The sequence below is a fragment of the Pseudomonas sp. GW821-FHT02A08 genome, assembly GCF_059422045.1.
In genome coordinates, this window is record NZ_JBWKWD010000025.1 from 1 (window position 1) to 95,595 (window position 95,595).

At 61.6% G+C, this 95,595-nt stretch carries 69 protein-coding genes and 3 pseudogenes; 45 read left to right on the top strand and 27 right to left on the bottom strand.

The features are described from left to right. Positions 1-664 precede the first annotated feature (664 nt). From glgA to AC07W4_RS18005, 8 genes are all read left to right on the top strand, one after another. A complete protein-coding gene (gene glgA, locus AC07W4_RS17970; protein WP_495033368.1) occupies positions 665-2,248 on the top strand; it encodes a glycogen synthase GlgA in 1,584 nt (527 codons plus the stop codon). Between the two features lie 12 nt (positions 2,249-2,260). Further along, entirely contained in the window at positions 2,261-4,057 is a 1,797-nt protein-coding gene (gene treZ, locus AC07W4_RS17975; protein ID WP_495033369.1) for a malto-oligosyltrehalose trehalohydrolase, read from the top strand. Next, on the top strand, positions 4,054-6,132 hold the full coding sequence (gene malQ / locus AC07W4_RS17980; protein WP_495033370.1) for a 4-alpha-glucanotransferase: 2,079 nt from the start codon (positions 4,054-4,056) through the stop codon (positions 6,130-6,132). Before treZ ends, malQ begins: the two co-directional genes overlap by 4 nt. Next, positions 6,129-8,924 carry a malto-oligosyltrehalose synthase gene (locus AC07W4_RS17985; RefSeq protein ID WP_495033371.1) on the top strand — a complete coding sequence of 932 codons (2,796 nt, stop codon included), beginning with the start codon at positions 6,129-6,131 and terminating at the stop codon, positions 8,922-8,924. The genes malQ and AC07W4_RS17985 overlap by 4 nt, the downstream gene beginning before the upstream one ends. 21 nt (positions 8,925-8,945) lie before the next feature. Next, positions 8,946-9,266 (top strand): DUF2934 domain-containing protein, encoded by a 321-nt coding sequence (locus AC07W4_RS17990; RefSeq protein WP_495033372.1) that lies wholly within the window; start codon positions 8,946-8,948, stop codon positions 9,264-9,266. Between the two features lie 215 nt (positions 9,267-9,481). After that, entirely contained in the window at positions 9,482-11,644 is a 2,163-nt protein-coding gene (glgX, locus tag AC07W4_RS17995) for a glycogen debranching protein GlgX (protein WP_495033373.1), read from the top strand. Between the two features lie 213 nt (positions 11,645-11,857). Then, positions 11,858-12,616, top strand: a complete 759-nt coding sequence (locus tag AC07W4_RS18000) for a PIG-L deacetylase family protein (protein ID WP_495033374.1) — start codon at positions 11,858-11,860, stop codon at positions 12,614-12,616. Positions 12,617-12,711: 95 nt separating this feature from the next. Then, positions 12,712-13,512: an endonuclease/exonuclease/phosphatase family protein gene (locus AC07W4_RS18005; RefSeq protein WP_495033375.1), complete on the top strand. Its 801-nt coding sequence runs from the start codon at positions 12,712-12,714 to the stop codon at positions 13,510-13,512. Positions 13,513-13,656: 144 nt separating this feature from the next. Here AC07W4_RS18005 and glgB read toward each other — a convergent pair whose 3' ends face one another. From glgB to AC07W4_RS18020, 3 genes are all read right to left on the bottom strand, one after another. After that, positions 13,657-15,888, bottom strand: a complete 2,232-nt coding sequence (gene glgB / locus AC07W4_RS18010; RefSeq protein WP_495033376.1) for a 1,4-alpha-glucan branching protein GlgB — start codon at positions 15,886-15,888, stop codon at positions 13,657-13,659. A 2-nt stretch (positions 15,889-15,890) separates the two neighbouring features. Continuing rightward, positions 15,891-19,232 (bottom strand): maltose alpha-D-glucosyltransferase, encoded by a 3,342-nt coding sequence (gene treS / locus AC07W4_RS18015; protein WP_495033377.1) that lies wholly within the window; start codon positions 19,230-19,232, stop codon positions 15,891-15,893. A 92-nt stretch (positions 19,233-19,324) separates the two neighbouring features. Further along, complete coding sequence (locus AC07W4_RS18020) at positions 19,325-21,322, bottom strand: alpha-1,4-glucan--maltose-1-phosphate maltosyltransferase (RefSeq protein ID WP_495033378.1); 1,998 nt, start codon at positions 21,320-21,322, stop codon at positions 19,325-19,327. Positions 21,323-21,536: 214 nt separating this feature from the next. Between AC07W4_RS18020 and AC07W4_RS18025 the strand changes: the two genes are divergently transcribed. The 4 genes from AC07W4_RS18025 (at position 21,537) to mapR (ending at position 25,050) form a co-directional block, all read left to right on the top strand. Next, entirely contained in the window at positions 21,537-21,704 is a 168-nt protein-coding gene (locus AC07W4_RS18025) for a hypothetical protein (RefSeq protein WP_495033379.1), read from the top strand. Between the two features lie 54 nt (positions 21,705-21,758). Continuing rightward, complete coding sequence (locus tag AC07W4_RS18030) at positions 21,759-21,902, top strand: hypothetical protein (RefSeq protein ID WP_495033380.1); 144 nt, start codon at positions 21,759-21,761, stop codon at positions 21,900-21,902. 195 nt (positions 21,903-22,097) lie between these two features. Further along, positions 22,098-23,510: a cytochrome c oxidase accessory protein CcoG gene (gene ccoG / locus AC07W4_RS18035; RefSeq protein WP_495033381.1), complete on the top strand. Its 1,413-nt coding sequence runs from the start codon at positions 22,098-22,100 to the stop codon at positions 23,508-23,510. Positions 23,511-23,640: 130 nt separating this feature from the next. Then, entirely contained in the window at positions 23,641-25,050 is a 1,410-nt protein-coding gene (gene mapR, locus AC07W4_RS18040) for a GntR family transcriptional regulator MpaR (RefSeq protein ID WP_495033382.1), read from the top strand. A 149-nt stretch (positions 25,051-25,199) separates the two neighbouring features. On the opposite strand, the gene AC07W4_RS18045 is transcribed toward mapR, so the two are convergent. The 8 genes from AC07W4_RS18045 to AC07W4_RS18080 form a co-directional block, all read right to left on the bottom strand. Next, positions 25,200-25,946 (bottom strand): SDR family oxidoreductase, encoded by a 747-nt coding sequence (locus AC07W4_RS18045; protein ID WP_008049447.1) that lies wholly within the window; start codon positions 25,944-25,946, stop codon positions 25,200-25,202. Positions 25,947-26,032: 86 nt separating this feature from the next. Next, positions 26,033-28,150, bottom strand: a complete 2,118-nt coding sequence (locus AC07W4_RS18050; RefSeq protein ID WP_495033383.1) for a putative bifunctional diguanylate cyclase/phosphodiesterase — start codon at positions 28,148-28,150, stop codon at positions 26,033-26,035. 321 nt (positions 28,151-28,471) lie between these two features. Then, entirely contained in the window at positions 28,472-29,953 is a 1,482-nt protein-coding gene (locus AC07W4_RS18055) for an efflux transporter outer membrane subunit (RefSeq protein WP_495033384.1), read from the bottom strand. Then, positions 29,950-33,057, bottom strand: a complete 3,108-nt coding sequence (locus tag AC07W4_RS18060) for an efflux RND transporter permease subunit (RefSeq protein WP_495033385.1) — start codon at positions 33,055-33,057, stop codon at positions 29,950-29,952. The genes AC07W4_RS18055 and AC07W4_RS18060 overlap by 4 nt, the downstream gene beginning before the upstream one ends. Positions 33,058-33,205: 148 nt before the next feature. Continuing rightward, positions 33,206-36,301 carry an MdtB/MuxB family multidrug efflux RND transporter permease subunit gene (locus tag AC07W4_RS18065; RefSeq protein WP_495033386.1) on the bottom strand — a complete coding sequence of 1,032 codons (3,096 nt, stop codon included), beginning with the start codon at positions 36,299-36,301 and terminating at the stop codon, positions 33,206-33,208. Then, positions 36,298-37,614, bottom strand: coding sequence for an MdtA/MuxA family multidrug efflux RND transporter periplasmic adaptor subunit (locus AC07W4_RS18070; RefSeq protein WP_495033387.1), 1,317 nt, complete (start codon positions 37,612-37,614; stop codon positions 36,298-36,300). The genes AC07W4_RS18065 and AC07W4_RS18070 overlap by 4 nt, the downstream gene beginning before the upstream one ends. Before the next feature lie 178 nt (positions 37,615-37,792). Beyond that, a complete protein-coding gene (tpx, locus tag AC07W4_RS18075; RefSeq protein WP_007996495.1) occupies positions 37,793-38,293 on the bottom strand; it encodes a thiol peroxidase in 501 nt (166 codons plus the stop codon). Positions 38,294-38,557: 264 nt separating this feature from the next. After that, positions 38,558-39,001 carry an SRPBCC family protein gene (locus tag AC07W4_RS18080; protein WP_495033388.1) on the bottom strand — a complete coding sequence of 148 codons (444 nt, stop codon included), beginning with the start codon at positions 38,999-39,001 and terminating at the stop codon, positions 38,558-38,560. A 179-nt stretch (positions 39,002-39,180) separates the two neighbouring features. On the opposite strand from AC07W4_RS18080, the gene AC07W4_RS18085 reads away from it, so the two are divergent. From AC07W4_RS18085 to AC07W4_RS18155, 15 genes and pseudogenes are all read left to right on the top strand, one after another. Beyond that, positions 39,181-39,606: a YciI family protein gene (locus AC07W4_RS18085; protein WP_495033389.1), complete on the top strand. Its 426-nt coding sequence runs from the start codon at positions 39,181-39,183 to the stop codon at positions 39,604-39,606. 358 nt (positions 39,607-39,964) lie between these two features. Continuing rightward, positions 39,965-40,273 (top strand): annotated as a pseudogene (locus AC07W4_RS18090) (DUF1214 domain-containing protein); the annotation flags it as partial. 6 nt (positions 40,274-40,279) lie between these two features. Further along, positions 40,280-40,498 (top strand): annotated as a pseudogene (locus AC07W4_RS18095) (DUF1214 domain-containing protein); the annotation flags it as partial. A gap of 12 nt (positions 40,499-40,510) precedes the next feature. Further along, the gene (locus tag AC07W4_RS18100) at positions 40,511-41,458 is read left to right on the top strand and encodes a SphA family protein (protein WP_495033390.1); all 948 of its coding nucleotides are present in this window, start codon (positions 40,511-40,513) and stop codon (positions 41,456-41,458) included. A gap of 8 nt (positions 41,459-41,466) precedes the next feature. Next, positions 41,467-42,447 (top strand): AAA family ATPase, encoded by a 981-nt coding sequence (locus tag AC07W4_RS18105; protein ID WP_495033391.1) that lies wholly within the window; start codon positions 41,467-41,469, stop codon positions 42,445-42,447. Next, a complete protein-coding gene (locus tag AC07W4_RS18110; protein WP_495033392.1) occupies positions 42,444-43,379 on the top strand; it encodes a DUF58 domain-containing protein in 936 nt (311 codons plus the stop codon). Before AC07W4_RS18105 ends, AC07W4_RS18110 begins: the two co-directional genes overlap by 4 nt. Next, on the top strand, positions 43,376-43,984 hold the full coding sequence (locus tag AC07W4_RS18115) for a DUF4381 domain-containing protein (protein WP_495033393.1): 609 nt from the start codon (positions 43,376-43,378) through the stop codon (positions 43,982-43,984). Before AC07W4_RS18110 ends, AC07W4_RS18115 begins: the two co-directional genes overlap by 4 nt. Next, positions 43,971-44,963 carry a vWA domain-containing protein gene (locus tag AC07W4_RS18120; protein ID WP_495033394.1) on the top strand — a complete coding sequence of 331 codons (993 nt, stop codon included), beginning with the start codon at positions 43,971-43,973 and terminating at the stop codon, positions 44,961-44,963. The genes AC07W4_RS18115 and AC07W4_RS18120 overlap by 14 nt, the downstream gene beginning before the upstream one ends. A 1-nt stretch (position 44,964) precedes the next feature. Beyond that, on the top strand, positions 44,965-46,545 hold the full coding sequence (locus tag AC07W4_RS18125; protein WP_495033395.1) for a VWA domain-containing protein: 1,581 nt from the start codon (positions 44,965-44,967) through the stop codon (positions 46,543-46,545). Beyond that, on the top strand, positions 46,542-47,987 hold the full coding sequence (locus AC07W4_RS18130) for a BatD family protein (protein ID WP_495033396.1): 1,446 nt from the start codon (positions 46,542-46,544) through the stop codon (positions 47,985-47,987). Before AC07W4_RS18125 ends, AC07W4_RS18130 begins: the two co-directional genes overlap by 4 nt. Further along, on the top strand, positions 47,984-49,012 hold the full coding sequence (locus AC07W4_RS18135; RefSeq protein WP_495033397.1) for an HAD family hydrolase: 1,029 nt from the start codon (positions 47,984-47,986) through the stop codon (positions 49,010-49,012). Before AC07W4_RS18130 ends, AC07W4_RS18135 begins: the two co-directional genes overlap by 4 nt. A gap of 72 nt (positions 49,013-49,084) precedes the next feature. Further along, positions 49,085-50,665, top strand: coding sequence for an arylsulfatase (locus AC07W4_RS18140; RefSeq protein ID WP_008049479.1), 1,581 nt, complete (start codon positions 49,085-49,087; stop codon positions 50,663-50,665). A 190-nt stretch (positions 50,666-50,855) separates the two neighbouring features. Continuing rightward, entirely contained in the window at positions 50,856-53,369 is a 2,514-nt protein-coding gene (locus AC07W4_RS18145; protein ID WP_495033398.1) for a spermidine synthase, read from the top strand. Between the two features lie 223 nt (positions 53,370-53,592). Further along, positions 53,593-55,947 carry a tetratricopeptide repeat protein gene (locus AC07W4_RS18150; protein ID WP_495033399.1) on the top strand — a complete coding sequence of 785 codons (2,355 nt, stop codon included), beginning with the start codon at positions 53,593-53,595 and terminating at the stop codon, positions 55,945-55,947. A 349-nt stretch (positions 55,948-56,296) separates the two neighbouring features. Beyond that, complete coding sequence (locus AC07W4_RS18155; RefSeq protein ID WP_495033400.1) at positions 56,297-56,797, top strand: peptidase associated/transthyretin-like domain-containing protein; 501 nt, start codon at positions 56,297-56,299, stop codon at positions 56,795-56,797. A gap of 106 nt (positions 56,798-56,903) precedes the next feature. Here AC07W4_RS18155 and AC07W4_RS18160 read toward each other — a convergent pair whose 3' ends face one another. Next, a complete protein-coding gene (locus AC07W4_RS18160; protein WP_495033401.1) occupies positions 56,904-57,383 on the bottom strand; it encodes a DUF934 domain-containing protein in 480 nt (159 codons plus the stop codon). Beyond that, on the bottom strand, positions 57,380-59,053 hold the full coding sequence (locus AC07W4_RS18165) for a nitrite/sulfite reductase (protein ID WP_495033402.1): 1,674 nt from the start codon (positions 59,051-59,053) through the stop codon (positions 57,380-57,382). The genes AC07W4_RS18160 and AC07W4_RS18165 overlap by 4 nt, the downstream gene beginning before the upstream one ends. Positions 59,054-59,469: 416 nt before the next feature. On the opposite strand from AC07W4_RS18165, the gene ccoN reads away from it, so the two are divergent. Both ccoN and AC07W4_RS18175 read left to right on the top strand, forming a co-directional pair. Next, positions 59,470-60,897 carry a cytochrome-c oxidase, cbb3-type subunit I gene (gene ccoN / locus AC07W4_RS18170; protein ID WP_495033403.1) on the top strand — a complete coding sequence of 476 codons (1,428 nt, stop codon included), beginning with the start codon at positions 59,470-59,472 and terminating at the stop codon, positions 60,895-60,897. Next, entirely contained in the window at positions 60,897-61,118 is a 222-nt protein-coding gene (locus tag AC07W4_RS18175) for a cbb3-type cytochrome c oxidase subunit 3 (protein WP_495033404.1), read from the top strand. Before ccoN ends, AC07W4_RS18175 begins: the two co-directional genes overlap by 1 nt. A gap of 161 nt (positions 61,119-61,279) precedes the next feature. Here the strand turns inward: AC07W4_RS18175 and AC07W4_RS18180 are convergent, their stop codons facing one another. Then, a complete protein-coding gene (locus AC07W4_RS18180; RefSeq protein WP_495033405.1) occupies positions 61,280-61,774 on the bottom strand; it encodes a hypothetical protein in 495 nt (164 codons plus the stop codon). 151 nt (positions 61,775-61,925) lie between these two features. On the opposite strand from AC07W4_RS18180, the pseudogene AC07W4_RS18185 reads away from it, so the two are divergent. Beyond that, positions 61,926-62,045 (top strand): annotated as a pseudogene (locus AC07W4_RS18185) (aspartate/glutamate racemase); the annotation flags it as partial. On the opposite strand, the gene AC07W4_RS18190 reads toward AC07W4_RS18185, so the two are convergent. The 3 genes from AC07W4_RS18190 to AC07W4_RS18200 all read right to left on the bottom strand — a co-directional run bounded on the left by AC07W4_RS18190 (position 62,027) and on the right by AC07W4_RS18200 (position 64,216). Then, the gene (locus tag AC07W4_RS18190) at positions 62,027-62,548 is read right to left on the bottom strand and encodes a GNAT family N-acetyltransferase (RefSeq protein WP_495033406.1); all 522 of its coding nucleotides are present in this window, start codon (positions 62,546-62,548) and stop codon (positions 62,027-62,029) included. The pseudogene AC07W4_RS18185 and the gene AC07W4_RS18190 overlap by 19 nt on opposite strands. Before the next feature lie 173 nt (positions 62,549-62,721). Then, positions 62,722-63,702, bottom strand: a complete 981-nt coding sequence (locus AC07W4_RS18195) for a LysR substrate-binding domain-containing protein (RefSeq protein WP_495033407.1) — start codon at positions 63,700-63,702, stop codon at positions 62,722-62,724. 73 nt (positions 63,703-63,775) lie between these two features. Beyond that, positions 63,776-64,216 carry a carboxymuconolactone decarboxylase family protein gene (locus AC07W4_RS18200; protein ID WP_495033426.1) on the bottom strand — a complete coding sequence of 147 codons (441 nt, stop codon included), beginning with the start codon at positions 64,214-64,216 and terminating at the stop codon, positions 63,776-63,778. 205 nt (positions 64,217-64,421) lie between these two features. Between AC07W4_RS18200 and pdxR the strand changes: the two genes are divergently transcribed. The 4 genes from pdxR to AC07W4_RS18220 all read left to right on the top strand — a co-directional run bounded on the left by pdxR (position 64,422) and on the right by AC07W4_RS18220 (position 67,760). After that, positions 64,422-65,855 (top strand): MocR-like pyridoxine biosynthesis transcription factor PdxR, encoded by a 1,434-nt coding sequence (pdxR, locus tag AC07W4_RS18205; protein ID WP_495033408.1) that lies wholly within the window; start codon positions 64,422-64,424, stop codon positions 65,853-65,855. Between the two features lie 123 nt (positions 65,856-65,978). Next, positions 65,979-66,272, top strand: coding sequence for an antibiotic biosynthesis monooxygenase family protein (locus tag AC07W4_RS18210; RefSeq protein ID WP_495033409.1), 294 nt, complete (start codon positions 65,979-65,981; stop codon positions 66,270-66,272). Between the two features lie 141 nt (positions 66,273-66,413). Beyond that, positions 66,414-66,824 carry a cupin domain-containing protein gene (locus AC07W4_RS18215; protein ID WP_495033410.1) on the top strand — a complete coding sequence of 137 codons (411 nt, stop codon included), beginning with the start codon at positions 66,414-66,416 and terminating at the stop codon, positions 66,822-66,824. A gap of 228 nt (positions 66,825-67,052) precedes the next feature. Continuing rightward, positions 67,053-67,760 (top strand): ATPase, encoded by a 708-nt coding sequence (locus tag AC07W4_RS18220; protein WP_495033411.1) that lies wholly within the window; start codon positions 67,053-67,055, stop codon positions 67,758-67,760. Positions 67,761-67,967: 207 nt separating this feature from the next. Here the strand turns inward: AC07W4_RS18220 and AC07W4_RS18225 are convergent, their stop codons facing one another. Next, the gene (locus AC07W4_RS18225; protein WP_495033412.1) at positions 67,968-72,863 is read right to left on the bottom strand and encodes an NAD-glutamate dehydrogenase; all 4,896 of its coding nucleotides are present in this window, start codon (positions 72,861-72,863) and stop codon (positions 67,968-67,970) included. Between the two features lie 514 nt (positions 72,864-73,377). Between AC07W4_RS18225 and AC07W4_RS18230 the strand changes: the two genes are divergently transcribed. From AC07W4_RS18230 to AC07W4_RS18275, 10 genes are all read left to right on the top strand, one after another. Then, positions 73,378-73,731, top strand: coding sequence for a hypothetical protein (locus AC07W4_RS18230; RefSeq protein ID WP_495033413.1), 354 nt, complete (start codon positions 73,378-73,380; stop codon positions 73,729-73,731). 285 nt (positions 73,732-74,016) lie between these two features. After that, a complete protein-coding gene (locus AC07W4_RS18235) occupies positions 74,017-74,976 on the top strand; it encodes an AAA family ATPase (protein ID WP_008049510.1) in 960 nt (319 codons plus the stop codon). A gap of 5 nt (positions 74,977-74,981) precedes the next feature. Beyond that, complete coding sequence (locus AC07W4_RS18240; protein ID WP_008049511.1) at positions 74,982-75,926, top strand: DUF58 domain-containing protein; 945 nt, start codon at positions 74,982-74,984, stop codon at positions 75,924-75,926. Beyond that, complete coding sequence (locus AC07W4_RS18245; protein WP_008049512.1) at positions 75,923-76,417, top strand: DUF4381 domain-containing protein; 495 nt, start codon at positions 75,923-75,925, stop codon at positions 76,415-76,417. Before AC07W4_RS18240 ends, AC07W4_RS18245 begins: the two co-directional genes overlap by 4 nt. After that, positions 76,410-77,492 carry a vWA domain-containing protein gene (locus AC07W4_RS18250; RefSeq protein ID WP_008049513.1) on the top strand — a complete coding sequence of 361 codons (1,083 nt, stop codon included), beginning with the start codon at positions 76,410-76,412 and terminating at the stop codon, positions 77,490-77,492. Before AC07W4_RS18245 ends, AC07W4_RS18250 begins: the two co-directional genes overlap by 8 nt. After that, positions 77,489-79,228, top strand: coding sequence for a vWA domain-containing protein (locus AC07W4_RS18255; RefSeq protein ID WP_495033414.1), 1,740 nt, complete (start codon positions 77,489-77,491; stop codon positions 79,226-79,228). The genes AC07W4_RS18250 and AC07W4_RS18255 overlap by 4 nt, the downstream gene beginning before the upstream one ends. Next, complete coding sequence (locus AC07W4_RS18260) at positions 79,225-80,874, top strand: BatD family protein (RefSeq protein ID WP_495033415.1); 1,650 nt, start codon at positions 79,225-79,227, stop codon at positions 80,872-80,874. The genes AC07W4_RS18255 and AC07W4_RS18260 overlap by 4 nt, the downstream gene beginning before the upstream one ends. 259 nt (positions 80,875-81,133) lie before the next feature. Then, a complete protein-coding gene (locus tag AC07W4_RS18265) occupies positions 81,134-82,378 on the top strand; it encodes an exonuclease SbcCD subunit D C-terminal domain-containing protein (protein WP_495033416.1) in 1,245 nt (414 codons plus the stop codon). Then, positions 82,375-86,016: an AAA family ATPase gene (locus AC07W4_RS18270; RefSeq protein ID WP_495033417.1), complete on the top strand. Its 3,642-nt coding sequence runs from the start codon at positions 82,375-82,377 to the stop codon at positions 86,014-86,016. Before AC07W4_RS18265 ends, AC07W4_RS18270 begins: the two co-directional genes overlap by 4 nt. Next, positions 86,013-86,609 (top strand): glutathione S-transferase, encoded by a 597-nt coding sequence (locus tag AC07W4_RS18275; RefSeq protein ID WP_495033418.1) that lies wholly within the window; start codon positions 86,013-86,015, stop codon positions 86,607-86,609. The genes AC07W4_RS18270 and AC07W4_RS18275 overlap by 4 nt, the downstream gene beginning before the upstream one ends. 9 nt (positions 86,610-86,618) lie before the next feature. Here AC07W4_RS18275 and AC07W4_RS18280 read toward each other — a convergent pair whose 3' ends face one another. The 9 genes from AC07W4_RS18280 to AC07W4_RS18320 form a co-directional block, all read right to left on the bottom strand. Next, complete coding sequence (locus AC07W4_RS18280; protein WP_495033419.1) at positions 86,619-86,876, bottom strand: hypothetical protein; 258 nt, start codon at positions 86,874-86,876, stop codon at positions 86,619-86,621. Then, entirely contained in the window at positions 86,873-87,085 is a 213-nt protein-coding gene (locus AC07W4_RS18285; RefSeq protein ID WP_008049523.1) for a hypothetical protein, read from the bottom strand. The genes AC07W4_RS18280 and AC07W4_RS18285 overlap by 4 nt, the downstream gene beginning before the upstream one ends. Before the next feature lie 115 nt (positions 87,086-87,200). Next, a complete protein-coding gene (locus AC07W4_RS18290; RefSeq protein ID WP_495033420.1) occupies positions 87,201-87,326 on the bottom strand; it encodes a hypothetical protein in 126 nt (41 codons plus the stop codon). 216 nt (positions 87,327-87,542) lie between these two features. Continuing rightward, positions 87,543-87,722, bottom strand: coding sequence for a hypothetical protein (locus AC07W4_RS18295; protein WP_007979950.1), 180 nt, complete (start codon positions 87,720-87,722; stop codon positions 87,543-87,545). 156 nt (positions 87,723-87,878) lie between these two features. Continuing rightward, positions 87,879-89,048 (bottom strand): lactonase family protein, encoded by a 1,170-nt coding sequence (locus tag AC07W4_RS18300; RefSeq protein WP_495033421.1) that lies wholly within the window; start codon positions 89,046-89,048, stop codon positions 87,879-87,881. Further along, positions 89,041-89,379, bottom strand: a complete 339-nt coding sequence (locus AC07W4_RS18305) for a DUF5629 family protein (RefSeq protein ID WP_495033422.1) — start codon at positions 89,377-89,379, stop codon at positions 89,041-89,043. The genes AC07W4_RS18300 and AC07W4_RS18305 overlap by 8 nt, the downstream gene beginning before the upstream one ends. A 140-nt stretch (positions 89,380-89,519) precedes the next feature. Further along, positions 89,520-91,100, bottom strand: a complete 1,581-nt coding sequence (locus AC07W4_RS18310; RefSeq protein ID WP_495033423.1) for an aldehyde dehydrogenase (NADP(+)) — start codon at positions 91,098-91,100, stop codon at positions 89,520-89,522. Positions 91,101-91,110: 10 nt separating this feature from the next. Further along, complete coding sequence (gene araD1 / locus AC07W4_RS18315) at positions 91,111-92,103, bottom strand: AraD1 family protein (RefSeq protein WP_495033424.1); 993 nt, start codon at positions 92,101-92,103, stop codon at positions 91,111-91,113. Positions 92,104-92,262: 159 nt separating this feature from the next. After that, positions 92,263-93,585 carry an MFS transporter gene (locus AC07W4_RS18320; RefSeq protein WP_495033425.1) on the bottom strand — a complete coding sequence of 441 codons (1,323 nt, stop codon included), beginning with the start codon at positions 93,583-93,585 and terminating at the stop codon, positions 92,263-92,265. Positions 93,586-93,779: 194 nt separating this feature from the next. On the opposite strand from AC07W4_RS18320, the gene AC07W4_RS18325 reads away from it, so the two are divergent. After that, the gene (locus AC07W4_RS18325; protein WP_008049533.1) at positions 93,780-95,516 is read left to right on the top strand and encodes an IlvD/Edd family dehydratase; all 1,737 of its coding nucleotides are present in this window, start codon (positions 93,780-93,782) and stop codon (positions 95,514-95,516) included. Positions 95,517-95,595: the final 79 nt, after the last annotated feature.

The window sequence follows — 95,595 nt, forward strand, 5'->3', positions numbered from 1 at the left end:
CGAAGGCTGCGTCCGACTGCGCAGCAGTCGTAAATCCGGCTTGCACGAACTCCCTGACGTACCGCGAACTCTGATTTTACGACTGCTACGCAGCCGGACGCAGCCTTCGGCAGCTGCTACAAGGTCCGGGTTCGCCTGACTGATCGGAATTAGGCACCAAGGTGGGCTGTAAGGCAGTGGTTCGGCCAAATGCCGGACTTGCCAGAACGCACCATAACAGTGCAAAGCCCTCAAGGCGCGTCGCACATTTATGTGACTGCCCAGTGACTTTTTGAGGCAAAAACGCAAAAAAACCTGCACTTCGTCGGGACGTTTGCACTGCGATCAGGCACGTCCGTACCGCTACAAACCGATTGTCGAACAATTTTGCCATCTGCCCTTTACCGCTCTAAGTTCTGGCCTAGACTCATTTTCTCAAAGCGAAACCGGTCGGTCACAAAGTGGAAAAATAGTCGAAACTTTTTCCAATCCCGATCGGTCCTCTGACAAGAAGGTGCGTTGCGACTGGTGCAATCTTTGCAACGGCTGATTCAACCCTTTTGCTTCGACGCATTGGGCAGCGCTTGCTCACTGATGCGCAGCGCGTTTGCGCCGGCCACGGGAATTGGCCATGGAACACCGTTTGCCAGACCTGAGAATTAGATCAACAACACGGGAGATTCATATGATCAGTACGGCTTTGGAAATACAGGGAGAGCGTGCTCATCAGGTCGGCGAATCGAGCGCCGTTACTGCCGCAAGCACCCAACCCGTCAGCGTTCCAGGCACCAGGCCCCTGACTCCGGCAGCCAAGCACAATCCAAACCGTAAAAAAGTCCTGTTCGTCACCTCGGAAATTGCCGACCTGGTGAAAACCGGTGGCCTGGGCGACGTCTCCGCGGCGCTGCCACGGGCCATGGCCCATCTGCACGATGTACGGGTGTTGATCCCCGGTTACCCGCAAGTGCTGCATAGCGAGAACCCCATTCATATCATCGGTGAGCTTGGCGGTCATGCCGCGCTGCCACCGTGCAAGATCGGGCGCATGGACATGCCTGATGGTCTGGTCATTTACGTACTGATCTGCCCCGAACTCTACGAGCGCGAAGGTTCGCCCTACGGCGCCAACAACGGCCGCGACTGGCCGGACAACCATATCCGCTTCGCCCGCCTGGGCCTGGCGGCGGCCGATATTGCCGCCAACCTCGCGCAGATCCATTGGTGCCCGGACCTGGTGCACGCCCACGACTGGCCCGCCGGCCTGGCACCGGCCTACATGCACTGGCGTGGGCAGCGCACGCCGACGCTGTTCACCATCCACAACCTGGCGTACCAGGGCGTGACCAGCCTGGGTTCGTGCCCCGAATTGGGCATCCCCCATCACGCGCTGCAGCAGGAAGGCATGGAGTTCTACGGCAAGATGTCGTTCCTCAAGGCCGGCATGGCCTATTCGAGCCACATCACCACGGTCAGCGCGACCTACGCCCAGGAAATCACCACCCCGGATTTCGGCTGTGGTCTGGACGGGTTCCTCGCCGCCAAGACCCAGCAAGGACTGCTCAGCGGCATTCCCAACGGCATCGATGAAAGCTGGGATGCGGCGACCGATCCGCACCTGTTCTGCCCGTTCAGCATCGGCGACTGGGAAGGCAAGGCCGTGAACGCCGCCCATGTCCGCGAGCTGTTTGGCCTGGAAGACTCCGAAGGGCCGCTGTTTGCCGTGGTTTCGCGCCTGGTCTACCAGAAAGGCCTGGACCTGACCGAAGCGGTGTCCGAATACATCGTCAAAAACGGCGGCCAGATCGCGATCATCGGTCGCGGCGAACCGGAAGAAGAACAATCGATGCGCGAACTCGCCCTGCGTTTCCCCGGGCAGATCGGCGTGCGCATCGGCTTCAACGAAACCGACGCCCGGCGCATGTTCGCCGGCAGCGACTTCCTGCTGATGCCTTCGCGTTACGAACCCTGCGGCCTGAGCCAGATGTACGCCCAGCGCTTCGGCTCGTTGCCGGTGGCACGCAATACCGGTGGCCTGGCCGACACCATCGAAAACGGCGTGACCGGTTTCCTGTTCGATGAATCCACGGTGCAGAGTTACCAGGAGGCCCTGAGCCGCGCGTTCAAGGTGTTCGCCTTTCCCGACCTGCTGCACGCCATGCGCTGCCGGGCCATGGCGGCACCGTTCAACTGGTGCAAGGCGGTCGAACCCTACGCCGAGCTCTACGAACAGCTTGTGGCCAAGGCATTGGGGAAATCGAACAAACAGTAAGAGGCTTTCAAGATGCCGTTACGGACCCTTGAGACCTGGCCCCACGGCGCAATCATGCTGGACGCGGAACACACGCGATTCGCGTTGTGGGCGCCAGATGCGTTCTACGTCAGTGTCGAACTGGAAAATGGACAGTCCTTGCCGTTATTGCCCCAGGCCGACGGCTGGTTCGTGAGCAACATCCGGTGCGCGGCGGGCACGCGTTACCGCTACAGCATCGACGGCGAACTGGAAGTGCCCGACCCGGCCTCCCGCGCTCAAGCCGGCGATATCGACCGGCACAGCGTGGTAGTCGATCCGTTGGCCTATGCCTGGCAACACAGCGCCTGGCCGGGACGGCCGTGGAACGAAGCGGTGATCTACGAACTGCATGTCGGTGCACTCGGCGGCTTCAGCGCCGTCGAGCAGCATCTGGCGCGGCTGGTCGAACTGGGTGTGACCGCGATCGAACTGATGCCCATCGCACAGTTTCCCGGCGAACGCAATTGGGGTTATGACGGCGTCCTGCCCTACGCGCCCCAGGCGTCATACGGCTCCCCCGAGCAGCTCAAGCACTTGATCGACACTGCCCATGGCCACGGCCTGGCGGTGATTCTCGACGTGGTCTACAACCACTTCGGCCCGGACGGCAATTACCTGCATCGTTATGCCAAGGGCTTTTTTCGCGAAGACAAGCACACGCCGTGGGGAGCCGCCATCGACTTCCGTTGTCGCGAAGTCCGGGACTTCTTCATCGAAAACGCCTTGATGTGGCTGCTCGAATACCGTTTCGACGGTTTGCGCCTGGACGCGGTGCACGCCATCGAAGACCCCGATTTCCTCCAGGAACTGGCGCGACGGGTACGCCAGCAGACGGGGCCGGCGCGGCATGTGTGGCTGATGGTGGAGAACGAACACAACCAGGCCAGCCTGCTCGAACAGGGTTACGACGCGCAGTGGAACGATGACGGACACAACGCCCTGCATGTGTTGCTGACCGGCGAAACCGAGGCCTATTACGCCGACTACGCGCACAACCCCACCGAACAACTGGCGCGCTGCCTGAGCCAGGGTTTCGTGTTCCAGGGTCATCTCAACCGCCATGGTGTGGCGCGGGGCGAACCCAGCGGGCAGCTGCCGCCCAGTGCATTCATCCTGTTTTTGCAGAACCATGACCAGATCGGCAACCGGGCCTTCGGCGAGCGCCTGCATCAACTCACCCCCCCGCAAGCACTGCAGGCCGCCACCGTATTGCTGCTGTTGTCGCCGATGATTCCGCTGCTGTTCATGGGCGACGAGTTTGCCGTCGAACAACCCTTCCTGTTTTTCACCAGCCACCACGGTGAATTGGCCAAACAGGTTCGCGACGGTCGGCGCAACGAATTTGCGGCGTTCAGCACCTATGCCGACCCAAACCTGCGCGAACACATTCCGGACCCGAATGATCCGCAGACGTTTGCCGCGTCGCGCCCGGTCCTGCCATCGACCGGCCATCACCAGATGCACGACCTGTATCGCCGACTGTTGCAGCTCCGTCACCGGCACATCATCCCGCGCCTGCCGGGCGCCCAGGCTCTGGGCAGCGACGTGCTGGGCGAAGGCGCGATCAGTGCCTCCTGGCGCCTGGGCGATGGCAGCCAGCTGCGCATTGACCTGAACCTCAGTGCCAGGCCCGTAGCCCACACCTCACAGACCGGTGCCACGCGCTTGTTCGAATACCCGCCACAGAACCCCGACCTGCCGGCCCCAAACACCCTTGCCCCGTATTGCGCGCTCGTCACCCTCGCCGCCGCAGTGCCCTTTGCTACCTCGTTTGGAGAGCGTCCATGAGTGATGCGCAACTGGAAATCCTGGCCAGCCGTGCCGGCCTCGCCGTCGACTGGATCGACGCCAACGGCCGTCCGCAAAAAGTCGCACCTTCCGTGTTGCGCAACGTGCTGACCGGCCTTGGCCACCCGGCCGGCAGTGCCCAGGAAATCGACGCCAGCCTGCTGGAGCTGCAAGAGGCGCAACAAACCCATCACTTGCCACCATTGATCACCGCCGATGTCGGGGCGGGCCTGGACCTGGCGCGTTTTTTCGAACCTGGAACCCCTTGCGAAATCCACCTGGAGGACGGTTCGCGCCTCAACCTGAAACTGGACGCCAACGCGGTGCTGCCGGGGCTGGTGCCGGTCGGCTATCAACAGGTCAGCATCGACGGACAAAGCTTCACCCTGGCCGTGGCCCCGACCCGTTGCTATAGCGTGGCCGATGCCGTGGACAACCCGATCCCCCGTGCCTGGGGCCTGAGCGTGCAGCTGTATGGATTGCGCCGCCCCGGCGATGGCGGATTTGGTGACACCCAGGCGCTGGAAGACCTCGCCCGGGTGGCCGGCGAGCGTGGCGCCGAGGCGCTGGCGATCAGCCCGCTGCATGCGATGTTTTCCAGTGACACCCAACGCTACAGCCCCTATTCGCCGTCCAGCCGCCTGTTTCTCAACAGCCTTTACTGCGCCCCCGGCACCATTCTCGGCGAACGCGCGCTGCGCACCGCCATTGATGCAACCGGGCTGGCCGTTGAACTCAAGGCGCTGGAGGAGCGTCCGCTGATTGACTGGCCGGCCGCCGCCGAAGCCAAGCATCGGTTGCTGCAGTCGCTGTACGAAGGTTTCGTCCAGGGCGAACACCCCTTGCACGAAGACTTCAGCAGTTTTCGTCACGCCGCCGGCGAAGCGCTGGAAAACCACTGCCGCTTCGAAGCCATCCAGGAGGCGCGCGCCGCCCGGGGTGAACACCTCGACTGGCGGCAGTGGCCCGAACCCTGGCGCAACCCGCGCAGCGCCGAACTGGCGGCATTCGCCGAAGAGAATGCCGGGCGCATCGGCTTCTTCGCTTTCTGCCAGTGGCTGATCACGCGCTGCCTGGAGCGCGCGCAAACCGCCGCCCGCGCCAGCGGCATGAGTATCGGCCTGATCGCCGACCTGGCCGTCGGTGCCGATGGCGGCGGCAGCCAGGCCTGGAGCCGTCAGGACGAACTGCTTGCCTCCCTCACCGTCGGAGCACCACCGGACATTCTCAACCGCACGGGCCAGGGTTGGGGGATTTCCGCGTTCTCCCCTGAAGGCTTGGTGCGCAATGGTTTCCGGGCCTTCATCGAAATGCTGCGGGCCAACTTCGCCCACTGCGGTGGCTTGCGCATCGATCACGTCATGGGCTTGCAGCGTTTGTGGGTAATCCCCAATGGCTCGCCGCCAGCGGACGGCGCCTATCTGTATTACCCGGTGGACGATCTGCTGCGCCTGCTGACCCTGGAATCCCATCGTCACCAGGCCATCGTCCTGGGCGAAGACCTCGGCACCGTGCCGGACGGCCTGCGGGAAAAACTCATCGACCGCTCGATGCTGGGCATGCGGGTATTGCTGTTCGAACAGGACAACACCCACTTCAAGCCGATCCTCGACTGGCCGGACAACGCCCTGGCGACCACCAGCACCCATGACCTGCCCACCCTCAACGGCTGGTGGCATGGCCGCGATATCGACTGGAACGCCCGGCTCGGCATGGTCGATGCCAGTGGCGAAATCGAATGGCGTCAGCACCGCGAACGCGAGCGCGAAGGCCTGCGTCGGGCGTTGAGCCAGGACCCGCAGAACTTCCGCGAAGAGTCCCACGAAACCGATCAGGTGCTCGATGCCAGCGTGCGCTTCCTCGGTCATACCCGGGCACCCCTGGTGCTGCTGCCCCTGGAAGATGCCCTGGGTGTCGAACAGCAAGCCAATCTGCCCGGCACCACCGACACCCACCCCAACTGGTCGCGGCGCTTGCCCGGTTACAGCGAAGCCCTGCTCGATGGGGCGGATGCCGCGCGACGCCTGGAGTTGCTCGCCTGTGCGCGACTCCAGGCGGCCGAGCGTGATCGATGACTCAAGTGCCGACCCGTCCACTGCGCGCCACCTTGCGCCTGCAATTTCACAAAGGCTTCACGCTCGAAGATGCGGTGCCACTGGTGCCGTATTTCGCCCGCCTCGGCATCAGCCATGTCTATGCTTCCCCGCTATTGCGCGCCCGTGCCGGATCGATGCATGGCTACGACGTGGTGGACCCGACCCGGGTCAACCCGCAGCTGGGCGGCGAGGCGGCGCTACGCAGCCTGGTCGGCGCCCTGCACGGGCACAACATGGGATTGATCCTCGACGTCGTCTCCAACCACATGGCGGTCGGCGGCAGTGATAATCCCTGGTGGCTGGATTTGTTGGAGTGGGGGCGCCTGAGCCCCTATGGCGAGTTTTTCGATATCCAGTGGCACTCCCCCGATCCGTTGATGGAAGGCCAGTTGCTCCTGCCGTTTCTGGGCAGCGACTACGGCGTCGCATTGCAGGACGGTACCCTGCCCTTGCGATTCGATGCCTGGCACGGCACGTTCCATGTCGAGCACTACGAACACCGCTTTCCCATTTGTCCAGGCGATTACGGCGAATTGCTCAGGGTCGATGCACCGCTTGATGCGCAACAGGCCGAACAACTGAAAAACCTGGCCGATCGTTTCAGCACCCTGAGCTACCAGACCGACGCCCACAGCCTGGCCCTGCCGCTGAAAGCGGAACTTCGCGATCTGGTCAGCGATCCGGCCCTTGCCCAGGCCATCGAGCAGCACCTGAACAACTACGACTCATTGACCAGCGAAGGCTTCCAGCGCCTGCACAACCTGCTGGAACGCCAGAGCTATCGCCTCGCCAGTTGGCGCACCGCCGCCGATGACATCAACTGGCGGCGCTTCTTCGATATCAATGAACTCGGCGGGCTGCGCGTCGAGCGTCCCGCCGTGTTCGAAGCCACCCACGCGAAGATCTTCCAACTGGTGGCTGAAGGGCTGATCGACGGGCTGCGCATCGACCACATCGACGGCCTCGCCGACCCACGAGGTTACTGCCGCAAGCTGCGCCGTCGGGTCGACAGCCTGTCAGGAGGCCGCCACCTGCCCATCTACGTCGAAAAGATCCTCGGCGAAGGCGAAACCCTGCATCGCGACTGGTCGGTGGACGGCACCACCGGCTACGAGTTCATGAACCAGTTGTCACTGCTGCAACAGGATCCACGGGGCGCGCAGACACTGGCCCAACTCTGGCACCGTCACAGCGGGCGGCCTGACGACTTCTGCCAGGAAGCACAACTGGCGCGCCAGCAAATCCTCGGCGGCTCCCTGGCCGGAGATTTCGAAAGCGTTGCCCAGGCCCTGCTGCAAGTGGCCCGGGACAACCTCATGACCCGCGACCTGACTCTCGGCGCCATTCGCCGGGCCTTGCAGGCGTTGATCGTGCACTTCCCGGTGTACCGCACCTACATCGGCCCCCTTGGCCGCTCGGACCAGGACGAGGCGTTTTTCCGCCGGGCCATGGCCGGTGCCCGCCAAACCCTGGGCGAAGCGGACTGGCCGGTGCTCGACTGCCTGGCCGGCTGGCTCGGCGGTGAACCCTGGCGGCAGCGCCCTGCCGGTCGCGGGCGCAAACGCCTCAAGCACGCCTGCGTACGTTTCCAGCAACTGACCTCGCCGACGGCAGCCAAAGCGGTTGAAGACACCGCGCTCTATCGCTCGGCCGTCCTGCTCTCGCGCAATGACGTTGGCTTCAACACCGAACAGTTCAGCGCACCGCTCGCCGACTTTCATCAGGCCTGCATCGAGCGCCTCGATACCTTCCCGGACAATCTGCTGGCCAGCGCCACCCACGACCACAAGCGCGGGGAAGATTCACGGGCGCGGCTGGCGGTACTGAGCGAGCGCAGCGGCTGGTACGCCGACCAGATCGGCCTGTGGCGCGCCCTCGCCCGGCCCTTGCGCAACGACGATCAAATGCCGTCGCCGGGGGATGAATTGATTCTGTACCAGGCGATCCTCGGCAGCTGGCCGCTGGCGTTGGGTATCGATCATCCGCCCGCCCTCGAGGACTACGCAAAACGCCTGTGGCAGTGGCAACGCAAGGCCCTGCGCGAAGCCAAACTGCAAAGCGGCTGGAGCGCACCCAATGACCCTTACGAGCAAGCGAGCGAGGACTTCATCCAGCATCTGTTGCTCAGCCCCGAAGGCGAACTGTTGCGCACCGCCCTGGCCAAGGCTGCCCGTTCGATTGCCGCCCCCGGAGCCCTTAACGGTTTGGCGCAAACCTTGCTGCGCATGACCGTGCCCGGCGTGCCGGATCTGTATCAGGGCAACGATTTCTGGGACTTCAGCCTGGTCGACCCGGACAACCGTCGCCCGGTGGATTACGCCGGCCGCCAGCAGGCGTTGCGGCAAACGGTGGACCTGTCGGACCTGTTGCAGAACTGGCGTGACGGGCGCATCAAGCAAGCTTTGATTGCGCGCACCCTGAGCCTGCGCGCCGAGCATGCCGAGCTGTTTCGGCGTGGCTCCTACCAGGCTTTGGAAGTGGTGGGCACAGAGGCCCATCGAGTGCTGGGATTTGTCCGTGAACGGGAGGGCAAACGCGCCATTGTGATTGTGCCGGTACGTTGTGCCGATCTGCTGGAAAACAGTGCTGAACCACAGGTCCACGCGCCGCTGTGGGGCGATACCCGGGTCAAATTGCCGTTCACCGTCCCTGACGAACATCTGGAGGGACTTTTTTCCGGCATCACAGTCACAAAACACAGGGAGCTGCCGATCAGCGCCGCGCTGGGAGATTTCCCGGTCAATCTCATTATTCAAACTACCCACACTTGAGTTCAGTTCAGGAGCATTGCGATGAGTACCGACGATAAACGAATCCGCGAATTCGCCTATCAGATCTGGGAATCCGAAGGAAAGCCCGAAGGCCAGGAAGCCCGTCACTGGGAGATGGCGTGCAAACTGGCGGAAGCCGAAGCCCTGGCTCCGAAAAAACCAGCTAAAACAGCGGCGAGCAAAACCCCGGTCAGCAAAACGGCCAATGGCAAGGCTGGCGAAAGCAAAGTCGCTGTGCCCAAAACCAAAGCCAAGCCTGCAGCGGCCTCGAAAGTGATTCCGCCGGGGGAAAAGGCCGTCGAGAAAAAAACTCGAGCGCCGCGAAAACCGCCGGCGGTTTGAATATGTATTGAGGCCCCTTCGCGGGCAAGCCCGCTCCCACAGGGACCTGTGCGTTGCCACAGATTGCAGCCACACCATCAAACACTGTGGGAGCGGGCTTGCCCGCGAAGAGGTCATCACTTCCAGCATTGATGTTGCCTGACACACCGTTTTCGTCGGAACGCCGCCCGGAGCAAGCTTGTTCCTACAGGTAGCCCCCGTTTACAGGAGTACCTATGACCAGTCCGAAGAAAGCCGCCGCGCCAGCCCCTCGTGCCGAAGCCACACGAATCCGCGAAGGCCTGCCCTTTCCGCTGGGCGCCACCTGGGATGGCCTGGGCGTCAACTTCGCCCTGTTTTCCGCCCACGCCACCAAGGTTGAACTGTGCCTGTTCGACGACGCCGGCGAGGTGGAACTCGAACGCATCGAACTGCCCGAATACACTGACGAGATCTACCACGGTTACCTGCCCGACGCCCATCCGGGGTTGATCTATGGCTATCGCGTCTACGGCCCCTACGACCCGGCCAACGGCCATCGCTTCAACCCCAACAAACTGCTGATCGACCCCTACGCCAAACAACTGGTCGGCAAGCTGAAATGGTCCGAAGCGCTGTTCGGCTACACCATCGGCCACCCCGACGCCGATCTCAGCTTCGATGAACGGGACAGCGCGCCCTTCGTGCCCAAATGCAAGGTCATCGACCCGGCGCACACCTGGGGCCACGATCATCGCGTCAGCGTACCGTGGGACAAGACGATCATTTATGAAACCCACGTGCGCGGCTTCAGCATGCGTCACCCTGCCGTCCCCGAAAACCTGCGCGGCACCTTTGCCGGGTTGATGGTCGATGACGTGGTGGAACATATCCGCAAGCTCGGCGTGTCGACGGTGGAGCTGCTGCCGATCCACGCCTTCGTCAACGACCAGCATTTGTTGCACAAGGGCATGACCAATTACTGGGGCTATAACAGCATTGCATTCTTCGCCCCCGACCCGCGCTACCTGGCCAGTGGCAAGATCGCCGAATTCAAGGAAATGGTCGCGCACCTGCACGAAGCCAATCTGGAAGTGATCCTCGACGTGGTCTACAACCACACCGCCGAGGGCAACGAACAAGGCCCGACCCTGTCCATGCGCGGCATCGACAATGCGTCCTACTACCGCCTCAAGCCCGATGACAAGCGCTTCTATATCAACGATTCCGGCACCGGCAACACCCTGGACCTGAGCCACCCGTGCGTGCTGCAAATGGTCACCGACTCCCTGCGCTACTGGGCCTCGGAAATGCACGTGGACGGCTTCCGCTTCGACCTGGCGACCATTCTGGGGCGTTACCACGACGGTTTCGACGAGCGCCACAGCTTCCTTGTAGCCTGCCGCCAGGACCCGGTGCTGCGCCAGGTCAAACTGATCGCCGAACCCTGGGACTGCGGCCCCGGCGGTTATCAGGTCGGCAACTTTCCACCGGGCTGGGTCGAGTGGAACGACAAATTCCGCGACACCGTGCGCGCCTTCTGGAAAGGCGACGACGGCCAACTGGCGGACTTTGCCAGCCGCCTGACCGCTTCGGGCGAGATGTTCAATCAACGTGGCCGCCGTCCCTATTCATCGGTGAACTTCGTCACCGCCCACGACGGTTTCACCCTCAACGACCTGGTGTCGTTCAACGACAAGCACAACGAAGCCAACGACGAAAACAATCAGGACGGCAGCAACAACAATCTGTCCTGGAACCACGGCGTCGAAGGCCCCACCGACGATCCCGAGATCAACGCGCTGCGCCATCGACAGATGCGCAATTTCTTCGCCACCCTGCTGCTGGCCCAGGGCACGCCGATGCTGGTGGCCGGCGACGAGTTCGCCCGTACCCAGGACGGCAACAACAATGCGTACTGCCAGGACAGCGAAATCGGCTGGGTCAACTGGGACCTCAGCGAAGACGGCAAGGCCCTGCTCAAATTCGTCAAACGCCTGATCAAGTTGCGCCTGACCTACCCGGTCCTGCGGCGCGGGCGTTTCCTGGTGGGTAATTACAACGAGGATATCGGCGTCAAGGACGTGACCTGGCTGGCGCCGGACGGCACGCAAATGACCACCGAGCATTGGCACGATGCGCACAATCGATGCCTGGGCATGCTGCTCGATGGCCGCGCCCAGGAAACCGGCATTCGTCGCAAAGGCGTCGACGCGACGTTGATGCTGGTGGTCAACGCCCATCACGACATCGTCAATTTCCGTCTGCCGGAAGTGCCTGACGGCGGTTTCTGGACGTGCATGATCGACACCAACCAACCGGCGATCCGCGGCCAGGAGCGCTTCGGGTTTGGCCACGAGTACTCGGTCACCGGCCGCTCGTTGCTGCTGTTCGAGTTGCAACACGAGGAACAAGAGTAAAAAAGCCTACAGGCATTCATGGCCGCAACACCGCAGAGCGGAAAAATCATTCAGGACAGGTTCGCGACGCGACGAACAGCGTTACATGAGCAATACTCGATTCGCGGCAATCCAGGGTTTGGCTTGTCGCACTGCTATCAACGAGCCCTCACGGGTCTGCCGGGCGTGTCCCGTGCACGACTGAAGGCGACGCAGAACAAGGACGTATCCACCATGAAACCCGTTTCCCTGAGCGAAGCCAGCCTGCCATCACAGATCTGGAACAGCGCCCCGCAACCGGACAGCATTCCGGTCATCAGTCCCCAATCGCTGGTGCCCACCGGCGCACGCGCAGTGCTCATTGCCCCGCACCCCGGCGATGAAGTCGTGACCTGCGGCGGCCTCCTGCAATTGCTCAGCAACCTGGGCCACCCACTGCAATTGCTCTCGATCACTGACGGCAGCGCCAGCCATCCGGGTTCTCGGCAGTGGTCGGAAAAACGCCTCAGCGTATTTCGTCCCCAGGAAAGCGTCGAAGCCATCCGCCGGCTCGGGTTGCCGATGCACAGCCTGAAGTGGATCCGTGGCGGGTTTACCGACAACGCGCTGGCGGAATACGAAGAACAGATTACCCGATTCATCACACGCTACCTGCGCCCCGGCGATGTGGTGTTCAGCACCTGGCGCGAGGACGGCAACGTCGACCACGACACCGTTGGTCGCGCCAGCGCCAGGGCGGCGGCCGATATCGGGGCCACTTATATCGATGTACCGTTCTGGGCCTGGCACTGGCCGGCACGGGACCGGGAGCTGATTCCCTGGCACCGTGCCCGCAAGGTGCGCCTCGATACCTGGACTGTCGCCCGCAAGAGCCACGCCACCCATGCCTACGCCAGCCAACTGGACGGCGAACCGGCCATTGGCCTCGCGCCGTCGCTGCCCCGGCCGCTGCTGGAGCGTATCCGTTTGCCTTATGAAATCGTGTTGGTATGAACTCATCGATTATCGTTCGGCTCAGCCCATCGGACTGAACTGACTGCCGTCGCATCAGTCGCATACATAAGCAGCCCTGAGTCAGAGGAGTGCAAGTGGCCAGTCATTCAAAACGCCAGGCAGCCGAATCGACACCCTTGAACACGCCCCCGGCGATTCATCGGCTTCGGGTGCTGACGGTCAACACCCATAAGGGGTTTACCGCACTCAACAGGCGTTTCGTCCTCCCCGAGTTGCGTGAAGCCGTGCGCAGTACGTCGGCAGACCTGGTGTTTCTGCAAGAAGTCGTCGGCGAACACGAGCGCCACTCCTCCCGCTACAACGATTGGCCACAAACCTCGCAATATGAATTCCTTGCCGACAGCATGTGGAGCGACTTCGCCTATGGGCGCAATGCCGTTTATCCCGACGGTCACCATGGCAATGCCCTGCTGTCGAAATACCCGATCCGCGAGTATCGAAACCTGGATGTTTCCATTACCGGCCCGGAACGCCGTGGCTTGCTGCACTGCGTGCTGGACGTGCCGGGGCATCGCGAAGTGCATGCCATCTGCGTTCACCTCAGCCTGCTGGAAAGCCATCGTCAACTACAGTTGCAATTGCTCTGTCAGCTCCTGGAGTCCTTGCCGGATGATGCGCCGGTGATCATTGCCGGCGACTTCAACGACTGGCAGATGCAGGGTAATGCCGCCCTTGCCCGCCGCAACTACTTGCACGAAGCCTTCGAACGCCACCTTGGTCGTCCGGCCAAAACCTACCCCGCGCGGTTTCCCTTGCTGCGCCTGGACCGCGTCTACCTGCGCAACGCCAGCAGCCATGAACCGAAAATACTGGGGCACAAGCCGTGGACGCATCTGTCCGACCATCTGCCGCTGGCGGTGGAAGTGCATCTGTGAACCACGGCCATTCATTGCCAGGCGTCGGCGTCGATAGCACCGGCCCCTTCGCGAGCAAGCCCGCTCCCACACGGGATTTGAGTACGACATCAATCCAGTGTGGGAGCGGGCTTGCTCGCGAATAGCAGCACCGCCGACTTCAGATCAGCCCTGCGGCCGCAACATCAACACTGCCAACGGCGGCAAATTCAGCACCAGCGACAACGCCTGGCCATGGCTCGGCACTTCTTCGGCCAACGCCCCGCCACTGTTGCCGTAGTTGGAACCGGCATAGATGGACGAATCGCTGTTGAGCACCTCGTTCCACTGCCCGGCAAACGGCACCCCGATGCGATAAGCCTCACGCGGCACCGGCGTAAAGTTGGCCACCACCAGCACCGGTTCGCCGTCCTTGCTCCAGCGCAACCACGCATAAACGCTGTTGATCGCGTCATCGCCGATCAGCCATTGGAAACCCTGGGGCACATCGTCCTGCTCATGCAGCGCCGGCTCTTCGCGGTACAAGCGGTTGAGGTCGGCCACCAGTTTCTGCACGCCCTTGTGTTCGGGGTATTGCAGCAGGTACCAGTCCAGTTGCTGGTCATGGTTCCACTCGCGCCACTGGCCGAATTCGCAGCCCATGAACAACAGCTTCTTGCCCGGATGGGCCCACATGAAACTCAGGTAGGCCCGCAGGTTGGCGAATTTCTGCCAGCGGTCGCCGGGCATCTTGTCGATCAGCGAATGTTTGCCGTGCACCACTTCATCGTGGGAGATCGGCAGGATGAAGCGCTCGGACCACGCGTACACCAGGCCGAAACTCAGCTCGTTGTGGTGATGGGCGCGGTACACCGGATCCTGCTGGATGTAATGCAGCGAATCGTGCATCCAGCCCATGTTCCATTTGTAGGCAAAGCCCAGGCCACCCTGTTGCGTACCCTGGCTGACACCCGGCCATGCGGTGGATTCCTCGGCGATCACCAGCGCCCCGGGCGCTTCGAGGGCCACCACGTCATTGAGGTGGCGCAGGAAGTCGATGGCTTCCAGGTTCTCCCGCCCGCCATGGCGGTTAGGCACCCACTCGCCGGCCTTGCGCGAGTAGTCGCGGTACAGCATCGAGGCCACGGCATCGACCCGCAGGCCGTCGACATGGAAATGCTTGAGCCAGTGCAGCGCCGAGGCCAGCATGTAGCCGTGCACTTCGGTGCGGCCCAGGTTGTAGATCAACGTGTCCCAGTCCTGGTGGAACCCTTCCTGGGGGTTGCCGTACTCGTACAGCGCCGTGCCGTCGAATTGGGCCAGGCCGTGGGTATCGGTGGGGAAATGCGCCGGCACCCAATCGAGAATCACCCCGAGATCGGCCTGATGGCAGGCATTGATGAACGCAGCGAACTCGTCGGGCGTGCCATAGCGCGCACTCGGCGCGAATTGCGACAGCAACTGATAGCCCCACGAACCGCCGAACGGATGCTCCATGATCGGCATCAGTTCGATATGGGTGAAGCCCAGGTCTTTGACATAGGGAATCAGCCGCTCGGTCAGTTCGGGCCAGGTGTACTGGCGGGCCACTTCGCCCAGGTCGTCCAGTTCGCATTGCCACGAACCGGCGTGCAATTCGTAGATCGACAACGGCGCCGTCACCCGCTGGCGGTCACCCCGGGCCAACATCCAGTCCTGGTCCTGCCAGTCGATGTTCAAGGGCGAGGCGACTTTCGAGGCGGTGTCCGGTGGCAGGCTGGTGGCCAGCGCCACGGGATCGGCCTTCAACGGCAGGATCCCGTGGGCGCCGAGAATCTCGTATTTGTAGGTATCCCCGGCTTGCAGGCGCGGGATGAACAGTTCCCAGACTCCAGTGGGATGGCGCAGGCGCATCGGGTGCCGGCGACCGTCCCAGACGTTGAAATCACCAACCACCGATACCCGCCGGGCATTCGGTGCCCACACGGCGAAACGCACGCCGTCGACGCCGTCCACGGTTTTCAGTTGTGCGCCCAGGCACCCGCTGAGGTCGCGGTGATTGCCTTCGGCAAACAGGTACAAATCCATTTCGCCCAACAACGGGCCGAAGCTGTAAGGGTCTTCGGCAGTCTGTTCGCCGCCGGCCCAACGGGTACGCAGCAGATACGCCTGCGCACGGTCGAAATGACCGACGAACAGCCCCGGTGTCTCTGTGGCTTCAAGTTGGCCCAGCTCTTGCCCGGAGTCCCTGGCCAGCACCTGCACACTCAGGGCGCCCGGCAGATACGCGCGAATGAATTGCCCGCCGGCGCCATCGGCGTGGGGGCCAAGAATGGCGAAAGGATCGATATGCTCGGCACGCACCAACGCATCGATATCCCGCGCCCTGGGCAGCAGCGCTTCTTTGTGATGACCCTGTTCCTTGTTCGAGACACTCATGACTACTCTCCACCAAGATCGGAAAAGGGTTCAAGCCCACTCAATAATCCATATAAACCGTGCAACGGCACGGGCAACCAGGTGGGGCGATTTTCCGCCTCATAGGCCACTTCATACGCCGCCTTCTCCAGACCGAACAACGCCAACGCGGCATCCTCGCCTTCGGGATCTTGCCATGCATGGGCAAGACTAGCTGCCGCCAGCCGATAAGCGTCGACAAATGCCTGCCGCGCCTCGCCCAAGTAGCGCTCGGTGACCCGCAAGCGCGCGGCATCGGCCGCCGCGGTGTTATCGACGCTCTGCACATTGATCGCCATCGCCGCCGCGTAGTCGAAAGAGCGCAGCACGCCGCTGACATCCTTGTACGGGCTGTGTTTGCCCCGTCGTTCATGCAATGGCCGGGCCGGTTCGCCTTCGAAGTCGATCAGGTAGGCATCGCCCTTGATCACCAGCACCTGCCCCAGATGCAGGTCGCCGTGCACACGAATGCGCAAGCCGCCCGCGGTCTTTTTGCCCAACGCCTGTACATGGCCGAGGATGGCTTTCCTGTTGTCCAGTAAACGGCCGACCAGGGTCTGGTCCGCCGGGTTCAGTTGATGTTTATGCTGCTTGAGCAAGTTCAGCGCGTGCTCGACTTGCGCCGCGACATCCTTGGCCGAGGCCAGCGCCTCCTTCTGCGTGGTGACCTGGGGCAAGAAGTCCGGATTGGCACTCGGCGCCGCCAGCACCTGGTGCATTTCCCCCAGGCGCTGACCGAGCATAGCGGCGAAATCTTTCAGTTCGCCGAGCGCGTTGTAATGTTGTTCCTGTTCGGACACGGCGTCGGCCAGCTCATCGCGCAGCGCCCGTTCGAGGTTGTTCCGGGTCCACTCCCAGGCGTCGCCCTGATTGCTCAAGTAGCCTTGGGCGATCATCAGCAAATTGTCTTCGCCCGCCCCGTCCCGGCGCACCACGGCCCCCAGCAATGGCGAAATATTGCTGAATCCGGCTTGCGTCAGATACGCACTCATTTCCAGCTCAGGGTGCACACCGCTGGCGACCTTGCGGATCAGTTTCAACACCAGGCTGTTGCCGATCACCACCGAGCTGTTGGACTGTTCGGCGGACAGGTAACGTACCGACGACTCGGCATTGAGGCCGAGTTTTTCAAGCTCGGCGGTGGACTCGAAGCGAATGTCGCCATCGCTGGAGGCCAACACGGTACCGCTCTGAATGCCCTGCAATACGGCATGCACAAAGGTGTCCAGGCTGAAGGCATCGGTGATCAGGCCAACCTGGCGTCCGCGCCGTACCCGCGACAATGCCAATTGCTGCGGCAACGGCGTACCAACCTGATCTTCCGAGATAAAGCCGAACGGCAACTGGTAGCGGCTGCCCTGGCCAGCGCTGGTGACATTGATCTCGCCGAACAGCACCGGATGCTGCGGATCGCCGAACCGCACGCCATAGGCCAGGTCGACCTGCTCAATGGCGGCGTCCTTGCCCGCGAACCAGCGGCGGTTCTGCAACCAGCTGGGCAGGATGCTTTGCTCCAGCGTGGTGCGTGACGGCGCTTCGAGCAGTTCCTCCATGCGCTTTTTCAGCACCAGCGTGGTGAAGTCCGGCAGGCTCTGTGCGGGCTCCACATGCCAGCTCGGCATCTGGTTTTCCGCGGCGAGGCCGAACCAGTAGAAGCCGTAAGGCGCCAGCGTCAGGAGGAAATTCAGCTGGCCGATGGGCGGGAACGCGTTACCCCCGAGCATTTCCACCGGCACCATGCCGACGTAGGCCGACAGATCCAGCTCGGCGGCCTGGGCGCTGCGCGACACGTTGGCCACGCACAGAATGACTTCGTGCTTGCCGTCCACCCCGGTGTATTCACGGGTGTAGGCCAGAATCCGCCGGTTGCTCGGCGACAGCATCTTCAACGTACCGCGCCCGAAAGCCTTGGATTGCTTGCGCACGGCGAGCATGCGCCGGGTCCAGTTCAACAGCGAATGCGGGTCGCCGGCCTGGGTTTCGACGTTGACCGACAGGTAACCGTATTGCGGGTCCATGATCGGTGGCAACACCAGGCTGGCCGGGTCGGCGCGGGAGAAACCGCCGTTGCGGTCGATGGACCATTGCATCGGCGTGCGCACGCCATCGCGGTCGCCGAGGTAGATATTGTCACCCATGCCGATCTCGTCGCCGTAATACAGGGTCGGCGTGCCGGGCATCGACAGCAGCAGGCTGTTGAGCAGTTCGACCCGGCGTCGGTCACGCTCCACCAGCGGCGCCAGGCGCCGGCGAATCCCAAGATTGATCCGCGCGCGACGGTCGGCGGCGTAGTAATTCCACAGGTAGTCGCGTTCCTTGTCGGTGACCATCTCCAGGGTCAGTTCATCATGGTTGCGCAGGAAGATCGCCCATTGGCAGTTGGCGGGAATATCCGGGGTCTGGCGCAGAATATCGGTGATCGGGAAGCGATCTTCCTGGGCCAGCGCCATGTACATGCGCGGCATCAGCGGGAAGTGAAAGGCCATGTGGCATTCGTCGCCGTTCAGGCCTTTCTTGTCGGTGTCGCCGAAGTACAGCTGGGTGTCCTCCGGCCACTGATTGGCCTCCGCCAGCAGCATGCGGTCGGGGTAATTGGCGTCGATTTCGGCGCGGATCTGTTTCAGGACATCGTGGGTTTCCGGCAGGTTTTCGTTGTTGGTGCCGTCACGCTCGATCAGGTAGGGAATCGCATCCAGGCGCAAGCCGTCGATGCCCATGTCGAGCCAGTAACGCATCACCGACAGCACCGCTTTCATGACTTGCGGGTTATCGAAATTCAGGTCCGGCTGGTGGGAGTAGAAACGGTGCCAGAAGTATTGGCCGGCGACCGGGTCCCAGGTCCAGTTGGACTTCTCTGTATCAAGAAAGATGATGCGGGTGCCGTCGTATTTCTGATCGTCGTCGGACCACACGTAGAAGTCCCGCGCCGCCGATCCGGGTTTGGCCTTGCGTGCGCGCTGGAACCAAGGGTGCTGGTCGGAGGTGTGGTTGATGACCAGTTCGGTGATCACCCGCAGGCCGCGTTTGTGAGCCTCGGCAATGAAACGCCTGGCATCGGCCATGGTCCCGTAGTCACTGTGCACGCCGCGATACTCGGCGATGTCATAACCGTCGTCGCGCCGTGGCGAGGGATAGAACGGCAACAGCCAGATGGTGTTGACGCCCAGGTCGGCGATGTAGTCGAGCTTGGCGATGAGGCCGGGAAAGTCGCCAATGCCGTCGTTGTTGGAGTCGAAATACGATTTGACGTGTACCTGATAGATCACCGCATCCTTGTACCAGAGCGGGTCCTTGATGAACGTGGCTGCCTTGGGTTTCTTCGCCATGTGAAACTCCTGGTGAATTCATAAAGGCCGCTCTCAGACGCCCCCTGCAGGAGCTGCCGAAGGCTGCTCCTGCAGGGGGGGGGGCGGCGCATTCAAGAGGCGGTGATGCGCCAGATCCCGAACGGCTGATACGCCGGGTCGATCCGCATGAATTGCTGCTTGCCATGCCAGGTCCAGCGATGGCCATTCATCAGGTCTTCGCCCTGGGTGCTGGCGTAGTCCGGCAAGCCCATTTCCCACAACGGCAACTCGAAATTCGCCTCCTGCACGTTGTGCGGATCGAGGCTGACCGCAACCAGGATGAAATTGCCTCCATCGGCGCTGCGTTTGCCGAAGTACAGGATGTTGTCGTTCCAGGCGTTGTAGACCTTCAGGCCCAGATGCGTGTGCAACGCCGGGTTCTGCCGGCGGATGCGGTTGAGCTGGGCGATCTCGGCAATGATGTTGCCCGGCGCGTTGAAGTCCCGCGGGCGGATCTCATACTTCTCGGAGTCGAGGTACTCCTCTTTGCCCGGCACCGGCGCCGACTCGCACAACTCGAAACCCGAGTACATGCCCCACAGGCCCGAGCCCATGGTCGCCAGCACGGCGCGGATGAGAAACCCGGGGCGTCCGGATTCATGGAGGAACGCCGGGTTGATGTCCGGCGTATTGACGAAAAAATTCGGCCGGTAGCATTCGCGCCAAGGCGATTCGTTGAGTTCAGTGAAGTAGGTCGCCAGTTCGGCCTTGGTGTTGCGCCAGGTGAAATAGGTGTAGCTCTGGGAGTATCCGACTTTGCCCAGGCGCGCCATCATGGCCGGGGTGGTAAAGGCTTCGGCGAGGAAAATCACCTCGGGGTACAGCGCCCGTACATCGGCGATCAGCCACTGCCAGAACGGTAACGGCTTGGTGTGCGGGTTATCGACGCGGAAGATCTTCACGCCCTCCTCGACCCAACCGGTCACGATGTCGCGCAGCTCCACCCAAAGGCTCGGAATCGCCTCGGGGGCATAGAAGTCGACGTTGACGATGTCCTGGTATTTCTTCGGCGGGTTCTCCGCGTATTTGATCGTGCCGTCCGGCCGCCAGTTGAACCAGCCGGGGTGCTGCTTGAGCCACGGATGGTCCTGAGAGCACTGGATGGCAAAATCCAGGGCGATTTCCAGGCCATGGGCCGAGGCGGCCGCCACCAGTCGGCGGAAGTCTTCACGGGTGCCCAACTGCGAGTGAATCGCCTCGTGTCCGCCCTCCTCGCTGCCAATCGCATAGGGGCTGCCCGGATCATCGGGGCCGGCGGTGAGGGAGTTGTTCGGGCCCTTGCGGTAGCTGCGTCCGATCGGGTGGATCGGCGGGAAATACAGCACGTCGAAACCCATGTCCTGGATCATCGCCAGCCGCGAATGCACGTCATTGAAAGTGCCATGGCGGGTCGCACTGTCGGTGATCGAACGCGGGAACAATTCATACCAACTGGCGAACTGCGCCAGTTCGCGCTCCACATCCACCGGGCATTCCGGGCTCAGGCTCAGGTAGGCGCGGTGATCGACACGGGCCATGAGGTCGGTGCTACGCGGGTGCAAAAACAGTGCAATCTGCTCGGTTTCAAGCAGCCCTGACAGCTCATGGTGCAAGGCCGCCAGTTGCTCGCTGAGTTGCCCTTCGCTGCGTTCGGCTGCTTGTTGCACATGAATCCGCCCTTCCTGTAATTCCAGGCTGACTGGAACGGCAGCCGCATGCTTCTTTTCCAGCTCATGGCAAAAGCTGGCGAACTGATCGATCCAGGCTTCGATACAGAACAGATAACGGCCCTGGCTGGCGACCCGGAACTGCCCTTGCCAACCGTTGTTGCCCAGGTCGTTCATGGCCGCGCTTTGCCAGACGTCCTCGTCTTCGGCCCGCCAGCGCACGCGAACCGCCAGCTTGTCATGCCCGTCGGCGAAAACCTTGGCCGTCACCACCACGTCCTGCCCCACCACGGCCTTGACCGCGAACTGCCCGCCTTCAAGGGTCGGCATGATGTTTTCAATGACGATGCGCGGCAGCAACAACGCCTGCGACAGCGGCATGTGCGGGTTGTAGCTCAACTCAGTCGGTTTTTCAGCCGTCATCGAGCCTCTCTCCTTACGCCCCATGGACGCGCTTGTGTCTGGTCGCCACCCCGCCGGGCAATCCGCCCCGGGATGCACTCACTTAGGTTCCGAACGACAGCCGCCGGGAAAGTTTCATCGACAATTTCCGGAATCAAGTCCATCGCGCCGTGGTCAACCAAGTAGTCCACCTACTTAAGCACGACTCACGCCATGTGCCACCGCAGGCTAAACAATGAACAATCCATTCCCGGCTGAAACCCCCGACCCAAACATCGATAACCCGGTGATACCGCCCAGCGAACCGCAACCGGTGCCCGAACAGGATCCACCCGACAAGGACCCGCCGCCAAGGGAAGAACCGCCAACGACGATGCCGCCGGTGATTGTGAACCCTCAATGACGACAGTTGATCGCTTCCCCATGCTGGCCGGAGAACGATCTCAAGGATCCCGCCATGACCGTGCGCATCGAGAACCAGACCGGTTTTTTCACCACTGAAAATGGCGAAACAGAAGCCGGGGCCGACGCCTTGACAGTCGCGGGCGCGGTGGATGGGCGCAGGCACTTGAAAACCACCGACAGTGGTTCGGTAATTTGACCGGGATTGATCCGCACCTGCCGCCGCTGTTTTGCAAAGGCCCCTGGGCCCGGCAGCGACGGCTGCTTCAAGTTGTCGCAGGCGCTGCGAACACGACCATCTGATCCGCTTTTTAATGCAATACCTGAGTCTGTTATGGAAACAGATCGCCGCTCATAGTGCTCATGCCTGATGGAGGCTGATGAGCGAAAGACCATGAGCGAGAGAATCCCCGTCCGAACCGTAGAAACATTCGAGCCTTCGCGTCCCAGGATGAAGGCCAAATCCAGCGACAACCTGATCCATACCCGCAGCTTCACCGGGCTGTTCCGCAACCTGCGCATCAGCGGCGCCGGTTTTCTGTTTTTGCTGTTTTTCGGCACTGTGTGGCTGAACTGGGGCGGCCGCCAGGCGGTGCTCTGGGACCTTTCCGAAAGCAAGTTCCATATCTTCGGCGCCACTTTCTGGCCGCAGGATTTCATCCTGCTCTCTGCGTTGTTGATCATCGCCGCGTTCGGCCTGTTTGCGATCACCGTGTTCGCGGGCCGGGTCTGGTGCGGCTACACCTGCCCGCAAAGTTCGTGGACCTGGATCTTCATGTGGTGCGAGAAGATCACCGAAGGCGAACGCAACCAGCGGATCAAGTTGCAGGCCGCGCCGTGGGGCCTGAACAAGCTGATGCGTCGCTCGGCCAAGCACACCTTGTGGCTGGCCATCAGCCTGCTGACCGGCCTGACGTTCGTCGGCTATTTCACGCCGATCCGGCCACTGGCCGAAGAGCTGCTGACCTTCCAGATGAGCGGCGTCAGCCTGTTCTGGGTGCTGTTTTTTACTGGCGCCACCTACATCAATGCCGGTTGGCTGCGTGAAGCGGTGTGCATGCACATGTGCCCCTACGCGCGGTTCCAGAGCGTGATGTTCGACAAGGACACCCTGACCATTTCCTACGACGTGGCCCGAGGCGAAAACCGTGGCCCGCGCAAACGCGAGGTCAAACCCGCCGAAGTCGGTTTGGGCGATTGCATCGATTGCCAGCTGTGCGTACAGGTCTGCCCGACCGGCATCGACATTCGCGACGGCTTGCAGATGGAATGCATCGGTTGCGCCGCATGCATCGACGCCTGCGACTCGATCATGGACAAAATGGGTTACGCCCCGGGATTGATCAGCTACACGTCCGAGCATCAGTTGCAGGGTGGCAAGACACACCTGCTGCGTCCGCGCCTGATCGGCTACTGCGCCGTGCTGCTGGTGATGATCGCCGCCCTGGTGGTGGCGCTGGTGGAACGGCCGATGGTGTCACTCGACGTCAGCAAGGACCGGGGCCTGTTCCGCGAGAACAGCCAGGGGCAGATCGAAAACATCTACAGTCTGAAGGTGATCAACAAGACTCAGCAGCGTCAGGACTATCAATTGAGCCTGGTCGATGCCGATGACTTCGCGTTGCAGGGCAAGACCGTGTTGAGCCTGGCACCGGGCGAGATCGTCGATGTGCCGGTATCGGTGGTGATGCACACGGAGCGTCCGGCCAGCAGTTCGCAGAGCATCAGCTTCAAGGTGGTCGACAGCGATGAGCCCGGCGTCTCTAGCATCGCGAAGAGCCGGTTTGTTGCGCCGATGAATCGCTGATCCCTTAGACTGCTGTGCTTCCATCGCGGGCAAGCCCGCTCCCACAGGTATTGCATCGTCCATGTGGGAGCGGGCTTGCCCGCGATGAAGTCACCTCGATTTTCTTGAATGACAACCTTCCGGACACTCGATGAAACGCTACGAAAAATTCGCCGACGACATCGCAGAACTGATCCGCTCCGGCGTCCTGGGTCCCGGCCAGCGCGTGCCGTCGGTGCGATACGCCAGCCAGACCTACGGGGTCAGCCCTTCCACGGTGTTCCAGGCCTACTACCTGCTGGAACGTCGCGGCCTTATCCGCGCCCGCCCGCGTTCCGGCTACTTCGTCAACGCCCATGCGCCCCGGCCGTTTTCCGAGCCAGTGATCAGCAATGAGGTCAACGAGTCCACGGAAGTCGACGTCAGCGAACTGGTATTTTCGGTGCTCGATTCGATCAAGGACCCGAACACCGTGGCCTTCGGCTCGGCGTTCCCCAGCCCGACGCTGTTCCCCCTGCAACGCTTGTCCCGCTCCCTGGCCAGCGCCAGCCGCGAGATGGACCCGCGCATGGTGGTCACCGACATGTCGCCCGGCAACCCGCAACTGCGCCGGCAAATCGCTCTGCGCTACATGGTCGGTGGACTGATGCTGCCCATGGAAGAACTGCTGATCACCAATGGCGCCCTGGAAGCCCTCAACCTGTGCCTGCAAGCGGTGACGCAACCTGGCGACCTGGTGGCCATCGAAGCCCCGGCGTTCTACGCCTGCCTGCAAGTGCTCGAACGCCTGAAACTCAAAGCCGTGGAAATCCCCGTGCACCCGCGCGACGGCATCGACCTCGGCGTGCTCGAACAAACGCTTGAACGCCATCCGATCAAGGCCTGCTGGTGCATGACCAGCTTCCAGAACCCCATGGGCGCGACCGTGCCCGAGGCCAAGAAACAGCAGCTAGTGGAACTGCTGCGTCGCCACCAGGTGCCGCTGATCGAAGACGACGTCTACGCCGAACTCTATTACGGCCAGCAGGCGCCGAAACCGGCCAAAGCTTTTGACACTGAAGGGCTGGTGATGCATTGCGGTTCATTTGCCAAGAGCCTGGCCCCCGGATACCGCATCGGCTGGGTCGCCGCCGGGCGTTTTGCGCAGAAGATCGAACGCCTGAAACTCATGACCTCGCTGTGCGCCTCGATGCCGGCCCAGGCCGCCATCGCCGATTACCTGCAACATGGCGGCTACGACCGGCACCTGCGCAAGTTGCGCCACGCCCTGGAAGACCAGCAAAGCGCCATGCTCGCCGCCATCGCCCGGTATTTTCCCGCGCAGACACGGGTGAGCCAACCGGCCGGCGGGTACTTTCTGTGGCTGGAATTGCCGGAGCAGATGGATTCGTTGAAGTTGTTCCAGATGGCATTGGCCCAAGGCATCAGCATTGCACCGGGGCCGATCTTTTCACCGACCCAGCGCTTCAGGAACTGTATTCGGTTGAATTACGGCAGCCCGTGGACCGAGGAATCGGAGAAGGCGATGGAGACGTTGGGGCGGATTGTGCGGTCGTTCTGATAAACAGGCGTCGCCCGGTCAAATGCCTTCGCGGGCAAGCCCGCTCCCACAGGGTTACCTGGTGTACGCAAAGTCTGTGAACACCCGAGATTCCTTGTGGGAGCGGGCTTGCCCGCGAAGAGGCCGGCACTGACAACGCAAACCTCAGATCAACGCCCACCACCAAGATCAACAAAAGTCCCGGTCGCATAGGAAGCCTTGTCCGACAACAACCAGACAATCGCTTCCGCCACTTCATCCGGGCGCCCGCCCCGGGCCATGGGAATCGCCGACTCGAGTTTGCTGACCCGATCCGGATCGCCGCTCAAGGCATGAAAATCGGTGTAGATGTAGCCCGGACGCACAGCGTTGACGCGAATCCCCTCGCCCGCCACTTCCTTGGACAGGCCTATGGTGAAGGTGTCCAGCGCGCCTTTGGACGCCGCGTAATCCACGTACTCGTTGGGAGCCCCCAAGCGCGAGGCGACCGACGATACGTTGACGATGCTGCCGCCCTGCCCGCCGTGCCTGGGCGACATGCGCAGGATCGCGTGCTTGGCACAGAGAATCGGCGCCAGGACGTTGGTTTTCATGATTTTGAGAATGCGGAACTCGGACATCTCGTCGACCCGGGACTTCTGCCCGACGGTGCCGGCGTTGTTCACCAGCGCGGTGACCCGCCCCAGTTCACTGTCCACCCGATGGAACAGCGCGATGACTTCGTCTTCGATGCTGACGTCGGCCCGTACCGCAATGGCTTGCGCACCGAGGGCGCGGACTTGCTCCAGCACGCCGAGTGCGGCCTGTTCGTCCGCCTGATAGTTGATGCAGATCCGATAGCCCTGCGCGGCGGCCAACAGAGCGGTGGCCGCACCAATGCCGCGGCTGCCGCCGGTGATGACGATGACTTTGTCCATGCGAGCTTTTCCCCCAATCAAAGCTTAAGCGGTCGGGGGCAAGAATAACCGCCATTGGCGGTTTTTGCATGGCTACACGTCAGCTGTCATGTCATCGACATTTCACGCTCGGCACTGGCTTTAAGCTGTTCGACCAATTGCTCGCCGCGATGGATTTCCATCATGAAACCTGCGGCCGGCAGCGGATGCCCCAGCAGGTAGCCCTGCAACGAATCACAACCGAGTTGCGTCAGGAAGTCCTGCTGCACACCGGTTTCCACGCCTTCGGCGACGATGCGCAACCCCAGCGCCTGGCCGAGGGCGACGATGGCCGACACGATGGCGGCGTCGTCGCTGTCGCGCTCCAGGTCCCGCACAAACCCCCGGTCGATCTTCAGCTCGTTGGCCGGAAGGCGCTTGAGGTACATCAAGCTCGAATAGCCAGTGCCAAAATCGTCGATGGACAGGTCGACGCCCATTTCCGACAGTTCCTGCAGCACCGTCATGCTCGCGTCGGCATCGCTCATGGCGGTGGTTTCAGTGATTTCCAGGGTCAGGCTGTTAGCCGGCAGATGGTGAGCCGCCAGGGCCTTGGCGACACTCTGGACCAGCCCGGAATGACAGAACTGGATGGCCGAAAGGTTCACCGCGATGCGCCAATCGGTGTAGCCCAGCACGTACCACTCGCGCATCTGACGGCAGGCTTCGTTGAGCACCCACTCGCCGATTGGAATGATCAGCCCGGTTTTTTCCGCCATTTCGATGAATTTGTCCGGCAACAGCATGCCTTGCGTCGGGTGCTCCCAGCGCAACAAGGCCTCGGCGCCCACCGGACGGCCATTGGCGGCGTCGAACTTGGGCTGGTAATGCAGGCTGAATTGCTGCTGTTCCACGGCATTGCGCAAGTCTTGCAGCAATTGCAGCTGTTTGCGGGCGTTGCTGTTCATCGAAGCGTCGAAAAAGCTGTAGCCGTTTTTACCCGCGCCCTTGGCGTGATACATCGCCGCGTCGGCATTCATCAGCAATTCATGGGCGGACTGGCCGTTACCCGGGTAGAGCGCGATGCCGACACTCGCGGAAATGTGCAAATCATGTTCGGCAACCCGGAACGCGCGCGCGATCATCCCGACCTGACGGGCCGCCAGGTTCAAGGCGTCGTTCTGTTCGCTCAATCGCACCAGCAACACGAACTCGTCGCCGCCGATGCGCGCCAGAGTGTCCTGGCTGCGCAAGTCTTCGCGCAGGCGCACGGCTACTTCACGCAACAGCAGATCACCCATGTGGTGGCCGAAGGCATCGTTGACCGGTTTGAAGCCGTCCAGGTCGATGAACATCAGGGCAAAGCACCCCCCCTGTTCCCGGACCCGCGACATGGCCTGATCGATTCGATCGGCGAGCAACGTCCGGTTCGGCAACCCGGTGAGAGTGTCATGCAAGGCCAGTTGGGTCAGTTCACGGTTGGCCTCGGTCAGAGACCGGGCCAGGCTCGCGGTGCGAGCCTCCAGGCGTGCATCGAGGATCGAGGTCAGCAAGGCAATGCTCAGCACCGCCAACGTGGTGATCAGCACCAGGTTGTCCAGGCCATTGCCGCTCAATCCATTGACCGCTGCGCCGCAAAAACTGCCGTCGGCAAAGCGTGCGGCGGCCATCCCGGTGTAGTGCATGCCAACGATGGCGATACCCATGATCACGGCGGCACCGCCACGGATCAGACGGACATAAGGTGTGTGCTGGCGCAGACGGAAAGCGATCCACAATGCCGCGCCCGAAGCACCGACCGCGATCAGCAGCGAGGCGCCGAACAGAGTCGGGTCGTAGTCGATGCCCGGTTGCATGCGCATGGCGGCCATGCCGGTGTAGTGCATCGCGCTGATGCCGGCGCCCATGACCAACGCGCCAAAGGCCAGTTGCCAGGCCGGCAATTGCGGCTGGCTGACCAGCCACAGCGCAAAACCGCTGGAAAGCACGCCGATCAGCAGCGACAACAGGGTGATGGTGCCGTCGTACCCAAGATCGATCGGCAGCTTGAACGCGAGCATGCCGATAAAATGCATCGACCAGATGCCGATGCCCATGGCAACGGCTCCGCCCGCGGTCCACAAATGCACGGCGCGGCCTTTGGCGGTGGCAATGCGTCCGGTCAGGTCGAGTGCGGTGTATGAGGCGAGAATCGCTACGCAGAGCGAAATGATGACCAGGGTGGGGGAATAGCTGCCGATGAGCATGGAGACTTCTCGCGAACGCCCCCCTTGTTAGTGGCTTTCATTCTCGGGTGGGGGCAAATGCGGCGATTGTACTGATTCCAAATGAGAACGCACCCACAAAATGAGCAAAGGGCCATCAGTCCGATGAAACGCTTGTTTTAAGGTTTTACATTAACTCGCGTCAAGCTGCTGGCGCCTGCCACAAGGAAGGAGTCGAGAGCACAAAACCTGTGGGAGCGAGCTTGCTCCGGGCGGCGTTCCGACGATAGCGGTGGGTCAGGCAACATCCATTCTGAATGTGACGCAGCCATCGCGAGCAAGCTCGCTCCCACAGGGATTGCGCTAACGGTTTTCGCTCACCTCAAGCTGCCCGTCCCAGCCACCTCCCAACGCGGCAATCAACTGCACGCTGGCGATCAGGCGGCTTTGCAACAGGTCGAGGTTGCTGCGCTCATTGCTCAGCGCCGCGGCCTGGGTCACCACCACATCGATATACGCGATCAAACCGGCCTTGTACTGGTTCTGGGTCAGGCGCAACGATTCCCGGGCAGCATCCAGTGCCTGTTGGCGCACGACGGCTTCGTCCTCGAGCACCTTGAGTTGCACCAGGAAGTTTTCCACCTCGCGGAACCCGTCCAGCACGGTCTGTCGGTATTTGGCCACCGTTTCGTCATAGGCCGCTTCACTGCGGTCGACTTCCGCCGAGCGCTGGCCGCCGTCGAACAGGGTCATGGCCAATTGCGGTCCGACCGACCAGAAGCGGTTCGGCAGGCTGATCCAGTTGGCATAGGTGCTACTGCTGTAACCGCCGTTCATGTTCAGGGTCAGGTCGGGGTAATAGGCGGCCTTGGCCACGCCGATATTGGCGTTGGCGGCCATCACCGAGCGCTCGGCCGACGCGATGTCCGGGCGACGCTCCAGCAACTGCGAAGGCAATGCCGGCGGCACTTGCGGCAACTGCGGGATGTCCTGGCTTTCCGCCAGGCTGAACTGCGCCGGCGGCAGGCCGATCAGCACGGCGATGGCGTTCTCGAACTGGGCGCGTTGCCAGATCAGGTCGACCATATCGGCTTCGGTGCCTTTGAGTTGCGTCTGGGCCTGGGCCACCGCGTCCTTGCCCGATACGCCTGCGCGGTACTGGTTCTCGGTCATTTTCAGCGAACGCCGATAAGCCTCGACCGTGTCCTGGAGCAAGCGCTTCTGGCCATCGATCACCCGCAGTTGCAGGTAATTCTGCACCAGCTCCGACTGTTGGCTCAGGCGCATGGCCGCCAGGTCGGCAAAGCTTGCCTGGGCATTGGCGGTGTCGGCTTCCAGGCCCCGGCGCAGCTTGCCCCATACGTCCGCTTCCCAACTGACGCCCGCCTGGGCCGAGTACGTATCGCGAATGCCGCTGGACGAACTGCTCAGGCTGGAGTTGCTGCTACCGGTACCCTGGCTTGAACGGTTCTTGCTGACGTTCAGGTCCACCGTCGGGAAAAACGCACCCCGTGCGCTGCGCACCAAGGCCTGGGCCTGGCGGTACTGCGCTTCGGACTGGGCGACAGTCTGGTTGGCGCTGTTGAGTTTTTCGATCAGGTCGTTGAGCTGCCGGTCGCCATACAACTCCCACCACGCGCCACGCGCCAGGGCATCGCTGGGGTTGGCCTGACGCCAGCCCTCTGCCGCCTTGTATTGCGCAGGTTCGGCGGTTTGCGGGCGCTGGTAATCCGGGCCGATGGCGCAGGCACTGAGCATCGCCACGCACAGTGACAGGCTCAACAGGCGCGAGCCTCGGGCCGTGATCAGCGGTGCAGCCAGGTTGAAAAGCGAACGGTCAGTCATAGCGGAGTTTCCAGGGCAGCATCGGTACGCACCCCACGCCATTTATTGAAGCGATGGCGCAGTTTGTCGAGATAGAGGTAAACCACCGGGGTGGTGTAAAGCGTCAGCACCTGGCTGAAGATCAGCCCGCCGATGATGGTCAGGCCCAGCGGCTGGCGCATTTCCGCCCCTTCGGCGCGGCTGAGCAGCAACGGCAAGGCACCGAGGATCGCCGCCAGAGTGGTCATCAGGATAGGTCGCAGGCGTTGCAGGCAGGCGCTGCGGATCGACTCCAGCGGGGCCATGCCCTGGCTTCGTTCCAGCTGTAACGCCAGGTCGATCATCAGGATCGCGTTTTTCTTCACCACGCCGATCAGCAGAAACAGCCCCAGCAACGAAATCAGGCTGAACTCGCCGCCCAGCGCGTAGATCGACAGCAATGCGCCGACCCCGGCCGACGGCAGGGTCGAGAGAATCGTCAGCGGGTGTATGTAGCTTTCGTACAGCACCCCCAAGACCAGATACACCGCCACCAGCGCCCCCAGAATCATCCATGGCTGACTTTTTTGAGTCGCCGCGAAAGCGTCGGCCGTGCCGGCCATTTTCGCGATCACGTCCTCTGGCAGGCCGACCTTGGCAATCGCCCGCTCGATGGCCGCACCGCCCTGCTCCACGGTCACGCCTTCGGCCATGTCGAAGGCAATGCTTTCCGAAGCAAACTGGCCTTCGTGGCTGACCCGGTCGTTTTCCAGGCTGTTTTCGTAATGGGCGATGGTCGACAGCGGGATCCGCGCGCCGTCAGCGGTGATCACCTGGACCTGCTTGAGGGTGATCGGGTCCTGGGCGTATTTCGGATTGACCTCCATCACCACCTGGTACTGGTTGAGGCTGTCGTAGATGGTCGAAATCTGCCGCTGGCTGTAGGCGTTGTTCAGCACCGCCGTGACCATGTCCATGTCGACACCCAGGCGCTTGGCCTGGTCACGGTCGACGATCAGGGTCACTTGCCGGGCGCCCCGGCCTTCCCGCGCATCGATCGCCGTCAGCTCCGGCAAGGCCTTGAGCGCGGTGACGACTTTCGGGTACCACTCGCGCAATGCCCCCAGATCCCCGCTCTGCAGGATGTACGAGTACTGCGAGGTGGTCTGCTCGCGACCGCCACCGAATTGCAGGTCCTGGTCCGCCATGAGCATCAGTTGTGCCCCGGGAACCTTGGGCATTTCCTTGCGCAGGCGTTCGATGACTTTCTGTGCGGAAATGCTGCGCTCCTTGATCGGCTTCAGGCGCACCAGCATGAAGGCGTTGTTGGTGCCGTTGTTGCCGCCAATAAACCCGGCGACGCTTTCTACCGCCTCGTCCTTCAACACCGCCCGGCGGAAAATCTCCATCTTCGGCTGCATCACGCTGAACGACAGGCCGTCGTCGCCGCGCACGAAACCGATCAGCTGGCCGGTATCCTGCTGCGGTAAAAATGTTTTAGGAACAACAATATACAGCGCAATATTCACACCAATTGTCACGAACAGACTGAACAAGGTCAGGCGCTTGTGGCGCAACACCCAGTCGAGGCTGGTGGCGTACTTGCCGACCATCCAGTCATTGGTCCGTCGGCTCCAGCGTTGCAGGCGGTTCTCCTGCCCCGGCGTGTGCGGCTTCAGCCAGCGGGCGCAGAGCATCGGCGTCAGGGTCAACGACACCACCAGCGAAACCACGATGGCCGCCGCCAGGGTGATGGAGAATTCGCGGAACAGGCTTTCAATGATCCCGCCCATGAACAGGATCGACAGGAACACCGCCACCAGCGACACGTTCATCGACAACAAGGTAAAGCCGACTTCCTGGGCACCGAGGTAGGCGGCCCGCATCGGCCGCACGCCTTCATCGATGTGCCGGGAAATGTTCTCCAGCACCACGATGGCATCGTCCACCACCAGTCCGGTGGCCAGGATCAGCGCCATCAGCGACAGGTTGTTCAGCGAAAAACCGTAGAGGTACATCACGGCAAAGGTGCCGACCAGCGACACCGGCACCGCCAGGGTCGGGATCAGCGAGGCGCGGAAGTTACCGAGGAACAGGAACACCACCAGGATCACCAGCGCCACGGCGATCAGCAGGGTCATTTCCGCTTCGTGCAGCGTGGCCTTGATCACCGGAGAACGGTCCATGGCCAGGTTCAGCTTGACGCTGGCCGGCAGCACCGCCTGCAACGCCGGCAATTGCGCCTTGATCTCGTTGACCGTCTCGATGATGTTGGCGCCGGCCTGCCGGTTGATCACCAGCAGTACCGCCGCGTCATCGTTGAAGAAACCGCTGTTGTAGCGGTCCTCGACGCCATCGCTGACCTTGGCCACATCCTTCAGGCGCAGGGCCGCGCCACCGTTGTAGTGGATGATCAGCGATTCGTAGTCCCGGGCTTTTTCCAACTGGTCGTTGGCCTGGACCTGCCACAGCCGCTGAGCGTCTTCCACCGAGCCCTTGGGCCGGCGCACGTTGGCATTGGCGATGGTGTTGCGCACATCGTCCAGGGCCACGCCGTATTGGTTCAGCGACTGCGGTTCGAGCTCGATACGTACCGCCGGCAACGAACTGCCACCGATCTGCACTTCACCGACACCCTGCACCTGGGACAGGCTCTGGGACAGAATCGTCGAGGCCAGGTCATAGAGCTGGCCTTTTTCCAGCACATCCGACGTCAGCGACAGCACCATGATCGGCGCCTGGGACGGGTTGACCTTCTTGTAGGTCGGCATGCTGCGCATCCCGCTCGGCAGCAGGGTGCGCGAAGCATTGATGGCCGCCTGCACTTCCCGCGCCGCGCCGTTGATGTCGCGGTCCAGGTCGAATTGCAGGATCACCCGGGTCGAACCCTGGCTGGAGCGGCTGCTCATGGTGTTGACCCCGGCAATGCTACCGAAGGAGCGCTCCAGCGGCGTGGCCACGGTCGACGCCATCACCTCGGGGCTGGCCCCGGGCAGGCTGGCCTGGACCACGATCACCGGAAAGTCCATTTGCGGCAGTGGAGACACGGGCAGCAAGCCGAAGCTCACGCCGCCCAACAGCATGATCGCCAGTGAAAGCAGCATGGTTGCCACGGGGCGTTTGATGAAAGGTCCCGAGAGATTCATCGATGACTGCTCCCGGCACCAACCCGCAAGCCCTGCTGCCCCCCTGTGGGAGCGGGCTTGCTCGCGAAGAGGACCTTGCATTCAACAGCCCTGTCGACTGACCGGACGCCTTCGCGAGCAAGCCCGCTCCCACAGGTTATGCAGGCCGTCATACCGCCGTCTCCTGAGCACCGGTCTTGCCAAAGCGCCGACCGAGACGATCGAAATACAGGTAGATCACCGGCGTAGTGAACAGGGTCAAAACCTGGCTCAGCAACAGGCCGCCGACCATCACCAGACCCAGCGGCTGGCGCAGTTCCGCGCCGGAACCGGTGGCCAGCATCAACGGCACGGCACCGAACAGCGCGGCCAAAGTGGTCATCAGGATCGGCCGAAAACGCAGCAAGGCCGCCTGATAGATCGCCGTTTGCGGGTCCATGCCCTGGTTGCGCTCGGCGTCGAGGGCGAAGTCGATCATCATGATCGCGTTCTTCTTCACGATGCCGATCAGCAGGATGATGCCGATGATCGCGATCATGCCCAGGTCGTTGCCGCTCAGGATCAACGCCAGCAAGGCGCCCACCGCCGCCGACGGCAGGGTCGAGAGAATGGTGATCGGGTGGATGTAGCTCTCGTAGAGCACGCCCAGCACGATGTACATGGTCACCACCGCCGCCAGAATCAGCAGCAAGGTGCTCGACAGCGAGGCCTGGAACGCCTGCGCCGCACCCTGGAACTGGGTCTGCACGCCAATCGGCATGCCGATGTCCTTCTGCACCTGCTCGATGATCTCGACCGCATGCCCCAGCGCCACGCCGGGCGCCAGGTTGAAGGACATCATTACCGCCGGGAACTGGCCGATGTGGGTGATCGCCAGTTGCGCCTGACGCTCTTCGATGTGCGCCAGGCTGGACAGGCGCACCTGCCCGCCATCGGTGGTCTTGACGTGAATCTGGTTCAGCGCATCCGGGCCGATCTTCTCGCCGGACTGCGATTGCAGCACCACGCGGTACTGGCTCGCCTGGGTGTAGATCGTGGAAATCTGCCGCTGACCGAAGGCGTCGTACAACGCATCGGTGATGTTCGACACCGACACACCGACCCGGGACGCCGCATCGCGATCGATCACCAGATAAACCTGCAAGCCCTTGTCCTGCAGATCGCTGGCAACGTCGGTCAGTTCCGGCCGTTCGACCAAGGCTTCGACCAGGCGTTTGCTCCACAGGCTCAGCAACTCCGAGTCCGGCGACGACATGCTGAACTGGTACTGCGTGCGGCTGACCCGGTCTTCGATGGTCAGGTCCTGCACCGGCTGCATGAACAGGCGGATGCCGACCAGTTTGTCCAGTTCCGGTTGCAGGCGGGCAATCACTTGCGTGGCGCTCAGGTCACGGTCGTGGTGCGACTTGAGGTTGATCAGCAAGCGACCGCTGTTGAGGGTCGAGTTGTCGCCATCCACGCCAATGTAGGAAGACAGGCTCTCCACCGCCGGGTCGGCAAGGATCACCTTGGCCAGTTCCTGCTGGCGCTCGCTCATGGCGGCGAAGGAAATCGATTGCGGCGCTTCGGAAATGCCCTGGATGACGCCGGTGTCCTGCACCGGGAAGAAGCCCTTGGGCACCACCATGTACAGCAATACCGTCAGCGCCAGAGTGCCAATGGCCACCATCAAGGTCAGCGGCTGGTGCTTGAGTACCCACTGCAATTTGCGTCCGTAGGCGGCGATCATCCAGTCGATGAACGCACCGCTGGCACGGTAGAAGCGGCCCTGCTCTGATTCCTTGGGTTCACGCTTGAGCAACCGCGCGCACATCATCGGCGTCAGGGTCAGGGAAACCACCAGGGAAATCAGGATCGCCACCGCCAGGGTGATGGCGAACTCGCGGAACAAGCGCCCGACCACGTCCGCCATGAACAGCAGCGGGATCAGCACGGCGATCAGCGACAAGGTCAGGGATATCAAGGTGAATCCGATCTGCTTCGCGCCCTTGAGCGCCGCGTTCAGCGGGCTGTCGCCTTCCTCGATGAATCGGGAAATGTTCTCCAGCATGACGATCGCATCGTCCACCACAAAACCGGTGGCGATGGTCAGGGCCATCAGGGTCAGGTTGTTGACCGAAAACCCTGCCAGGTACATCACGCCGAACGTACCGATCAGCGACAGGGGCACGGCCACCGACGGAATGATCGTGGCGCTGGCGCGACGCAGGAACAGGAAGGTGACCATGACCACCAGGGCGATGGCGATCAGCAATTCGTGCTGCACGTCCTTGACCGAGGCGCGGATGGTCTGGGTGCGGTCGGTCAGCACCACCACGTCGAGGCCGGCCGGCAGGTTGTCGGTGATGCTCGGCAGCAGGGCCTTGATCCGGTCCACCACCTCGATCACGTTGGCGCCGGGCTGACGCTGGATGTTGAGCAGCACGGCCTGGTTCTCGTTGGCCCACGCGGCCAGACGCTCGTTCTCGGCACCGTCGACGATTTCCGCCACGTCCTTGAGGCGCAACGGCGCGCCATTGGCGTAGGCCAGGATCAGGTTGGCGTAGTCCTCGGGCGACGTCAGTTGATCGTTTGCATCGAGCATCGAGACCCGGGTCGGGCCGTCGAAGTTGCCCTTGGGCTGGTTGACGTTGGACGCGCCGATCAGGGTGCGCACGTCCGACAGGTTCAGGCCATTGGCCGCCAGGGCCTCGGGGTTGACCTTGATGCGCACAGCCTGACGTTGACCGCCGGCAATGCTGACCATGCCGACGCCGCTGATCTGGGCGATTTTCTGCGCCATGCGCGTATCGACCAGGTCGTTGAGTTTGGGCAGCAACATGGTCTTGGAGGTGATGGCCAGGGTCAGCACCGGCGTGTCGGCCGGGTTGACCTTGTTGTACACCGGCGGTGCCGGCAGGTCCTTGGGCAACAAATTGGTCGCGGCATTGATCGCCGCCTGCACTTGTTGCTCGGCCACGTCCATGTTGATGTCGAGACTGAAACGCAGGGTCAGCACCGACGCCCCGCCGGAACTGGTGGAGGCCATTTGCGTCAGGCCAGGCATCTGCCCGAACTGGCGCTCAAGCGGCGCGGTCACCGCACTGGTCATGACATCCGGGCTGGCGCCGGGGTACAGGGTCATGACGCGAATGGTCGGGTAATCGACCTGGGGCAGCGCCGACACCGGCAGCAGCCGATAGGCGATGACGCCGGCCAGGATAATGGCCAGCATGCTCAGGGTGGTGGCTACCGGGCGAAGGATGAACAGCCGCGAGAGATTCATGCGCCGCCCTTTTTCGCCTTGTCGGTGGTCGCAGGCTCAGCCGCGTTGACCGCCGACTTGCCTTGCAGGTGTTCGGTCGGCGTGGTCGGCACGTCCTGGCTGTCGTTGACCACCTCCACGTCGCTGCCGTCCTTCAGGCGGTCGGTGCCTTCCAATACGACCCGGTCGCCCGCCGACAGGCCTTCGGTGATCACGGTGTTCACGCCGTCACTGGCGCCGACTTTCAACTGACGTATCTTGACCTTCTTGTCACCGTCCAGGGCGTAGGCGAACGTGCCGTTCGTGCCGAACTGGATCGCGGCTGAAGGCGCCAGCACTACGTCTTTGAGGGTGTCGGCCAACAGGCGCACGTTGACGAACTGGTTGGGGAACAGCGACTGATCGCGGTTCTCGTAACGGGCCTTGAATTTCAGGGTGCCGGTGGTGACGTCGATCTGGTTGTCCAGGCTCTGCAGCACGCCGGTGGCCTGGAGTTTGGTATCGCCGCGATCCCAGGCTTCAGCCGGCAATTTGGCACCGCTGCGATAACGGGCAAGCACGGTGTCGAGGCTGTTTTCCGGGAGGGTGAAGGCCACGCTGATCGGCTGGGTCTGGGTGATGATCGCCAGTGCTGTGGTGTCGTTGGCCGCGACCAGGTTGCCGACGTCCAGTTGACGCAGGCCGACGCGACCGGTGATCGGTGCGCGGATCCTGGTGAATTCGAGGTTGAGTTTGGCGTCGTTCACCGCTGCCTGATTGGTCTTGACCGTGCCCTGGAACTGACCGACCAGCGCTTCGGCGGTGTCCAGGGTCTGTTTGGCAATACTGTCTTCCTTGTAGAGGCCGCGATAACGCTCGACATCGACCTGAGCATTCTTCAACTGCGCCTGATTCTGCAGCAAGGTGCCTTCGGCCTGGAGCAAGGCGTTCTGGTAAGGGCGCGGGTCGATTTCGGCCAGCAGGTCACCGGCCTTGACCATCTGCCCTTCTTCGAAATAGATCTTGACCAGCTCACCGCCGACGCGGCTGCGCACGTTGATGGTGTTCAGCGCCGTGACCGTGCCCAGCGCCTTGAAATACAGCGGGAAGTCACCCTTGACTGCAGGAGCCACTCGCACCGGTACCGGCCCGGACGCGCCACCGAACCCTGGGCGCATGCCGCCCGACCTGCCGGTATGCCCGGCGACGGCTTTCTGCCCCGCAGCCTCTTTGGGCGCAGCGCTGCCGGGCCAGAATTTCCAGCACAGGCCAGCGATGACCAACAGGACAAGCAGGCCGAACAGCCAACGACGAGGACTACGGGAAGCGGAGGATTGCATTGAGTGATCAACCATTGGGCGCGTGGGCTTTTTTTACATGAGGCTGAACGATAAGCACTGGCGGGTTTTAAGCAAAGCGCCTTTACCGGCAATTTACCTTTGGCTTACGTAACAGGAGTTTTGTGTAAGACACTGAAGCACAAATGAAAACGGCCTGGACAGGGCCAGGCCGTTAAACATTGTAAAGCTACGCTTATTTCAGAACAGCAAGTGCCGCTTCATAGTTCGGCTCGTCAGCGATTTCGCCAACCAGTTCGCTGTGCAGCACGTTGTCGTTCTCGTCCAGAACCACCACGGCACGGGCGGTCAGGCCCTTGAGCGGGCCGTCGGCGATGGCAACGCCATAGTTCTGGATGAACTCGGCACCGCGCAGGGTCGACAGGTTCTGTACGTTTTCCAGGCCTTCGGCGCCGCAGAAACGGGCCTGGGCGAATGGCAGGTCAGCGGAGATGCACAGCACGACAGTGTTGTCGACGCTGCCGGCCTTGGCGTTGAACTGGCGCACCGAGGTGGCGCAGGTCGGGGTGTCGATACTTGGGAAGATGTTCAGTACTTTGCGCTTGCCGGCAAAGTCTTTCAGGGTCACGTCGGACAGATTGCCGGCAACCAGGGAAAAGGCTGGCGCCTTGGAACCGGCTTGTGGCAGTTGGCCGTTGACTTGAACCGGGTTGCCTTTGAGAGTGACTTGAGCCATGAACGGAGTCCTTCTGACGTTGGTTTGGATAATTTTGACCAGGCCGAAGTTAACCACGAAATTGTCCGACGACCTATGGCCAATCATAAATTGTCATGTATCAGCGCACAAAACTGGATACAAACGCTTTCTCACTCACTGCAAGACCCTGTGGGAGCGGGCTTGCCCGCGAATACGGCAGCACATTCAGCATCGCAGTGACTGACAGATCGCTTTCGTCGGAGCGCCGCCCGGAGCAACCCCGCTCCCACAGGGACAGCGGTGTTATTTGAGTAACTCCAGCATATTGCGATGTCGCGCCTCGAAAATCCGCCGCATGTAGCCATTGACCAGCAACCACTCCAGGGGAGCACCCCCAAACGCCGAGTAGGTGACCCGGTCGGTATATAGCGTACCGCCCTCGCCTGCTGCTACCCGATGTTCGTGACGAAAGGCACGCATCGGCCCCTTGAGCATTTCGTCGATGAAATGCGTTTCGCCGACTTCACGGATCAGCACCGTCCAGTTCATTGGAATCACATTGAACATCCAGTGGCGAAAGCGAAATTGCCGCCCGGCTTCAATCCGCAAAAGACTCAGGTCGACATGACCCAGTGGGGTGATGCGCTCAGGGAAAATCTTCGGGAAATTGATGCCCTCCAGGCAAAATTCGAGGACGTCTTCGGGTAGGCGACCGGGAATGAGCGTAGTGATCTGCAAGGTTGGCATAGGGGACACATTCCTTTGGTCAGTAAACGGATAGGCCAGAAATACCGTGTAGTGAAATGGAAGTCGAAAATAAATCTGCCATGTTGTCACCTACGACAATTTTGTTCAGCGTGCTGTCGATTTGCGCCGCAGCCATTCGACCATTAAGCGAATCATTCAATTACAACGGAGACATCACCATGCGATTCATGATCATCATCAAAGCCAGCCAGGAATCCGAAGCCGGCGTCATGCCCAGCCAAGAGCTGCTGACGGCCATGGGCAACTACAACGAAGAACTGGTCAAGGCCGGCATCATGCTCGCGGGCGAAGGCCTGCACCCGAGCAGCAAAGGCGCTCGTGTAAGGTTTTCAGGAGACAAACGCTCGGTGATCGACGGTCCCTTCATCGAAACCAAGGAACTGATTGCCGGTTTCTGGTTATGGAAAGTGAAGTCCAGGGAAGAAGCCATCGAATGGGTCAAGCGCTGCCCCAACCCGATGCCGGGCACCGAGGCCGAGATCGAGATTCGCCAGGTGTTTGAGGCTGAAGACTTTGGAGCCGAGTTCACGCCGGAACTGCGCGAGCAGGAACAGCGGGTTTGGGAGCAAGCGAAGAAAAACTGACTGACTCAACCCTTTCCTCAGTTTCCTGTGGGAGCGGGCTTGCTCGCGAAGTGGCCATCTGATCCAGCAACGATGTCGACCGGTACTCCGCTTTCGCGAGCAAGCCCGCTCCCACATTGACTGGACAGCCACTCAACTTGACCGGGCAAGCCCTTGATCTGCATTAACTTTTTAGCAAACGAAAATAACCGGAACCTGCACAAAAAACCAAAGAGTTAATCCGTTCTACTGGATAACCCGTGGTTAGCTGCTAACGTCATCTGACGAGTCCTACAGGCTTGATCTGAAAGGGATTACGCGGTTACGGCCAAACATAACGGCCGTATGCCCAATCAGCCACCAGGGATCCGGGGGAATGATGTCTAAGAAATTGGGGAAGCACGCCTTTGTCTGGGCGACTTCGCTTGCGCCTGTTTTTTGTGCTCACGCGGATAACGCCGAGACGGCCAACAAAAGTAACAACCCGCTGAACCTGGCGTCTGGCGTCAACTTTCAGGATTACTACACACCCAAGCTGTTCGATTCCAACGTTCGCACCAACGATGCCTTGTTGCGTGGTGCGCTGCCGATGGCTCCGAATGACTTTATCGGCGTCCCGCAACTACTGCGCGCCACCCTCCCCGTCATCAGCACCCGTCCTGATCCGCATAACGGCTACAGCACCGGCACCTCGATCAATTCGCGGATGTTGCCCGACCTCAAGCTCGATGCCGATGGCGGCTTGACCCTTTACGTGCAGCACAGGGCACCGGCCAAAGAGTTGCAAAGCAACTGGCTGCCGGCACCGAATGGTCCGTTTTACGGCGTTCTGCGCCTGTATCTGCCAAGACCGGAAGTCACCAGCGGCCAGTGGAAACTGCCGCTGCTGACTCCGGCGACCTCACAACAATAAGCGGAGTCATTCATGATCAGGCCTTTCGTAGTGCGCCCCTTGTTGGCGCTGTGCATGGTCAGCAGCAGTCCATTGGTACTGGCGGCCGAGGGTGGCGTCGGCCGCCCCATCACCGGGCAACAAGTGTTTTCCAACGCCGGGATCGTGCCCCCGGGGCCGGGTTGGGTCATGTCCCTGACCAGCATCTGGTACGACGGTGACCTCAAGGGCAACGCCCAGGTGCCGATCGTGGGTGCCCTGAGTACCGGGCTGGACATGAAAGTGTCCTATACCATGGCCAACTTCACCCATGTCTGGGACACCGGCAAGGGTCGCTGGAATTACGCCTCGGCCATCGGTGTGCCGGTGCAGTACACCGACATCACTGCGAACATCACCGGCCCTCGTGGCAGAACCCTGGGCACCTCGGACAGCGGCACCCAGTTTGCCGACATGCTGGTGACACCGATTGCCGCCGGCTACCACTTCGACGAATTCAACCACATCTCGTTCTCGCTGCCGATCTACGTGCCGACCGGTGCCTACAACGACGATCGCCTGGCCAACCCCGGACAGAACAATTACACCTTCATGCCCACCGTCGCGTTCACCCATCTGGACGGCAAGGGCGGTGAATTCACGCTGTCGAGTGGCCTGGAGTTCTACACCGAGAACGACTCCACCGACTATCGCAACGGCAACATCTACACCCTCGATGCACTGTGGACCCACGGCTTTGGCAACGGATGGAACGCCGGTATCGCAGCCGGTTACATCCAGCAAATCACCGATGACTCGGGGTCCGGCGCCGACAGCGGCTTCCGCGGTCGCTCCGTGGGTGCCGGCCCGACAGTGGGCTGGACCGGCAAGTTCGCCGACGCCCAAGCCAACTTCAATGCGCGCTGGGTGCCGGAGTTCGACACCAAGAACCGGCCTGAGGGCAATGGTTTGAGCGTCAACCTGACCCTGGCGTTTTTCTAGGAGATCGCATGAGCACACTCAACGACCTCAACGCCCTGCAAGCCAGCATCGCCGAAGCCGTGCTCGGCCAGGATCAGGTGATCCGGCAAGTGCTGGTCGGTTTGCTAGCCAACGGGCATCTGCTGCTCGAAAGCTTGCCCGGCCTGGCCAAGACCCGCACGGTGAAAGCATTGGCCAAACACCTGGATGCGAAAATGAGCCGCATCCAGTTCACCCCGGACTTGCTGCCGTCGGACATTACCGGGGCCGAGGTGCTGCATCAGGTCGAGGGTAAGCACGAGATCCGCTTTCAGCCGGGGCCGTTGTTCGGCAACCTGATCCTGGCCGACGAAATCAACCGTGCCCCGGCCAAGGTCCAGGCCGCGCTGCTCGAAGCCATGGAAGAACGCCAGATCACCGTGGCCGGCAACAGCCATGCCCTGCCGGAACTGTTCATCGTGGTGGCGACCCAGAATCCGATCGAACAGGAAGGCACGTATCCGCTGCCGGAAGCGCAGATGGACCGTTTCCTGATGAAGGTGCTACTCGATTACCCGAGCACGGAAAACGAAAGCCGGGTACTACGGCTGTTGCGTGAGGAAGAACAGGCACTCGGCGCCAAAACAGCCGCCGTACAGGGTTTTGCTCTCGCACAGGAGGTGATTTTCGCGGCGCGCCGGGAAGTCAGTGCCGTGCATGTGTCCCCGGCCATCGACCGTTACCTCATCGACCTGATCAACGCCACGCGCCATCCGGCCGACTACGACGCCGACCTTGGACGCTGGATCAGCATCGGCACCAGCCCCCGCGGTGGTATCGGCCTGGACCGCTGTGCCCGGGCCGACGCGTGGTTGCAGGGCCAGGATTTCGTTTCGCCGGACAACGTGCGCGCCATGGCGCACCCGGTGCTGCGCCATCGCCTGCAACTGAGTTACGACGCGGTGGCTGACGGCGTGACTGCCGATCAGGTACTCGACCGTTTACTCGATAAAGTGGCGATTCCCGCGTGAACATCGACGGTCTGGTTTATGTCTCTCTGGCGCAATTGATGGCCCTGGAGTTCAAGGCCCGCGACCTGAGTTTTCTGGCGCGCCAGCCCCAGGGCAGCATCCTGGCTGGCAATCACGCTTCACGCTTGCGTGGCCGCGGCTTGAACTTCGATGAATTGCGCCGCTATCAGCCGGGGGACGATCTGCGCCAACTCGATTGGCGGGCATCACTGCGCACCGGCAAACCGGTGGTGCGCACCTTCACCGAAGAGCGTGACCGTCCGGCGCTGATCCTGGTGGACCAGCGCATGTCGATGTTCTTCGGTTCGCAACGCAGCTTCAAATCCACCGTCGCAGCCGAACTCGGTGCCCTGGTGGCGTGGATGGTGTTCAACGCCGGCGACCGCGTCGGCGGGCTGGTGTTCAACGACCGGCGCATCGACAGCATCGCCCCGCTGCGCAGTCGCAAACGGATCGAAGCGCTGTGCAGCCGCATCGCCCAACAGAACCAGGCACTCAATGCCGCCAACCCGGACGCCGAAGGCGAAGACCAGCTCGACAAGGTCTTGCAGCATTGCCTGGCCGTGGCCGGTCACGATCACCTGATCTGTATCATCAGCGACTTCGCCGGGGCCGGCGAACGCACCTTGCAACTGATGCGGCAACTGACGGCACATAACGATGTGATTGCCATGCAGGTCTATGACCCATTGGCGCTGAACCTGCCGAAAAACGGTCGCTTGCTGATCACCCAAGGACAGTTGCAGGTGGAACTGGCGGTGGAACGACATCAGGTGCATCAGCCACTTGGGGATTTCCTCAGCGGCCGGCTCAAGGACGTCGCTACATTGCTGCGCCGCAGCCGGGTGCCGTTGATGATCTTCAGCACCGCCACAGAGGCCCGGGAACAACTGCGCGCCGAACTGGGCAAGCTCGCCGGGGGGCGCCGATGAACCCCACTGTCCCGAGCATCGACCAACTCAGGGAAATGGCACTGCCGGTGCCGGTCAGTTTTGCGCCGCAGACGTGGGGTTGGTGGGCGCTGCTGGCGCTGCTGATCGTCGCGCTGCTGGTGACAGGCGTGCGGCGATACTGGCAATGGCTGCGTGATCGCTATCGGCGCGAGGCGCTGGCACGACTGGCGGAATTGCAGCAGCGCAGTAATGACCTGAATGCATTGCGCGAGCTTCCGGAGCTGCTGAAACGCGTGGCCCTTTCAATGCCCTCCCGACAAAACACAAAACCTGTGGGAGCGGGCTTGCTCGCGAAGAGGGTCTCCAATTCGACATCCATGTCGACTGACCGGACGCCTTCGCGAGCAAGTCGAATCGTCGCACCGCCGCTCCCACAGGGAACCCCTGCGGCGTTGGGGAAAGAGGACTGGCAGGCGTTTTTGCAGCGGCACTGTATACAGCCGTTGCCCACCGACTTCAGCCAACAACTGGCGCTGCTGGCCTACGCGCCTGACGCCGTATTGCGGGCCATGCCCAATGAACAGCGCCAGCATCTATTCAGCACCTGCAAAACCTGGGTGGAGCGTCATCATGTGGCAGCTTGATTACCCTTGGCTGCTGATCCTGTTGCCGTTGCCGTGGTTCGGTTATCGCTACCTGCCCGACTACCGCGAAGCGCGCAGTGCAGTGCGCGTGCCGTTTTTCGGTGCCATGAGCCGCGCCGTCGGCCAGGCCCCGAGCCGGGCCGGCACCCGCAGCAACCGCTGGCAATTGCTCCTGAACCTGCTGGTCTGGACGCTGTTGCTGGTGGCGGCGAGTCGGCCGGTGCTCGTGGAAAAACCCATCGAACGCCAGCAGCCGGTGCGTGACCTGATGCTGGCCATCGACATTTCCCAGTCGATGGAAACCACCGACTTCACCGACACCAACGGCCAAAACATCAATCGCCTGGCAGCGGTCAAGGAAGTGGTGCACGGGTTCATCGACAAACGTAAAGACGATCGAATCGGACTGATCGTATTCGGCACTGGTGCTTATCCGCAGGCGCCGTTGACCCTGGATCACGCCAGCCTGTCACTGCTGCTGGACGACATAGGCGTCGGCATGGCCGGCCCCAACACAGCCATCGGCGATGCCATCGGGCTGAGCCTGAAACTGCTGGATCAGGCCCACGAGCGGGAAAAGGTGCTGATTCTGCTCACTGACGGCAACGACACCAGCAGCGCCATCACCCCGGACCACGCAGCATCCATGGCCGCCGCCAAAGGCGTGGTGATTCATACCATCGGCATTGGCGATCCGAATGCCGAAGGCGAAGCCAAGGTCAACCTGCAAGGCTTGCAAGACATTGCCGAAGTCACTGGCGGACACTTCTTCCGCGCCGAAGACCGCAATGCCCTCGATCAGGTCTACAGCACCCTCGACAAACTCACCCCGCATCAAGTGAAAACCCTCAGCCATCAGCCCAAACGCGATCTGTTCTGGTGGCCGCTGGGCGCTGCCATTGCCCTGCTCGCGACTTATCACTTGGGCGCCCTGCTGCTTCCCCGCCTGATGCTCGCGCGTCAGCGGCAGGAGGCCTGAGATGGACATCAACCTCAGCGACTTCCATTTCCTGCGCCCCCTGTGGCTGTTGCTCGCGATCTTCGGTGGGCTACTGCCGTTGCTGTGGCGGCGCAACCGGGATCTGCAACGGCGCTGGCGCAGCAACATCGCCGCGCACCTGCTGCCGCATCTGCTGATCACCCCGCAAGACCGGCAACGCCTGCGTCCGGTGCACCTGGTGTGTGCGCTGCTGGTACTCGGCGCCATTGCCGCCGCCGGCCCGACCTGGGAGCGGGATCGGCCAGATTTTCTGGAGAACCGTGCGCCACTGATCATCGCCGTCGACCTGTCGCCGTCCATGGACGCCAGCGATGTTCCTCCGAGTCGCCTGGAAGCGACCAAGCACAAGCTCCACGACTTGATCCAGCGCCGCGCCGGGTCGCGCAGCGCCTTGATTGCCTACGCCGGCAGCGCGCATCTGGTATTGCCCGCCACCGACGATGCGGCGCTGCTCGATACGTTCATTCAGGCCCTGAGCACCGACCTGATCAACAAACCAGGGAAAAATGTCGGCGCGGTCATCGATCAGGCCAAGCGCCTGCTCGCCGCCGAGAAAACCCCCGGCACCCTGCTGCTGATCACCGATGGCGCCGACACATCGGCACTGGCCGGGCTGGATAAACAGCTGACTGGCAGTGCGCTGCAAGTGCTGATTCTGGCGGCTGGCAGCACCGACGGCGGGATCATTCGCGATACCGCTGGCCGGCCGCGCACCGACAGCAACGGTCGCCCGCAACTCGGCAGTTTCGATCAGGACGCCCTCAAGCAGCTTGCAGCAACGATGGATGCCCCGCTGGGCAGCCTGACCCTCAACGATGACGACCTGGACTGGGTCGAACTGCACGCCCGGCAGCACTTCCAGTCTGCCAGTGACGAACAGCGTGAATTGCACTGGAAAGACGCAGGTTACTGGCTGTGCTGGCCGCTGCTGTTGATCGCCTTTTTCAGCGTACGCAACGGCTGGAGCTTGAACTGGATGGCCGGGTTGTTGCTGGCGGCAGGCTTGGGCTTGCAACCGGTGCCGGCGCAGGCCAATGCGCTGACGGATGCCTTTTTCACCCGCGACCAGCAAGGTCGCTGGGCCTTCGAACATCAGCACTTCCCTCAGGCAGCGGCCTTGTTTGTCGATCCGTACTGGAAAGGCGTTGCCGCCTACCACGCGGCGGATTTCGACCTGGCACTGGCCAGTTTCGCGCGCCTCGACACACCGCAGGCCTATTTCTATCTGGGCAACATCTACGTGCGGCGCTTCAAGTTCGATCAGGCCATCGCGGCCTATAACCAGGCGCTGAAGTTGCAACCGCAGTTTCCGCAAGCCACGGCCAACCTGGCGCTGGCCATTGCCTTGCAGAAGGACACCGAAAGCGCCGGGAAAAACACGCCAGAGGTCAAACCCGACGAGATCAAGATGGACAAGGCGCCGGGTAAAGGCCAAAGCAAAAAGGTAGAGACCCAGCAAGCGGCCTCGGATGAGCAATGGTTGCAGAACCTCACCACATCGCCGGCGAAATTCCTCAAGCAGAAATTCAGCTTGCAGGATCAGGCGGGGGCCAAGCCATGACCTATCTTCAAGACCGAGTCGCCGCCATCGCGGGCAAGCCCGCTCCCACAGGGACTATGTGTCGTACACAAATTGTGGGTATCACTTCAATCAACTGTGGGAGCGGGCTTGCCCGCGAAGGCGTCCGATCAATCACCGCAACAATTGGCACCTTGCTTCTATGCCTGATCAGCCTCGGAGCCTGGGGCAATGAACCCGAACTGCGGGTCAGCGTCACCCTGCAACCCGCCAACCCCGTCATGGTCGGCAGCCTGGTCGAGCTGCAACTCGATGTCTTCACCGACACCTGGTTCACCAGCGCCCCCACCCTGCCCGACCTGAAACTGCCCGGCGCATTGGTGATGCCACCGGACGGCCATGCCCAGCACATCAACCAGACCTTCGACGGCCAATCCTTCAGCGGCATGCGCTACAGCTACCTGATCACCCCAAACCTGGCCCAGGGCTTCGACATTCCGGCACTGACGGTACAAGCCACACCGGGTCAGGCCAGCCACGAACTCAGCGCCCAAAGCCAGCCTTTGCATTTCAACGCCGCGCAACCACCGGGGTTCCAGCTCGGTGAGCCAGTGCTGGTGGCTCAAGGACTGCGGTTTACCCAGAAGACCATCAATTCCGTCACACCGCTGAAGGTCGGCGACAGCATTACCCGAGAGCTGACCCTGCAGGCCGACGGTGCCCTGGCCATGTCACTGCCGACACCGACGCTGGACGACATCAAGGGTCTGAGCCTCTACCCGAAAGCGCCGCAAATCCGCAACCTGGATGACGGTCGCGGCAACTTCAATGGCGGTCAGCGCATCGACACCGTGACCTATCGAATCGACACCGAAGGCCACTACAGCCTGCCATCCGTCGAACTGAAATGGTGGGATGCCAGCAGCCAGAAAACCCGCACGGCCACGGTACCTGCCGTGACCTTCGACGCTGCCACCAACAGCGCCTACAAGCCGGTGTTTTCAATCACCGAAGACCTGAAAAAACTCGGCCAGCAGAATCGTCTGCACCTTTCCGGGCACTGGTTCGGACTATTGGCACTGGTGTTGGCGGTGGTGGCACTCGGCTGGTTCAGTCGCCCGCTCGTATATCGCGCGTACCTGGCCTGGCAAGCCCGACGCCGCACCCGACTTGCCGCCTGGCTGGAGTCGGCCGACTACGCCTGGCGGCAGATCCCGGCTCAACTCAAAGGGCAACCGGCGCAATTGAGCGCCCTGTACCTGTGGACCCGGCGCAGCCGCCACGGCCTGAAACTGACCAGCCTCGGCCCGCGTCTGCAAACGTTACTGCGCGCCTGTTATGGCCGTGAACCGGCCAAAGACCAGGCGCTGCGCCAAATCAGGGAATCCTTGTCTACGCTGCATAGTCAGGCCGATCTCAACAGGGAATCTGTCGCATCTGCACTGCATCCACTCAACCCCGTTCACGAGAAGGATTTCCCATGACAAACCCGATGTCGTTGCGCCATCACCACGGGTTTAGATTTTTACTGACCCTGGTCTTGAGTCTGCCGCTGCTGGTTCAGGCGGCCGAGCCACTACCATCGTGGAATGACGGCCCGTCAAAAAAGAACATCATCGAGTTCGTCCAGGCCGTGACCGATCAAGGCAGCAAGGACTTCGTAAAACCCGAGGACCGCATTGCCGTGTTCGACAACGACGGCACCTTGTGGAGCGAGCAGCCGATGTACTTCGAGCTGCTGTTCGCCCTCGACGAAGTCAAACGCACCGCGCCGCAGCACCCGGAGTGGAAAACCACTCAACCGTTCCAGGCGGTACTGGAAAACGATCACAAGGCCCTGGCCGCCGCTGGCATGGACGGCATCCTGAAGATTTTTGCCGCCACCCATACCGGTATGACCACCGCAGCCTTCGACGACTACGCCAAGACCTGGCTGAGCCAGGCCCGGCATCCGAAAACCGGCAAGCCGTACACCGAGATGATCTTCCAGCCCATGCTGGAAGTGCTCGACTACCTGCGCAGCCAGGACTTCAAGACCTACATTGTTTCCGGCGGCGATACCGGGTTCATGCGCGCCTTCGCCGAAAAGGTCTACGGCATTCCACCAGAACAGGTCATCGGCACCACCTTCGTCACGGCCTTTCAGTACAAGGATGGCGAGGCGTCGATCCTGCGCACACCGAAACTGGCGCACAACGACGACGGCCCGGGCAAACCGGAAAGCATTGACGCGGTAATCGGGCGCCGGCCGATCCTCGCGTTCGGCAACTCCGATGGCGACCTGCAGATGCTCCAGTGGACCGCCGCCGGTCCCGGTAAACGTTTCATGGGGTTGGTGCATCACACCGACGCCAAACGTGAATGGGCCTACGATCGGCAGTCGCAGATCGGCCGTCTGGACAAGGCCCTGGACGAAGCAAACTCCCGTGGCTGGACCGTCGTTGACATGGCGTCCGAATGGCGTCGGATCTATCCATTCGATGCCGCCACACCTGAGCAAGTGCAATAAAAAGACGTAATGCAGGACCGCAAAAACGTTTGTCGCAGCACGCGACACCAGTGAGCATAAGGAGCCAGTCAGATGACTCGCATACGTAAGTGGATACCGAAACTCGCCTTTGTGGCAGCGTCGGTCATGGCGATCTCGGCAACTGCCGGGGCCGCTGAAAAGCCCAACATTCTCGTGATCTTCGGCGACGATATCGGCCAGACCAACATCAGCGCCTACTCCATGGGCGTGGTCGGCTACAAGACTCCGAACATCGACCGCATCGCCAAGGAAGGCATGATGTTCACCGACTACTACGCGGAGAACAGCTGCACTGCAGGACGGTCGTCCTTCATCACTGGGCAGACACCACTGCGTACAGGTTTGTCGAAAGTCGGCATCCCCGGCGCGCCGGTGGGCCTGCAAAAACGTGATATCACCATCGCCCAGGCCCTCAAGTCCCAGGGTTACGCCACCGGCCAATTCGGCAAAAACCACTTGGGTGACAAGGATGAATACCTGCCGACCAATCACGGTTTCGACGAGTTTTTCGGCAACCTGTATCACCTCAACGCCGAAGAAGAGCCTGAGCGCCCTTACTGGCCGAAAGACGATGCCGCATTCGTCAAAGCCAACACCCCGCGCGGTGTGATCCACAGTTTCGCTGACGGCAAGATCGAAGACACTGGTGCCCTGACCGCCAAGCGCATGGAAACCATCGACGACGAGACCACCGCCGCAGCGCAAGCGTTCATCGAGAAACAGGCCAAGGCGGACAAACCGTTCTTCGTCTGGATGAATACCACGCGCATGCACTTGTTCACTCACGTACGCGATTCGATGAAGGGCCAGAGCGGCATGCCCGGCAACGACTACGCGGACGGCATGCTCGAGCATGACGGCGACGTCGGCAAACTGCTGAAAACCCTCGACGACCTGAAAATCACCGACAACACCATCGTCGTCTACACCACCGACAACGGCCCGAACCAGTTCTCCTGGCCGGATGCAGCGACTACGCCTTTCCGTAACGAGAAGAACTCCAACTGGGAAGGTGCCTACCGGGTTCCGGCGATGATCCGCTGGCCAGGCAAGATCAAGCCGGGTGAAGTGTCCAACGAGATGTTCTCGGGCATGGACTGGTTCCCGACCCTGCTCGCGGCGGCGGGTGATGCCGAGGTGAAAAGCAAGCTGCTCAAAGGCTGGGCACCGACCTCTGGCGGGACGAACTTCAAGGTGCACCTGGATGGCTACAACCAATTGCCTTACCTGACCGGCCAACAACCCAAGAGTGAACGCAAGGAGTTCTACTACTTCAACGACGACGGCGTGCTGGTATCGATGCGCTTCGATAACTGGAAAGCCGTGTTCTGCGAGCAACGCGCACCCGGTGGTTTCAAGGTCTGGAGCGAACCATTCGTATGCTTGCGCGTACCGAAAATCTTCAACCTGCGAATGGACCCGTATGAACGTGCCGACGTGGTTTCCGATCAGTACTACGATTGGGCCACCAAGAACGTTTACCTGGCGGCTGTAGCCGTTGGCAAGTCGGCGGCGTTCCTTGAAACCTTCATCGAATATCCACCAAGCCAGAAACCGGCCAGCTTCAGCATCGACCAGATCCGTGCTGCGGTAGACGCCAAAATCGCTGAAAAAATGAAAGCTGCACAGTAAGACCGTCAGACCGCCGCTCGCCTTCATTGGCGAGCGGACTTATTTTCGACTTGGGACCGTGTCGGCCCCAATCGCGGGCAAGCCCGCTCCCACAGGGATTTTGTCGTACCGAAGATCCAGTGTGAGGCCGTATTGCCCGCGATGAGGCCCGCACAGTCGCAGTTTTCTTGAATTGGAAAGGCAATCCGCAATGACCTCACGTGTCGCCAGCAAGTCGTCGGCCATACCTGCGCCCCATGTCACTGCCCCGGCGGTGTTGATTCCCGCCCTGCTGCTGTTTGTCTCCGGCGCCGCGGCGCTGGTGTATCAGGTGCTGTGGATCAAGCAGCTGTCGTTGGTGGTAGGCGTCGAGGTCTATGCCATCACCACCGGAATCAGCGCGTTCTTTGCCGGATTGGCCTTGGGCGGCTTGCTGTTCGGCCGCTGGGCGGACCGGATGCAGCAACCGGTTGTGCTGTACGCCGGGCTGGAAGTGCTGGTGGCGGTGCTGGGTGTTGGCGCGACATTCGCCATGAGCCTGGCGGCCAGCCCGTTTGCATGGCTGGAAGAACACATCGGCCTGCTGGCCTGGGTGTTGCCGTTTGCACTGGTGGGCATTCCCGCGCTGTTGATGGGCGGCACCCTGCCGGTGCTGGTTCGCTCCCTGGCCTCTGACCCGCAACACCTGGGCAAGGCCGGCGGGCAGCTTTATGCGGCGAACACCGCCGGGGCCATCGCCGGCACCCTGCTCGCTGCGTTCGTGCTGATTGCCACCCTCGGCGTGCGCGGCAGCGCGCTGGCCGCCGCGATGTTGAACCTGCTGGCCGCCGCGGGGGCCTTGTGGTTCCAGCGTCAGCGCTTGGCGCCAGGCCTTGCCCCGGTAAAACATCACACCGACAAAAAAACCGATCGCCTGGCCTTGTGGCTGTACGCCATTGCCGGTGGCGTGGCTCTGGGCTACGAGGTCGTGTGGTCGCAATCGATCGTGCAATTCATGAGCACCCGTACCTACGCCTTTGCCGTGGTGCTGGCGACTTACCTCACCGGGCTGTTTCTGGGCAGCATGCTGCTGGCCCGTCGGGTCGATCGCCTGCGCGATCCCTGGGGTGTGTTCGGCTTGTTGATCGCCGGGGCCGGGCTGGTCGCCTTGCTGGACATCGCCTTGCTGGGGCGCTGGCTGGTGTTCGCCCAGACTCTGGCCGAATCCTGGGTATTGTCATTGGGCGGCAGTGAACTGGCGGGCATGAGCACACGGTTTGCGGTGGCCGCCCTGAGCATCGTGTTTGTGCCGACCCTGCTGCTGGGCGCGGCTTTTCCGTTGGCCCTGCGCTTGAGCGTCGGCGGTGAACGGGTAGGACGCCATGTCGGTGAAGTCGTCGCGTTCAATACCCTTGGCGGGATTATCGGCGTGATGCTCTGCGGCTTTGCCCTGATCCCGATGCTGGGACTGGTGCGGACCCTGGGTCTGTTGGCGATTATCGCCGCCGGTATCGCCTGCTTCGCTGTGCGCAAGGGCCATGGGGTCAAGAAAGGCCGACGTCAGGCGGTCGTTGCCATCGGCCTGGTGTCGCTGGCGCTCGCGGTGTTTACGCCGGTCAACAAACTCGCCAGCCTGCTGCCGGGTGCGCGCAATGGCACCTTGACGTTCTATGAAGAAGGCCGTGGCGGGACCGTCGCCGTGGTTTCCCAAGGCAGGGGCGAAAGAGCGTTCCAGCGTTTGTACATTCAGGGCGTGTCCAACACCGGCGACGCAATGCCATCCCTGCGTTACATGCGGATTCAGGCGTTGCTGCCCTTGCTGATCCACAACGGTGAGCCGCGTTCGGCGCTGGTGATCGGATTCGGCACCGGCATTACCGCCGGCGCCCTGACCCGCTTCCCCGGCCTGGAACATCGCGTGGTCGCCGAACTGCTGCCCTCGGTGGTCAGGGCGGCGCCGTTGTTCAAGGGCAATTTCAATGCAGCGGCCAATCCGGGGGTCGATGTCCGTCTGCGCGATGGGCGCCAGGAACTGTTGCGCAACCCGCAGCGCTACGACCTGATCACCCTCGAACCGCCACCGCCCTCCGCTGCCGGCGTGGTCAATCTGTATTCCCGGGACTTCTATCAACTGGCCGCCAGCCGTTTGCACAAACAAGGCCTGGTCGCCCAATGGCTGCCGCTGCCGACGCAGAACATCGATGACTCGCGCTCACTGGTGCGCAGCTTCCTCGACGTGTTCCCTTACGCGACCCTGTGGACCAGCGAGTTCCACGAGATGCTGCTGGTAGGCTCGATGGAGCCGATTGAACTGGATGCGGCGAAGATCAATGCGCGCTTCCAGCAGGACAGCGTTCGCAGCACCTTGCAGGATGTCGGCATCGGTTCGGCCGCGGCGTTGCTCGCCACCTGGGTGACTGACCGCGCTGGGCTTGAACGCTTCGCTGGCGATGCGCAACCGGTGACTGACGATCAGCCGAAGATCGAATACGCACCGTGGGTACGCTCCGGGGAAATCAGTCGCGTGTTGCCTGCCCTGCTCGACTTGCACCAGCCGCCAGCACTGCTGAACGCCGACGCCGGGTTCATCGAGCGCATGAATCCTCAACAGCAACGCCTCATGCAGTTCTATCGGGCGAGCCTGCATGCGTACGACGGTGACCGTGAGGCCTGGGTCAGGGATATTCGCGAGGTAATGCGCGGGGATGCGGGGAATCCGTATTACCGGTGGTTTGTCGGGGAGTGATTTGGCGCCTTGGCGGCCTCTTCGCGAGCAAGCCCGCTCCCACAGGGAGTTGTGTCGTACTCAAATGTTGTGAACAACACCAAACCCTGTGGGAGCGGGCTTGCCCGCGAAGGGGCCATCAGCCTCAATACAATATCTTTGACACTCGCCGACCATCCGGCAAAGCTGCATCAAGCTTCAACGCGCGCCGCAAGGCAAACGCACCTGGACCATGGAAGTCGTGATGCCAAAACATAAAAATAAAGCTGCAGCCCCAAACCCTGATTCGCCAACGACCCTGATCAAGCGTTATCTGTTCCCTGTCACCATCGGCATCCTGCTCCTGGCCGTGGCGGGCATCGGCTGGTTTTTGCAGAGCAGCACCCCGGCGCCACTCAAGCCTGCTCCCGTCAACACACCCGCCGTGCAACCGGCCAAAACGCAACCGGTCGCTATCGCGCCGGCGAAAATGGTCGATGAACAACAATGCCGGGGCTGCCACGGCGAGCAGGTCAAGGACTGGCAAGGCTCCCATCACCAATTGGCGATGCAGGAGGCCAACGCCGACACCCTGCTCGGCGACTTCAATAACGTCACCTTCAAGGCCGAAAAGGAGGCCACGGTGTTCTCGCGCAAAGGCGACGAATTCTGGGTCAATACGCCGGGTATCGATGGCAAGAATGCCGATTTCAAGGTCGCTTACACCTTTGGCATTGCCCCGTTGCAGCAATACTTGATCGAGGTCGGCGATGGTCGGCTACAGGCCCTCGGCGTGGCCTGGGATACCGAGAAGCAGCGCTGGTTTCACCTTTATCCGGGCCAGGGCGTGACCTTCAAGAACCCACTGCACTGGAGCAAACCCAGCCAAAACGCCAACTTCATGTGCGTCGAATGCCATACCACCGGGTACAAGCGCAATTTCGATGCGGCAAAAAACACCTTCGACAGCCACTGGAACAGCCTCGGTGTCGGCTGTCAGGCCTGCCATGGCCCGGCGTCCAGTCACCTGGAATGGACCGCGAAGAAGACCGACCTGATCCATGCCGGATTTGCCGTCGACCTCAAGGACAAAAACGCCACCGTGGAAATTGAAACCTGCGCCCGCTGCCACTCGCGCCGCGCACCGCTGGGCGACGGTAACACGGTTGGCAAGCGACTGATGGATGACTATCTACCGAGTGTCCTGACCCGCGAACTGTATGCGCTGGACGGCAAGATCAAGGACGAAGTGTTCGAACACGGCTCCTTTGCCCAGAGCAAAATGTTCGACAAGGGCGTGCGTTGCAGCAACTGCCACAACCCTCACAGCACCCAGCTAAGGGCGCCGGGCAACGGTCTGTGCCTGCAATGCCACAACACCGCCGGCAAAACCACCGTGGAAGGCGTCGACGGCAAAGGCCTGCAAGCGAAAAACTACGACTCCATCGAACACACCCGCCACACCATGGGCCAACCGGGTTCGCAGTGCGTGGATTGCCACATGCCCGGCAGGTTCTACATGGGCAACGACTTGCGGCATGACCACAGCTTCAGCATTCCCAATCCCGAGCGAGCGAAAAAACTCGGCACGCCGGACGCTTGCCTGACCTGCCACCTGGGCAAGGACGGCGACAAAATCACCGGACAATTCAAGTTGTGGAATACCGCCAGTAGCCCGCAAGCCCCGCGCTACGACGAAAACCTGTGGCTGATTCGCAACGGCCAGCCCGGTGCGGCGCAAGCCTTGTACGAGCAGTTGCAACGCAGCAATCTGCCAGCGATTCAACGGGCGACCCTGCTGACCGAATTGCCGATGTACCCCAGCGAACAGGCGTTGAAACTGGCGACCAAGGATCTGGGCAATCCGGCCCCGCAAGTACGTGAAAGCGCCATCCGGGCGATCAGTGCTTTCCTGCCGCCAGCAGAGCGTGCACAGCTATTGACGCCGTTGCTGAGTGACCCGGTGAAAGCCGTGCGCATTGCCGCAGCCCGGGACTTGCTCAGCGTGGCGCACAACGGTCTGGGCGGCGCCCAGGACAGCTGGAATGCCGCCATTGCCGAGTACGAAACGGTGCAGAAAAGCCTGGCCGAACGCGGCGAAGCCAATCTCAATCTGGCGATGCTGTATCAGGCCAGTGGTCGTGGTGGTGATGTCGAAGGCCTGCTGCGAATTGCGCTCCAACGCGATCCGGACTTCTACCCGGCACTGGTAACGCTGGTGCAATGGCTGGAAGCCAACGGCCGCACTCAGGAAGCCCAGGCGCTAATGGTGCAAAGTCTCAAGGAACACCCGGACGCCGCCCTGCTGCAACATACTCAAGGCCTGTCGCTGGTACGCGCGGGCAAAGCCGACCAGGCCATGCCGTTCCTGCGCAAAGCCGCGCAACTGGAGCCGCAGAGCCCGCAGTACGGCTACGTGCTGGCAGTGGCCCTGCATGACAGTGGCAAAGTGGATGCCGCGTGCGAGGAGCTGGAAAGGTTGTTGAAAGTTCAGCCGGCCAACCGCAATGCGCGGCTGTCGTTGATTCAGTACTACCTCGACAACGGACAGGAACCGAAGGCCCAGGTGCTGCTGCAAGGCTGGAAGAAAATCAACATGGGGGATCCAGCATTGAAGTAGAACCTCTTGTAGCAGCTGCCGAGCAGCGCGAGGCTGCGTTCGGCGCGGGCCGCGTTCGGACGAAGCCGTCGTAAACCCTGCGAACGCGATATTCAAGAGATACCGCGTCGCCTGATCTCACAAAGGCCTCGGCAGCTCCATGGGTCCCCATGGAGCTGCCGAAAGCGGAGATCGTTCCCCAGGCGTTTTTTCAGCCAACGCTTATAAAAATCCAATTAATTCTGCGTGATATCACAACGCCATCAGTGATAGCATCCGCGGCGCGTCAAACACCCCCGACTTTTACTTCGAGGCCTGCACGAAACACGCCTCGGCCAATGACGGCAATGTCCAGTCTCAAGGATCAACCATGCAAACCTTGCGCAAGCTGTTCACCCTGACTGCCCTGACCACCACCCTCCTGACTTCAGGCTGTGCAAGCATTGTCGGTGACAGCAAGTACCCGGTGAACGTATCGAGTTCACCTAGCGGCGCCAACTTCACGATCACCAACAAGGCCGGTGTCGTCGTGCATAACGGCTCAACCCCCAACACCGTGACACTGCCTTCCGGTCGCGGCTACTTCAAGGGTGAGGCCTACACCATCACCTTCAAGAAGGAGGGTTATGCCGATACCAGCACCACGCTGGACACCAGCATGAGCGGCTGGTATTGGGGCAACCTTCTGATTGGTGGCCTGATTGGAATGCTGGTGGTCGATCCTATGACCGGCGCCATGTACAAACTTCCCGAAAACGCCGCCGGCAACCTCGGTAGTCCGCTGGCCGGCGAAGCCCCGAAAAACCTGACATTGCTGGAAATCGATCAGCTATCGCCAAGCGACCGCGCGGCGTTGGTTCGCATCAACTGATCCCATTCGGCACCTTCATCGTCGGCATTCTTACGGGTGATCCGGCGTTGAGATGATCAGGAGCCGATCCGATGGCCCCATCGGATCGGCCAATGAAAGACTTCGGTCAACGACGTCTGAACAACGGCCGCGGCTCGATCACCGAACGCCCGTACAGCACACTCATCCCCGCCAGCCCTTTCAACGCATCCTTGGCGGATTTGTCTTCGCGCACGGCGAAGCTGTCGAAACCACATTGGCGCATGTGGCTCAATTGATCGCGCAGAACGTCGCCGATGGCGCGCAACTCGCCGGCCCAACCCAATCGGGTGCGCAGCAGATACGCCTGGCTGTAGCCGCGACCATCACGAAAGCTCGGGAAGTCCAGGGCAATCAGCGGCAGTTGGGCAAACCATGGCTTGAGACTTTCCACTTCATCGTCCGGCCCCAGCCACACACCCTGTTGCCGAGGGTTTTCCAGCCATCGGGCGAGCGGCAGGATCACGGCACCGTCTGGCACTGGTTGCTCCGGGTCGCGCACCAGTGTCCACGGATCATCCGCCACAATTCGCGCCACGCCCTCCTCCAGCCGCAACAGATTGTTCATGCCGACACCTCCAGCACTTTCGGATAGACCGCTTCCTTGAACGGCTCCAGACCGATGCGCTGCACGGTGTCGACAAACAGCTCCTCACTCTCGCGATAACGTACGAAAGTCTCGATGATCTGCTCGATCACCTGCGGCACTTCGACTGCGCTGAACGACGGTCCGATGACCTTGCCCAGCGCGCTGTTCTTGCCTTGGGCACCGCCGAGGGTGATCTGGTACCACTCGCTACCGTTCTTATCGACGCCGAGGATGCCGATGTTGCCGATATGGTGGTGACCGCAGGCGTTCATGCAGCCGGAGATATTGAGGCTGATGTCGCCCAGGTCGTGCAGGTAGTCGAGGTCGTCGAAACGCGCCTGAATGCCCTGGGCGATGGGGATCGACTTGGCATTGGCCAGTGCGCAGAAATCACCGCCGGGGCAAGCGATGATGTCGGTGAGCAAACCGGCGTTGGCGCTGCCCAGATTGTGTTCGCACGCCAGGCACCACAGTGCGAACAGCTCGGCTTTTGGCACGTCCGGCAGGACGATGTTCTGTTCATGGGCAATGCGGATCTCGCCGAAACCGAAGCGCTCGGCCCAGTCGGCCACCGCTTCCATTTGTTTGTCCGTGACGTCGCCCGGTGGCGAAGCGCTGCCCGGTTTGGTCGACAACACCACGCTGGCGTAGCCCGGCACTTTATGCGGCTGAACATTGCGCAGCACCCAGCGCGCGAACGCCGGGTTGTCGGCCAGGTGTGTGCCGTAATCGAGGCTGGTGTCCACCAGCTCGCGATAAGGCGGCGCGACGAAGGCGCCGGCCACGCGGTCGAACTCATCAAAGGTCAGTTGCGCCGGGCCGTCCTTGAGGTGCTGCCACTCCTCCTCCACTTCCCGGGCGAAGGCTTCGATGCCCAGGGCCTTGACCAGGATCTTGATCCGCGCCTTGTACTTGTTGTCCCGCCGGCCATGGCGGTTGTACACCCGCAACACCGCCTCGACGTAGGACAGCAGGTGCTGCCACGGCAAGCCTTCGCGGATCTGCAAACCGAGGATAGGCGTGCGCCCCAGACCGCCGCCAACGATCACCCGCAACAGCATTTGCCCATCGTTGCCGGGGTAAAGATAGAGGCCGATGTCATGCATCATGATCGCCGCCCGGTCCTGTTCGGCCGAGCAGATGGCGATCTTGAACTTGCGTGGCAGGAACAGGAATTCCGGGTTGATGGTCGACCACTGCCGCAGGATCTCCGCCAGCGGTCGCGGGTCGATCATTTCGTCTGCCGCAACCCCGGCAAAAGCTTCGGTGGTGATGTTGCGCACGCAGTTGCCGGAGGTCTGGATCGCATGCATTTCCACTTGGGCCAGGCGTTCGAGGATGTCCGGCACCTGGGCCAGTTCGATCCAGTTGAACTGCATGTTCTGCCGGGTGGTGAAGTGGCCGTATCCGCGATCGTAATCCCGGGCGATGCTCGCCAGCGTGCGTATTTGCCGGGCACTCAGCGTGCCGTAGGGAATGGCGACGCGCAGCATGTAGGCGTGTTTTTGCATGTACAGGCCGTTCTGCAGGCGCAACGGCAGGAACTCTTCTTCGCTCAGTTCGCCGGCCATGAAACGCTCAACCTGATCGCGGAACTGCGCAACCCGTTCGAACACCAGTGCCCGGTCATAATCATCGTACTGATACATGTAGATACCTCATCAGGATTGACCGCGCATCCCCGTAACTTCGCCTCGCCCGTAGCAGCTGCCGAGCAACGCGAGGCTGCGTTCGGCGGCGAAGCCGTCGTGAAATCAAACGACGCGGTTTTCAGGAATACCGCGTTCGCAGGGTTTACGACTGCTACGCAGCCGAACGCAGCCTCGCGTTGCTCGGCAGCTGCTACGGCCGGTGGGGTTATGGCGGCTCTTGTGTGGCATGACTATGGACTTGCGGCGCAGATCCTTACAGATTCACCTGAATACATAAAAACCGTATCAGAACGCGAGAGATGGCCGCAGGCTGCTCTCAAATCTGATCCGCATAAATGAAAGTTTCCTGAGCCTGTTTTGTTTCCATCGGGATTTCTACAGTGCACGGCATTGCAACCGTGGAAGCATTGAGCATGAGCACAGCAACTATCGGACAGACCTATAACTACAAGGTCGTGCGCCAATTCGTCGTGGCGACCGTGATCTGGGGCGTCGTCGGGATGGCGATGGGCGTGTGGATCGCCTCGCAACTGGTGTGGCCGCAGATGAACCTCGATCTGCCGTGGACCACTTTCGGTCGTTTGCGCCCGTTGCACACCAGCCTGGTGATTTTCGGATTCGCCGGCAGCGCACAATTCGCCGCCAGTTATTACGCGGTGCAGCGCACCTGTCAGGCGCGACTGTTCTCGGACAAACTCGCCGCCTTCACCTTCTGGGGCTGGCAGTCGGTCATTGTGGTGATGCTGATCACCCTGCCGCTGGGCTATACCACCACCAAGGAATACGCCGAGATCGAGTTCTCCGGCGCGGTGTGGATGACCGTGGTCTGGGTCGCTTATGCCATCGTGTTCTTCACCACCGTGGTGCAGCGCAAGACCAGACACATCTATGTCGGCAACTGGTTCTTCGGTGCGTTCATCGTGGTCATTGCGATGCTGCACGTGGTCAACCACCTGTCGATTCCGGTGGGCTGGTTCAAGTCCTACCCGGTGTACTCCGGGGCTACCGACGCCATGGTCCAGTGGTGGTACGGCCACAACGCCGTGGGCTTTTTCCTGACCACCGGTTTCCTCGGCATGATGTATTACTTCGTGCCGAAACAGGCCGGTCGGCCGGTGTATTCCTATCGCTTGTCGATCGTGCATTTCTGGGCGCTGATCACCCTGTACATCTGGGCCGGTCCGCACCACTTGCACTACACCGCGCTGCCGGACTGGGCGCAGTCGCTGGGCATGGCCATGTCGCTGATCCTGCTGGCGCCGAGCTGGGGCGGCATGATCAACGGCATGATGACGCTGTCGGGCGCGTGGCATAAATTGCGCACCGACCCGATCCTGCGTTTTCTGGTGCTGTCCCTGGCGTTCTACGGCATGTCGACCTTCGAAGGGCCGATGATGGCGATCAAGACGGTCAACGCCCTCTCCCACTACACCGACTGGACCATCGGCCATGTACACGCCGGCGCCCTCGGCTGGGTGGCGATGATCACCTTCGGTGCGACATACCACATGGTGCCGAAAATCTTCGGCCGTGAGCAGATGCACAGCACGCCGCTGATCAACCTGCACTTCTGGCTCGCCACCATCGGTACTGTGCTGTACATCGCCTCGATGTGGGTCAACGGCATCACCCAGGGCTTGATGTGGCGTGCAATCAACGACGACGGCACCTTGACCTACTCGTTCGTCGAAGCCCTGCAGGCCAGCCATCCGGGGTTTGTGGTGCGCTTCGCCGGCGGCGTGTTCTTCCTCACGGGCATGTTGCTGATGGCCTACAACGTGTGGCGCACGGTGCGGGTATCGAACGTGGTGATGGTGGAACGTGAGGCGCAGACAGCCTGATGACTGAAGTCGTGCTGAACCTGCTGGGTATGGCGTTTCTGTGGTTCGCCATCGAATACTGCCTGCGCCACCAGACTACCAAGAGCCTCGACGACGCCAGCCTGATCCCGTTTGCCGACGACCCGGAGGTGGCGCGACGGGTGGAGGTGGCTACCGGGAAGACCATCAATGCAGTGGCGCCCGAAGAGGTGAAGCCGGGCTGGGGAAACATCGATATCTGATGCAACACCGATCACTGTGGGAGCGGCGGTGCGGCGGTGCGGCGATCCGACTTGCTCGCGAAGGCGGATCGGCATTCAACATCATTGTCGACTGACAGGTCCCCTTCGCGAGCAAGCCCGCTCCCACATGGGTTATTTACTGTTCACAAAACTCTAACCCGTCAGACACGATCCCGGGGGATCAAAACCTGTAGCTGCTGCGCCAGAAAATCCGCATCGAACGCAAAGGTATCCGGGTCCTTCAAGCCATTGGTCTTGCGCCACTGCCAGGCGTTAGACGGCGGCATGCACACCAGCGAAACGCTGCCATAGCGCGCAGCGGTAAAGCCCATCACTGCCAGGGAAATCTGCCCACCGGCGCCCATCACATCCGGCACGAACTCCACCGGTTTTCCGGCAATCGCTATGGACAGTTTCTCGGTCTTGAACGTCGACGTCTCGACCGGCACGCTCGGCCCGAACGCAACATAGGCTTCACGTGTCACCTCCAGCAGATTCGGCGCCAGCACCGGCTCCAGCCATTGCTGGATCTGATCGAACAAATCGCCGATGCGCGTCGCCCACTCGGCCGATTGCGCCTCAAACACTTGTTTCTTGTGCGCTTCACTTTCTGCGTAGTGGCGAAGCATCTCGCCCAGTTGCCGTACGTCGTCCATTGCGGTGTTCCTTTGGTTGGAGCGGTATTGCGGACTTCGAGCATGGCAGATGCGCGCACGCTGCGTACGACTAATACCTGACGACAGTTTGCACCGTCACGTAATCGCGGGCACTGCAGGTGCGCACTTCACCTGACAAACGGAGCACGATATGCGCACCATCGGCCTGATCGGCGGCATGAGCCGGGAGTCCAGCGCCGAGTATTACCGCCTGATCAACCAGCAGGTACGCGAGCGCCCTGGGCGAGTGACTCAGCCGACCTTGGGCATGCGACGCAGGCGCGCCATGCTCAAGGTGTCCACCAGCACGCCGTCGCGTACGGCGTAATCACGCAACAGGCCTTCGGATTCGAAACCGAACTTGCGATACAGCGCAATGGCCGCTTCGTTGTCGGCGTACACCGAAAGCTCGACGCGCTGCAGGTTCATCCAGTTGTCGGCGATATCCAGCGCCGTAGTGAGCAGCCTGGAGCCCACGCCCTTGCCCTGCCACGCCACCGCAACGCCCATGCCGAAACTGCCGGCATGGCTGCGACGAATGCGTGAGAACTGCTCCAGGCCAATATTGCCGATGACCGTACCTTGATGCAGGGCCACCAGTTTCACCAGGCGTTCGTTATCCAGCGCCAGGCGACTGCGCCAGAGTTCGGTGGACTGAAACGGCATTTGCAGGGTTTGACGGGCTATTGCAGGATCGTTGTACAGCGCCGTAATGCCTTCGATATGGGATTCGTTGAAGCGTTCGAGGGTGATGACGGGATCAGTGGCTGGCATGGGTGAATCATCCTTGAAGCAGACATGGCCGTTCACTCTATAACGCTTCCTTCCAGCATGGCGAGAACCAATGTGGGAGCGGGCTTGCTCGCGAAGGCGCCATCACATCCAACGTTGAAGGTGTCTGGTCAACCGCTTTCGCGAGCAAGCCCGCTCCCACAATTTCATCGCGCTCAGCTTTGGAACCACTCCCGGCGCTCGCTGAAGGTGTTTTCAATCAATTCGACGATCATCCGTACCGGCGCGTCGTTCCCGGAATCGGCGTTGACCGCCATCCACACCTGACGCCGCATCGGCTGGTCAAACAGGTCCGGCAAGGCAATCAGCCCGCGGTCTAAGTGGCTCATGTAGTGCGGCAACAGGCCGATGCAGGCACTGCAACGGATCATCTCCAGCATCAGCTCCCAGGATTGCAGTTGCACCGCTCCGGCCAGGCGTTCATCCACCAGTGCATTCCATGGCCGGAAGCTTTCGACATGGCCATCCTGCCGCCATTGCACCAGGAGAAAATCTGCCAGGTCATCCAGGCGTTCCGGCCTGGAGGCAACCCGCGAATAGCGCTTGGCAATGTGCGGCAGGTAATCGAGCTGCGCCAGTCGCCGGGGTTCTGTGGTGGCAAAGCTCGGCCCCGGTAACGGCGAGCCGGTCTCGCCCAGCCACACCACCACGTCGGCGCTGACTGCCTGCAATGACAATTCGCTGTCCAGGGTCATGATGTCCAGTCGCACACTGGCGTTGCGCCGCAGCAGCGCAACCAGGTCGCGACCGAGAACGTCACGCAGGATCGAGTCCGCCACGGCCAGCCGAATCAACGGCTGCTCGATCACCGGCAAGTTGCGCTCATGGGCCAGGGCTATCAATTGTGCGTGCAAGCGCAAGCCATCGCGGCTGAGGCTCAAGCCATTGTCTGAATGGTTGAACAGCGAACACTGCAGCTGCGTTTCCAGCAGCACCAATTGCCTGCGCAGGCGGGTGGCCTTGATGTTGAGACTGCGGGCGGCCTGCATGAAACAACCGCAACGGGCACTGACGGTGAAACACAGCGCCAGTTCGGGGTCGAGCCCTGCAGCCAACTGGCGCCATGACGCATTTTTATCGATGGCTATACGATACTCGGCAGCCCCCTGGTGGGCGCTGGTTTCCATGACTGACATCGAGGACTCCCTGTCGACCTTGCAATGACAGTTGCATCCTGCGGATCATTCATGAACCTGCTGTGAAAATGACTCAGGCGCTGGGTGTTTGCCGAAAGCTCACGGCCAGGCGATTCCAGCTGTTGATGGTGGTGACGGCAATGGTCAAGTCGACCATTTCGCTTTCACTGAACTGCTCCCGGGTTTGCGCGTAGACATCGTCCGGCACGTGGCTTTCGGAGAGTAAGGTGACCGCCTCGGTCCAGGCCAGCGCGGCTCTTTCCCGCGGATTGAAAAAGTTACTGTCACGCCAGACCACGATGGAATACAGGCGCCGATCGCTTTCGCCCAGGCGTCTGGCATCCACCGAGTGCATGTCGGTGCAAAAGGCACAGCCGTTAAGCTGCGATGCGCGAATCTTGATCAGGTGCAGCAGGCCCAGCTCGATGCTCAGGCTGCTGGTCAGGGCCTCCATGGCGATCATGGCTTTCATCGCCTTAGGAGACGCGCTGTAGTAATCCAGACGGGGGTTCATGGAACGATCTCGTGCAGCCGTGAGGTAATCTTCACGGTAGCCGCTGGCGCGGGGGCATGACAGATCCAATTCGGCGATTTCCCCGTGGACCACCGCCACCAGACCAATTGACGGTTTTTCCACCGCACAACTTCTGCACCACCGGCGGATAAGGGTAATCTTGCGCGACGCACACGCGCCTCAATCGCCCCGGAGCCTCGCCGGTATGGAACTACATGTTGTCATCAACGGTCGCAAGGACCTGGCCGGCCAGCTGTACAACCAACTGCGCAGCGCCATCGAGTCCGGTCGCCTGGCCGCCGGGACGCAGCTGCCGCCCAGTCGTTTGCTGGCCGAACAATTGGGTATTTCGCGCAAGACCATATCCGATACCTACGCTCAGCTGACCTACGAAAACTTCCTCACCGGAGTGGTCGGCAAAGGCACCTACGTCAACGCGCGCACCTCAAAGGTGCAGCGTAAACAGAGCCATTGCGAGCTCGCCGGTTTCGAGGTGATCGAATCCTGGCGCAACCTGCCGGTGTTTCTGCGTCACCCGACCCTGGAAGGCTCGCTACGCTACGACTTCATCGGTGGTGCGACCAGCAAGGGCCAGTTCCCCCAGGATGACTGGCGGCGCTGCACCTCCCATGCACTGCGCCAGATTGCCGGTTCCAAGGGCTTCTACAGTTTGCCAGAGGGCCTGCCGGCCTTGCGCAACGCCATTGCGCGGCACATCGCGTTCTCCCGCGGGGTCAACTGCCAGGATGAGGATGTGGTGGTGTGCAACGGCGCGCAGCAGGCGCTGGACCTGATCGCCCGGGTGCTGATCAGTCCGGGCAGCCTGGTCGCTGTGGAGGACCCCGGCTACCCGCCGGCGCGCCTGCTGTTCGGCACCCATGGCGCGACGGTGATCGGCGTGCCGGTGGACGCCGAAGGCATCGTGGTGGACAAAATCCCGCACGGCACGCGCCTGATCTACGTCACCCCTTCGCACCAGTTCCCGCTGGGCATGCCGATGAGCCAGGCGCGCCGGGTGGCACTGCTGGCCAAGGCCCACGAGTTGGGCGCGATCATCATCGAAGACGACTACGACAGCGAGTTCCGCTACGAGGGCCGTCCCACCGATTCCCTGCAAAGCATGGATGAACGCGGAGTCGTCGCGTACGTCGGGACTTTTTCCAAAACCCTGCTGCCCGAACTGCGCCTGGGCTATGGGATTTTGCCACCGGCGATCCTTGAGGCCGTGGTGCGCGCCAAGCAGCTCACCGACCTGCACACCTCGACCCTGCCGCAATGGGCGCTGGCCAAGTTCATCGCCGAAGGCTGCCTGCTCAAGCACATTCGGCGCTGCCATACGATCTATGCCGGCCGCCGTGAGCGGATCCTGGCGCGCATGGCCGGCGACCTATCGCCCTGGCTGGAGGCCGTGCCGACCACTGCCGGCTTCCACATGGCGGTGATGTGCAAAGTGCCGCTGGATATTCCATTAGTGATCGAACTGGCGAAAAAAGTCGAAGTCGGGCTCTATGCCATCGACAGCTTTTTCTATCAGCAAGCGCCCAGGGCCGGACTTTGGTTCGGTTTTGGCGCCATCGAAACCCTCGACATCGACATCGCCCTGGACCGTTTGCGCGACATCCTGCAACAGGTGGCCTGACGGATTGGCCTGCGTCTTTATCCGGCGATTGGCTATTGGCGGTCCCGGGGTGCAGGCCTATCCTGCATAGGCGTTATCCCTCAATGAGCAGGATTCGTCCGGCCTGATTCAGGAGTGTGAGCAATGTCCCATGAAGTGATCAATACCGTACAGGTACAGGCCGCCGCCGGCCGCTCGGATGAACTGGGCAGGCAATTGCAGAAGATTGTCGAAACCCTGCGTGAACTTCCCGGCTGCGATTCCTATATGGTCGACCGCTGCCCCGAGGACACCAATCGCTGGACCGTCAGCGCCCACTGGCAATCGGAAGCGGCCATGCGATCGCATTTCAACTGCCCCGAAGTCCAGGGCTTCATCAGCCTGATCGATAGCCAACTGGCCAATGCCGTGGACTTCAACAGTTTTCCGATCGTCTGAAAGATCGCAGCCTGCGGCAGCTCCAACACGGGCTGCGATCTTTGCTTTGGTCCCCTCGCCTTCCGGAATATTGGCTGTTTAACCGCTACCGCTTGCGCACTACTGTGGTTTGCAACAACTAACCACCACAGGTAAAGAACCATGAACATGTTGCGTTTCTGTGCAGCCTCCCTCGCCGCCCTGGCCCTGACTGTGTCCGCATCGGCCTTTGCCCATGACTCTTCGGAAAAGGTCACCGTTTTACAGGACCAGATGCTGAAAAATGCCCCGGGCAAAAAGGCTTTGATGATCGAGGTTGACTACCAGCCAGGCCAATCGTCCATTGCCCACAAGCACGATGGCACGGCCATGGCCTATGTGCTTTCCGGGTCGATCACTTCTCAGGTGAAAGGCGAAAAAGCGGTCACCTACAAGGCCGGTGAGTACTGGTACGAACCCGCAGGTTCGGAACACTTGGTCTCGAAAAACGCCAGTACAACCAAGCCGGCGAAGCTGTTGGTGTTCATGGTATTGGCCCCCGACGAGAAAGTGTTGATCCCATTGGAAAACTGATGGCTGAACGTACAGCTATAAATAAAAAGGCTCGAATGGCAAATTCGGGCCTTTTTATTTCCCGAGGCAATTAACCACAGACTGTTAAACCAAACAAAACTATTGGCCGTTGCATAAGTACGGAGATTGGCTATTTAAATAAAACATCCAGGGTTTAGTCTTGAGTCACCGCCGGCACAGCACCGGCAACTTCAACTTTCGACTGATTTGTTTCACTGGAGAAACACCATGAAACTCGCACTTGTCAGTACGCTGACCATAACGGTTGTCTTAACCGGTTGCTCGATCCCTACCGCGCCCACGGCGGTCTCTTCGCTCAATGGCATTTTCACCGAACCGGTAGGCCGCAGCGGTGCCACCCTGATTACCAACGGCAGCGATGTCTCGCTGGGAATCGTCTACAGCCAGAATACCCAGACGAACCGTGCCTATCTGCGGGACTACCAGGCCAACGCCGGCACCGGTTTCGGTCAGAGCCTGCTGGTGCAGCCGATTCATGACGCCTACGTAGCCACTTCCAGGCCAGACCTGGCGGTGGATTGGGTCAAGGCCTCCCTGCAGCGGCAATTCGGCTCGGTTACGGTGTATCCGGACATGCAGAGCCTCAGGGCGGCAAAACCGGATGTGATGGCGGTGGTCGACACCCGTAGTCAACTGATAACGTCGCGTAGTTCGGATATACAGGCGGATGTCAGTGCGGACTTTTACGACAAGAACTTCAACTACATCGGAACTGCACAAGGCCATGATGCCAAGGCACTTAGTCCGGTCTGGGCTGACTACAAACGCAGTGAAGAGATAGTGGCCGATATTAATGAACAACAGAATGTACAAGTTCGGGCGTTGCAAAAGTTTGACCAGTCGCTCAGTAATTTACTGACCAGCCCGACAAGTAATGTATCGATGAACGCTGAAAAAACTTCAGTCTTCAAATAATTAATGGGTGCTTATATCCCCTTCGCGGGCAAGCCCGCTCCCACAGGATTTTGTGTCGTCCACACAACTTGTGTGCACCTTGATCCACTGTGGGAGCGGGCTTGGTCCGGGCGGCGTTCCGACGATGAGGCCCTCCTGATCACTACAAAAACTCAAACAAAAAAGCCCCGCATCTTTCAATGCGGGGCTTTTTCATTCAACGCCTGATCAGGCCGCCGGTTCCAGCTCCGCGGCGACAGCGGCAGGCACTGCCGCTTGACCGCTCAACGCCAGGTCCAGCAGTTCGCGGTTGGCCACCGCGTACATGGCGTAGTCCGTGCCGCTGGCGGCACGGATTTCCACCAGCATGACACGCCAGCGCTCGATCATGCTTTCGTGCTGCGCCATCCACAGGGAGAGCCGTGTTTCCACGTCCTGGGTGCCGTCGCCCTGTTGCAGGACCGAGATGGTGATCGCGCGTTGCTGCCAGTCGACGTCATCGCGGAACGCTTCACGGGCCAGGGCCTGCCAGTTGTTTTCAACCGGCAGAGCGCTGATCTGTTGCATGTACCAGGTGATGTCCAGCGCGCTGCCCACGGCGAAGTAGGCCTTGGCCACCTCAGCCGGATCCTGGCCGGTCACGTCGGAAGCCTCGATGATCGGCAGCAGGGTGTACAGGTGCGAGGTACCCGCCACCATACGCGCCAGCAACTCCGGCACACCGGCTTCGACATAGGCCTGATAACGGCGCTGCCAGGTTTCACGGATCTCGCCACTGAGCAGCTCGTCGAGCTTCAGGCCCAACTCTTTCAAGTGCGGACCAAAGTGCGCGACGTCACGGGCAGCGTTCTGCTCGTTGCGACGGGCACGCAGGAACCAGCGCGTAGCGCGACGGCCCAGGCGCATCAGCTCGTCCATCAGCTCCAGTTGAACGTCGGCCGAAACCTGGTAGTCCAGGTTTTCGATCTGACGGAACCAGTGCGGGAGATGGAAAATGTCACGCACGATCACATAGGCGCCGGCTACGTTCGCCGGGCTCATGCCGGTCGACTCTTTGAGTCGTTGAACGAAGGTGATGCCCATGTGGTTCACCAGATCGTTGGCGATCTGGGTGCTGACGATTTCACGCTTCAGACGGTGGCGGCGCATGGCCGCGGAGAACTTGCTCACCAGCGTTGGCGGGAAAGCGGTTTCCATGTCACGGGTCAGGTAGTCGTCGTCCGGCACCAGGGAGCCCAGCAACTGCTCCTTGAGGTCGATCTTGCTGTAGGAGATCAGCACCGACAGCTCGGCACGAGTCAGGCCATGGCCTTCGGCAATGCGCTCGTTGATTGCATCTTCGGCCGGCAGGAACTCGATGGCGCGATCCAGCTTGCCGCGGCCTTCCAGATCGTTCATCAGGCGCTTGTATTCGGCAATCCGCGGCAATGCACGGCGGGCTGCCAACGACAGGGCCTGAGTCTGCTTGTAGTTGTTGCCCAACACCAGGCCACCGACTTCGTCGGTCATGCTCGCCAGCAACTGGTTACGTTGCTTGTCGGTCATGTCGCCGGCCTGAACCACTTCGTTGAGCAGGATCTTGATGTTCACTTCGTGGTCGGAGCAGTCCACGCCACCGGCATTGTCGATGAAGTCGGTGTTGGAGCCGCCGCCATTGAGGCCGAACTCGACGCGACCCAGTTGGGTCATGCCCAGGTTACCGCCCTCGCCCACGACTTTGCAGCGCAGTTCGTTGCCGTTCACGCGCAGTGCATCGTTGGCCTTGTCGCCGACATCGGCGTGGCTTTCGCTGCTGGCTTTGACGTAAGTACCGATACCGCCGTTCCACAGCAGATCCACCGGCGCCTTGAGCAAGGCGTTGAGCAGTTCGGTCGGGGTCAGCTTGTCGGCCGAGATGTCGAAGCGTTCCTGCATTTGCGGGGAAATCGCAATGCTCTTCGCGCTACGGGAGAAGATGCCGCCGCCTTCGGACATGATGCTGGTGTCGTAGTCCGACCAGGCCGAACGCGGCAGGTCGAACAGGCGCTGACGCTCGGCGAAGCTCGACGCCGGCTCAGGGTTCGGATCGATGAAGATGTGCAGGTGGTTGAATGCCGCGACCAGTTGCAGCTTGTCGGACATCAGCAAGCCGTTACCGAACACGTCACCGGCCATGTCGCCGACACCCACTACGGTGATGCTGTCTTCCTGGACATTGATGCCGCGCTCGCGGAAGTGGCGCTGAACGCCAACCCACGCGCCCTTGGCGGTGATGCCCATCTTCTTGTGGTCGTAACCGGCCGAACCACCGGACGCAAACGCGTCACCCAGCCAGAAGCCGTAGTCGATGGCGATGCCGTTGGCGATGTCGGAGAAGGTCGCAGTGCCCTTGTCCGCGGCCACGACCAGGTACGGGTCATCGTGGTCATGACGCACGACGTTGGCCGGTGGCACCAGGGCGCCGTCCTTCAGGTTGTCGGTGATGTCCAACAGGCCCGAAATGAAGATGCGGTAGCAGGCGATGCCCTCGGCTGCGATCTCGTCACGGCTGCCGCCCAGTGGCAGGCGACGCGGCAGGAAGCCGCCCTTCGCACCCACCGGCACGATCACCGAGTTCTTCACTTGCTGGGCTTTTACCAGGCCCAGGACTTCGGTACGGAAGTCTTCTTCACGGTCGGACCAACGCAGGCCGCCACGGGCCACGTTGCCGAAGCGCAGGTGCACGCCTTCGACCCGCGGCGAGTAAACGAAGATTTCGAACTTCGGTACCGGCTTCGGCAGTTCAGGGATCAAGTGCGGGTTGAACTTGAAGCTGAAGTACGACTTGTTATGGCCGTTGGCATCGGTCTGGTAGAAGTTGGTGCGCAGGGTGGCCTTGATCAGGTCCAGGTAGCGACGCAGGATGCGGTCTTCGTTCAGTACCTGGACGTCGTCCAGGGCGCTGAGAATCGCGTGTTCCAGGCGTTGCTGCTTGTCTCCCAGATCGTCGCCGGTCAGCTTGCGCGCCAGGTAGAAGCGGGTCTTGAACAACCGGGTCAACTCGCGAGCGATGTCAGTGTGGTTGTTCAGGGTGCTGGCGATGTAGCCCAGGTCGAAGCCCAGACGAATCTGCTTCATGTAGCGGGCGTAGGCACGCAGCAACGCGACGTCGCGCCATGGCAGGCCGGCGGTCAGCACCAGACGGTTGAACGCGTCGTTCTCGGCTTCGCCACGCACGATGTGGACGAATGCGTCCTGCAGCGTGTCGTTGAGTTGCTGGATGTCGAGTTCCAGGCCTTCGGCGGCGGTGAACGCGAAGTCATGAATCCAGAATTCGCGACCATTGCTGTGACGCAGGTGATACGGGAACTCGCCCAGCACGCGCAGACCGAGGTTTTCCAGGATCGGCAGGACGTCGGACAGTGCCAGCGGCGTATCGGCGTGGTACAGCTTGCAATGCAGCTGGCGCTGACCGGCGACCTGGCCCAGCGGCTGATAGAAGCTCATCACCAGCGGGTTCTTGTCGCTCAGGCTCAACAGATGCTGCATGTCGACCACAGCGGAATGCGCGGCGAAACGCTCGCGGTAACCGGCCGGGAAGCCTTTCGGGAAATCGGCCAGCACGTTGGTGCCCTGGGCTTCACCGAAGCTCTCGACGGTCAGTGCGGCGTAGTCGTCCTGCCAGCTGCGGCAGGCCTGCACCACTTCTTTTTCCAGCAGCAGCGGGTCGATGTCGAGGCGGTTTTTCGGGTCGACGCGCAGGATCAGCTGCACGCGGGCCAGCACGGACTCGGAGAAGAAGGTCCAGAACTCGCAGTCGGTCGCTTTCAGGCGATCCATCAGCACTTGCTGGATCTTCTGGCGCACTTCGGTGGAGTAGATGTCACGCGGCACGTAGGCCAGGCAGTAGCAGAAACGGCCGTACGGGTCTTTGCGCAGGAACACGCGAATCTTGTTGCGCTCCTGGATCTGCACGATCGACATCACGGTGCTGAACAGTTCGTCCACCGGGGTCTGGAACAGATCGTCGCGCGGCAGCACTTCGAGCACCTGCGCCAGTTCCTTGCCCAGGTGAGCCTTGGCCTGGAAGCCGGAGCGGTGTTCGATTTCCTCGACCTTGCGGCGGATGTACGGGATCACCCGCACGCTCTCGCCATACACCGACGAGGTGTACAGGCCCATGAAACGGCATTCCTTGATGACCTTGCCGTTGGCGTCAACTTCACGGATCGACACGAAATCCGGGTAAGCCGGACGGTGGACACGGCTTGGGTGCGAAGCCTTGGCGAACGACAGCAGGGTCGGTTCGCGCAGGTAGTTCACGGCGTAGTCTTCGATGCGCAGGTCATCGTAGGTCAGGCCGGCACGCAGCAGCTTGGTCAGGCCGAGGAAGGAATCCTTGTCGTAGACGATGTGGCCGCCATCGGCTTCATCGCTGACCACGAACTCTTCATAACCGAGGAAGGTGAAGTGGTTGCCCACCAGCCATTCCAGGAAGCTCTTGATTTCGTTTTTCTCGTCGCCATCGACGGCGAACTGGCTGTTGTCCAGCTTGGTCAGGATCTCCTGGACCTTGGCCTTCATCGGCTCGAAATCGCCGACGGCCACGCGGACTTCACCGAGCACCTGCTCCAGCTCTTTGCTCAGGACATTGAGCTCGGCGGTGTTGGCGCAGCGGTCGATTTCCAGGTACATCAGCGATTCTTGCTGAATGTCGTCGCCCTGGGTGCCCTTGGGCAGGATTTCCAGCAACTCGCCCTTGCTGCCACGACGCACGCTGAGCACGGTGGTTTGCAGGGTATGGATGCTGTAACCGCGGCGGTTCAGCTCGGTACGCACCGAGTCCACCAGGAATGGCAGGTCGTGGTGCAGCACTTCGACCGCCGTGTGGGTCGACTGCCAGCCGTGGCGTTCGTAATCGGGGTTGAAGACGCGCACTTGCGGTTGCGCGTGATCGAAGCGCTCAAGCAGGCGCCATGCAGAAAGCGTGCAGCCAGCAAGGTCGGACAACCGACGCTGGGTCAGCTCGTCAAGGGAAATGATGCCGAAGAATTGTTCAGCGAACAGCGCCACTTGTGGCAGTGCCTGTTCACTGATGTGCTGCGCCAGTGCCGCTTGCAGTTGGTGCTGGAAGTCGGCTTTGCTGGCTGCGGTGAAGAACGCCATCTGTGGTACTCCGCTTGGGCTTGTTATTGATGAAAGCGTCGCGCGAAACCCCTTTCGGGGCTACGTTTCAAAGCTAGCCGTCACCCGGCTCCTGATTCTCGGGCAGAGGAAACAGGGTGACAGGTGGGTGAAGCTGGACGAGACACTCAGGTCACATTCACCTTCCGTGAATGGGCATCTGCAAAAACGACTGGGCTGCGTGCAGCGCAATGTCTTTACGGGTGCTCATCCGTTGCGCAGCTTAACGAGTGCGGCAAGGCCCGTGCTTGCGGTGCTGCGACATATTCGGTCAACGGCACGCAGCTTGAGGGCGGCGTATCGAACAACACTAGCATTCGTACAGGAAAATGACGGTTTTCCGTCCGGTTTTACGGGACATCCGTACCAGAAATGACCAGCAACACTTTGCTCGGTCACAACTCATCCTCTGACACCCGGACGAGCAGAAATGTGCGCGGGCTGGCAGAATCGCCCTTTACTGCGTTTACCACGCCCGTCGAGCCAGGAATTTCCCATGAAAATGAAAACCGCCCTCTTGATCGTCAACCCTTGCGACGACGAAGAAGACAACATGGCCATGCTCTGCTGCCATAGCGACCAGGGCGAAATGTTCCTGATGAGCCGCTACCCGGATGAAGACGAGCTGGAAATCACCCTCGACGGCGAACCTTCGACCCTGGATGGCGTGAAAGTCACCCTGAGCCCTTCCCTGCTGAAGATCGAAATTGCGGCTGCCGATGCCGATGCGCTCAATGGGGATGATGTGCTGGAGATCACTTTTGATGCCGACATGACGGATCTGGCTGAAGTGGAAGAAACCCTGCAGAACATTCTCAAAGGTACTGGCACCTATATCAGCCAGATTTGATGGTGCCTGAGCGGGCGCCTTCGCGAGCAAGCCCGCTCCCACATTTGATCGCATTCTTGCCGGAATAACGCGGTCGACTGTGGGAGCGGGCTTGCTCGCGAAGAGACCCGAAAGAACACCACCAGCCTGCAACCTGTAGAAAGTTCCTACAACGATTGCCAACCATTTCCTGCACATTGCGCAAAATGCCGTTAGTCGGCGCCCCCCGCGATGGATTAAAGTAACGCCCCCAGCCCTGGCGTCTTTCGAACGTCCTCGGCCACCCTTTTGCAGGAACAGTCATCGATGGAACATCGTGAAGCGCTGCTGGCGCTGCGAACCTTTCTTTCAACGCAGATTCTCGGCCAGGAAAAGCTCATCGAGCGCTTGCTCATCGCCCTGCTCGCCGACGGCCACATGCTGGTCGAGGGGGCTCCTGGCCTGGCCAAGACCAAGGCCATCAAAGAACTTGCCGAAGGCATCGAAGCTCAGTTCCACCGCATCCAGTTCACCCCCGACCTGTTGCCGGCCGACATTACCGGCACGGAAATCTACCGCCCGGAAACCGGCAGTTTCGTGTTCCAGCAAGGCCCGATCTTCCACAACCTGGTATTGGCGGACGAAATCAACCGCGCCCCGGCCAAGGTCCAGTCGGCCTTGCTCGAAGCCATGGGCGAGCGGCAGGTCAGTGTCGGGCGCAGCACCTATGAGCTGTCGCCGCTGTTTCTGGTGATGGCCACGCAGAACCCGATCGAGCAGGAAGGCACCTACCCGCTGCCGGAAGCCCAGCTCGACCGCTTCCTGATGCACGTGAAGATCGGTTTCCCGGACGCGACGGTTGAACGCAAGATCCTGCAACAGGCCCGCGGTGAAGCGCTCAACGGCGAAGCGAAGCCTGAGCGTCGGGTGACTCAACAGACGATTTTTGTCGCACGCAAGGAAATCCTCGGTCTGTACATGGCCGACGCCGTGGAGGAATACCTGGTGCAACTGGTCATGGCCACCCGCACCCCGGCCAAGTTCGATCCAGAGATGGCCGAGTGGATCGCCTACGGCGCCAGCCCGCGCGGTTCGATTGCCCTGGACCGCTGCGCCCGCGCCCACGCCTGGCTGGCCGGACGCGACTTCGTCAGCCCCGAAGATATCCAGGCCGTGTTGTTCGACGTGCTGCGCCATCGCATCATTTTGTCCTTTGAAGCCGAAGCCGCCGGCATCGATCAGGACCGGGTGGTCCAGCGGATTCTCGACGTCGTAGCCGTCGCTTGACCCTGATGAACGCCAGCCTGCCGCCCGAGCCGGGCATCCGTGTCAGCCTCGCCGACCTGATCGAGATGCGCCATCGCGTGCGCGAAGTGCAGCTGTTTTCCACGCCGAGCCAACGCAGCCCGCTGATCGGCCTGCACCATTCCAAATTGCGCGGACGTGGCGTCGACTTCGATCAGGTGCGGGTCTATCAGGCCGGCGACGATGTGCGCACCATTGACTGGCGTGTGACCGCGCGCACCCAGGAACCCCACACCAAGCTGTTCCACGAAGAACGCGAGCGACCGATTTTCATCATGGTCGAACAAAGCCGCCGGCTGTTTTTCGGCTCGGGCCTGATGTTCAAGTCGGTGCTCGCCGCCCAGGCCGCGAGCCTGATCGGTTGGGCAGCCCTGGGGCACAACGACCGGGTCGGCGGCCTGGTGTATGGCGACAATGTGCACTACGAAATCAAGCCTCGGCGCAGCAAGCAAAGCCTGTTGCAGTTGCTCAACCGGCTGGTGCGGGTCAACCAGTCGCTGACCACCGAAGGCGAACCGGACCGCGACGCCTTCGGTATCGCCCTGCGCCGCGCCCGGGAAGTGTCACGCCCGGGCAGCCTGGTGATCGTGATCTGCGATGAACGCGCCCTGTCGGACAGTGCCGAGCAACAGCTGAGCCTGTTATCGCGCCATTGCGACCTGTTGCTGCTGCCGCTGTCCGATCCGCTGGATCATGCCCTGCCCGCCGCCGGCCTTTTACGTTTCGCCGAGCGCGGTGCGCAACTGGAGCTCGACACGCTGAATTTCGACCTGCGCCAGACCTACCGGGCCCAGGCCGAAGCACGCATCGCTCGCTGGGAGCTGCTCGCGCAGAAACTGCGTGTGCTGCTGATGCCCCTGAGCACCCAGAGCGAGATGGTCGAGCAATTGCGCGAGTACCTGAACCCACAGAACTCGGGGAAAGGTCGATGAGCGGCCTTGATCAACTGCAACCACTGATATCCCCGCCACCGGTGGAATTCTGGCCTCCGGCACCGGGTTGGTGGTTGCTGCTTTTGTTGGTGCCACTGATCGGGTTGGGCCTGTGGAAGCTGCGACACTTCATTCCACGCAAACGCCCGGTGGTGCGAGCTGAACAACCGCTGGACCCGGTGCGCCTGGCCGCCCTTGCAGAGCTGGCCTTGATGCCCAAACCCTACGACGGTGCGCCGGCCGGTGCCTGGCTGCAGCAACTCAACGGTTTACTCAAGCGCCTGTGCCGCAACCACTATCCCTACAGCCAGAGCCACACCCTCAACGGCCGCAAATGGCTGGCATTCCTCGACAACCGCTGCCCGGCGGCCGGGTTGACCCGCTGGATGGTGCTGGTCGAAGGCGCCTACAAACCCGAATGCAAACTCGACGACAAGGCCATCGCCGGCCTGACCCAGGCCGTCGACACATGGATTCGCAAGCATGTTTGAGTTCGCCTGGCCGTGGATATTCGCCCTGTTGCCGCTGCCGTGGCTGATGCGCATCGTATTGCCGGTAGCCGACAGTGGCGAACCGGCGCTCAAGGTCAGCTTCCTCAGCGACCTGGAAGGCCTCGCCGGGCGTCGCGCCCGGGCCAACCTGCCGGCATGGCGCCAGCAAGCCCCCTTCATCGTGCTGTGGCTGTTGCTGCTGGTCGCGGCGGCGCGCCCGCAGTGGCTCGGCGAACCCTTGCCGATAGCCGCCAGTGGCCGTGACTTGCTGGTAGCCGTGGACGTTTCCGGTTCCATGGACTTCCCTGACATGCAGTGGCAGAACGAAGAAGTGAGCCGACTGGCGTTGGTCCAGCACCTGCTCGGCGATTTCCTCGAAAGCCGCGAAGGTGACCGGGTCGGCCTGATCCTGTTCGGTAGCCAGGCCTACCTGCAAGCCCCGCTGACCTTCGACCGCCACACCGTACGCGTCTGGCTCGACGAAGCACGCATCGGTATTGCCGGCAAAAACACCGCCATCGGCGATGCCATCGGCCTTGCCCTCAAACGCCTGCGCTCGCGCCCGGCAACAAGCCGCGTGCTGATCCTGGTCACCGACGGCGCCAACAATGGCGGTGAAATCGACCCGCTTACCGCAGCGCGGCTGGCGGCCAAGGAAGGGGTGAAAATCTACCCGATCGGCATCGGTGCCGATCCGGAGCAAAGTGGCACGGTCGGCTTCCTCGGCGTCAATCCGAGCCTGGACCTCGACGAGCCGTCCCTCAAAGCCATCGCCGAAGCCACCGGCGGCCAGTATTTCCGCGCCCACGATGGCAAGGAACTGCAATCGATCAAGGACACCCTCGATCAACTGGAACCCGTGGCCCAGCAACCGACCCAGGCCCGCCCGGCCCAAGCCTTGTATCACTGGCCACTGGCCCTGGCGCTGTGGTTGAGCATGTTGCTGCTGGTCCCCGTACTCTGGCCGGACAACCCCTTGCAACGCCTGGTTACCAAGGATCTGTTTTTGCAAACGCAATTGCTGCCCGACTGGCGCCAACGGCTCAAACGCCTGCGCCTGCGGAGGCGCCGATGAGTGCGCTGTGGCCTTACTGGTTCCGCCCCTGGTGGCTGTTGTTGCTGCCGGTGCTTGGCTGGCTGCTCTGGCAACTCTGGCACCGCAAGAAGCGCGCCGGGCGCTGGCAGATGATCCTGCCACCGGCCTTTCACGCGGCACTGCTCAGCGGTGGCAGTGGTCGCGACAGTAAATTGCCCTGGATCGCCCTCGGTCTGGCATGGCTGTTGACCGTGCTCGCCCTGTTGGGTCCGAGCTGGCAGCGCGTCGAGCAGACCAGTCAAAAGCCCGCCGATCCGCTGGTGGTGATTCTCGAGCTGACCCCGGAAATGCTCGCCACCGACGTCACGCCCAACCGACTGGAACAGGCACGACGCAAGCTGCTTGACCTGCTGCAGATTCGCAGCGACGCGCAAACCGCCATCGTTGTTTACGCCGGCAGTGCCCACACGCTGGTACCGCTGTCAGATGACCTTTCCACCAGCCGCAATCTGTTGGATGCGCTGAAACCGTCGTTGATGCCAGAGGCCGGTCATCGCGCCGATCTGGCGGTGCTCAAGGCCCTGGCGCTGCTCGATCAGGCTGCTTTGGGCGACGGCCGGATCCTGCTGATCGGTTCGTCCCTGACCGACCAGGAGCGGCTGGGCATCCGTCGTGCGCTGATCGGCAAATCGACTCAATTGCTGATGCTCGGCATCGGCACCGCCGAAGGCTCGCCCATCACCCAAGAGGACGGCAGCTTCCTCAAGGATGAACAAGGCGCAATCCTCGTGCCGCGCCTCGACGAGCCCGGTTTGAAAAATTTTGCCAACGACCTGGATGGCCGCTATCGCCAGGCGCGCCTGGACGATAGCGATCTGCACGCCCTTGGCTTGCTCGACGGTCCACGCCACTTGCGCAACGACGGTCAGACCTTGCGCCTGGACACCTGGGCCGATCAGGGTTACTGGCTGCTGCTGCCGCTGTTGCTGCTCGCGGCCTGCGCGGGACGTCGCGGTTGGCTGCTGTGCCTGCCGCTGCTATGGGTGCTGCCTCAACCGAGCTACGCCTTTGACCTCGCGGACCTTTGGCTTCGTCCTGATCAACAAGGTTTGCACCTGCTCAAGCAGAAACGCCCGGCGGAGGCCTCCCGACGCTTCGAAAACCATCAGTGGCAAGGCGTGGCACTCTATGAGGCCGGCGACTACGCAGGTGCCGCCGAGCGGTTTGCCGAAGGCGACGATGCCCACGCCCACTACAATCGAGGCAATGCCCTGGCCAAACTCGGGGAGCTTGAGGCGGCCCTGGACGCTTACGAGCAGGCTCTGGAACGTCAACCGGATTTGCGTCCGGCACTGACCAACAAAGCGCTGGTCGAACGTCTGCTCAAGGAGAAAAACACACCACCGGCTCCTGAGCCAGACGAAGCCGGCAATGCCCGGCCCGAAGACGAATCCCGGGAGCCACCGCCCGGTGCCGCCGCCCAGCCCTCGAGCAGCGGCGAACCGAAAACCGAGGGGCAACCGACCCGCCCGGGTGAGGAGCAACCAGCCACCAGACCGCCGAAACCGGGGACCAACGAGGTACCGGGCAGCGAACTGGGTGACGAACAACACACCACACCACCCTTGCGCCCGGCCACCGACAGCATCGAAGGTGAACAGCGCCAGGCACTGGAGCAGTGGCTGCGGCAGATCCCGGATGACCCGGGAGAGCTGCTCAGGCGCAAATTCTGGTACGAACAGCAACAACATCAGGATCAGGAAGAAACTCGATGACCCGCTTCACCGTTTTATTGCTCGCGCTGCTGCATGGCCTGTTGTTCTGCATGGTTCAGGCACACGCAGCAGAACTGGTCGCCAGTGTTGATCGCAGTCGCCTGAGCTCGGGCGAGACGGTCGAGCTGACCCTGGAATCCAGCGATGTCACTCAATTCGGCAAACCCGATCTGACAGCGCTGGAGCCATTGTTCGAAGTGCGCGGCACACGCCAGGTCAACCAGTTGAACACCCTGAGTGGTGAAAACCAGGCCACCACCCGCTGGATCGTCACCCTTCTGCCCCGGCAAAACGGCAGCGTGGTGATTCCGCCACTGCAACTGGGCGAACTGCAGAGCCAGCCGATCACCCTGCAGGTGGTCGAGAGCGAAACACCGGACAACCCGGACAAACGGGCCCCGGTATTCATCGATGCCAGCCTCGATCAAACCAGCGTGTACGTACAGGCCCAGGCGATCCTGACCTTGCGCATTTACCATTCGGTGTCGCTGTACGACGACAGCAGCCTGCCGCCGTTGCAGATACCTGATGCACGCATCGAACAATTGGGCGACTCACGCACCTACGAAAAAGACATCGATGGCCAGCGCCATGGCGTGATCGAAATGCGTTATGCGATCTACCCGCAACACAGCGGCGAACTGATCATTCCGGCGCAGGTCTTCAACGCCGCGCTGGTCGATGCGCAACCAGCACAGGACGCGGCCCAAGTGCCGAAATCCGGCAAGCAGATGCCCGTCACCTCGGCCGAACTGCTGTTGACGGTCAAGGCCAAACCCATCACTTGGCCGGCCGATGCCCCCTGGCTGCCTGCGCGCAGCCTGACCCTGAGCGAAAACTGGAACCCGGAGCCGGATCATACCCAGGTCGGTGATTCCCTGACCCGCAGCCTGACAGTGACGGCCGAAGGCTTGTCCAGCACCCAACTGCCACCGCTGCCCGGCACCGATGTCGGCGGCCTGCGCCGCTACCCGGATCAACCGGTACTCGGCAACCAAATCAGCGAACGCGGCCTGGTCGGCAGCCGTGAAGACCGCGAGGCCCTGGTACCGACACGGACCGGCGCCATCGAACTGCCCACTGTCGACGTGGTCTGGTGGAACACCTTCGAAGACCATCTGGAACACAGCAGCCTGCCGGCTCGCACACTGCACGTGGCGGCCAATCCGAGCCTGATGGTCGACACACCGGCCGGTGCCTTACCGATCGACGCTGGCGCCGACAGCGAAGCACTCTGGCGCTGGAAGCTCAGCACCTTGGTCCTGGCCTGCACCACCCTGCTCGGCTTCGGCCTCTGGTGGCGCGGCCGCTGGCAACCGGCGGTGGCACGCGTCGCGCAAACCGGCCCGAGCCCCCGTACCGTGCTCGACGACCTCAAGCGCGCCTGCCAGGCCAACGATTCCCACGCCACCCGCCAGGCCCTCGACGCCTGGGCCCGCCAACAGCCGGAAACCCTGGCCGACATGGCCGCCCGCTTCGTGCCACTGTCCAACGCCCTCGACGGCCTGAACGGCGCGCTGTACAGCGAAACCGGCCAGTACTGGCAAGGTGACGAGTTGTGGCGGGCGATCAAGGCGATCCCGATGGCCGAACGGGTGCAGGATCCGGTAGGTGACAGTGGGTTGCCGCCGCTTTACCCGAAATAACTCACCCTTGAGACAAAGAGCACAACCTGTGGGAGCGAGATTGCTCGCGAATGCGGTGTGTCAGACACATCATTGTTGCATGGGCCAACGCTTTCGCGAGCAAGCTCGCTCCCACAGTTAATCGGGTATTGCCTTAAGATCGGGGCTGCCACAGGTTGAGTGCCTGACCACCTCGGGAGCGTTTGCCAGTAAACTCTCCCCCCTTTCGCCGCCTTCATTTTTCACGCGGCCACCACCTATTTTTGTACCGGAGTCCGCCTTGCGCTTGTTTCACACCTCCGACTGGCACCTGGGGCAAAACCTGCACGGCCAGGATCGCGATTTCGAACATGGCTGTTTTCTTGACTGGCTGTTACTCCAGCTCAAGCTGGATCAGCCGGATGTGCTGTTGATCGCCGGCGATATCTTCGACACGGTCAACCCACCGGTCAAAGCCCAGGAACGCCTCTACGACTTCATCGTCAGCGCCCACGAGCAGCAGCCGTCGCTGACCATCGTGATGATTGCCGGCAACCACGATTCCGGCTCGCGGATCGAGCTGCCGGCCCCCTTGATGCGCCGCTTGCGCACCCATGCGCTCGGTCGTGTGCAGTGGCTGGATGACGGGCAGCTGGATGCCGAGCGCCTGTTGTTGCCGTTGCCTGACGCCAGTGGTGCGCTCGCCGGCTGGTGCCTGGCGCTGCCGTTCCTGCGCCCGGCGGAAGTCACCGGCGCGCATTTGGGTGACAACTACCTGCGCGGGATCGGTCAGGTGCACGAATGGCTGATTGAGGCGGCCAACGCCAAGCGCCAGCCGGGCCAGGCCCTGATCGCCATCAGCCACGCGCACATGGCCGGTGGTTCGGTGTCGGAAGACTCCGAGCGCAGCCTGATCATCGGCAACGCCGAAGCCCTGCCCGCCAGCCTGTTCGGGCCGAGCATCAGCTACGTGGCCCTCGGCCACTTACACAAGCCGCAGAAGGTCAACGGCGAGGAGCGCATCCGCTACAGCGGCTCGCCGATTCCGCTGTCGTTCTCCGAGATCAGCTATCAGCACCAGATTCTCGACATCAAGCTCGACGGCGAAACCCTGGTCAGCGTCGAGCCGAAACTGATCCCCCGCGCGGTCAACCTGCAACGCATCGGCCCGGCGCCATTGAGCGAGATCCTGCTGCAACTGGCGGACCTGCCGAACATCGACCTGTTGGCCGAGATCCAGCGCCAGCCGTGGCTGGAGGTGCGGGTGCGCCTCGATGAGCCGCAGCCCGACCTGCGCAATCAAGTGGAAACCGCCCTGCAAGGCAAGGCCGTGCGCCTGGTGCGCATCGCCGCCGAGTACGCCGGCACCGGCGGTCGTGACGGTGCCGACGAAGGCAGCACCCTGATCGAACTGGACCAGCTCACGCCTCAGGAACTGTTCAGCCGCGCCTGGCAGGACAACTACGGCAGCGAGGTCGACGCGCAAACCCTCAAGGACTTTGCCGAGCTGTTGCAGGACGTGCAGATGGAGAGCGAACAACCATGAAAATCCTCGCGATCCGCCTGAAAAACCTCGCCTCCCTGGCCGGGCCGTTTGAAGTCGACTTCACCGCCGAACCCCTGGCCAGTGCCGGACTATTCGCCATCACCGGCCCCACCGGCGCCGGCAAAAGCACCTTGCTCGATGCCCTGTGCCTGGCGCTGTTTGGCGCCGTACCACGCCTGAACAACACCGGCCGCGACGCCAAGGTACCGGACGCCGACGGCGAAATCGGCACCGGCGACCCGCGAACCCTGCTGCGTCGCGGCACCGGTGAAGGCTATGCTGAAGTGGATTTCGTGGGAGTCGACGGCCGCCGTTACCGCGCCCGCTGGGAAGCCAATCGCGCTCGGGACAAGGCCGGTGGCAAACTGCAAGCCAGCCGCCAGAGCCTGCGCGACATCGATCAGGATCAATTGCTGGCCAGCCAGAAAGGCGAATACAAGACTCAGCTCGAAGCCGCGCTGGGGCTGAATTTCGAACAGTTCACCCGCGCGGTGATGTTGGCGCAAAGCGAATTCAGCGCATTCCTCAAGGCCGATGACAACGACCGCAGCGAACTGCTGGAAAAACTCACCGACACGGCGCTCTACACTCGCCTCGGTCGTCGGGCCTTCGACAAGACCAAAGAAGCCCGCGAGGCGCACAAGCTGCTGCAGGATCAGGCCAGCGGTGTGACGCCACTGTCGCCCGAAGCCCGCGCGGAACTGGATGAGCGCTTCAACCAGGCGCAGCAGCAACTCAAGACCCGACAGGCGCAGCTCAAAGAGCTTGAACTGCAGGACACCTGGCTCAAGAACCTGCGTCGACTGCAGGACGAGCATCTGGCCGCCAGCGAACAACTGCAATCGGCGCAGACCCACTGGGAAGCCCTGACCAGTGAGCGCTTGAGGCTCACCCGCCTCGAACAACTGGCCCCGCAACGACACCAGTTTGCCCGTAAAACCGAGGTCGACGCGCTGCTGACACCCTTGGCGGCGCAAATTGCCTTGCACACGCAGCAGCATGGCGAACTCGGCGAACGTCAGACGCAGCTTGAGCAACAGCTCAGCGCCGCCCGGATCGCCTTGAGCGAAACCCGACAACGGCAAACCGACAGCGCGCCGTCGCTCCGTCAGGCCTTCGAAGCGCAAAGCACCCTCGCCCGCCTGGCCAAGGACACCGCCCTCAGCGCCGAAGCCAGGCAACAGGCGCAACAGGCCTGCACCCAGGGCCTGGGCACGATTCAGGCCTTGCTCGATCAGCAAGCCCGTGGCGCCGCGGACTTGCAGCGCATCGCCACCGGGCTGGAGCAAAGCACCCATCTGGCACCGTTGAGCGATGCCTGGAATGCCTACCGTGATCGCCTGCAACAGTTGATGTTGATCGGCAGCCGGTTGAATCAGGGTCAGGCCGAACTGGTCAGCCTCGAACAAAACGCCGCGAGCACCGAACAAGCGCTTACCGCGCAGAAGCAACAACTGGAGGTGCTGTTCAAGGAGGCCGGCGCCGAACCGGATGCCGTCGCCGAGCAGATCGGCATTCTGGGCAGCCTGTTGCAGGACAACCGCAAGCAACTGCGCGCCGTCGAAGACCTTGCGCGCCTGTGGGCCAGCCAGCAGGACCTGGACAAACGCGGTGCCGAGTTGCAACAGCGCCAGCTCAGCGCGCAACAGGAACGTGAGCGCCTGACCCAGGACGGGGTCAAGGCCAAGGCTGATCTGAGCGTTGCCGAACAGACCCTCAACATCACGCGCGAGCTGCTGGAGCGCCAGCGTCTGGCGCGCAGTGCCAGTGTCGAAGAGCTGCGCGCGCAGTTGCAGGACGATCAGCCATGCCCGGTCTGCGGCAGCAACGAGCACCCCTATCATCAGCCCGAAGCCCTGCTGCAAAGCCTCGGTCGTTTTGATGAAAGCGAACAGGCCAACGCGCAGAAGGCCGTTGACCTGCTCAAGGAAAAACTCACTGACCTGCGTGCCGAAGTCGGCGGGCTGATCGCCCAGCAAAAGGAACTGCTGCAACAGCAGGAGCAACTGGCGGCCCAGCAGCATGCCCTCGCCCCAAGCCTGGAAGCCCATCCGCTGGCTGCCCAACTGCTGAATCAGGATGCCGCCAAACGCAACGCCTGGCTCAACCAGCAAAACAGTCAGCTCAACCAGAGCATCAGCCAGGACGAGCAACGGCAGAGCGCCCTGCTCACCCTGCAACAGGATGCCGCGCGCCTGACCCAGCAACTGCGCCATGCCGAAACCGCGCACCAGCAAGCAGCCCAACACCTGAGCAATCAACAGCGCGAACTGGGCAACGACCGCCAGCGCCTGGACGAAGAACTCAAGGCATTTGCCAGCCTGCTGCCGTCCGAGACCCTGCAAGCGCTGCGCGTCGAGCCGGCCGCGACCTTCATGCAGCTCGACCGGCAGATCGCCGAGCGCCTGGCGCAACTCGAGCAACAAAAGGAAGAACTGGCCGAGCAGCAACAGCGCCAGCAAAACCTGGAGAAGGAACAGGATCGCCAGCAAAGCCGCGTGCAGCAATTGCAAGCCGCCGAACAGCAGTTCAATGGGCTGGCGGAGCAGCAACAGGCGAGCCAGCACACGCTCGGTCAACTACTCGGCGAACACAGCAGCGCCGAGCATTGGCAGCAGCAACTGGAACAGGCCGTGGAGCAGGCGCGCAGTGCCGAAACCAGCACCGTGCAGACACTGCAAAACGTCCTCACGCAGTCAGTGCAAATCGCCGCCGAACTCAAGGCCCAGCAGGAGCGCTTGCACGCACTGGAAGTTGAAGAACGTGAGCTCGCCGGCAAGATCGGCGACTGGCGTGCCCGCCATCCCGAGCTGGATGACGGCGGCCTCGAAGACTTGCTGCGCGTCGATGACACCCAGGTCAGCGAACTGCGCCAGCGCTTGCAGCACAGTGAAAAAGCCATCGAACAGGCCAGCGTCCTGGTGCAGGAGCGCGACAAGCGCCTGCTCGATCACCAGGCGCAACACAACGGCAACCTTGATGCAGAGCAATTGGCCGGTGCGCTGATCGACCTGCAAAACCTCGCCGCCACCAGCGAGCAACACTGCGCCGAACTGCGCGCCGAACAGGCCGAGGACCAGCGCCGGCAGAACGCCAATCAGGCCCTGGCGCAGCAGACTGCCGACGCCTACAACGAGTATCAACGCTGGGCGCGCCTGAATGCGTTGATCGGCTCCGCCACCGGCGATACCTTCCGCAAGATCGCCCAGGCCTACAACCTCGACCTGCTGGTGCATCACGCCAACGTGCAATTGCGCCAACTGGTGCGCCGCTATCGCCTCAAACGCGGCGGCAGCATGCTCGGCCTGCTGGTGATGGACACCGAAATGGGCGACGAACTGCGCTCGGTGCATTCGCTGTCCGGTGGCGAGACCTTCCTGGTGTCGCTGGCGCTCGCCCTCGGCCTGGCGTCGATGGCCTCGAGCACGCTGAAAATCGAGTCGCTGTTCATCGACGAAGGCTTCGGCAGCCTCGACCCGGAATCCTTGCAACTGGCCATGGACGCCCTCGACGGCTTGCAGGCCCAGGGCCGCAAGGTCGCGGTGATTTCCCACGTACAGGAAATGCACGAACGGATTCCGGTGCAGATTCAGGTCCAGCGCCAGGGCAACGGCCTGAGCACCCTGGAGGTGAAATGAACAGGCTGTATTCCTTCCGCCGCTGCCCGTACGCCATGCGCGCACGCATGGCCCTTCACTACTCGGGCGTGGCCGTGGACATCGTCGAAGTCAGCCTGAAGGCCAAGCCCGCCGAAATGCTCGCGCTGTCGGGCAAAGGCACGGTGCCGGTGCTGAGCGTCGATGGCCGGGTGATCGACGAAAGCCTCGACATCATGCGCTGGGCGCTGGCGCAGAACGATCCGCAGGACTGGCTGCTCAAGGATGATCCTGACGCTGCGGCGCAAATCGCCCCGTTGATCGAACAGAACGATCAGGTGTTCAAGGTGCACTTGAATCGCTACAAGTACGCCGAGCGTTATCCCGAGCAGCCGATGGCGGTTTATCGCGGCGAGGGCGAGGCGTTTTTGCAAAGGCTGGAGGCGTTGCTGGAGGGACGCGACTACTTGCTGGCGAACCATCCGAGCCTGGCCGATGTGGCGTTGATGCCCTTCGTGCGCCAGTTCGCCCACGTCGACCGCGAATGGTTCGCGCAGACGCCGTATCGGCGTTTGCAGGATTGGTTGCAGCGGTTTCTGGAGTCGGAACTCTTTACTTCAATCATGAAGAAATAGGCCAGGCACTTACGCCAATACCCCACACATTCCGATCGCCGAGCAATCCACCTGGAACGGCCCGAACGCCACGCCTTCATTCCTGATCGGCGGATTGCCGGCCAGCATGCCCTGGACACTGGCGTTTTCGATGCTGCGGGCGATGTTGTGGTTGGCTTCGATGGCCCGTGCCACCGAGCCCGCCGAGCCCTGGCCGATCCCCAACAGGGAGGATCCGTTGGTCATGAACGCCAGGAAGGCGATGACCCAGAGTCTGTGCCCTTTCATGCGCCGACAACTCCCGCGATTTCAGCCTGATCAACGTCCGCGTTTTGCCCGCGGTGTTCAAACTGGATGCCGGGATGAGCGACCTGGATCGGCGCTTCGAAGGTGGATTGCGACTGGGCTGACAGGCTGACCAACAGCACCATGGCAAGGTACAGACCGATCGCTACATAGGCGCCGTGTTTGGCAGAAGTGAGAATTGCGCTGGCCATGATGTTCTCCGCAGGCATGTTTCAATGCCCACAGAATCGATCAAAAAAGCCTGGGTAACCACTCAGGGTTATCCATAGTGACCATCAGCTTCATTGATCATTAAGCCAGACTATTTCAGTCTTCAATAAAACTCATCAAGCGTTCGCGGGCAGCGTCCGGCTCACTCGGAACAGGGTCGACCGCCGACAGAATGGGGGTGGAATAGAGAAAAAGAATAACCAATGCCAGACGCGTCACCATGCTGTCGATCCTTGCCGTGAGGAGGAGTCAAAAAATCAGCGTCAATTTAAACTCATGGCAATGTGATATCAAGCGCAGGATTGATGGCAAACTGATGCTGTCGCAAATGCGTTATGCAGGAGCGACATCACTCTGATCGTTTTCAACACCTGTTTTTCAACATCAGGCTCTTCGATCATCAGTGACTTCGCTCCTGCATAAAGGCAGGGTGAGCGTTCAGGCTTGGGTTTTGTGATCCAGCGCAGCGTAGAAGTTGGCGCTCTGTTGAAGGTACTTCTGGGTGTAGCTCTGGGTGTGGGCTTTTTTGTCGCTGATTTCAACGTTGGCGCTGGCTGGCAGCGCAACGGTGGCAGAAATGGCGGAAGCGGCGATGACAGAGAAGATGTTGAAGTTCATGGCGGTATTCCTCGGATTCAGTTGGCTTGCTTGCCCGGTGGGGCCGTGAAGCAAACTTAACCCTCGAGGGTTCGTGCCTTGAAATGCTTTGTAGCAGTACCAGATATCAGCGTCATTGATAAAAGCAGGCAGGCCCCATCAACCGGGGCCTGCGGCTTATTGACGCAGCAGAAACCTGAGGTCGCTCGGGGCGTCCATCGGCAGTTTTTGCAAGGTTTTGCCCAGCAGACCGGTCCTGGCATCGCGTTCGACGACGACAATCTGGTTGCTCTTCTGGTTGGCGATCAACAGGAATTTGCCGCTCGGATCGAGGCTGAATTCCCGCGGATGATCGCCTTCCACCGCCCGCCGTTGCAGTTCACTGAGGTGACCGGTGGCCGGATCGATGGCAAACACCAGCAGTTGATTGGCCGTGCCACGGTTGCTGACGTAGAGGAACTTGCCGTCAGCCGAAGCATGCAACGCCGCCGCTGCCTTGTCCGAGACCGGCTGCCCGGCCGCCAGATCGACCATCTGCGTCTGTTCGAGTTGGCCGTCGTGGTAATCGAACACCGCTACTTGCGCGCTCATTTCCATGGTCAGCCAGGCGTGTTTGCCATCGCTGCTGAACAGCAGATGACGCGGTCCGCTACCGGGCGGCAGCTGCACGAATGCCGGGGTGGCCGGGGTCAACGGCCGTTGCGGGTTGGCCTTGGGGTCGAAACGGTAGGCAAACACCTTGTCCGCCCCCAAGTCATTGACGAACACGTATTGGCCGTCCGGCGACGGGACGGTCGAATGCACGTGGGCCGAGGCCTGGCGCTCGGGATTGACCCGGCTCGCCGGATGGCTGCTCATCTGCACCACCGGTTTGAGCTTGCCATCGGCCGCCAACGGCAGCACCGCGAGAGTACCGCCGGGGTCTTCGGCCACCGAGTAATTGCTGACAAACAAATGGCTGCCATCGACGCTGAGACTGGAATGGGTCGGCTCGTTGCCCAGACTTTGTACCTGGTTGACCAGGCTCAGCGCGTGGGTCTTGGGATCGATCGCGAAACTGCTGACGCGACCTACCGGATCGGTCTGGCCCGGGCCGTTTTCGTTGACCACGAACAGGTGTCGCTGATCCTTCGACAGGGTCAGCCACGACGGGTTTTCGCTCTTGATCACTTGCAGGGGCCTGGCATTGATCTGCCCGGTGCGGCTGTCGAACGCCAGGCGGTAGATGCCCTGGCTTTGACCGGCGGTGTAGGAGCCCACCAGCAGTTGATAGTCCTCGGCGGATGCGACCTGGACGCCCATGGCGCCGATGCTGCCGGCCATCAACAGTGGCCAGAGATTACGCATCGTCCTGGTCATCATCTTCGTTGTCACCGCTGACAACGTCGCCCACGCACACCAAACGGTGTTCACCCGAATCACCGGTGATCAACCAGCTTTGCAGCGTGGTGTCGAAGGTTGCAGCCTGGATCTGCGCCGGGGTGAACTCCCAGTGTTTGGCCGCACGGCCATCCATGCATTCAATGTGCAGGTTATCAAACTCGTCAAGGGCGAATTCGAAGGCATGCAGCCCGTCGATCTCCACCATTCCGCAGTGTTCGAGGGCATTGAGCAAGGTGTCGGTTGGGGAAGTCATGGCAATCAGTCTTTGAATGAGAAAGACGCAATGATAGCTCATCGCATCCCATTTCCCTCGGTTGGAATGACCAACCTGTGGGAGCGGGCTTGCTCGCGAATGGGGGTATCATTCAACATCTCTGTCGACTGACACTCCGCCTTCGCGAGCAAGCCCGCTCCCACAGCGATTGTGGTCAGCCGTTAGAGGGCGTCGCGCGATGGTTGCCCATCCACCAGTCGCTGGATGCGCAGCGGATTGCCGTTCTTCAGTGCATCCGGCAGCAGACTGTCCGGGTAGTTCTGGAAGCACACCGGGCGCAGGAAACGATCGATGGCCAGTGTGCCCACTGACGTGCCGCGCGCATCGGACGTTGCCGGGTAAGGCCCGCCGTGGACCATCGAATCGCAGACTTCCACGCCCGTCGGATAGCCATTGAGCAGGATGCGTCCGACCTTCTGTTCCAGCAACGCCGTCAGCCCGGCGAACTGCTCGAAGTCTTGCGGCTCGCCAATGACGGTGGCGGTCAATTGGCCGTGCAGGCCGTTCAGGGCGGCCGTCAGTTGCGCCTGGTCCGTGACCTCGACCACCACGGTGGTCGGCCCGAACACTTCCTCTTGCAGGACTTCATCGCCTTCGAGCAGCAGGCGGACATCGGCCTTGAACAACTGCGGCCGGGCCTGACTGCCCTGTTGCGGATTACCGGCCAGGTGCTTGATTCCCGGATGCGCGAGGAGCTTTTGCAAGCCCTGGCCGTAACTGCTCAGGGTTCCGGCATTGAGCATGGTTTGCGCCGGCTGGTCGCCCATCAGCCCGGCCACTTGCTGCACAAAGGCACTGAACGACGCCGAGCGAATGCCAATCACCAGACCCGGATTGGTGCAGAACTGCCCGCAGCCCTGGACCACCGACGCCGTGAGGTCCCGGGCGACGGTGTCGGCCCGCGCCTGCAACGCCTGGGGCAATACGATCACCGGGTTGATGCTCGACATCTCGGCGAACACCGGAATCGGTTGCGCACGGGCCGCCGCCATGTCGCACAAGGCTCGCCCCCCCTTGAGCGAACCGGTGAAACCAACCGCCTGAATCGCCGGATGTTTGACCAACGCCTCGCCGACGCCACCGCCATAGATCATGTTGAACACGCCGGCCGGCATCCCGGTTTTCTCGGCAGCACTAATGATCGCGTCAGCAACCCATTCAGCCGTGGCCATGTGACCGCTGTGGGCCTTGAACACCACCGGGCACCCGGCGGCCAGCGCCGAGGCGGTATCGCCGCCGGCGGTGGAGAACGCCAGCGGAAAGTTGCTGGCACCGAACACCGCCACAGGACCCAGGCCGATGCGGTACTGACGCAGGTCCGGACGCGGCAACGGCTGACGCTCCGGCAATGCCCTGTCGATTCGCGCGCCGTAGAAATCACCACGACGCAGCACTTTGGCAAACAGGCGCATCTGCCCGCTGGTACGCCCACGCTCCCCTTGAATCCGCCCTGCGGGCAACGCCGTTTCGCGGCAAACGACAGCGACAAAATCATCACCGAGGGCGTCCAGTTCATCGGCGATGGCATCGAGAAACTGCGCCCGTCGCTCCGCGCTCAGGCAGCGATAGGCCGGATAGGCAGCCGCTGCTGCGTGGGCCGCCGCATCGACTTCCTGCGGTGTCGCCTGATAAAAATCGTGGGGCAAGGCCTCGCCAGTGCTGGCATCGACACTGCGCAGCTTGACGCTGCCGGCCGCGCTGCGCAGGCCGCCGATGTAGTTGTGACCAAGGATCCGGGTCATGGGTAACTCCTCAAAGTGTGCCGACGGTGCCGGGCTCGAACGCCGCCGGGACCGATGCGATGCCGTTGACCAATGGTGCGCCGAACTCGGCCTGGGTGATCTCGAACACGTCGCCCGGTTGCGTGCGAATGCCGTCGGCAAAGGACAGGGTCGCCGTGCCGAAGAAGTGAATGTGCACATCCCCCGGGCGCAGGAACTGGCTGTACTTGAAATGATGGAATTCGAGGTTGGCGAGGCTATGGCACATGTTCGCCTCGCCGCTGAGAAACTCGTTCTGCCACAGCACTTCGCCGTCACGCAGGATGCGGCTGGTGCCCGCCAGATGCTGTGGCAATTCGCCGACTCGCAGTTCCGGGCCATAGCTGCAACTGCGCAGTTTCGAATGGGCCAGGTACAGGTAGTTCTTGCGCTCCATGACGTGGTCGGAGAATTCGTTGCCCACGGCAAATCCCAGGCGATACGGCTTGCCGTCGTGACCGATCACGTACAGGCCGGCGATCTCCGGCTCTTCACCGGCATCTTCGGCAAAAGGCGGCAAGGGAAATGGCTGGCCAGGCCGGACGACAATGCTGCCATCGCCTTTGTAGAACCATTCCGGTTGCACACCGGCTTCATCCGCCGCCGGCTTACCGCCCTCCACGCCCCATTTGAAGATGCGCATGGTGTCGGTCATCGCGGACTCGTCACCATTTTTCTGGTGCATCTTGTCCCGGGCCGAAGCACTGCCCAGATGGGTCAGACCCGTGCCGCTGACCAGCATGTGTGCAGGGTCCGCATGGTCCAGGGGCGGCAGGACGCGCTGTTGCGTCAGCAGCTCGGCGTAGTCGTGACTGATGCCCAGCCCCAGGTTTTGCACCTGTTGCTCAAGGCTTGCGCCCGCCTCGATCGCCGCCAGTGCCAGATCGCGAACGGTGCGCGCGTCCTGCACTTCACGGACCAGGCCTGCCTCGACCACGCCGACACGGCGTTCGCCGTTACTCAATTCGAACTGAACCAAACGCATGGATTTTCTCCTGTAAAACAAAACTTCAAATCACCGCAGAACCAATGTGGGAGCGGGCTTGCTCGCGAAGAGGCCGTCATACCCGACATCATCGGTGACTGACACTCCGCTTTCGCGAGCAAGCCCGCTCCCACATTTGGTCGGTGTGAACTCTCAAAATCAGGTACGCGACACCCCACGCGCACTCGCCGCAAACTCATCGGCTGGCAGGACGTGCTTGCGTTCCAGCAGGCGATAGACGACGCCAGTCAGAATCAGGCCGAACACCATCACCCCGGAGAGGAAATACAAGCCGGACGCAAGATTGCCGGTGTACTCCTTCAACGCGCCGATCACGAATGGGCCGAAGTAGCCGCCGAGGTTGCCCACCGAGTTGATCAATGCGATCCCCGCCGCCGCACTGGCGCCGGCGAAGAAGCGGCCCGGCAAGGTCCAGAACACCGCCGTGCAGGAAAACAATGCGAACGCCACCAGGCACAGCGCCGCCAGTTGTAGCACCGGCACCGACAGCCAGGCGCTGAGGAACAGGCCAATCGCACCCAGCACGTAGAGCACGGCGAGGTGGCCGTAGCGGTCGTTCCAGCGGTCGGAGCTGCGTGGAATGATCAGCAGGCCGATGATCCCGAAGATGTACGGCACCGCGGAAACGAAACCGGTCACCAGGTCACTGCCGCCGAACTGCTTGATCAGCGTCGGCAGCCACAAACCCAGACCATAGATGCTCAGGGTCACCGGCAGGTAGAACAGCGCCAACAGCAGGACGCGCTTGTCCTTGAGTGCGTGCAACGGATTGCCGTGACGAGTCTGGCCGTAGGCATCCAGATCCTTTTTCAGCTCGCCGCTCAGCCAGTCCTTTTCCGCCTGGTCCATCCACTTCACTTGCTGCGGGCCGTCCGGCAGGTAGCGCAGCACCGGCCAGGTCAGCAGGATCGCCGGGCAGCCGATGACGATGAACAGCCACTGCCAGCCGTGCAGACCCAACACGCCGTCCATGCCCAGCAAGCCACCAGACACCGGGCCGGTGATCATCATTGCAATAGGTTGCGACAGGATGAACAACCCGAGGATCTTGCCGCGATGGCGCACCGGGAACCATTGGGTGATGTAGTACAGAACGCCCGGGAAGAACCCGGCTTCGGCGGCGCCGAGCAAGAAGCGCATCACATAGAAGCTGTTCGGCCCCTGGACGAAGGCCATGCCGATGGTGATGGCGCCCCAGGTGAGCATGATCCGCGCGAACCAGCGCCGTGCGCCGAAGCGGTCGAGCATCAGATTGCTGGGGATTTCCAGCAGGAAGTAACCGATGAAGAACAGCCCGGCGCCAAGACCGTAGGCGGCATCGCCCAGGCCGATGTCTGCGCCCATGTGCAATTTGGCGAAGCCCACCGCGGAGCGGTCCACATAGGCGATCAGGTACAGCAGGATCAGGAAGGGAATCAGTTTCAGCGTGATGCGACGGATAAGCCGCAGTTCCTGGCTCATGAGATCGGTCTCCGATTGTTGTTGTTATAGAACCTCGGGGGACGCCTCTCGCGAAAAACTCGCCAGGGCCATCCCTCCGTTTGAGCGGACTATATAGTAATACTATTTACCCAACAACACTTCCAAAGCGCTTAATTTGCGCTTATGTTACGCCTCAGCTCGAACAATATAGTCATACAATAAGAGAACCGATCATGTCTGATAAGAAACCCACCCTGCGCTCCGCCCAATGGTTTGGCACGGCCGACAAGAACGGCTTCATGTACCGCAGCTGGATGAAGAATCAGGGCATCGCCGACCATCAGTTCCATGGCAAGCCGATCATCGGCATCTGCAATACCTGGTCGGAACTGACCCCGTGCAACGCGCATTTCCGCCAGATTGCCGAGCACGTCAAACGCGGGGTGATCGAGGCTGGCGGCTTCCCGGTGGAGTTCCCGGTGTTCTCCAACGGCGAATCGAACCTGCGCCCAACCGCCATGCTCACCCGCAACCTGGCGAGCATGGACGTGGAAGAAGCCATTCGCGGTAACCCGATCGATGGCGTGGTGCTGCTGACCGGTTGCGACAAAACCACCCCGGCCTTGCTGATGGGCGCCGCCAGTTGCGACGTGCCGGCCATCGTCGTCACCGGCGGGCCGATGCTCAACGGCAAGCACAAGGGCAAGGACATCGGCTCCGGCACCGTGGTCTGGCAGCTCAGCGAACAGGTCAAGGCCGGCACCATCAGCATCGACGACTTCCTCGCGGCCGAGGGCGGCATGTCCCGCTCGGCCGGCACCTGCAACACCATGGGCACCGCCTCGACCATGGCCTGCATGGCTGAAGCACTGGGCACTTCCCTGCCCCACAACGCGGCGATCCCGGCCGTGGATGCGCGCCGTTATGTGCTGGCGCACATGTCCGGCATGCGCGCCGTGGAAATGGTGCGCGAAGACTTGAAGCTGTCGAAGATCCTCACCAAGGAAGCCTTCGAAAACGCCATTCGCGTCAATGCCGCCATCGGCGGTTCGACCAACGCAGTGATCCACCTGAAAGCCATCGCCGGGCGCATTGGCGTGGAGCTGGACCTGGATGACTGGACCCGTATCGGTCGCGGCATGCCGACTATCGTCGACCTGCAACCGTCCGGGCGCTTCCTGATGGAAGAGTTCTATTACGCCGGTGGCTTGCCGGCCGTGCTGCGGCGCCTCGGTGAAGCCAACCTGATCCCGAACCCGAATGCATTGACCGTCAATGGCAAGTCCATCGGCGAGAACACCAGGGACGCGCCGATCTATGGCGAGGACGAAGTGATCCGCACCCTCGACAACCCGATCCGCGCCGACGGCGGCATCTGTGTGTTACGCGGCAACCTGGCACCGCTGGGCGCCGTGCTCAAGCCTTCCGCCGCCACGCCAGAGTTGATGCAGCATCGCGGACGTGCGGTGGTGTTCGAGAACTTCGACATGTACAAGGCGCGAATCAACGACCCTGAACTGGACGTGGATGCCAACTCGATCCTGGTGATGAAGAACTGCGGGCCGAAGGGTTATCCGGGCATGGCCGAAGTGGGCAACATGGGTTTGCCGGCCAAGCTGCTGGCCCAGGGTGTGACCGACATGGTGCGCATTTCCGATGCGCGCATGAGCGGCACCGCGTATGGCACCGTTGTCCTGCACGTCGCCCCGGAAGCCGCTGCCGGCGGACCGCTGGCCGCAGTGAAAGAAGGCGACTGGATCGAACTCGATTGCGCCGGCGGCCGTTTGCACCTGGATATTCCGGACGCCGAACTGGCCGCGCGCATGGCCGATCTGCAGCCGCCACAGAACCTGATCGTCGGCGGGTATCGTCAGCTGTACATCGACCACGTGCTGCAAGCGGACCAGGGGTGCGACTTCGATTTCCTGGTCGGTTGCCGTGGGGCTGAAGTGCCGCGTCACTCCCACTGACACCACCCTCTAATGTGGGAGCGGGCTTGCTCGCGAATGCGGTTTATCATTCAACATTTCAGTTGGCTGAGATTGCGCA

Excerpts from the sequence above, each read along its gene's own strand:
- glgA (WP_495033368.1), top strand. The coding sequence starts at position 665 with ATGATCAGTACGGCTTTGGAAATACAGGGAGAGCGTGCTCATCAGGTC.
- treZ (WP_495033369.1), top strand. The coding sequence starts at position 2,261 with ATGCCGTTACGGACCCTTGAGACCTGGCCCCACGGCGCAATCATGCTG.
- malQ (WP_495033370.1), top strand. The coding sequence starts at position 4,054 with ATGAGTGATGCGCAACTGGAAATCCTGGCCAGCCGTGCCGGCCTCGCC.
- AC07W4_RS17985 (WP_495033371.1), top strand. The coding sequence starts at position 6,129 with ATGACTCAAGTGCCGACCCGTCCACTGCGCGCCACCTTGCGCCTGCAA.
- AC07W4_RS17990 (WP_495033372.1), top strand. The coding sequence starts at position 8,946 with ATGAGTACCGACGATAAACGAATCCGCGAATTCGCCTATCAGATCTGG.
- glgX (WP_495033373.1), top strand. The coding sequence starts at position 9,482 with ATGACCAGTCCGAAGAAAGCCGCCGCGCCAGCCCCTCGTGCCGAAGCC.
- AC07W4_RS18000 (WP_495033374.1), top strand. The coding sequence starts at position 11,858 with ATGAAACCCGTTTCCCTGAGCGAAGCCAGCCTGCCATCACAGATCTGG.
- glgB (WP_495033376.1), bottom strand. The coding sequence starts at position 15,888 with ATGAGTGTCTCGAACAAGGAACAGGGTCATCACAAAGAAGCGCTGCTG.
- treS (WP_495033377.1), bottom strand. The coding sequence starts at position 19,232 with ATGGCGAAGAAACCCAAGGCAGCCACGTTCATCAAGGACCCGCTCTGG.
- AC07W4_RS18020 (WP_495033378.1), bottom strand. The coding sequence starts at position 21,322 with ATGACGGCTGAAAAACCGACTGAGTTGAGCTACAACCCGCACATGCCG.
- AC07W4_RS18025 (WP_495033379.1), top strand. The coding sequence starts at position 21,537 with ATGAACAATCCATTCCCGGCTGAAACCCCCGACCCAAACATCGATAAC.
- AC07W4_RS18030 (WP_495033380.1), top strand. The coding sequence starts at position 21,759 with ATGACCGTGCGCATCGAGAACCAGACCGGTTTTTTCACCACTGAAAAT.
- ccoG (WP_495033381.1), top strand. The coding sequence starts at position 22,098 with ATGAGCGAGAGAATCCCCGTCCGAACCGTAGAAACATTCGAGCCTTCG.
- mapR (WP_495033382.1), top strand. The coding sequence starts at position 23,641 with ATGAAACGCTACGAAAAATTCGCCGACGACATCGCAGAACTGATCCGC.
- AC07W4_RS18045 (WP_008049447.1), bottom strand. The coding sequence starts at position 25,946 with ATGGACAAAGTCATCGTCATCACCGGCGGCAGCCGCGGCATTGGTGCG.
- AC07W4_RS18050 (WP_495033383.1), bottom strand. The coding sequence starts at position 28,150 with ATGCTCATCGGCAGCTATTCCCCCACCCTGGTCATCATTTCGCTCTGC.
- AC07W4_RS18055 (WP_495033384.1), bottom strand. The coding sequence starts at position 29,953 with ATGACTGACCGTTCGCTTTTCAACCTGGCTGCACCGCTGATCACGGCC.
- AC07W4_RS18060 (WP_495033385.1), bottom strand. The coding sequence starts at position 33,057 with ATGAATCTCTCGGGACCTTTCATCAAACGCCCCGTGGCAACCATGCTG.
- AC07W4_RS18065 (WP_495033386.1), bottom strand. The coding sequence starts at position 36,301 with ATGAATCTCTCGCGGCTGTTCATCCTTCGCCCGGTAGCCACCACCCTG.
- AC07W4_RS18070 (WP_495033387.1), bottom strand. The coding sequence starts at position 37,614 with ATGGTTGATCACTCAATGCAATCCTCCGCTTCCCGTAGTCCTCGTCGT.
- tpx (WP_007996495.1), bottom strand. The coding sequence starts at position 38,293 with ATGGCTCAAGTCACTCTCAAAGGCAACCCGGTTCAAGTCAACGGCCAA.
- AC07W4_RS18080 (WP_495033388.1), bottom strand. The coding sequence starts at position 39,001 with ATGCCAACCTTGCAGATCACTACGCTCATTCCCGGTCGCCTACCCGAA.
- AC07W4_RS18085 (WP_495033389.1), top strand. The coding sequence starts at position 39,181 with ATGCGATTCATGATCATCATCAAAGCCAGCCAGGAATCCGAAGCCGGC.
- AC07W4_RS18100 (WP_495033390.1), top strand. The coding sequence starts at position 40,511 with ATGATCAGGCCTTTCGTAGTGCGCCCCTTGTTGGCGCTGTGCATGGTC.
- AC07W4_RS18105 (WP_495033391.1), top strand. The coding sequence starts at position 41,467 with ATGAGCACACTCAACGACCTCAACGCCCTGCAAGCCAGCATCGCCGAA.
- AC07W4_RS18115 (WP_495033393.1), top strand. The coding sequence starts at position 43,376 with ATGAACCCCACTGTCCCGAGCATCGACCAACTCAGGGAAATGGCACTG.
- AC07W4_RS18120 (WP_495033394.1), top strand. The coding sequence starts at position 43,971 with ATGTGGCAGCTTGATTACCCTTGGCTGCTGATCCTGTTGCCGTTGCCG.
- AC07W4_RS18125 (WP_495033395.1), top strand. The coding sequence starts at position 44,965 with ATGGACATCAACCTCAGCGACTTCCATTTCCTGCGCCCCCTGTGGCTG.
- AC07W4_RS18130 (WP_495033396.1), top strand. The coding sequence starts at position 46,542 with ATGACCTATCTTCAAGACCGAGTCGCCGCCATCGCGGGCAAGCCCGCT.
- AC07W4_RS18135 (WP_495033397.1), top strand. The coding sequence starts at position 47,984 with ATGACAAACCCGATGTCGTTGCGCCATCACCACGGGTTTAGATTTTTA.
- AC07W4_RS18140 (WP_008049479.1), top strand. The coding sequence starts at position 49,085 with ATGACTCGCATACGTAAGTGGATACCGAAACTCGCCTTTGTGGCAGCG.
- AC07W4_RS18145 (WP_495033398.1), top strand. The coding sequence starts at position 50,856 with ATGACCTCACGTGTCGCCAGCAAGTCGTCGGCCATACCTGCGCCCCAT.
- AC07W4_RS18150 (WP_495033399.1), top strand. The coding sequence starts at position 53,593 with ATGCCAAAACATAAAAATAAAGCTGCAGCCCCAAACCCTGATTCGCCA.
- AC07W4_RS18155 (WP_495033400.1), top strand. The coding sequence starts at position 56,297 with ATGCAAACCTTGCGCAAGCTGTTCACCCTGACTGCCCTGACCACCACC.
- AC07W4_RS18160 (WP_495033401.1), bottom strand. The coding sequence starts at position 57,383 with ATGAACAATCTGTTGCGGCTGGAGGAGGGCGTGGCGCGAATTGTGGCG.
- AC07W4_RS18165 (WP_495033402.1), bottom strand. The coding sequence starts at position 59,053 with ATGTATCAGTACGATGATTATGACCGGGCACTGGTGTTCGAACGGGTT.
- ccoN (WP_495033403.1), top strand. The coding sequence starts at position 59,470 with ATGAGCACAGCAACTATCGGACAGACCTATAACTACAAGGTCGTGCGC.
- AC07W4_RS18175 (WP_495033404.1), top strand. The coding sequence starts at position 60,897 with ATGACTGAAGTCGTGCTGAACCTGCTGGGTATGGCGTTTCTGTGGTTC.
- AC07W4_RS18180 (WP_495033405.1), bottom strand. The coding sequence starts at position 61,774 with ATGGACGACGTACGGCAACTGGGCGAGATGCTTCGCCACTACGCAGAA.
- AC07W4_RS18190 (WP_495033406.1), bottom strand. The coding sequence starts at position 62,548 with ATGCCAGCCACTGATCCCGTCATCACCCTCGAACGCTTCAACGAATCC.
- AC07W4_RS18195 (WP_495033407.1), bottom strand. The coding sequence starts at position 63,702 with ATGTCAGTCATGGAAACCAGCGCCCACCAGGGGGCTGCCGAGTATCGT.
- AC07W4_RS18200 (WP_495033426.1), bottom strand. The coding sequence starts at position 64,216 with ATGAACCCCCGTCTGGATTACTACAGCGCGTCTCCTAAGGCGATGAAA.
- pdxR (WP_495033408.1), top strand. The coding sequence starts at position 64,422 with ATGGAACTACATGTTGTCATCAACGGTCGCAAGGACCTGGCCGGCCAG.
- AC07W4_RS18210 (WP_495033409.1), top strand. The coding sequence starts at position 65,979 with ATGTCCCATGAAGTGATCAATACCGTACAGGTACAGGCCGCCGCCGGC.
- AC07W4_RS18215 (WP_495033410.1), top strand. The coding sequence starts at position 66,414 with ATGAACATGTTGCGTTTCTGTGCAGCCTCCCTCGCCGCCCTGGCCCTG.
- AC07W4_RS18220 (WP_495033411.1), top strand. The coding sequence starts at position 67,053 with ATGAAACTCGCACTTGTCAGTACGCTGACCATAACGGTTGTCTTAACC.
- AC07W4_RS18225 (WP_495033412.1), bottom strand. The coding sequence starts at position 72,863 with ATGGCGTTCTTCACCGCAGCCAGCAAAGCCGACTTCCAGCACCAACTG.
- AC07W4_RS18230 (WP_495033413.1), top strand. The coding sequence starts at position 73,378 with ATGAAAATGAAAACCGCCCTCTTGATCGTCAACCCTTGCGACGACGAA.
- AC07W4_RS18235 (WP_008049510.1), top strand. The coding sequence starts at position 74,017 with ATGGAACATCGTGAAGCGCTGCTGGCGCTGCGAACCTTTCTTTCAACG.
- AC07W4_RS18240 (WP_008049511.1), top strand. The coding sequence starts at position 74,982 with ATGAACGCCAGCCTGCCGCCCGAGCCGGGCATCCGTGTCAGCCTCGCC.
- AC07W4_RS18245 (WP_008049512.1), top strand. The coding sequence starts at position 75,923 with ATGAGCGGCCTTGATCAACTGCAACCACTGATATCCCCGCCACCGGTG.
- AC07W4_RS18250 (WP_008049513.1), top strand. The coding sequence starts at position 76,410 with ATGTTTGAGTTCGCCTGGCCGTGGATATTCGCCCTGTTGCCGCTGCCG.
- AC07W4_RS18255 (WP_495033414.1), top strand. The coding sequence starts at position 77,489 with ATGAGTGCGCTGTGGCCTTACTGGTTCCGCCCCTGGTGGCTGTTGTTG.
- AC07W4_RS18260 (WP_495033415.1), top strand. The coding sequence starts at position 79,225 with ATGACCCGCTTCACCGTTTTATTGCTCGCGCTGCTGCATGGCCTGTTG.
- AC07W4_RS18270 (WP_495033417.1), top strand. The coding sequence starts at position 82,375 with ATGAAAATCCTCGCGATCCGCCTGAAAAACCTCGCCTCCCTGGCCGGG.
- AC07W4_RS18275 (WP_495033418.1), top strand. The coding sequence starts at position 86,013 with ATGAACAGGCTGTATTCCTTCCGCCGCTGCCCGTACGCCATGCGCGCA.
- AC07W4_RS18280 (WP_495033419.1), bottom strand. The coding sequence starts at position 86,876 with ATGAAAGGGCACAGACTCTGGGTCATCGCCTTCCTGGCGTTCATGACC.
- AC07W4_RS18285 (WP_008049523.1), bottom strand. The coding sequence starts at position 87,085 with ATGGCCAGCGCAATTCTCACTTCTGCCAAACACGGCGCCTATGTAGCG.
- AC07W4_RS18290 (WP_495033420.1), bottom strand. The coding sequence starts at position 87,326 with ATGGTGACGCGTCTGGCATTGGTTATTCTTTTTCTCTATTCCACCCCC.
- AC07W4_RS18295 (WP_007979950.1), bottom strand. The coding sequence starts at position 87,722 with ATGAACTTCAACATCTTCTCTGTCATCGCCGCTTCCGCCATTTCTGCC.
- AC07W4_RS18300 (WP_495033421.1), bottom strand. The coding sequence starts at position 89,048 with ATGCGTAATCTCTGGCCACTGTTGATGGCCGGCAGCATCGGCGCCATG.
- AC07W4_RS18305 (WP_495033422.1), bottom strand. The coding sequence starts at position 89,379 with ATGAGCTATCATTGCGTCTTTCTCATTCAAAGACTGATTGCCATGACT.
- AC07W4_RS18310 (WP_495033423.1), bottom strand. The coding sequence starts at position 91,100 with ATGACCCGGATCCTTGGTCACAACTACATCGGCGGCCTGCGCAGCGCG.
- araD1 (WP_495033424.1), bottom strand. The coding sequence starts at position 92,103 with ATGCGTTTGGTTCAGTTCGAATTGAGTAACGGCGAACGCCGTGTCGGC.
- AC07W4_RS18320 (WP_495033425.1), bottom strand. The coding sequence starts at position 93,585 with ATGAGCCAGGAACTGCGGCTTATCCGTCGCATCACGCTGAAACTGATT.
- AC07W4_RS18325 (WP_008049533.1), top strand. The coding sequence starts at position 93,780 with ATGTCTGATAAGAAACCCACCCTGCGCTCCGCCCAATGGTTTGGCACG.